The sequence below is a fragment of the Streptomyces sp. NBC_01429 genome (genome assembly GCF_036231945.1).
In the GTDB taxonomy this organism is placed as follows: Bacteria; Actinomycetota; Actinomycetes; order Streptomycetales; family Streptomycetaceae; genus Streptomyces.
In genome coordinates this window covers 515,332-629,544 of sequence record NZ_CP109599.1, presented here as the reverse complement: position 1 = coordinate 629,544, position 114,213 = coordinate 515,332, and the positions used below count along the sequence as shown (strand labels likewise).

Sequence of the window (114,213 nt, the reverse complement as noted above, 5' to 3'; positions counted from 1 at the left end):
GCCGGATCGCCGCGACGGAGCCGGAGGCCCGCTCCGTGTGCGACGCCGTGGTGGCTGCCGAGGACATGGACGGCGCCGTCGACAGGGCCGTCGAAGCGCTTCGCGCGCCCGCGGTCCCGGCCAATCGCCACATGCTCACCGTCGCCGAGGAACCTCTCGACCTGTACCGCGCCTACCTCGCCGAGTTCGCCGTCGTACAGGCCGAACGCGTCTACGCCCCGGACGTTCTGGCCAAGGTCGAACGGCGCTGGCAGGAACGCGAACGGCGGCGCGCGGCGCGGGAAGCAGGCGGCGCTCATCTTCTCGCGGGGAGGGGGAGGGCAGGCGGATGAGGCTGGATCCCTCCTCGTTGCACAGCTCGTTGCGGGATCCGGTCATCGGCTCGATCGGATTCCTGAACGAGGTGATGAGCCGCTATCCGGAAGCGATATCGTTCGCACCCGGCGCGCCGCATCCGGACACGCTCCAGGACATCGACACCGAACGGTACGTCAGCGGATTCCTCGATCATCTCGTCCGCAAGGGACGGAGTCCGGGGCAGGCACGTCGACTGCTTTTCGAGTACGGGCCGAGCGGCGGCATCATCAACGACATCGTCGCCGACGCCGTGCGCCGGGACCACGGCATCAATGCCCCCGCGAACTCGCTCGTCATCACGGTCGGTGCCCAGGAGGCGATGCTGCTCGTGCTGCGTGCGCTGTTCCGCTCGGCCGAGGGCGTGCTCGCGGTGGCCAATCCGTGCTTCGTGGGCATCATCGGGGCGGCCCGGCTCCTGGACATCGATGTGGTTCCGGTCGACGAGACGGCCGCCGGTATCGATCTCGACGGCCTGGAGCGGGCGTGTCGTTCTGCCAGGGAGGCCGGCCGGCCGGTCCGCGCGCTGTACGTCGCACCCGATTTCTCCAATCCTGGTGCGGCACGCATGTCGCTCGGCTGCCGTCGGAGACTGCTCGGCCTCGCGGAGCGCGAGGGCTTCCTCGTCATGGAGGACAACGCCTACGGGTTCACGGCGGCGGCCGGATCGGAACTGCCTCCGCTCAAGGCGCTCGACACCGCTCGGTGTGTGGTGCATATCGGCACGTTCGCCAAGGTCGCCTTTCCGGGAGCCAGGGTCGGCTATGTGATCGCCGACCAGCCGATCGGCTCGCCTCGCGGCGAAACACTGCTCGCGGACGAGCTGGCCGCCGTGAAGGGCATGGTCACCGTGAACACGTCCCCGCTGTGCCAGGCCGTGATCGGCGGGATGCTGCTGGAACACGGAGGCTCTCTGATCGAGTTGAGCCGTCGCAAGTCCGAGATCTACCAACGGAATCTGACCTGCCTGGTCGACGCGCTGGACCGGCATCTGGGAGACGGATCGCATCCCGGAATCCGCTGGAGCCGCCCCAGCGGTGGGTTCTTCGTCCGGGTGTGGCTGCCCGTCCCCGCGGATGCCGCTCTGCTGGAGGTCTCCGCGGCCGCATACGGTGTGCTGTGGACTCCGATGCGGCAGTTCTACCTGGATCAGGCGGGCGATCACCAGCTTCGGCTCTCGTGCAGCTACCTCGATCCCGAACGGATCGAGGAGGGGGTACGGCGCCTGGCCGCCTTCCTGTCGGAGGAGGTCGCGGGCGGGCGTCGGCGTCCACCGGGGGCGCCGACGCCCTGACCGAGGGTGTCAGCCCTGGTCGATACCGAGGGTCAGGCTGCCGGTGTACCCGGCGGTGGCGGAGCCGGTCACGGTCATGAGACCCGCGGCGGCGCCTCCGTTGCCGTAGATGCCGTCCTGCGCGAGCGTGGTGCGGGACACGGTGTTGGTCGAGTACGGCGAGACACGGGCGACGGCCGTGGTGATCGCCTCGTCCACGAACAGCTGGCCGGTGTGCAGCTCCTGCCCGCCGCGGAAGGAGCCGTCGGAGGTCAGTGTGACGTTCGTGTGCACCTTGACGTGGATGTGTATGCACCGGCCCCGGTACCAGCCCGGATAGATCGTCGTGATACGGGCGATGCCGTCGCTGCCGGTCAGCACGCCGCCCCGGAGGAAGGTGCCGTTGTCGGGCTCCTGGTGTCCGTTGTTGCCGACGAAGCCGGAGTACTCGCCGAGCGCGTCGCTGTGCCACAGCTCCACGAGCGCCCGGTTCAGCGGCGCGCAGGTGCTGTCGTCCACGACGGTGAGGGCCAGCTGGAACGGGATGCCCGGTTTGCCCTCGGTGAGGTCGGCGCGGACGAGTGCGCCGTCGAGGTAGTACGGGCCTTCCGTCAGCTCCTTGGTGAGCGTGCAGACGGCCGCGGCGGCGACGGGCGTCGTGCGGTCGGTCTCGTTCTGCGCGGCCGTCGGCTCTTTGGCGCCGGCGGCGCCGACGGCGAGCGCGGCGGCCGTGGCGCCGGTCCCGAGCAGTACGGTGCGGCGCCGGATGCGGGGTTCGCTGTTGTCTGTCATGGACACGGCACCGTAGGGAGATCACCTGTCAGGCGGCTGTGAATTGGGCAAAGCGACGGTGTGTCAAGGCGCGGACCGGTCGCGATCGGACGGCCGGACTCCGGGCGGGACTTTCGCAACACGCCCTGGCCCGGCGGACCCGGCCGCGCCGAGCCTCAGACGCGGTCCGCGGGATGCTCCCGACGGGTCGCCGGGGCGGTCGCCCGGGCGAGCAGATGCAGTGCGGCCTGCGACGGGGAGCCGGGTTCGGCGACGGCGAGCACGATGTGCCGCTCCTCGTCCTGCGGGGGCCGCAGGCTCTGCTGCGTCACGGTGAGGCTGCCGACCAGCGGGTGGCGCATCTCGAACACCGCCGAGTCGCAGGGGCTGACCCGGTGATCGGCCCACAGGGCCGCGAACTCCGTGCTTCGCATGGTCAGTTCACCGACGAGCGCGGCGAGCGGCGCGTCGTCGGGGTGCCGGCCGGCTGTCATACGGAGGTTCTCGACAACGGCCCTGGCCTTGCTCGGCCAGTCGGCGTAGAGCGCGCGGGTGTGCGGGTCGAGAAAGATCAGGCGGGCCAGATTGGGACGGTTGGCGGGATCCGCGGGGCCGCCCGGGTCGACGTGGGACGCGAACAGGGCATGGCCCATCCGATTCCACGCCAGTACGTCGCTGCGCCGCCCGCTGACGAGAGCGGGAACGTCACCGAAAGCCTCCAGCAGGTTCAGGACCGACGCGTCGACCCGCTCGACGGGCGGACGGCCGGGAGCCGCACGGCGCTTGACGCTGCCGGCCAGGTCGTGGAGGTGACGCTGCTCGGCCCCGTCCAGGTGCAGCGCCCGGCCGATGGCGTCGAGGACCTCCGCTGACGCGCCCACGGACTGGCCCTGCTCCAGACGTGTGTAGTACGAGGAACTCACACCGGCCAGCAGCGCCAGTTCCTCACGCCGCAGGCCGGGCACCCGGCGCCGGTCCCCGTAGTCGGGCAGCCCGACGTCCTCGGGACGCAGCTGAGCCCGCCGGGTCTGCAGGAAGTCCCCGAGTTCTCGCTGTCCGCTCATGAACTCCAGTATGTGGGCTCCGCGAGCCGGGAGCCTGACCCCGCCAGGGATAGGCACAGCCCGGTCTGGCTCGGCCGCCGCGATGCCGCTGACATGGGTCCCGCACCGTCGGCCCGTCGAGGCCGACTGTCCGCCGGCCGTCCGATCCAGGAGCATCCCTTGCCCAACGCCCTCCGCCGGAGCGACTCCACGGCCATGCCCGACGCGGCCGAGTACACGCTCACCCGTACCACCTGGGTCCACGCCGGCCCAGCGGCCGTGTTCGAACTGATCAGCGATGTGTCGATGATCAGCACCTGGAGCCCCAGCGCTCATGACGTCGCCTACGACGACGGTGACGGCCCCTGGCCCGGCGCCCACTTCCGGGGACGCAACCGCAGGGGCGAGCGCGAGTGGAGCAGCCGCTCCCAGGTCGTCGAGAGCCTGCCCGGCAGCGTCTTCGCCTTCGTCGTCGACGGCATCGTCCGATGGCGCTGGACCTTTCGCGCCGACGGCGCCGGAACCGTCGTGGAGCAGTCCTGGCAGCTCCTGCGGCTGGACCCGGTGCTCGGCAGCACGCGCGGCGACCTCGACGCCCTGCGTGCCCACACGGTCACCAGCGTCGAGCACACCCTCCTCGCCCTGGCCCGCTGGACCGCCGAGCAGGGCGACCTCGCCAGCCCCTGACGCCGGGCGCGCTCCGACCCGACCCGCCACCGATCACCGTCCTGCCGGACGGACTCGACGAACAACGCATGGGAGACCGGCCGTGAACCTGAACACCATCACCCTGGGCGACGTCACACTCACCCGCGTCCGGGAGTATTTCGGTCCTGTGGACATGACTCCCGAGACGTTCTTTCCGGACAGCCCGGCGAAGGCATGGGAAGAACACCGCGCCATGCTCGTTCCGGACTTCCTGGCCGAAGAGACCCGGATCGTCAACTCGGCGATCCAGACCTGGCTGCTGCGCAGCGAGGGGAAAACCATCCTTGTCGACACGGGCGTGGGCAATCACAAGGAGCGTCCGTACGCCCCGGTGTGGAGCCGGATGAACACCGGGTTCCTGGACAACCTCGCCGACGCCGGAGTCCGCCCCGAGGACGTGGACATCGTCATCAACACCCACCTTCACATCGATCACGTCGGCTGGAACACCCGTCTCGACGGGCGGAGCTGGGTCCCCACCTTTCCCAACGCCACCTACCTGATGCCGAAGGACGACTTCGACTTCTGGAACCCGGAGAACGGCCACACGTCCGTATTGGGCCGCGGCAACCAGAACGTGTTCGAGGACAGCGTCGTCCCGGTGCACCGGGCCGGCCAGACCCTCCTGTGGGAGGACAGCCACCGGATCGACACCGCCCTGCACCTGGAATCCGCCCCCGGACACACCCCCGGCTCCTCCGTACTGACCCTCGTCTCCGGGACGGACCGCGCGGTATTCGTCGGTGACCTGCTGCACAGCCCGGTGCAGGTCGTCGAACCGGACGCCAACAGCTGCTTCTGCGAGGACCCCGCTCAGGCGCGCGTCACCCGCCGCAAGGTGCTGGGCTGGGCGGCCGACAACAACGCCCTCGTCATTCCCGCGCACCTGGGTGGCCACGGCGCCGCACATGTCGCGCGCGACGCCGGCAACTTCGCCGTCAAGGGCTGGGCCCCCTTCGCCCCGCACGCCGAACAGGGCTGAGCCCCGGAGAAAGGCACTTCCGTGAACCATCGCACCGACCCCGTCGTGACCACGACACGGGGATCCGTCCGCGGCCTGCGCCACGGCGCCACCACCGCTTTCCTGAACATCCCCTACGCCGCCCCGCCGCGCGCCGCCGGCCGGTTCGCTGCGCCCCGGCCGCACGAACCATGGGACGGCGTACGCGACGCCACGACGCCCGGGCCCAACGCGCCGCAGTCCCGACGCACGCTCGGCAGCGTCGACATGTCCCCCTACTTCGGGGCCGGGTGGAGTCGCGGGGAGGACTACCTCACGGTCAACGTGTGGACGCCCGCGGGCGCCGACGCGGGCGGTGACCTGCCCGTCATGGTCTTCGTCCACGGCGGCGGGTTCGTCGCGGGGTCGACGCGGTCCGCGCTGTACGACGGCTCCGCCTTCGCGCGCGACGGTGTCGTCCTCGTCACCCTCAACTACCGGCTCGGCATAGCGGGCTTCCTCGACATCCCCGGAGCGCCCGCCAACCGCGGCCTGCTCGACGTCGTGGCCGCGCTGCGCTGGGTACGGGACAACATCGCCGCCTTCGGCGGTGCCCCGCACCGCGTCACGCTCTTCGGCCAGTCGGCGGGCGCCACCATCGTCGGGGGCGTCCTGGCCACCCCGGAGGCCGCGGGGCTGTTCCACCGGGCGATCATCCAGAGCGGCAACGGCCTGGGCGCGTTCACGACCGAGCAGGCCGCCCGCGTCACCGGGGCGGCCGCCGAGGTCCTGGGCATCGAGCCGCACGTCGACGCCTTCGCGCGGATCCCGGACGAGCGCCTGGTCGAGGCGGCCGCCGCTCTCGCCGGCACGGACCTGCGGACAGCGACCCACCACGACCCGCTGATCGGGCTCAGCCCCTTCAGCCTCGTCCTCGACACCCAGCCCGCCGAATCCGTCGCCACGGGCCTCGGCGCCGATATCGACCTCCTCGTCGGAACCAACACGGAGGAGGGCAATCTCTACCTCGTTCCGGTGGACCAATACGCCACGTCGACCAGCGGGGACGTCGAGGCAGTGGCGGCACGCGCGCACCCCGATCCGGCCCGGCTCGTCGATACGTACCGCAGGACCCGCCCCGGGGCGGGCTTCGGCGAGCTGCGGTCCGCGATCATGGGCGACGCGCTGTTCCGGGCGGGCAGCTGGGCCCTGGCCGGTGCGCACGCCGGCCGATCCGAGTCCGCTACCTACAGCTACGAGTTCGGGTGGCGTTCCCGCGCCCTGGACGGAGAACTCGGCGCCACCCACGCCGTGGAGCTGCCCTTCGTCTTCGATCTCGCGCGACTGCCCCGGCTGCGCGGCGGCCACGCCCTGCTCGGTCCGGACCGGCCGCCCGCCGATCTCGCCACCCGCGTGCACGGGGCGTGGGTCCGGTTCGCCGTGACCGGCAACCCGGGCTGGGACCCGTACGACCTGGAGCGCCGGGCCACCATGCGGGTCGACACCGACTGGACCCGGATCGACGACCCTCGCGGCGAGGAACGGCAGGCATGGACCTGGCCGGGGCGGTCACCTGACCGGGCACGCACCTGACCGGGCACGCACCTGGGCGCCGGGTCCGCGCTGGAGTGGCGCGTCAGGCCGGGGCCGTGGGTTGACGCATGGCGTGGGCGATGACCTCGCCGATGAGGACAGCGGTGGCGGCCGGACCGCGCAGCGGCGCCGTGGGCAGGATCGAGGTGTCCGCGACGCGGAGCCCCGCGATGCCGTGGACCCGGCCGTACTGGTCGACAGCCGCGTGAGGATCGTCGTCCGGTCCCATCGGTACGGTGCCGCACGCGTGGTGGGACGTCCCGAGGCGGGCGCTGATCCACGCGTCCAGCGCCCGGTCGTCGGCGAGCACCTCCGGCGCCGGGTCCACGGGGATACGGGAGAGCTCGCGAAACGCCCGGGTGGCGGTCAGGGCCGCCGTGGTGCGCACGGCCTCACGCAGGAGCCGTCTGTCGTCGGGAGTGCGCAGGTAGTTGTAGTCGACGCGCGGTGTGGCCGCCACGTCCGCGCTTCGGAGGCGGAACCCGCCCGCGTGCCGGGGGGCCTGGGCCGAGACCAGGAAGGCCAGGCGCGCGTCGGCGGCCGTGGTGTGTTCGCCGGCCAGGGAGGCCAACGGCGACAAGGACTGGAGGATTTCAAGATCGCCGCGGTGGGAACCGGCGGAGGACGACAGATGCAAACAGCCGCCGAGCCAGGAGTCGGCGGGCTCCCGGAGTTCCCGCCGCGGCGACCATTCCAGTATCACCTGCGGATGATCGCTGAAGCGGGCGCCCACCGCGGGGGAGTGCCTGATGACGGGCAGGCCGAGCCGCTGCAATTCCCGCCGCGGCCCGATGCCCGACAGCTGCAACAACTGGGGGGTGACGAAGGATCCGGCGCAGAGCACGACCTCGGCGGCGTCCAGGACGTGGCCGCGCCCGCCCCGGTCGACGACCACGCCGGTGGCGCGGCCGTGCGAAACGACCACCCTGCGCACGCGGCGATGCCCGGTCACCGTCAGATTCGGCCGGTCGAGGGCGCTCAGCAGATAGCTGACGCCGGTGTTGCGCCGTATGCCGTCGACGGCGTTGGCGGGCACCGGGCCGAAGCCGGGCCCGGCCTGGTCGTTCTTGTCCGGCTCGCGGGGAAAGCCCAGTTCCAGCGCGGCGGCTTCGAACGCCGCGGCGGCGGGGTGCCCGAGGCCGCCGCGCCGGACGAGCACCGGTCCGCCGCCTCCGTGCAGGTGGCTCGCGCCGTGGTCGAGGTCGGTCTCCAGCATGCGCAGGAACGGCAGGACGCGCTCGTAGGCCCAGGCGGGGTTCCCGGCCGCGGCCCAGCGGTCGAAGTCCGCGCGGCGCGCGCGGACGAAGTAGCCCCCGTTGACGGTGGTGGAGCCGCCCAGGTACCGGCCGCGGGGCACGGTGTAGGGATGGTCAGGGGTCAGCTGGACGGGGAACGGCTGGACAGCGTGGCTCCCGGCCCGGGCGCCCGGAACCAGCCGCGCGTCCAGCAGCTCGTCCGGGAACTCGGCGAGCGACCGAGGTACCGGCCCCGCGTCCAGGAGGAGCACCGTACGGTCGGGGTCCTCGCTCAGCCGCGCGGCCAGCGGCGCCCCGCCGCCCCCGGCTCCGACGACGATCACGTCGTACCGGCTCAACGGGGTGACCTCGCGGGACGCCCGCATCGTGCACGGCCGCAGGCCGACGCCTCCTCCACCAGTGGGTCCTCTCGGGTACACGGGATCTCTCTGCCCACAGCACACGGTCGTGCCAACTGCCCCCGGGATATTGGCACTCGGTGCTGAAACTCGATGGAGGCCAACATAACCGAGCCCCGCGGGGAAGAGAACAACCGCGCGTGATCCGGCGCGGGACCGCGACAGCCGTTCCGGCGGCCGCACGCTCAGGAGCGTGCGGCCTGCGGGAGACCTCGTAGGCTTCCCGTTGCCGGGAGTCGCCCGGCCATGGCACGGGGGAGGAACTCGGGTGGAGAGCCATCGGGGTAAGGCCGACGTCACCGTGGGGCAGGGCAGGGCGGGCCGGCCACGGGTGACCTCGCGGGACGCGCTGGAACAACTGGGCTTCGAGCTGTTCGCCCGGCACGGCTTCGACCGGACGACCGTCGATGACATCGCCGCCGCGGCCGGAATCGGCCGTCGAACCTTCTTCCGCTACTTCGCCTCCAAGAACGACCTGGTGTGGGGAGATTTCGAGGGACAGCTGGTCAGGCTCGAAGCCCTGCTGGCCGCCGCCGATCCCGCCCTCCCGACCATGGACGCGCTGAGGGGCGCGGTGGTCGAGTTCAACCGGTTCGACACCTCCGTGGTGACCTGGCACCGGCAACGCATGTCGCTGATCCTGCGGGTTCCCACACTCCAGGCCGACTCGGCCCTGCGCTACGCGTCGTGGCGGGAGCTGGTCACGCGGTTCGCCGCCCGGCGCATGGAGCTGGACCGCTCCGACATGACACCCCGGCTGATCGGGCACACGGTCCTGGCCGCGTGTATCGCCTCCTACGAGCACTGGCTGACCGACGAGGCGGCGAGCCTGGAGGAGCTCCTCGACGCCTCCCTGCGGCACCTCGCCTCAGGTTTCGGCCCCCTGGCCGAAACCCGGCGGAAATGCCAACGGTCGCACGGCTGTTGAGAACTGGCGACGCCGATCCCCTTCACTTTTGGCACCCGGTGTCATTACTCTCTGGGTGTTCGAACGGAGCGGCTCGCCGCGCACTGCCGCGGAGCCGCCGGAGCCTACCCATGGAGAGCCACATGAACGAGCTCAGCTCTGCTCCGTCCGCCGAGTCCGAGGAGGACGTGACCACCGAGGCGTTGATCGAAGCCGTGGACCTCATCGAGGAGATTTCCATCGACGGCATGTGCGGCGTCTACTAGGGAGCCCCCGTGACTACGGTCGACCTCGACCGCGGCTGGGATCTGCACACTCAGGTCTCGGTGCGGCCCGAACCCTTCGGCGCGCTTCTCTACCACTTCGGGACGCGCAGACTCTCATTCCTCAAGGACCGCCGACTGCTCGCGGTCGTGCAGTCGCTCGCGGACGCGCCCACGGCGCGCCTGGCATGCCTCACCGCCGGAGTCCACGAGGACGAACTGCCCGCCTACGGCAGGGCACTCACCGTCCTCGCCCAGTCGTCGATGGTCGTAGGAAGGAACCCATGACCGCCTTGGCGAAGACCGAGGAACCCGTGCCGGGCGCCTCGCGGCTGGTCGACCTGTTCGAGTACGGACTCGACGCGCCGATCTGCCTCACCTGGGAACTGACGTACGCGTGCAACCTGGCCTGCACCCACTGCCTGTCCAGCTCCGGAAGGCGCGATCCGCGCGAGCTGACCACGGCGGAGGCCAAGGCCGTCATCGACGAACTGGAGGCCATGCAGGTCTTCTACGTCAACATCGGCGGCGGCGAACCCACCCTGCGCTCCGACTTCTGGGAACTCCTGGACTACGCCACCGCCCACCGCGTGGGGGTGAAGTTCTCCACCAACGGGGCCCGGATCACTCCCGACGCGGCCCGCCGCCTGGCAGGCAACGACTACGTGGACGTGCAGATCTCGCTCGACGGAGCCACCGCGGACGTCAACGACGCCATACGCGGCGCCGGTTCCCACGCCACGGCCGTGCGTGCCATGAAGAACCTCGCCGACGCCGGGATGAAGAACTTCAAGCTGTCGGTGGTGTGCACCCGGCACAACATCTCCCAGCTGGACCAGTTCAAGGAAATCGCCGACCGCTACCACGCCCAGCTGCGCCTGACCCGCCTGCGCCCCTCCGGGCGAGGCGCGGACGTCTGGGACGAGCTGCATCCCACCGGTGCCCAACAGCGTCAACTGTACGACTGGTTGCTCGACCACGGCGAACAGGTCCTGACCGGTGACTCGTTCTTCCATCTCTCCGCCTACGGCCAGGCGCTGCCCGGTCTCAACCTGTGCGGGGCCGGACGTGTCGTCTGCCTGATCGACCCGGTCGGTGACGTCTACGCCTGCCCGTTCGCCATCCACGACGATTTCCTCGCCGGAAACGTCCGTGGGCCCGGCGGATTCACCGAGGTCTGGCGTGAGTCGGAACTGTTCCGGAAACTGCGCACCCCGCAGAGCGGCGGAGCCTGCTCGTCCTGCGCCTTCTACGACACCTGCAAGGGCGGGTGCATGGCGGCCAAGTTCTTCACCGGGCTGCCCCTCGACGGTCCCGACCCCGAATGCGTCCGCGGATTCGGGGAGGAGAGCCTCGCCCGGCGTCCGGACGACGGCGCGTCGGTTCCCCACTCCTCGGTGGACCACTCGCGCCGCACCGCCCCGCGCGGGCGGACAGGGCCGGTGGATCTCGTACTCGGACGTCGCGAGGACCTGGAGAGACCTCCGGTGAGCGCCTGCGCCGAGGACCCGTTGGCCGGGCTGCGTCTCCTGTAGGCCGTGTCCGCGAAGTCCCGCCAGGTCGGCGGCGCCTGACACACACGCACATAAGCACACGGCACATACGCACACGCGACACACACGCTCGCCGCGTCCGCGCTCGGCGTCCCGAGGACGAGGACCGGGCGCCGGGACGGCGCCGGGACGGCGCGCGTGCGGTGCACGCCGCCGGCCCCGCTCCGTTCCCGGCCCCCGGCGCCACTTCGCGGACACGCCCTGGCCGCGCTCCGGCGGCCGTTCATCCACCCGCTCACCGGAAGAGATATCCCGCATGCCTAGAAACCCCTGGTTCGAGACGGTTGCCGAGGCGCAGCGCCGCGCCAAGAGACGACTCCCGAGCCCGGTCTACGGTGCCCTCGTCGCGGGCTCGGAGCGCGGCCGTACGATCGACGCGAACACCGAGGCGTTCGCCCAACTCGGCTTCATCCCGCGCGTCGTGGGCCATCACGCGCAGCGGAGCCTGGCCACGACCGTACTGGGTGTTCCGACCTCGCTGCCCGTTCTCATCTCCCCGACCGGCGTCCAGGCCGTGCATCCGGAGGGCGAGGTGGCCGTGGCGCGTGCCGCGGCGAGCCGGGGCGTCGTCATGGGACTCAGCTCGTACGCGAGCAAGCCGGTCGAAGAGGTCGCCGCGGCGGGTCCCGACATCTTCTTCCAGCTGTACTGGAGCGGCACTCGCGCGTCGATGGTGCAGCGCATGGACCGGGCGCGGAGCGCCGGTGCCAAGGCGCTCATCGTCACCCTCGACTGGTCCTTCTCGAACGGCCGGGACTGGGGGAGCCCCGCCATTCCGGAGAGGCTCGACCTGAGGACCGCACTGCGGTTCGCCCCCGACGTGCTGCCCCGGCCGGGCTGGCTGTGGACGTACGCGAAGTCCGGCCGCCTCCCCGACCTCACCACCCCGAACCTGCGAGCGCCCGACGGCCGAACCCCCACCTTCTTCGGCGCCTACGGCGAATGGATGCAGACGGCCCCGCCGACCTGGGAGGACGTCGCCTGGCTGCGGGAGGAGTGGGGCGGCCCGTTCCTGCTCAAGGGCGTTGCCAGGGTGGACGACGCCAAACGGGCCGTGGACGCGGGCGTGTCGGCGCTGTCGGTGTCCAACCACGGCGGGAACAACCTGGACACCACCCCCGCCACCATCCGGATACTGCCCTCCGTGGTGGAAGCGGTCGGCGACCAGATCGAGGTTCTGATGGACGGCGGCGTCCGCCGCGGCGGGGACGTGGCCAAGGCCCTGGCCCTCGGTGCGCGAGCCGTCCTCATCGGCCGCGCCTACCTGTGGGGCCTGGCGGCGAACGGACAGGCCGGTGTGGAGAACGTGCTCGACATCCTGCGCGGCGGGCTTGACTCGGCCGTACTGGGCCTCGGTCACTCCTCGGTCCACGAACTGTCCCCCGAGGACCTCGTGATACCACCAGGCTTCCCCCTGGCCCTCGGGGCCACCACCCGGTCGCCGGTCGTCCGACCATGACACAGGACATCACCGGGCCCCCGTCCGGGCGTGAACTGGCGGGCACGACCTGGCCGTTGATCCCCTCGGACGCGCTGGTCCTGGTCCCGATCGGCTCCATCGAACAGCACGGTCCGCACTTACCCTTCGACACCGACAGCGTCATCGCCGCCGCTGTCGCGCACCGGGTGGCGGCCATCCTGCCCGCCCCGCCGGGACGCACACCGCTGGTGGCGCCGCCGCTCGTGTACGGCGCCAGCGGTGAACACGCCGATTTCCCCGGCACGGTGTCCATCGGGCACGAGGCGCTGCGCACGGTGATCGTGGAGATGGTGCGCTCGCTCGGCCGGTGGGCGGGGCGTGTGGTCTTCGTCAACGGCCACGGTGGGAACGTCGTCACGCTCGACGCCGCCCTCGGGCAGGCGCGGGCCGAGGGTCACGACGTCGCGTGGACCGGTTGCGACGTTCCGGGCGGCGACCCGCACGCCGGCCGCACCGAGACGTCGGTGATGCTGCACCTGGCCCCGGAACGGGTACGGCTCGCGGCCGCCGTCGTCGGGGACGTGCGGCCGCTGACCGAGCTCATGCCGGAGCTGATGGCGCACGGCGTCCGGGCGGTGTCCGCCTCCGGTGTGCTCGGCGATCCGACCGGCGCCACGGCCGAGGAGGGGCGCCGGACAACGGAGGCCATGGTGTCAGCGGCCCTGCGGCGGATCACCGCGCACACGGTCGACAGCCGCGGTCGGCTCATCGATCCCGCTCAGCGGGCGACACCGCCGGGCACCGGGGCCGCGTGCGTTCCACCCCGAACGGAGAGTGTGCCCCGATGACGCTTCCCCACGGCTTCGTGATCGCGCTCGACCGGCACACCCGGGTCCTCGACGGCGGGCGGGCGCTCGTCGGCGGATTCCCGACCCGGCTGATCCGGCTGACCCCGAGGGCCCAACGCCTCTTCACCGGCGCCACGATGCGGGTGCGGGACGCGGCGAGCGCCCTGCTGGCGGACCGCCTCCTCGAACTCGGCATGGCCAACCCCGTCGTCGAGAGGCTCCCGGCGCCCCCGGAGCCGCGCTACACCGTGGTCGTTCCGGTACGGGACCGCCCGCGGCAACTCGCCCGTCTCCTGGCCAGCATCGGCGCCGGGCAGCCCGTGATCGTGGTCGACGACGGCTCGCGCGACCCGGAGGCCGTCGCCGCCGTCGTCGCCGAGCACGAGGCCCGGCTGGTGTCCCTGCCGGTCAACGTGGGACCGGCAGGCGCACGCAACGCGGGCTGGCGGCTCGTCACGACTCCCTTCGTGGTCTTCGCCGACTCGGACATCGTGCTCACCCCGGACACCCTCCCCACACTGCTGCGGCACTTCGCCGACCCCAGGGTCGCCATGGCCGTACCCCGCATCACCGGCTTGCCGGTGCCCCGGGCGGGGTGGATCGCGCGCTACGAGCACGCCCGGTCCGCGCTGGACCTGGGCGCGCACCCGGCGGCCGTGCGCCCGGGCACCCCCGTCTCCTGGGCGTCCACGGCCTGCACCGTGGTGCGGACGGACGCTCTGGAGGGCGGCTTCGACGACCGGATGCGAGTCGGTGAGGACGTCGATCTGTGCTGGCGGCTGATAGAACGGGGCCGGCGGGTGCGCTACGAGCCCGGCGCCACCGCCGCACACGAGCACCGCACGCGCCTCGACGACTGGTTCCTCCGCAAGGCCGTGTACGGAACCGGGGCGCATCCGCTCGCCGAGCGTCACCCCGGGTTCATCGCACCGGCCGTGTTCGCCCCGTGGAGCCTGGCCTTCATCGCTCTGCTGCTCGTCCAGCGGCGCTGGTCGGTGCCCGCTGCCGGAGCCGTCCTCGCGGGTGTCAGCCTGAAGATCGCCCGCAAGGTCGACGGCACCCGGCACCCGCACCGGCTGGCACTGCGGCTCACCGCCAACGGAGCCTTCGGCGCGGTGACCCAGACCTCCGCGCTGCTGACCCGGCACTGGTGGCCCCTCACGGTCCTCGGATGTCTCGTCTCCCGCCGCGCGCGCCGGGCCGCGGCGGTCGCCGCGCTCGCGGACCTCGCGCTGGAATACCGGCGCGACCGGGTCGCCCTGGACCCGGTCCGCTACGGCGTCGCCCGGCGACTGGACGACCTCGCGTACGGGGCCGGGGTGTGGCTGTCCGCGCTCAAGGGCCGTTCGAGCGCTGCTCTGCGACCGCGGATCAGCCGGTGAACCTCCGCGAAGGCGCCTCGTCGTCCAGGGTGTCCGGGCGCCGGGGGCGGCCCGAAGGCGGACCCGGGTGGAGCGGCATGTACGGGGCTCGGGGGCCACCCTGCCGGGCGGGGCCACTTCCCGCAGGTCTGTACAGCGTGAGCCGGAAACGACGAGGGCGGCCCCCGGCGGCCGACCCGACAAGAACGTCACGCCACGGTCGAGACCGACCGCCCGAATTTCGGCGAGGAACGCCTCGCCCGACGATTGGACCGAGTAATGACTGGTAACGTCCCCGCGGCTCCACTGCCGAGCGTGCCCATCGCTCGCAGGTTCGAGGACAAAGTCGTGTTCGTCACCGGTGCCGCCCGAGGGCAGGGCCGCGCGGAGGCGGTGCGCTTCGCCCTGGAGGGCGCCGACATCATCGCGCTGGACATCTGTGAGGACCTGCCGACCACGGATTACCCGGGAGCGACCCCGGAGGACCTGGCGGAGACGGCCCGGCTGGTCGAGAAGACCGGCCGCCGCGTTCTGACGCACAAGGTCGACGTGCGCGACTTCGCCGCCTTACGTGCGGCCCTGGAGGAGAGCGTGGCCGAACTGGGCCGCCTGGACGTCGTGGTGGCCAACGCCGGTATGACGACGACCGGCCGCGCCTGGGAGATCGACCTCGACAACTGGAACACCACCCTCGACATCAATCTGACCGGTGCGTTCCACACCGTCAAGGCGGCGATTCCGCTGATGCTCGAACAAGCCACCGGAGGGGCGATCGTCTTCACCAGCTCCGTGGCCGGGCTCAAGGGGCTGCCCATGCTGGCCGATTACGTGGCCGCCAAGCACGGCGTCACGGGACTCGCCAAGACGCTGGCCAACGAACTGGCCGAGTACCGAATCCGGGTGAACAGCGTGCACCCGCACGGTGTGAAGACCGAACTCGTTCCCGGCATCCTGGACATGCTGGACAACCACCCCGAGCTGACTGGCTTCTACCAGGGCACTCTTCCCGAGGACATGAGCGACTCCGAGGACATCGCGGCGGCCATCGCCTGGATAGCCTCCGACGAGGCCCGCCATGTGACCGGTATCCAGCTGCCCGTGGACCTGGGCCGCATGAATCGCTGACGCCAGCCGGTGGGCGGGGGACTCTCCCCCGCCCACCGGCTGGTTTCGCGGGAGCGCCCCCGTGCGCATTCCGCCGTCACGGGGGCTTCGAGGTCCCGTGCCAGGGCGGCGAGCCCGAATGCGGGAAGCGAAACATCGCTTCTCCGCGATCCCGAAAGACTGTCCGGAAATCACCGTTCACCGATATCCCCGCACGGTGGACCCGGGGTTCCGTGCCTCGCCGGGCAATTGGGGCGCAAAACTCTCTTTCCCTTTTCCTGGCCCTGCGGAGTGTCGGCCGCAGGGCCAGGCGGCGGCCGGACGGGGCTCCGCCGCGGCGCGACGCGCGCTCATCGAATGCCTTGGAATCCTTTGCGATCACTGGTGATTACGGGCGCTTGCGCAGGGGAATGCTCGGTTCTTTTCGGTGACTGACAGGTACTACTGACCGTTGTGAAGAGTTCCACGGTCCGTTGACATCCGCTCCACGGGAATGGTTGAGTCGAACACGCCGAGGGAGCCCCCTCGGGTTTGCCAACTGTTGGGGAAGGACGCGTTGTTACCCGTTTTCGCCTTGGTCGCACGCGTCATGAAATCCGCTGAGCGGGGATTTCCTCCCGCATCACCCCAGCGTTGGTTCCGGGCGTGTTGTGCATGCCCGCCTTTACGTGAAACGTAGCGGGGAAGGGCGTGGCCGGCCGAATGCCGAGCCCGCTTTCGCTCACAGATCTCGGGGGACCCAGTGATGGGAGCACCGTGTGCTTGAGGCCCGGAAGGATATCCAGGAAGCCGTCCACGGAACCGGCCGCGAAGTGGTCCGGGAATTCGACAGGCCGGCCACGCAGGCGCCGCATCTCGTGGTGGACGGCGGCAGATCGGCACGCGGCCAGGGGCCACTGGCCGTCGCCGTGCCGGGCGACAAGTCCGTGAGTCATCGGGCACTGCTGGCCGCCCTGCTGCCCGGCGCCCCCGCCGTCCTCACGGTGCGCAACGCCAACTCGGGCGGCGCCGTACGGGCGTTGCTCCCCGCCTTGCGCGCCTTGGGGTTGCGGGTGGACATCGAGCGGGACACACTCACCGTACGGCGCGGTGCCCGGCCCGTCCGGCAGCCGGTCCGCGGACATCCTGACATCGACACCTGGCCGGACGACGCGCCGTACCTGGAGACCGGCGGGTCCAGCGCCGCCGCGCGGCTGCTGATCGGGGTGCTGGCCGGGACCGGAACCCGCGCCGTGGTGGACGGGGACGAGGTGCTGCGGCACCGGCCGATGGAGTGGATCGTCGACCCACTGGCCGAACTCGGCGCCGAAATAGACTACTTGGGCGACCCGGGATGCTTGCCCGTGCTGGTGGGCGGACCGGTGTGCAGGCCCGGAGCGGTGCGGTTGTCGGTGGGGAGCGCGCAGGCGCGCTCCGCGGTGCTGCTCGCCGTGGCCGCGGCGGGGCTGCCCGCGACCGTGCGCCACCCCGTCCGCTCGCGCGACCACACCGAACGGATGCTCGCCGCGTTCGGCGCGGGGCTGACCCGGACCGAACACGAACTCATCTGGGACGGCGGCCCGTACACGGTCCCGCCCGTCATCGACGTCCCCGCCGACCCCTCACTCGCGGCGTATCCCGTCGCGGCCCATCTGATGTGGGGCGACGGCGAGGTGCTGCGTGTGCCGGGTGTCTGCCTCAACCCGACCCGGCTGGGCTTCTTCGAGGTGCTGCGGCGGGCCGGTGCGGACATCTCGTACGAGGACGAGCGGTCCACCAGCGGCGGTGAGCCGACCGGGACGGTGGTGGCCAGGGGCGGGCTGGACGGCCTGGATTCGGTACGGGTCGACGATCCCGCCGTCCTGCACGCGCTGATCGACGAGGTGCCGCTGCTCGCCGCGGTCGCCGCCCTGCTGCCGGGCACGTCGTGGATCGGCTGCGCCGAGGAGCTGCGCTTCAAGGAGACGGACCGGCTGGCGACGACGGCCCGCATGGTCGGCGCGTTCGGGGGCCGGGTGGAGGTCGCCGCGGACGGGCTGACGGTGACCGGGGGCGCCGCGCTGCGCGCCGGGACCGTACCGGGCTTCGAGGACCACCGCGTCGCCATGGCCGCGGCGACGCTCGGGATGTGTCTGCCCGGACGCACCACGGTGCGCGGCGGGGCCTGCCACCGCACGTCGTTCCCCGGCTTCGCCGATGTACAACGCGCCGTCGGCGCCCGGATTGCGGAGGACGGCCAGCGATGACCGAAGCGATGACCGATGCGACGGCCGAGGGAGTGAAAGACGCGGTGGACGGTGCCCGGGGTCGGGAGAGCGGACAGCGCGGTGCGGTGGAGGCACGGTCCACCGGCACCACACTCGGGCCGGAATTCAGCACCGGCAGCGGCCCCTGGCTCCACACCGAGGACGGCACCGCCTGGTTCGACGGGACGGCCGGCAGCGGCGCGGCGACCTTGGGCCATCAGCACCCGGACGTCACGGCGGCCGTGGCGGCCCAGTTGAACCGCCTCACGCACACCGGCTGCAAGCTGGGCTCGGACACCCGCAGGCGCATGATCGAGCGGATCGGCGCCCTGTCCCCGTACACGGAGCCCGCGGTGCTGCCCACCGCGACCGGCGCCGAGGCGGTGGAGTCGGCGCTGAAGATCGCGCGGGCCGCCACCGGACACCAGGCCGTGCTGGCCTTCCGCCACGGCTACCACGGCAAGACCGCCGGAGCGCTCGCGCTGACCTGGCGGGCGGAGTTCAAGACCTACGGCGGACCGCGGCCGGACCATGTCGTCGTCGCGGAACTGCCCGACCCCCGGGTCGAGGGCGCGGCCGACGACGTGGCACGTTTCGCGGCCGGGCTGTCCGCGGCCCTGGACGACGCCGATCGGCGCGGCGGCACCGCCGCTGTGGTCGTCGAACCCGTCCAGGTGACCGAGGGCGTGCTGGCCGTACCGCCCGCGATCCTGGACGAGATCGCCCGGCAGGCGCACTCCAGAGGCGCGCTGCTGGTGCTGGACGAGATCTACACGGGACTGGGGCGCGCCGGGCGGCTGTTCACCGCCGAGCTGATGACCGAGGTCCCGGACCTGACGCTGCTCGGCAAGACGCTGGGCAACGGCTTCCCGGTCGCCGCGGTGGTGGGGGAGCGAGCCGTGCTGGACGCGCTGCCGCCGAGTGTGCAGACCTCGACCTTCTCCGGCCACCCCGTCGCCTGCGCGGCGGCCGTGGCTGTCCTGGAGATCATCGTGCGGCAGGACGTGGCGGGCCGCGCGCGGGCGCTCGGTGAGCGGTTGCGTACCGATCTGCTGGCGCTCGCCGCCCGCCACCCGTGGATGCGCTCCGTCCGTACGACCGGGGCGCTGGGCGCCTTCGACTGCGTACGCGAGGGGAGTTTCGACCCGGGACTGGCGAAGGCGGTGACCGGCGGCGCGTTACGCGGGCGGCTGCTGCTGTTCGGCGGCGGCCCGGAGGGCGCCACGGTCAAGGTCGTGCCGCCCGCGCTGCTGGAGGAGAGCGACTACCGCTGGATGATCGAGGCGATCGCGGCGGCGGTGGCGGGGGCCGAGCCCGCGCCACGGACGGGACCACGGTCGGCGGCGGGGGGAGCTGCGTACGGGGGCGGTCGCATATGACGTTCCAGCAGCTGGAGAAGGACGTACTGGCACCGGGGCTGTGCGCCGTGTGCGGGGTCTGCCAACTGGCCTGCCCCGCCGGTGTGATCGGATTCGACGGACTGGAGCCCGTGCTCACCGCGGAGTCCTGGACCGTCTCCGACTGCGGGGAGTGCACCGACTGCGTCGATGTCTGCCCGGGAGCCGACCCGGGCACCCCGGCCGCCGAGGCACGGCTGTTCGGCCGCACCCGGACCCCGCAGGAGCGCTGGACCGGGGTCTTCTCCGAGGTGGTCGCCGGGCACTCCCTGGACCCCGAGGTCTACGAGGCGTCCGCGAGCGGCGGCAGCCTCACCGCCCTGCTCCAGGTCGCCATGCGGGAGCTGGGGGTGACGGCGGTGCTCTCGATGGGACGGGACGAGCGGGAGCCCTGGCGGGCCGCGCCGGTGCTGGTACGGGCCCCCGGCGAACTGGTGGAGACCGCCCAGTCCACCTATCAACTCGCCCCCTATTTAGGGGAACTGCGGCATCTCATGCTCGACGAGCCGGACGCCCGGGTCGCCATGACCGGAGTGGCCTGCCACATCCAGGCCATGCGCAAGCTCCAGGCGATGGACACCGCGGCGGGCCGCTGGGCGCGCGACCACGTGGTGCTCCTGATCGAGCCCGCCTGCTCGTCCAGTACGCGCCCCGAGGGCACCGCCGCCGTGATCCGCGAACGGGCGGGCGTCCCGCTGGACTCCGTGGTACGGCTGCGCTACCGCGAGGGCGCCTATCCCGGCGACATCGGCATCCGGACGGACGACGGCACGGACCACCGGGTGGAGTTCTGGCGCGCGGTGCGGGACTTCGCGGGCAACAAGACACACCGCTGTCTGTCCTGCGGCGACTGGATGTCCGGGCTGGCCGACGTCAGTGTCAGCGACGGCGATCCGAACATCTTCGCCGCGAGTGTGTCCGGCGTCGGACAGGCCAAGCGCGGGCGGGTGTTCATCCGTACGCGGGCCGGGGCGGAGGCGGTCGCCGCGGGGGTGGACCGAGGTCTGCTCAGCCATACGCCGGTGGATCTGGCCGGCCTCAATCTCGGGCTGGAGCGCAAACGCAACCGGCGGGCGTCCTACGAGCGGTCCGGCGGGCCGGTGCCGCTCGGGCCGATACCGGGCTATCGGGAAGAGCTGGAGATCGTGCCGGACGAACGGCTGATCGCGGCTCCGGAAGAGGAGGGCGGCAAATGACCGCGGTGCACAGCGCTCCGGTGGCGCGTACGGAATCGGAGGCGGCCGGGGCATCGGCCGGAGAAGCCCTGCTGGTACGGCAGCTGGTCGCGAAGGGCGCCGCCGAGCCGGTCGTGGAGGAGGTGCGGCGCGAGCCGCCGGGCCGCGGCGAGCTGCGGCTGCGTGCCGCGTGGAGCCTGGTCAGTCCCGGGACCGAGCTGCACTATCTGGACCGCAGCGCGCGGACCGGGGAGCGGTTCCCCCTCGGCTACTGCTCGGCGGGGGTGGTGGACGCCGTCGGCCCGGAGGTCCCCGGATACGTGCCCGGCGACCGGGTGATCGCGATGGGCTGGGGCGAGGCCGTGCACAGCGAGGCGGTGACCGTCCCCTACCTGCTGTGCCGCCGCGTCCCCGATGCCCTGGACCTGGCGGACGCGGTGGTGGCGGGCCTGGCGGCGACGGCCGTGCACGCGGTGGACCGGGCGATGCTGGACCCCGCCGACGAGGTCGCCGTGATCGGCGCGGGCATGGTCGGACAACTGGTCGCGCAGACCGCCGCCGCGCACGGTGCGCGGGTCACGCTGGTCGATCTGCGCCCCGAGCGGCTGCGTACGGCGGCCGCGCTCGGGCTGGCCGCCGCCGATGACGCGAGCTTCCTGGAGAAGACCCGCCAGGAGGAGGAGCCGGCGGGCGCCAGCGGCGGCCGGTGCGTGTTCCTGTGCGGTACGGGGGACGCGGGCGGCACGATCGCCGCCGCGGCCCGCTGGGCGGGCCGGGCACCGGGCCGGCCGCGGCTGGTCGGCGTCGGCCGCTTCGCCGCGCGCATCGACTTCAGTGTGGACCTGGGCAATCTCGACATCCGGTACGCGGCCCGCTGCGGCGCCGGATACCGGGACGCCGCGTACGCGCGCGGGCTGCGCGACGTCACGGCACCGGACGGTGAGGGCACGGTCACCGAGAACCTCCAGCGAGCCCTCGACCTGATCGACTCCGACGCCATCCGCCCCTCGGCGATGGGGCTGCCGCGGTTCACGCTGGACCGGGCGGCCCCGGCCTACGCACAGCTGCGGGAGCGGCCCGCGCACCCCGCCGTCCTCTTCGGCTACGGCCCGCCCGAGGGGAGCGCCCCCAGGTGACGGCGGACGCGGTATCCGAAGTGGACACGGGACACCGGCCGTTCCCCACCGCGCGGAGCGCGGGCACACTGGTGAGCCGCTTCCTGGAACAGGCCGCCGCGCACCCCGAACGCGAGGCCGTGGTCACCCCCGAGGTCCGGTGGACCTACCGGGAGACCGCGTGGCGCTCGGCCGGGGTCGCCGCCGCGCTGGCGGCGGCGGGCCTGCGGCCCGGCGACCGGATCGGGCTGCTCTTCTCGCACGGCGCGGAGATGATCGCCGCGCTCCTCGGGGTGCTGCGCGCCGGTATGTCCTACGTACCGCTGGACGCCGCCTACCCGGAGCCCCGGCTCGGCCACCTGGCCGACGGCGCGGGCGTACGCGCGCTGGTCGCCGTCTCGGCCCACGCGCGGGCGGCCCGCCGGATCGCCGGCACGCGGCCGGTGCTGGCGTACGAGGACCTGGTACGGACGGCCGGCGACGCCATCGCCGGGGCCGGACCGGGGGCGCCGGCGGACAGCGCGCCGCCCGCGCCGGTGCGTCCCGGCAGTGAGGCATACGTCCTCCACACCTCCGGCAGCACCGGGCGGCCCAAGCCCGTCACGCAGACCCACCGCAACGTGCTCCACCACACCCGGGCCTGGACCGACGGGCTGGGCATCGGCCCGCTCGACCGCGTCACCCTCCAGTCCGCCTACAGCTGGGACTCCGCGGTCCAGGACACCTTCGCCGCGCTCCTCAACGGGGCCGCGCTCTACCCGGTCGACCTGAAGGCCCTGGGCATCGGCGGCCTGCTGGACTGGATGGCCGCCGAGCGCGTCACGGTCTACCACTCCACGCTCCCCGTCTTCCGCGCGCTGGTGCGGGCCATGGAGTCGCGCACCACCGAACTGCCCGGGATGCGCATGCTGGCGCTCGGCGGGGACACCTTGCACCTCGCCGACCTCGACGCCGCCCGGCGGGCTTTCGGCGCGCACTGCCGCGTCGCCGGCGCCTACGGGTCCACCGAGTGCTCCTGCGCCCTGCTGCGGGTCGCCGACCGGGACTACCGACCGCCCACCGGCGTCTTCCCGCTGGGGTTCCCGGTGGCGGAGACGGCCGTACGGCTGGAGGACGCCGAGGGCCGCCCGGTACTGGGGCCGGGCGAGGGCGAGATCGTCGTCGAAAGCGCCTATCTCGCACCGGGCGCGGTCCCGGACGGCCGCACCCACCGCACCGGTGACCTCGCCCGGCGGCTGGACGACGGCACGCTGCTGCTGATCGGGCGGCGCGACTTCCAGGTGAAGATCTCCGGGATCCGGGTGGAGACCGGGGAGGTGGAGAGCGCGCTGAAGGACCTGCCGCAGGTGCGCGAGGCGGTCGTGATGCCGTTCGAGGACCGGTCGGGAGAACGGCAGTTGGCCGCGTATCTGGTGGCGTCCGACGGGGTGACTGCCGAACCGGCCGCCCTGCGGGCCGCGTTGCGTGCCGTGCTGCCCGACCACGCCGTACCCACCGCGTTCGTCCCGCTGGCCGAGCTGCCGCTGACGCCCAATCACAAGATCGACCGGGCCGCGCTGCCGGCCCCCTCGGTGGCAGCGGAACCGGCGCGGGCCACCGCGCGGGACAGCGGCGCCGCGCCCGTCGGAGCCGGAGCGCTGGAGCGGGCGGTGGCCGAGGCATGGCGTGAGGTACTGGACGTCGGCACGGTCGGCCCGGACGACAACTTCTTCGATCTCGGCGGCACTTCGCTGCGGGTGGCCGCCGTGCACGAACGGCTCACCCGCACCCTCGCGCCCGCGCTGCGGATGACCGACCTGTACCGCGCACCGACCGTCCGCGGCCTGGCCCGGCTCATCGGGAGCGGCCAGGAGGACTCAGCGGCGGGAGTCGCCCGGGGAGCGCGCCGCCGCGGCGCCCGCGGTGCCCGCCGCGCGGCCGCCCGTACCCGTAACGCCCCCTCGTTCCCGGACAACCGCACCTCAGGAGGCACTTGTGACTGACCGTCCCTACGGCGAGACGGACGCCACGGCGGCCCCCGCCGACGCCGCCCTCGACGGCCGGATCGCGGTCGTCGGCCTGGACTGCCGGCTGCCGGGCGCCCGCGGTCACGCCGAGTTCTGGCGCAATCTGCTGGCGGGCACCGAACACCTCACCGATGTGGACGAGGAGCGGCTGCGCGCCGCGGGAGTGCCCTCGGAGTCGCTCGCCAACCCCCGCTACGTCCGGCGGGCCTCGGTGGTCGAGGACGCCGACCTCTTCGACGCGTCGTTCTTCTACCTCAGCGCGCGCGAGGCCGAGCGGATGGACCCGCAGCTGCGGCTCTTCCTCCAGTCCTCCTGGTCGGCCCTGGAGCACAGCGGCCACGACTCCGAGCAGTACCCCGGCCGGATCGGCGTCTTCGCCGGCGCGCTGAGCAGCACCTATCTGCTGCACAACGTGCTGACCGGCGAGCGCGGTTTCAACGGCTCACTGCCCCGGATGCGCGAGGACCTGTCCGCGTTGATGGGCAACGACCCCAACTACCTCACCACCAGGGCCTCCTACCACCTCAATCTGACCGGACCGAGCCTCTCGGTGCAGACCGCCTGCTCCACCTCGCTGGTCGCCGTACACCTGGCGATGCAGAGCCTGCTTGCGCAGGAGTGCGACGCGGCACTGGCGGGCGGGGTGGCGCTCCGCTTTCCGCAGGAGGCCGGCTACGTCCACGAGACCGACGGGATCACGTCGGCGTCCGGGACCGTACGGCCCTTCGACGCCGAAGCCGACGGCACGGTCTTCGGCAACGGCGTCGGCGTCGTCGTGCTCAAGCGGCTGGAGGACGCGCTCGCCGAGGGCGACACGGTCTGGGCGGTGCTGCGCGGCTCCGCGATCGGCAACGACGGCGCCGACCGGGTCGGTTACACCGCGCCGGGCGTCGCGGGCCAGGCCGCCGTACTGGCCGAGGCGCTCGCCGTGGCCGACGTGGCCCCCGCGAGCGTCAGCTATCTGGAGGCGCACGGCACCGGCACCAGGATGGGCGACCCCATCGAGCTGGCCGCGGCGGCGCAGTCCTACCAGGTGGCGGGCGCGCCGCCGCTGACCGTCGGGTCGGTCAAGGCGAACCTCGGCCATCTGAGCACGGCGGCCGGCGTCACCGGGCTGATCAAGTGCGTTCTGATGCTGCACCACCGCACCCTGGTGCCCACCCCGCACTTCACCGGCTGGAACCCGCAGTGTGCCGTCGAGGGCACCCGCTTCCGCGTCGGTACCCGGGCCGAGCCGTGGGAGTCCCCGGACGGCGGCCCCCTGCGCTGCGCGGTCACCTCCACGGGCATGGGCGGCACCACCGCGCACGTCATCCTGGAGGAGGCCGCGGCGGCCGGCCCCGCGGCCCGGGGCAGCGCGCCCGCCCCGCGGGTGGTGCTGCTGCCGGTCTCCGCCAAGTCCCCGGCCGCGCTGGAGACCGCGCGCCAGGAACTCGCCGACCATCTGGAGCAGACGGCGCCGGCGGGGGAGCCGGAGACCGGGGCCGCGCCCGACGGCTCCGCCCTCGGTGACACCGGCCTGGACGACACCGCGTACACCCTCGCCACCGGCCGCCGTACCTTCAACTACCGCGCCGTGATCACCGCCCCCGACCGGGCCACGGCGGTACGCGCCCTGCGCACCGCCGATCCGCGCTTCACCCATCAGGACTCCGGGCAGCCCGCCGACCGCCCGATGGTCCTGCTCTTCCCCGGCCAGGGCGCACAGCACCCCGGCATGGGAGAGGGCTGGTACGGCCAGCTCCCCGTGTTCCGCGCCGTGCTGGACGAATGCGCGGAGCTGCTGCGGCCGCATCTCGGCCTGGACCTGCGCGACGCCCTCCATCCCCGCACGCGCGGGTACACGGGCGAGGCGCACGACCTGAACCGCACCCGGCTGACCCAGCCCGCGCTGTTCGCGGTCGAGTACGCGCTGGCCCGGCAGTGGATGGCCTGGGGCATCCGCCCGGCCGCGCTGATCGGGCACAGCGTCGGCGAGTACGTCGCCGCCACCCTGGCCGGGGTGTTCCGGCTGCCCGACGCGCTGCGGGTGATCGCGGAGCGCGGTCGGCTGGTGGACGGGCTGCCGCGCGGGGTGATGGCCGCGGTCATGCTCCCGCCCGAGGAGCTGACCCCGTATCTCGACGGCGGCGAGGTCGCGCTCGCCGCCGTCAACGAGCCCGCCGTGTGTACCGTCGCCGGCACCGCGGAGGCCGTCCGCGAGCTGACCGCCCGGCTGAGCGCCGACGGCGTGGCGCACCGCAAGGTCGTCACCTCGCACGCCTTCCACTCGGCGATGATGGACCCCGCGGTCGGCCCGCTCACCGAGGTGCTGCGCGGCGTCGAACTGAGCCGCCCCCGGATTCCGTTCCTCTCCAACCGGACCGGTACCTGGATACGCGACGAGGAGGCGACGGACCCGGCCTACTGGGGCGGGCATCTGCGCGAGACCGTACGGTTCGCCGACAGCCTCGCCACGGTGCTCGCCGACGGCGACCACGTCTTCCTCGAAGTGGGGCCCGGCCAGACGCTGGCCACCTTCACCCGCAGGCATCCGGACCGCGAGACCGGCGTGCCGGTCCTCACCTCGACGGCACGCGGACGGGACGCCGGCGCCGACCTGACCGCGGTGACCGCGGCGCTCGGCCGGCTGTGGGCGGCCGGCCTGAGCGTGCGCTGGCAGGGCTTCTACCAGGACCGGGGGCGGGCGCGGGTGCCGCTGCCCACCTACCCCTTCGAAGGGACCCGCTACTGGGTCGAGCCCGGCGGCGGACCGCTCACCGGCGCGGGCGGCGGCACGGCCGTACCCAAGCTGCCCGTGGACGAGTGGTTCTCCGCCCCGGTGTGGCGGCAGGCCGTCGGCACGCTCGACGCGACCGCCGAACCCGTCGCCGACCCCGTACTCCTGTTCGCCGACGCGGAGGGAACCGCCGCGCGGCTGGCCGGACACGCCTTCGCCGGCGAGGTGCTCACCGTCACGGCGGGCACCGCCTACGGACGCGACGGCGACACCTGGACGCTGCGGCCGGACTCCGAGGAGGACCACACCCGGCTCGTCGGGGACCTGCTCGCCGAGGACCGGCTGCCGGACCGCGTGGTGCACGCCTGGTCCACCGCCCCCCTGCCCGCCGGGCGCGGCAGGGAACGCTTCGAACTGGCCCAGCGAAACGGCCTCTACAGCCTGATCGCCCTGGTCAAGGCGGTCAGCGAGCACGGCGTCACCCGCCCGCTGCACCTCGACCTCATCAGCGCGGGCGCCTACGCCATCAGCCCGGCCGAGCCGGAACCCGCCGCCGAACTGGTCTCCCTCTCCGTCGCCGCCCGGGTCATCGGCCAGGAACACGGCAACATCGGCTCCCGGCACTTCGACCTCCCCGCGACCCCGGACGACCGGTCGCTGCGCACCCTGGCCACCGAACTGGCCGGGTCGCGCCGCCCCGAGATCGCCACCACGCTGCGCGGTGCCACCCGCTGGATCACCGACATGGAGCCCGTACGCGCCGACTGGACCGCCAAGGCCGCCTCCCGCCTGCGCGACGGGGGCGTCTATCTGATCACGGGCGGCCTGGGCGAGATCGGTTCCACCATCGCCCACTGGCTGCGCCGCGAATGCCCCGGCGCCCGGCTCGCGCTGCTCACCCGCGATCCGCTGCCGCCCCGCGAGAGCTGGGACGCGTGGCTGGCCGAGCACGAGGAGGACGACGGCACCTCGTTGCGCGTCAACCGGCTGCGCGCCCTGGCGGCCGACGGCACCGAGCCGTTCCTCGTACACGCCGACGTGGCCGACGAGGACGCGCTGCGCGACGCGGTGGAGCGGGTCACCGCGCGGTTCGGCGCCCTGGACGGTGTGGTGCACGCGGCCGGGCTGCCCAGCGAGCAGTGGGACCGGGCGATCACCGCGGCGAGCGTCGAGCAGTGCCAGTGGCACTTCGCGCCCAAGGCGCACGGCCAGATCGCGCTGGAACGCGTCCTCGCCGACCACCCGGTGGACTTCTGCCTGCTGCTGTCCTCGCTGGCCGGCGTGCTCGGCGGGCTGCGGCTGCTCGGATACGGCGCCGCCAACCACTTCATGGACGCCGCCGCCGAGCGGGCCAACCGCGGCCTGGACCGTACGGTGTGGATCAGCGCGGCCTGGGACGTCTGGCAGCACCACCAGGACGAGAAGCGGGCGATCTCCGCGATCGGCCGGAGCATGGACGACAAGGCGATCCAGCCCGAGGAGGGCCTGGAGGCCATCCGCCGGCTGCTGACGCTGCGGGACGTCTCCCAGGTGGCCGTCTCCACCTGGGACATCGGACACCGGCTCGACCAGTGGGTCCGCGACGAGCGCATCGCGCGGCCGACGACGGGCGTCACGGCGGCCGGCGGCACCGGCGACGGTACGCGGGACGACGGGGCGGGCGATCTGAGCGACCAGGTGCTGCGGCTGGTGCGAGGGGCGCTGGGCAGCGAGGAGATCTCCCTGGACGGCGACATCTTCGAGTTCGGCGGCGACTCGCTGCTGATCGTGCGGCTGCTGTCCAGTCTCCGCGACCAGTTCTCGGCCGAGGTGCCGCTCGCCGACGTACTCGGGGCGCCGACACCGCGGGCGCTGGCCGGCTTCGTGCAGGAGCGGATCGACTCCCGTACGCGGGCCGGAGCGGCGGCGGTCGGTGCCGGGAACGGCGCGCGTGCGGACGCGGGGCCCGGCGGCGACGACATCGAGTCCCTGGCGGCCGAGCTGTCCGGGCTCGGACCGGAGGAGATCGAACGGCTGCTGACCGAGGCCGAACAGGCAGCCGCCCCGCAGGAATCCGCCCCACCGGAAACCGTCCCGCGGGAAACGGCCCCGCAGGAGACCGCCCCGCAGGGAACCGGCGAGCGGGAGACAGACCGGAAGCGAACAGCCCGGCAGGAACAGGAGCGCTGACCGTGGACTTCAGCCTGATCTTCTTCTCCGGCGACGAGAAGAACAAGTACCGGTTCGTACTCGACGCGGCCCGCTACGCGGACGAGAACGGCTTCACCGCGATCTGGACCCCGGAACGGCACTTCCACCGTTTCGGCGGCCTCTACCCCAACCCCTCGGTGCTCGGCGCCGGTCTGGCGATGGCCACCCAGCGGCTGCGGATCCGGGCGGGCAGCGTCATCCTGCCGCTGCACAGCCCCATCCGGGTGGCCGAGGAATGGGCGGTGGTCGACAACCTCTCCCGCGGCCGCGCCGGCATCGCGCTCGCCACCGGCTTCAGCCCGCTGGACTTCGCCATCAAACCGGACGGCTGGCAGGACCGCAGGCAGCGCACCTTCGAGGCGGTCACCACCATCCGCGAACTGTGGGAGGGCGCTCCGGTCTACGTCCAGGACGGCCTGGGCAACCACGTCGAGGTGGAGCTGCATCCGCAGCCCGTACAGCCCGAACTCCCGATCTGGCTCACCTGCACCAAGAGCCCGGAGACCTTCGAGACGGCCGGGCGGCTCGGCTGCAATGTGCTGACCGCGCTCATCGACATGACCAACGAGGAACTGGCGGAGAAGCTCGCCCTCTACTACAAGGCCCTCGACGAGTACGGGCACGACCCCGAGAGCACCACGGTCACGCTGATGCTGCACACCTTCATCGGCACCGATCTCGACGAGGTACGGGAGACGGTCGAGGCTCCCTTCAGCGACTATCTGCGGTCCTTCTTCACCGTCATCGACTCGCAGAAGAAGAACCTCGCGCCGGGGGCCGGCGTCCGGGACATCTCGGCCGCCGACCAGGACGAGCTGATCAAGTTCGCCTTCGACAAGTATTTCGAGAAGGGGGCGCTGCTCGGCACCCCGGACTCCTGCGTGAAGGTCGTCGACCGGTTCAAGGGCATGGGCGTCGACGAGATCGCCTGCCTGATCGACTTCGGCGTCGACGAGGACCTGGTCGTCGAGAGTCTCAGCCACCTCAACGAACTCCGGAGGCGTTACGCGTGAGTGCCGACCTCGTCGCCCGGCTCGCCGCTCTCACCCCCGAGCAGCGGGCGCTGATACGTCAACGCATTCCCCAAGTACCCCGAAAACAGCCACAACTGACACCTGGTCAGCGGCGGCTGTGGGAGGCACACCGCTGGGTGGGCGACCGCCCGGTGGACGTGGTCTGCCAGGTGGTCCGCCTCACCGGCGCTCCCGTCGGCCTCGACCTGCTGGCCGAGCGGGTGCTCGGCTTCGTCCAGGCCCACGAGGCACTGCGTACCACCTTCGAGAGCGACGGGGAGGGGACCGGCGACGGTGTCCGCCCGGTGGTGCGTCCGAGGCTGCCGCCCCGGGTGGTACGCACCCGCTGCGCGGGGGCCGACGAGGCGCACGCGCTCGCCCGCGAGCTGGCCGCCGAACCGTTCGATCTGGCGAACGGCCCGCTCCTGCGGGTCGCGCTCGCGGAGGGGACGGCCGCCGGGGGAGGGCCGGCGGAAGACGGGGCCGACGGGGCATGGCTGCTGGTCGTGGTGCACAACCTCGTCTTCGACGCCTGGTCGTTCGAGCTGCTGCTGGACGAGCTGGCCAGGACCGCGGACACCGGACCGGTCGCCGCGCCCCCCTTCAGCGGCTTCGCGCACGAACAGCGGCGCCTGCTGGAGAGCGCGGCGGGCCGGGCCGCGGCGGCGTACTGGAAGGCCGAGGTCGCCGGAGCCCCGCCGCCGCTGCCCACCGACCGGCCCCGCGGCTCCGGTACCGGCCGCAGCGGCGCCCGGGTGGAGTTCACCCTGCCCCGCGCGGTCGCCGACGGGATCGCCGCCGCGGCACAGCGCGAGGCCGCCACCGCGTACACCGGATGGCTCGCCGTCGCCTGGGCCGCGCTCGCCGAGTACGGAGGCCGCGACGACGTGCTGCTCGGCACGTTCACGGCGGGCCGGGACCGGCCCGGCACCACCGATGTCGTCGGCTATCTCCTCAACGTGCTGCCGGTACGGCTGCGCGACGCGGGCGACGGCTCGCACGCCGCGCGCACCCGGGCGGCCCGCACGGCCACCAGGGCCGGACTCGCCCACGCCGCCCACCCCGGCGAGCTGATCGCCGAGGAGCGCCGGGTGCCGGGCACCCACCCGCTCCTGGACGCCGTCTTCGTCTTCGACAACCTCGGGGAGGGCGGCCGGGAGATCCAGGGCGCCCGCGCGGTCACCGAGGACCTGGACAAGGGCACCGCGCGCTACGACCTGACGCTGGCCGTCTACCCGGGGCCGGACGGCGCCCGGGGCTGGCTGGAGTACGACACCGAGCTGTACGAAGCGCCCACCGCGCGGCGGATCGCCGAGCGCTTCACGGCGCTCGCCGAGAAGGCCGCGGAAGGGGGACACGGATGATCACCGCACGGCTCTGTGCCCCGGCCTACGAACTGGGCGAGTACCGCGACTCCGTTGCCGAGCTGCCGGAACTCCTGGCCGATCCGCGGACCGCCGCCGAACTGACCTCCCCGGCCGCCGGGTTCGACACCTACCGGTGGTCGGACGCGCCCGTCGTGGAGCTGATGGCCGAGGCCGTCCGGCGGACCCTGGGCGATGCCGGGGTCCCGGGCGACGAGGTCGACCTGGTGCTGCTGGCCACCGACTCGCTGCCGCGCGACCGCTCGGCCCACCGCGATGTCGCCGAACTCCTCGCCGAGGCGGGGCTGACCCGGGCCACGGCGAGCACACTCGGGCTGATGGACTGCGCCACCGCCATGGCGGCCGTGGGCACAGCGGCCTCCCTCGTCAGGGACGGCAGCGCACGCCATGTCCTGGTGGTCTCCGGCGATCTGGCCGACCACGCCACCGGCGGCGAGCGCGTCGTGGCGGGCGGCGCGGCCATCGCCAGCGACGCGGCGGCCGCCGCGCTGGTGTCGGCCACCGCGGCCGGCCTGCCGGTGCTGGGCATGGCCCACCACACCTCCGCCGGGACCGGCAACGGGGGCGGCGCGCGGCGTGAGCTGGCCTCACGGGTCGCCGCACACCGCGAGCTGTTCGCCCGCCTCGCGGCACGTCACCCGCTCCGGCCCGAGGACGTACACGCCGTACTGCCCAGCAACTTCGCCCGCAACGTACTGGAGATCTATCTCTCCGACGTCGGCTACGGCGGCGACAAGCTCGCGCTCGGCAACGTGGGGCGGATCGCGCACTGCCTGGGCAGCGATCCGCTGATCAACCTCGCCGACCGGCTCGCCGAGGCGAAGTCCGCCGGTGTGTCCACGACCGGCGCCACCGACGGCCACCTGGTGCTGCTCGGCGCCGGGATCTCCCATCTCGCGGCCGTGCTGCTGGGTGCGAGGGCTCTGCCCGAGGCGCCGGAGGGAGCCTTCTGAACGCCGGGACCGCGGCCGGGGCCACCACGGGGCCGGTCACCACCGCCGCACTCCGCGCCGTCGCCCGCTGTCTGCCCACCGGGGTCACCGTCGTCACCGGCGGCCGGGGCGAGGAGGTGCACGGCATGACCGTGAACTCCTTCGGCACACTGTCGCTCGCGCCGCCCCTGGTGTCCTTCTCCGTGGGCGCGGGGGCCCGGATCAGAGCGCTGATCGAACGGTACGGCGGCTTCGTCGTCAATGTGCTGGCCGCCGAACAGGACGCGCTGGCCCGGAAGTTCGCCGACCCCGACCGCCCGGTGGGCCCCGCCGGGTTCGCCGGGATGGAGACCGGCCGGCCGTCCCCGCACGGCGGCCTGCGACTGCCCGGATCGCTGGCCCACTTCACCTGCGACTCCGCCCGGTTCATCGCGGTGGGCGACCATGTGATCGTGGTCGGCTCGGTGCGCGAGTGCGCGACGCTGCGCCAGGCGCCGCCCCTGGTCTTCGAGGGCGGCACATTCCGTACGACCGGGGAGCCGGGCCGGACGGAGGGCGTGGGATGAGCACCGCCTACCTGAACGGCTGCGCCGCCGCCCTCGGAGCCCGGCGGCTCAAGGTGGCCGAACTGCCGGAGTACGCGCGGCAACCGCCGCGCGCCGGGGCCTCTTTCGACGAGTACCGGCTCGCCGAGGGGGATGTCCTGGACCTGCTGCGCCCGGCCGTGGAAGACGCGCTGGAGGCCGCGGGCGCCGACCCGGCGGAGGTCGACACCGTCCTGTTCGCCACCGAGTCACTGCCCAGGGGCGAGGCGTCCCAGGCCGCCGTCGCGAAGCTGCTCGACGACCTGGGAATGCGCGGCGCCTACCCGCTGACGCTCGGCTTCGCCGATTGCTCCACCGCCGTCGCTGCCGTCAACATGGCCGCCGCGATGGTGAGTTCGGGAGCATCCCGGGCCGTGGTGGTGGCCTCGGCCGACCTGGCGAGCACGGCGGAGCCGGGCAGCCGGGTCCTCTTCGGCGGCTCGGCGATCGCGAGCGACGGAGCGGCCGCGGCCGTCGTGTCCGCGCAGCGGCGCGGGTGGGAGATCGTCGGCGGCGCCCGCCGGGTCTCCTACGACCTCTTCGGCCCCGGCCCCGCCGGGAAGCGGCTCCAGGCCCAGCTGGGCCTGTACCAGGGCCTGTTCGAGGATCTGTGGTCGGCGACCGGGCGGACGCCGGGTGAGGTCGCCGCGGTGCTGCCCAGCAATCTCGCGGCCGACACGCTGCGGGTCTTCCTGGGCGAGGCGGGCTTCGCGCCGTCCCAGCTGTACCAGGACAACGTGCCGCGCGTCGCGCACTGCCTGGGCAGCGATCCGCTGATCAACCTCATCGACCGTACGGAGTCCGCGACCGCGCGGGCGGCGTACCCCGTCGTCGTCCTGCTGGGATCAAGTGCGGTACACCTCGCCGCAGTTCTGCTACGTGCCGTGGAGGGCTGAGCCATCATGTCGTCGGTCGACGAGCGAGTCGCCTCAATCTGGCGGGAGATCCTGGATCCCGGCCCCGACCCCGGTGCGAATCCGGGTGCGGGCGCGGGGGCCGGTGCGGGGGCCGGTGCCGTCCTCGGCGCCGAGGACGACTTCTTCGCGCTGGGCGGTACGTCCATGCAGGCCATGGCCCTGGTGCAGCGGCTGCGCGAGGAGTTCGGGGTCTCGGTGGGGCTCGGCACCCTGCTGGACAACGCGACGCTCGGTGCCGTGAGCGCCGCGGTCACGGCGGCCGGAGGCGGCACGGCGGCCGGGCCCGGGGGAGCCGGCCGGCCGTGACGATCCAGTCCGTGGCCGCCCTGCGCGAGCTGCCACCGCGCACCCGGGCGGTGATGGGCGCCAACCTGATCAGCGCGGTGGGCACCGGGCTGGTGCAGCCGTTCCTCGTCCTGTACCTGACCCGGGTACGCGGGTTCTCCGTGGGGACCGCCACCGCCGTCATCTCGGTGATCGCGGCGGCGTCCCTGGTCGGCGGCCCGCTGGCGGGGCGGCTCGCCGACGGTTTCGGGGTACGCGGTACGGCCGCCGCGGCCATGACGAGCGCCGCCGTGGGCACCGCCGGATTCGCCCTGGTCACCGACGTACGGGGCGCTGTGCCCGCGGGGCTGGCCTATGGACTGGCCCACGGCGCGATGGTCTCGGTATGGAGCATCGTCATCGCGGAACGGACCGAGGGCGAGACCCGCTCCGCGGCCTTCGGACTGCAATTCGTCGCGCTGAACGCCGGGGTCGGGCTCGGCGGGGTGCTGGGCGGCATCTTCGCCTCGTCCGCCCACCCAGGCCGCTTCCAGTTGCTGTACGTCTGCGACGCGCTGTCCTTCCTGGTGGCCGGGGCGGTACTCGTCCTCGCGATCGGCCGGCGGCGGGACCCGGTCGCGGCGAGCACAAGCACGAGCACCGGTCCCGGATCCGCCACCGGTCCCGGATCCGCCACCGGCCCGGCTTCCGCCACCGGCCCGGCTTCCACCACCGGCCCGCGCGGCTACGGGGCCGTCCTGCGGGACCGGGCCCTGCTCAAGGTCCTCGCCTTCACCGTCGCGCTCATGGTGTTCGGGTACGGGCAGCTGGAGTCCAGCATCCCCGGGCTGGTCGCGGTGCGGGGCATGGACGCCCGGATCATGGCGTGGGCGTTCGTGGCCAACACCTGCTGCGTCGTGCTGATCCAGTTCGCGGCGATCACGCGGATCTCCCGGGCCAGGCCCACCGTGCTCCTCGCCGCCACGGCGGCCAGTTGGGCCGGCTGCTGGCTGGTGCTCCTGCTGGCGACGGTGACCGGCCGTACGCCGGTCGAGGCCGCCCTGGTGATCGGCGCGCTGGCGGTCTTCGCCGTCGGCGAGGCGCTGCTCGCCGTCGCGCTGCCCACGCTGGTCAACCAGCTGGCGCACGACGCGGTACGCGGCCGGTACAACGGCGCCTACTCCGCGGCCATGTCGACCGGCCTGGTCCTGGGCCCGCTGCTGGGCGGCCTGCTGCTCGCCGGCGGCCGCGCCTGGCCGCTGGCGGTGGTGATGGGCCTGGGCGCTCTGACCTGTATCCCCGGCGCGCTGCTGCTGGGCCGTCGGCTGCCCGAGGCGCGAAGAGGCGGGCGCGGGGCGCCGGACGCGAACGGCGCCGGGAACGAAGAAGCATCGAAAGAGCCGCGAGAGGCACAGGGCCGGCCGAGGCGGCTGGAGTCCGGAGGGGTGCGATGACGGACGAGTACGGCCCGGAAGACGGCCGGGGTGTCATTCACGAGATCTTCCGGAGGCGGGCCGCTGAGCACCCGGACGCCCTCGCGCTGATCCACCGCGACACCGTCGTGGACTACCGGACGCTGGACCGCGCCTCGGACGCCTTCGCGGCCGCGCTGGCGCGGGCCGGTGTGCGCGCCGGTGACCTCGTGCCGGTGCTGATGCCGAGGTCGCCGCGGTTCGTGGCGACCGTGCTGGCCGTGCTCAAACTGGGCGCCGCCTACGCCGCCATGGACCCGCGCTGGCCCCGCCCCCGGGTGGCGGAGCTCGCGGAGCTGACCGGCGCACCGCTGATCGCCGCAGCCCCGGAACACGCGGAGGGCTGGGCACGCCCGGTGTGGGTGCCCGAGGAGGACCTGACGCGGGCGGCGGCCCGCGCGGCGTCGGCCGCCGCCCCGGCCGCCCCGTCCGTCCGGGAGACGGACACCTGCTGTGTCTTCTTCACCTCGGGCAGCACCGGCCGCCCCAAGGGGGTGCTGTCCCCGCACGCCGGTACGGTACGGCTGTTCAGCCCGGCCGGCCTCGTCGGCACCGGCCCCGGCACGGTCATTCCCCAGGCCGCCCCGCTGCCGTGGGACGGCGCGTCGCTGGAACTGTGGTCGGCGCTGCTCGGCGGCGGCACCAGTGTGCTGATCGACGAGCCCTATCTGACCGTGGACAGCCTGCGCGCCCTGGTCCGCGAAGCGGGCGTGAACACCCTCTGGCTCACCGCCTCGGTCTTCAACCTGTTCGTGGAGGAGGACCCGGGCTGCTTCGACGGGGTACGCCAACTGCTGGTCGGGGGCGAGCGGCTCTCCCCGGCGCACGTCCACCGGTTCGTCCGCGCACACCCCGGCATCGCCCTGGTGAACGGCTACGGACCCGTCGAGAACACGGTCTTCACCACGACCCACCGGATCACGTCCGCCGACCACCGGGCCGGCGGGGAGATCCCCCTGGGCCGTCCCGTGCCCCGTACCGAAGTGTTCGTCCTGGACGGGGAGTCGCGGCCCTGCCCGCCGGGCGTGACCGGCGAGATCTGCGTCGCGGGCGCCGGCCTGGCCAACGGCTATCTGGCGAATCCCGGGCAGACCGCGAAGAGCTTCACCGAGATCGATCTCGGGGGCCCGCGCCGGATCTACCGGACCGGCGACCTCGGTCACCTCTCCGCCGAAGGGGTGCTGCACTACGCGGGCCGCGACGACCGTCAGGTCAAGGTGCGCGGACACCGGATCGAGCCGGGCGAGGTGGAGGCCCGGGTGGCCGGGCTGCCGGGGATCCACAGGTGCGCCGTCATCCCCCTGATGGAGAACGGCGGTTGTGTCGGGCTGGCCGCCGCGTACACCGTCGTGGCCGGGCGGGCGGTGAGCGAGCGGACCGTGCGCGACGCGTTGGCGGAGCGGCTGCCGGACTACCTGGTGCCCAGGGCGCTCGCCGCCGTCGACGCGTTCCCGCTGACCGGCAACGGCAAGCTGGACACCGGTGCGCTGCTGGACCTGGTGACCCGGCGGACGGGCGCGCGGCCCCGGTCCGGCGACAGCCCCGGACCCGCCCCCGGGACCGGCGACGGCTCGGTGCTGGGCGAGGTGGCGCGCACCTTCGCCGAAGTCCTGCGCGGGGACGACGCGGTCCCGTACGACACCTCGTTCTTCGAGCTGGGCGGCGACTCGCTGGACGGAGCCCGGCTGTGCGTGCGGATCGGCGCACGCACCGGTGTACTCGTCCCGGCCTCCGTGTTCATCGCCGGCCCGACCGTGCGGGAGCTGACGCACTGGATCGAGAGCCGGACAGAAGCGGAGAGGTCCCCCGCCGCCGAGCCCCGGCCGGTGTCCGGCGAGCCGCTGACGCTGCTGCCCGCCCAGAGCGGATTCCTGTACGCGCACCAGCTCGACCCCGCCGACACCTCGGCCCACTGCGAGCTGGTCTGGCGGGTGACCGGAGCCTTCGTCCCGGAGGCATTCCGGGCCGCGGCGGCGGACGTGCACCACCGGCACCAGTCGCTGCACGCCCGCTACGTCTTCGACCGGCGCCCCGTCGCGCTGCTGGACGGGCGGCCCGGTCCGGTGGACGTACGGGAACTGGACCCGGCGGCCGACCGGCAGGCGGGCCTGGCGACGCTCCGTCGCGCGCTCGGCCGGCCACTGGACATCGGGGCGGGCGCCACCTGGCGGTGCGTCATCACGCCGTTGGCGTCGGGCGACGAATGGCTGCTGGGCATCGTCGCCCACCACATCGCCTTCGACGGCGGCTCGGTACGGCCGCTGGCCGAGGACCTCTCCGCCGCCTACGCCGCCCGCCTCCGGGGAGCGACACCGGACGCCCGGCCCCCCGCTCCGCTCGCGACCGTCCTCGCGGCCTGCCGCGCCCAGGTGGACGGGACCGGCCTCGAAAAGCACCGCGCGTTCTGGACCGCCGAACTGACCGGCGTACCACCGCTCACCGTGCCGGACCCGGGCGGCGGCGGCACGGCGCCCCCGCCCGCCTTCCGGATCTCCGCCGCGGACTGGGCCGCGCTGGAGACCCGCGCGCACCGCTGGGGCAGCACCCGCTTCGCGGTGACACTCGCGGCCTACGCCGAAGCGCTGGCCGTGGTGACCGGAGACCGGGATCTGGCGATCGGCGCACCGATCGCCAAGCGCTACCACCCGGACACCGCCGACGCCGTCGGCTGCCTCATCGACGTCGTCTGTTTCCGTACACGCCCGGCCGGCGACGGCACGACGGACGCCCTGCCCGCGCTCCTGGACGGCGTGCACGCGGCGCTGGCCGCTCAGGACATACCGTTCGAGGAAGTCGTGCGGCTGACGGCCGGCCCCGCTCGCGACCGCTCCCGGCACCCGCTCTTCCAGACGCTGTTCGCCCTCCAGGACGCCCCGTCGCGGCACCTCGCGCTCGAAGGCTGCACGGCGCTCTTCGTCCGGCCGGGCACCGCACACGCCCTGCACGAGGTGGAGGCGGAGATATGGCCGGAGACCGACGGCGGCGCTGAAGTCGTGCTCGGGCACCGGCCGCAGCGCACCTCCTCCTCGTTCGTGGCGGAAGTGGCGGCGGTCTACCGCCGGTTGCTGCGCGAACTGGCCGCAGGGACGGACCGGACATGAGCGAACGCCCGGCGCGGGCGCGCCTGGACACCTCCCACGAGGACACCTCCCACGAGGACGTGGAACGGCACCAGGAGCGGCTGCGGGACCTGGACGGCGACCTCATCCGGCTGGTGGAGCTGCGCCTGCGCGAGGACCGGCGCCTGCGGCGGGTCCGTCGCGCGGCCGGGCGTCCGAGCACGGACCTGGCGCGGGAGAACGCCGTGCTGCGCTCCTACCGGGACGCGCTGGGACCGTCCGGCGCCCAACTGGCCCTGCTCCTGATCGGTATGGCCCGGAGCCCGGGACCGGCTCCCGGCGGCCAGGACGAACACCCCCCGCACAAGCCCTGACCTGTCTCCCCCGATGCCGGAGCCCCGGTGTCGCGGATCCGAGAAGACGAAGGAGAACGCATGGCAGCGCCCCGGCCCGGTTTCGCGGAGTACCAGTTCGAGATCTACATGAGGGGGCTGGAAGACCGGGTCCCGCCGTTCACCACGGACCTGTCGGCCCTGGAGGACACGGCCCGCGACCGCATGGGCCCCCAGCCGTACTGGTACGTCGCGGGGGCGGCCGGCACCGGCGCCACCGCCCGCGCCAACCGCGCCGCGTTCGACGCGTACCGGATCGTCCCCCGCATGCTGCGCGACGCCACCGGCCGTGACCTGCGCACCACCGTGCTCGGCAGCGAACTGGCCGCCCCGGTGCTGCTCGCCCCCATCGGCGTGCAGTCCGTCGTCCACCCGGACGGCGAACTCGCGACCGCCCGCGCGGCCGAGGCCACCGGTGTACCGATGGTGCTGAGCACCGCGTCCTCGTACACGATCGAGGAGGCCGCCGAGGCCAACGGCGACGGGCAGCGCTGGTTCCAGCTGTACTGGCCGCACGACGACGAGGTGACCGCCAGCATCCTCAAGCGGGCCCGCGCCGCCGGGTACACGACCCTCGTCGTCACCCTGGACACCTGGCAGCTGGCCTGGCGCCCCCACGACCTGGACCAGGCGTATCTGCCGTTCATCCGCGGCAACGGCGTCGCCATCCCGCTCTCCGATCCGGTCTTCCGCTCCCGGCTGGACCGTCCCGCCGAGGAGGACCCGCGCGCCGCCGCCATGCAGTGGCTGCCGATCTTCAGCGGAAAGGCGCACACCTGGGACGAACTGGGCTTCCTGCGGGAGCACTGGGACGGCCCGATCGTGCTCAAGGGCATCCTGCACCCGCAGGACGCGCGCCGGGCCGTGGAGGCCGGGATGGACGGCATCGTGGTCTCCAACCACGGAGGGCGCCAGGTGGACGGAGCGGTCGCCGCCCTCGACGCGCTCGTCGATGTCGTGGCCGAGGTCGGCGAGGAGACGGAGGTGCTCTTCGACTCCGGTATCCGCGGCGGCTCCGACGTGTTCAAGGCGCTGGCCCTGGGCGCCCGTGCCGTACTGCTCGGCCGCCCCTACGTCTACGGTCTCGCCCTCGGCGGCGCCGCCGGGGTGCGGCACGTCGTCCGGGGCCTGCTCGCCGACCTCGACCTGACCATGGGCCTGGTCGGCTGTACGGAGGTGGCGCGGATCGGCCCGGAGACACTGCACCGGTCCGATCCGCCGGTCGGCCGGGCGGCGCCGGCCGGGAAGGCGGAGCGGTGAACCGCCGCCCGAGGCGCGCCGACGGCCGGCCGGCGGCGACGCTCACCGGCGCGCTCGCGCTCGCGCTGGCCTCGGTGGTCCTCACCGGGTCCGGGGTGCCCGCCGACGCCACGGCGGCCGGGGCCGCCGGGCAGGCCGGAGCCCCGGCCGCCGCCGGAGCGTGGCCCCCCAGCACCGGCCGGGGGCCCTGCGAGGTCGGCGAGACCACGGACGTCGGCGCGAAGATGCGCGACGGCACCGTGCTGCGCGCGGACGTCTACCGGCCGCGCACCGAGGACAAGGTCCCGGTGATCCTGATGCGCACCCAGTACGGCAAGGCCGACGCCGAGGTGCAGCCGTCGAATTACCAGTCCCCGCAGTGGTTCGCCTCGCACTGCTACCTCGTCGTGGTGCAGGACGTGCGCGGCCAGTACGCCTCGGACGGCGACTTCTACGAGTTCGCCAACGAGGGCGAGGACGGCTACGACAGTGTGGAGTGGGCCGCCCGGCTGCCGGGCTCCAACGGCAAGGTGGGCATGTACGGGTCCTCCTACGTCGGCGCCACCCAGTGGCTGGCCGCCCAGCAGCGTCCGCCGCACCTCAGGACGATCGTGCCCGCCCTCACCTCCGACGACTACTACGACGGCTGGACCTACGAGGGCGGCGCGTTCCGGCTGAACTTCGTCGTGCCGTGGGCGATGCGCAAGATCGTTCCGTCGGCCGCCGCCAACCGCGCCGACTGGAAGACGTACCACCAGGTCAACCGGGACTACCAGGACGTGGCGAAATGGCTGGGCACGGCCCCGTACAACAGGTTCCGCCCGTTTCACCCCGGTGATCCGAAGGTCGCCCCGTACTTCTTCGACTGGATCAAGCACCGTACGAACGGGGAATACTGGCGCCGCTGGGCGCCGAAGGAGCACTACGAGAAGGTCGACATCCCGGTGCTCAACTACGCGGGCTGGTACGACGCCTTCCTGGACGGCTCGGTGAAGAACTACCAGGGGATGGCCCGGCGGGCCGGTTCGCCCGCGGCGCGCGACAACCAGCGGCTGGTCATCGGGCCCTGGGACCACACGGGCTGGGGGCGCCCCACCAGCGCCGCCGCCCCGATGCTCCAGCGGATCGGCCCGGCGGCCGACAGCCCGATCAACGAGATGATGCTCGCCTGGTGGGACCACCACCTCAAGGGCAAGGACAACGGAGTCCGGCGCGACGGTGTGGACTACTTCGTGATGGGCGCCGACAAGTGGCGCACCGCGTCCTCCTGGCCGCTGCCGGGGACCCGCTGGACCGACTACTACCTGGGCAGCACCGGCCACGCCGCGGGCAACACCCAGGACGGCACCCTCTCGACCACCCCGCCCGGCGAGGACACCGGCGCTCAGGCCGACCACTACACCTACGATCCGCGCAACCCGGTGCCCAGCGTCGGCGGCCACTCCTGCTGCACGGCGGCGATCAGTACGCAGGGCCCGTACGACCAGCAGCAGATCGAACAGCGCCCGGACATCGCCGTCTACACAGGCGCGCCGATGACCGAGGACACCGAGGTCACCGGACCGATCACGGTGAAGCTGTACGCCGCGTCCTCGGCACCGGACACCGACTGGACCGCCAAGCTCGTCGACGTACATCCCGACGGCACGGCCGTGAACCTCAACAGCGGCATCGTGCGCGCCAGTTACCGCGAGTCGTCGACCGATCCGAAGCCGATCACACCGGGCAAGGTGTACGCGTACACGATCAAGGTGTGGCCGACCAGCAACCTGTTCAGGAAGGGGCACCGGATCCGGCTGGACATCTCCTCCAGCGACTACCCCCAGTACGACCCGAACCCCAACACCGGCAGCTGGCTGGGGGAGTCCACGGCCCTGCGCCCGGCGCGCCAGACCGTGCTGCACGACGCGGCGCACCCGTCCAGGGTCACGCTGCCGGTGATTCCCGACGGCGGCCTGTCCCGGGGCAGTGACACACCCCCGCGGAAGTAAGGTCGGCGGCACCGCGCCGCCGAGGACCGTGGTACCCGATTCGACGGAAAGGCAAGGCATGCACGACGTACGCCGGGCTCGTACGGCCGACTACCCCACACTCGTGGAGTGCGTCCAGAAGTGGTGGGGGGACTCCCGCACCCCGGAGGGCGCACGAGAGCTGTCGCTGCTGCTGCCGCGGCTGTTCCTCCAGCACTTCGCCTCGACCAGTCTGGTGGTGGAGGACGAGACCGGTATCCGGGCGTTCCTGGTCGGATTCCACTCCGCCGACAACGCGACGGAGGCGTACATCCACTTCGTCGGAGTGGATCCCCGGCTGCGCGGGCAGGGCATCGCCCGCACGCTCTACACCACCTTCTTCGAGCACGCCGCCGCGGCGGGCCGCACGGAGGTGCACGCCATCACCTCGCCGGGGAACACCGGCTCCGTCGCCTTCCACCGCGCCATGGGATTCGAGCTGGACGCCGGCGACCGCGAGAGCGACGGACTTCCCACGCACAGCGACTACGACGGTCCCGGCCAGGACCGGGTGGTCTTCCGCAGGAAGCTCGGCGCACCGGTCACGGCCACGCTGGAGCCCTTCACCACGCGCCCGGCGACACCTGCGGACTTCGACGCCATCGTCGCGGTGGTCGACGACTGGTGGGGGCGCCCCGCCGCCCGTGATCTGACCCGTCTCTTCCTCAGCCACTTCTTCGAGACGAGCCTGATCGCCGAGCGCGACGGCGAGCTGGCCGGCTTCGTCATCGGCTTCCTCTCGCCGTCCGAGCCGCAGGAGGCGTACATCCACTTCACCGGTATCGCCCCCGCCTGGCGCCGCTCCGGCCTCGGCCGCTTTCTCTACGAGCGGTTCTTCGAGCGGGCGCGCGCCGACGGCCGGACCGTCGTCAAGGCCATCACCTCACCCCAGAACTCCCGTTCCATCGCCTTCCACAACGCCATGGGCTTCACCGACTCCGCCCCGATCGCGGACTACGACGGCCCGTCGCTGGACCGGGTCACGTTCACCCGTCCTCTCTGAGGACGCCGCGCCGGTGCTCCCGGGACCCGCGGTCCCGGGAGCGGGCGAGGAGCGTGTTCACAGACCGGCGGTGAACAGCAGCCGGTTGGGCGTGCCCGGGTGGACGTGGGTCAGGGCGTTCCCGGTGGACCGGCCGACGAGGAAGCTCCGCACCGCTTCGGGGGTCGCGGCCGGGTGTCCGGCGAGGTAGAGGGCGGCGACACCGGTGGCGTGCGGTGCGGCCATGGAGGTGCCGTTCAGGACGCGGCTGCCGCCGCCGGGCCAGGCGGAGGTGATGGCCTGTCCGGGGGCGTACAGGGACACGCAGGGGCCCCAGTTGGAGAAGTCCGACTCCCTGTCCTCGCGGTCCGAGGCGGCCACGGTCAGGACTCCGGCGGCGGAGGCGGGCGAGGCCGAACAGGCGTCGGAGGCGTCGTTGCCCGCCGAGACCACGGGCAGGACGCCCCGGCCGGACAGCGCGGTGGTCGCGTCGTTGATGGCCGTGGACTTCTCCTCACCGAGGGAGGCGTTGACGACCGCGGGGCCCTCGGCGTTACGGGCGACCCAGTCCAGCCCGGCGATGTACTGGGCCTTGTCGCCGTTGCCGGTGCAGTCCACCACCCGGACGGAGACGAGGCGCGCCCGCGGGGCGACGCCGTAGGTCAGGCCCCCGACGGTGCCGGCGACGTGCGTACCGTGGCCGTTGCAGTCGAGGCCGTTCCCGCCGTCGCCGACGGCGTCGAAGCCGGGAACGGCCCGGCCGCCGAACTCCGGGTGCGTGTAGTCGATTCCGGTGTCGACGACGTACGCGCTCACGCCCTCCCCGTGGCCACGGGTGGTGAAGGCGTGGTCGAGCGGCAGCGCCCGTTGGTCGATCCGGTCCAGGCCCCAGACCGGGGCGGGGGCCCGGGTGGCGCGGCCGGGCGGGCCGTCGCGGCGGGCGGAGCCGTGGACGGTGAGGCGGGAGTTCTCCTCGACCGCCGCCACGGCGGGACTGGTCCGCACGGCGCGCAGCAGCGCCGGGTCGAGGCGCGCGGCGAAGCCGTTCAGCGCGTCGGTGTAGCTGAACCGGGGCGTGACGCGCAGGGTCCGCAGGACCTCGCCGGCCGCACGGCCCGGCTTGAGCGTGACGATGTACTCCCCGGGAACGGCGTGCGGGGAGCGCCCCACGGCGACCGGTGCGGACGGGGTGGCCGCGTGGGTGACGGCGGGGGCGCCGAGGAGGGGAAGGGCCAGCAGCAGAGCGGTCGCTGCTCGGAACGGTGACAAGCGCATGTGGTGTGCTCCGGTCGGATCGGTCGGTCGGACGGGTCCGGTCGGCGGGGCCTGACGGCCCCGGAACCTTCGCCTGCCCGGATCATGGTCCGTCCGCGGGGCGGTGCGGGGCATCCTCGCCGGGAGAGCCCGGCTCACCACCCGAACCGGGTGCCGGCGGCCGGTGCCGTCCCCGTACTCGACGTGCGGGGACGGGCCCGGCAACACGGCGAGCGCGCGTGCCGGGCGTCGCGAGCCGGGCGGCGGCCCGCCGGATCACCCCTCGGGCCTGCTGACCCGGATCAGCGTCTGCTGTCCGTTGGCGACGAGGGTGCGCCGGTCGTCCTGAGGGAGAATCTTGCCGTGACCGCCGTCCCGCATGTCATCCAGGCCCAGCGGCTGTTCGGCGAACCCGACTACCTCCTGCGCGTCGCCACCACCGACCTGGCCGCCTGCCAGCGGCTGTACGACGGGCAACTGGCCGAGCTGCCGGGCGTCCGGCGGCTGACCTCCACCCTCGTGATGAAGAGCGTCGTCCAGGACCGCCCCCTGCCGGAGTAGGCGGTCCGGCCTCAAGGGCTCGGGTGCGGCCGCGGAGAGGACGACGTGTCCAGGATCCTGGCGATGAGGGCCGCCAGCTGTGCCCGCATCCGCTCGCGGGTCGCGTGCTCCTCGGTGACGAGGTGCTCGACGAGGTCGGCGCGGGTGGCGGCGAGCAGCGCGTGCGCGGTGAAATGGCTGTCGGTGAGCCCGGGAATCCGCTCCAGCACGGCGCTGAGCATGGAGTGCCACCGCTCGTAGTGCTCGGCCCGGTAGGGGCTGTCGCCGCCGGCCTCCTCCAGGGCCAGGGCGAGGTGCCGGTTGTCGAGCTTGAAGCACAGGACGGCGTCGAGCAGGGCGGGGACGCGCTGGAGCGGAGGCGTGGCGGGCCCCAGGGGCGCCGGCCCTTCCTCGATGGCGCGCTTGACCGGTTCGAGCCGTGCCTCGTACAGCGCGCGGATCAGGCCGGTCCGGTCGCCGAAGCCGCGGAAGAGCGTCGCCTTGCCGACTCCGGCGGCTGCCGCGATATCGGCCATGGTGAGGGTCTCGGGCCGCTCGCAGCGGGCGAAGAGATCGTCGGCCGCCGCCAGGACCGCCTCCCGGTTGCGGGCGGCGTCCTTGCGTGGCCTGCGCTCGGGCGCGCCTTCCATGAACTCGCTCCTCCGTTTGCAAAACGGACCGGCGGTCCGTATCGTCGGCCACAAAAGCGGACCCGTGGTCCGTATTGTACGGGACGGAGCCCTCATGACCACGAACACGGCACCGGCGGACCTGTACCGCCCCCTCCAGGAACCCGGCACCGACTTCGTCAGGAGCACCCGATGAGCGCGCCCCGCGCGACCCTGGTGATCGGAGCCACCGGCACCACCGGCAGCCGGACCGCCGCGCGGCTGGTCGCCTCGGGCCGGCGGGTGAAGGCCGCCGGCCGGCGCGCCGCCCCGGTCCCGGGCGCGGAGCCGGTCCGCTTCGACTGGTACGACCCCGACTCCCACGCCGGTGCCCTCGACGGGGTGGACCGGGTCTACCTCATACCGCCCCTGGGCGACCCCGACCCGGCGGCGGTCATGCTGCCCTTCCTCCAGCGGGCCCGCGCCGCCGCCGTACGCCGAGCGGTGCTCCTCAGCTCCTCGGCCATTCCCGAGGGCGGCTCGGCGGTGGGGAAGGTGCACCAGGCCCTGCCCGGCCTGTTCGACGAGTGGGCGGTGCTGCGGCCGTCCTGGTTCATGCAGAATTTCACGGGCACGCACGCGCACGCCCTCAGCATCCGGGAGAACGGCACGATCCGCACGGCCGCCGGGAACGGACGCGTCGGCTTCGTCGACGCCGACGACATCGCGGCCGTCGCCGTGCGCGCCCTGACCGACGACCGCGCCCCCAACACCGACCCGGTCCTCACCGGACCGGAGGCGCTCGGCTACGACGACATCGCGAGGATCACCACCGAGGTCACCGGCCGGCCCGTGACCCACCGTCAGCTGTCCTACGAGGAGATGCGCGATCACCTCACGGCGGCGGGGATCCCTCCGGAGTTCGCCGCGATGCTGGCCGGTCTGGACCGCGCCGTCGCCGCGGGAGCCGAGGACCGCACCACCGACGCCGTCCAGCGCCTCACCGGCCGCCCGCCGCGCGGCTTCCGCGACGTCGCCGAACGGGAGAGGGCACGAAACGGAGGACGTACGACATGACGCCGCCCGTCCTCCGGGCGCGGTCGGTCACCCGGCCGCGGTCATGACCGGGCCGCCGCGGCCGGCAGCGAGGCGAGTTCCCCCAGGACCCGGGCCGCCGGCGCCGGGTCGGTCAGCCACTTCAGGTGGCTGCCCTCAAGCGTGCGGACGTCGTACGGGTTGTCCGGCGTCAGCTCGTCGCCCTCGCGGATCAGCCGGTCCTGGAGGGCGAGCGGCAGACTCGTGTCGTCGGCCAGGCGGACGAAGGTCTTCGGGACGCGGCCCCAGGTCGCGGCCTGCGCCCGGTCGTCGGAGGTACCGGCGTCCAGGTTCTCGTCGGGCTGGAAGGTGTTCAGGAAGGTCAGGAACTCCGCGTCGGTGCCGTCGGCGAGGAAGGCCGCCTTGAACGCCGCGAGCACGGCCGGATCCGCGGTGCGGAAGTTGGTGCGCAGCAGGCCGAGTTCGGCCGGGTTCCCGGCCATCGCCGGAACCAGCGAGGCGGCGTCGACCGTGGCCATCTCCGGCTCGGCGTAGTAGTCGCCGACGTCGAGCCGGACCGGGCACCAGGCCGACACGTAGACGATGCGGTCGATCAGGTCCGGCCGCGCGTTGGCCGCCGCCGTGGCCGTGATGCCGCCGCGGCTGTGGGCGACCAGGATCACCGGGCCGTTCCGCTTGGCCCGTTCCAGGATCCCGATCAGGTGCGCCGCGTTGTCGGCGAGCGTGACGCCCCTGATCGAGCCGGGCTCGGTGGCGAGCCGTCCGAGATCCTGCGGGGCCTGATAGGCGCGCGAATAGGTCGCCCCGAATCCGTGGCCCGGCAGGTCGACGGCGACCGAACGGTGCCCGAGGAGGCCGAGTTCGGCCTGGAGCGGCGCGAAGGAGAACGAGTTGGCGAAGGCTCCGTGAACCAGTACGAACGTCGGTTGCATCTGTCTGCTCACTTTCCGGCCACGGAGGCGACCGTCGCCGCGCGGTCACGTGCGGAGTCCTGAGGGCAGTGTGCGGACAGGTGTCCGGTGCCCGAGGGCGCACCCTACCCACCGGAAGATCATCCGCACTACCGGTACAGCCCCCTCCGCTTACTCCCTCACCTCCGCGCGTTCCCTCCCCGGGACTGAACAGCGTCGGTGTCCGCCCCCAGCAGGGGCGCCGGCGCGGCCACCGGCGCCGGGTCGGCGGAGAACACCAGCGGTGAACCCGGGGCGAGGAGTTTGCCGATGCCCGGCTGCTCCATCCAGGAGAACAGCGGGTTTTGCGCCGAGCAGCGCGGGTCCTCCTCGACCAGCTGCCGAAACGTCTGGTACGGCCCCCACAGCACCCCCGAGTCCTCGAACACGGACCGCAGTTCGGCCAGCGTCCGCGACGCGAACCAGGGTTCGAGTACGGCGGCGATGGCGTGCCGGGCGGCGTAGCGGCCGCCCTCCGTCGTCAGGTCCACGTCCATCAGCGGGCCGGTCATCTCCAGCTTCTCGGTGAGGCCGGTGGCCCGGCCCAGCGACCGGAACTGGCGCGTGGTGAGGGCCACGACCATGACGCGGCGGCCGTCGGCGGTGCCGAAGTCCCGTCCGAAGGCCCCGTAGAGGCTGTTGCCGATCGGCTCCCGGGAGGCGCCGTTGATCTGGACGTCCGCGAGATAGCCGAGGTTTCCGACGGTGGCGAGCATGACATCCGACAGGGCCAGCGTGACTTCCTGGCCCCGGCCCGTCGCCTGCCGGCGGCGCTCGGCGGCCAGCAGACCCACCGTCAGGTAGAGCCCGGCGGCGATGTCCCAGGCAGGCAGGACGTGGTTGACCGGCGCGGGGTCGTCGCCGGTGGCGTGCGGGAAGCCGCTGGCGCAGTTGACGGAGTAGTCGACCGCGGGGGAGCCGTCGTGGTCACCCTGCAACCGCATCATGATCAGGTCCGGCCGCAGCGCGGAGAGCTGCTCGTAGCCGAGCCAGCCGCGCGCCGGCAGATTGGTGACGAGTATGCCCGCGCCCGGACCGTCCGCGCAGATGATCCGGGCCGCCTCCCGCTGTCCCTCCGGGGTGTTGAGCGGGAGCGTCACCGACCGCTTGCCCTTGTTGAGACTGGCCCAGTAGAGACTGGTCCCGTCATCGGTCTCCGGCCAGCGGTGGTAGTCGATGCCTCCGCCGACGGGGTCGATCCGGATCACCTCGGCGCCCAGCTGGGCCAGGGTCATGGACGCGAGCGGGGCGGCGACGAAGGCCGAGACCTCGACGACGCGCAGCCCCGCCAGGGGACCGCGCCGCTGTTCAGGGGCGTTCGAAGACGGCTGCAATGCCCTGACCTCCCCCGATGCACATGGTCTCCAGTCCGAACCGGGCGTCGCGCCGCTCCAGTTCGTGCAGCAGCGTGGTCATGACGCGCACACCGGTCGCGCCCACGGGGTGCCCCAGCGAGATACCGGAACCGTTGACATTGACGCGCTCCGTGTCGTCGATGCCCCAGGCGCCGAGCACCGCGAGCACCTGGCAGGCGAATGCCTCGTTCACCTCGATCAGGTCCATGTCCGCCAGGCTCATGCCCAGCCGCTTCAGGAGGCGCTCGGTGGCGGGAACGGGGCCGATGCCCATACGGGAGGGCTCGCACCCCGCCGCGGCCCAGCCCTTGAGGTAGGCGATCGGGGTCAGTCCCAGCGGCTCCAGCAGGTCCTCGGAGACGACCAGGCAGGCCGCCGCGGCGTCGTTCTGCTGACAGGCGTTGCCCGCGGTGACGATCCCACCGGGCTCCACCGCGCGCAGTCCCGCCAGCTTCTCCGGCGAGGTGTCGGGACGTATGCCCTCGTCGCGGTCGAAGACCACGGGACCGCCTTTGCGCTGTGGCACCGTCACCGGGACGACCTCGTCGGCGAAGGCGCCGGATTCCCAGGCCGCCGCCGCCCGCCGCTGGCTGCGGACGGCGTAGGCGTCGGCCTGCTCGCGGGTGATCCCGTAGTCGCCGGCCAGGTTCTCAGCGGTCTCGATCATCCCGGAGATCTCCCCGAACCGCTCGACGGGCTGGGCCCGTTCACGGCCCCGGTCGAGCCGGTCGTGGAAGACGGTGGAGCCGAAGCGCCCGCCCCAGCGCATGTCGGTCGTGTAGTACTCGACATTGCTCATGCTCTCGACGCCGCCCGCCATGACGACCTCGGCCGCCCCGGACTGCACCATCATGGCCGCCGTGGCGATGGCCTGGAGCCCGCCGCCGCAGCGCCGGTCCAGCTGCATCCCGGCGACCTCGACGGGGAATCCGGCCTCCAGCGCGATCCAGCGGCCGACGCACGGCGTCTCGCTGTTCGCGTAGGACTGGGCGAAGACCACGTCCTCGATCAGGGCGGGATCGAGACCGGCCCGCTCGACGGTCGCCTTCGCGACGGTGGCGCCCAGCTTCTCCACGGGCACCTGCCGCAGGCTGCCGCCGAAGGCACCGATGGGGGTACGGACAGGGGCGACGATGGCCGCGCGGGTCATGCGTGAGTCTCCTTCTCGACGGAACGCTCGACGGGCTGCTCGACGGAACGGCCGGGCGGGGTGAGGAAGTCGGACGGGGCACGGAAGTCGGGGGCGCGCTTGGCGAGGAACGCCCGTACCCCCTCCGCGCTCTCGGCGGAGGTGAACGCCTCGTCGCTGGCGGCCAGCGAGCGTTCGATCAGTTCTTCCTCGGTGAGGTCGTGTGCCGCGTCGATCACCGATTTGCACAGCGCCAGCGAGCGGGGCGGACGCCGCAGCAGGACGGCCGCCAGCTCCCGCGCGACACCGACCGCCCCGCCGCGCGGGGCCACCCGGTTGACCAGACCCCAGGCCAGCGCGGTCGCCGCGTCCACCTGCTCGCCGAGCAGCTGCATCTCCTTGGCACGCCCGGCCCCGATCCGGCGGGCGACACGGAACGTGCCCCCGCTGCTGGGGAAGACGCCGAGCCTGATCTCCGGCGAACCGATGCTGATCTGCTCCTCGGCCACGATCAGGTCGCAGCACACGGCGATCTCCAGACCGCCGCCGAGCGTGTGCCCGTTCAGCGCGGCGATCACCGGCCGGGGGAAGGACGCCAGCCGCGCGAACAGCTCGTGCTGCGGGCGGAGCTTCCTCGCCACCGCCTCGCCCGGCGCCCGCATCGTGGCGAACTCGGCGATGTCGGAGCCCGCGCAGAACGCCCGGTCCCCGGCGCCGGTCAGGATCACGACGCCGACGGACGCGTCGCCCTCCACCGTGTCCAGCGCTGCGGCCAGGCCGCGGGTCATCGCGGCGTTCCACACGTGCAGGGGCGGGTTGTCGAAGACGACGGTCGCCACCCCTTCCGTGATCGTCAGCCGGACGTGTGCGCTGCTCATCTGCCCCCTCCAGGGTCGGTGTTCTCCGGGTGTTCCCCGGCCGGTATCGCGGCGAGGAGGCCGCGCGCGCGGCGCAGGACGGGCGCGTCGACCATCTGTCCGTCGACGCGGATGACGCCCGGCGCGGGTCCGCCGCGGCCCGCGGTGTCCCAGGCCGCGGTCACCCTGCGGGCCCAGCCGATCTCGGTGTCGTCGGGTGCCCAGGCCGCGTTGACGGCGGCGACCTGCTTGGGGTGGACGCACAGCGCCCCGGTGACGCCCAGCCCCCGGGCCCGCCGCGCGGCCTCCGCGAGCGCGTCGGGCCGGTCCAGGACGGCCAGCGAGAGCGGCAGCGCGAAGGAGCCGATCCCGGCGGCCGAGGCCGCCAGCGCGATCCAGCGGCACGGCTCGGTCAGCACCGACGGCGTGGGCGCCACGCCCAGCGCCAGCGAGAAGTCCTCGCTGCCGAACGCCAGCGCGCGCACCCGGGGTGCCTTCGCCAGGGCCGGCAGCGCGAACAGCGCGGCCGGCGACTCGATCAGCGCGATCAGTCCGACCGCCCCCTCGGGCAGCCCGCGCTCCCGCTCCGCCGCGTCGAGGAACGCGGCCATCCCGGCGAGCTGCTCCGGGTGTTCGGCCTTGGGCAGCATCACCGCTCGCAGGCCGGGACGGAGCGCGGCCCGCAGGTCCTTCTCCCACTCCTCGCGGACCGACCCGGTGCGTACCACCAGGTACTGGCCCTCGGCGGCCAGCCGGTCGATGTGGCCGGGCAGGGCGCGGCGGGCCGCTTCCTTCCCGGATTCCGGTACGGCGTCCTCCAGGTCGAGGACCAGTCCGTGCGCGCCCCGCAGATGTGCCTTCGCGAGGAGTCGTTCGTCTCCGGCGGGCACGAACAGCAGCGACCGCGCGGCGCCGGGTGCCTGGCCGGTCATGCGGCGTCCACCTCCGCGCTCATCACGGTCCGTCCTTGGTCGTCGGCGGCGTACAGGACGGCGCCCGCCTCCGTCGGCGTGCCGTGCAGGGTGAGTTCCCGACCGTCGAAGGCCGGTCGCAGCGCGCGGAAGCGGAAGCCGGTGACGCGGGCGCCGGGCCGCCGCCCGACGTAGAGGTCCAGCAGCAGCGTCGCCGTGAGCGGCCCGTGCACGACGAGCCCGGGGTAGCCCTCTTCCTGCCGCGCGTAGGCGCGGTCGTAGTGGATGCGGTGCCCGTTGAACGTCAGCGCGGAGTAGCGGAACAGCAGCACCGGGTCCGGTACGAGGGAGCGCTGCCACGTTCCGGGCGCGGGCGCCTCCTCGGGCGGCCGCTCCCGTGGAGCGCTCTGTGCCGGGCCGGATGCCGGGCCGGATGCCGGGGCGGCGCCTTCGGCGGCCCGGTAGACGATGTCCTGCCGCTCGGTGAGGACGACGGCGCCCCCCTGCCGCAGTTCGTGGTCGACACCGACGAAGACCAGCGGACCGCCGCGTCCCTCGCGCTCCCGTACGTCCGCGACGACCGACCTGCGGCGGACCGGTTCACCGGTGCGCAGCGGACGCGAGAAGGTGAGGGCGCCGCCGGCCCACATGCGGCGGGGCAGCCGGACGGGCGGCAGGAAGCCGCCGCGCCGGGGGTGTCCGTCGGGGCCCAGCTCGCTCTGTGGCGCTCGGGGCTGGAAACAGAGCCAGTGCGCGAGGGGCGGCGCCGCGTCCGTACCGTCCGGTGCGCGGTCCAGGACGGCGGCCAGCGCGCGGACCGTGTCCGCGCTCAGCGTGTCCTCGGCCTCCTCGTGCCGCCCCCGCCAGGCGTCGTGGCTCTCGGGGGTCTGCGGTGCCGTCACGGGGTGGCCTCCTTGAGATGGATACGTTCGATACGGCCCACGACCAGCACGAAGGACAGCACAGCGGCCAGACCGGAGGCACCGACGAAGATCAGCGCGCCGTCGAAGGACCCCGTGATGTCGACGACGTAGCCGATGACGATCGGGGTGGTGATCCCGGCCAGGTTGGCGAAGGTGTTGAACAGGCCCCCGGACAGACCGGCGGCCTCCTTCGGGGAGGTGTCCGAGACGACGGTCCAGCCGAGGCTGCCCAGCCCCTTGCCGAAGAACGCCATCGCCATCAGCACGATGACCACCGTCTGTGTCGAGGTCCAGGCGCAGGCGATGATGCAGGTGGACAGCGACAGACCGGCGACGATGGGGATCTTGCGGGCCGCGGTCACCGACATGCCGCGACGCAGCAGCGCGTCCGAGAGCAGACCGCCGAGGATCCCGCCGATGAAGCCGAAGAGAGCGGGTATGGACGCGGTGAATCCGGCCTCCAGCAGGGGCATGCCGAGTTCCTTGATCAGGTAGATCGGGAACCAGGTCAGGAAGAAGTAGACGATCGTGGTGATGAAGAACTGGCCCATGTAGAGGCCGATCATCATGCGGCTGGTGAGCAACTGCCGTACGACGGACCAGGTGTCCACCCCCGACTTCGTGCCGACGGACGCGGCCTCCTCGATGTCGACGAGCGCGCCGCCCTCGACCAGGTGCTCCAGCTCGGCCCGGTTGACGCGCGGGTGCTCGCGCGGCTGGCGGTAGGCCACCCACCACCAGACGCTGAGCAGGATCCCCACGCCGCCCATGACGAAGTACGCGGACGGCCAGCCCCAGCCGTGCGTGAGCCAGGCCATGAACGGGGTGAAGACCACCGGCGCCGCGTACTGCGAGGAGTTGAAGATGGCGGAGGCGGTGCCGCGTTCGGCCGCGGGGAACCAGGTCGCCACCACCCGTCCGTTGGTCGGGTAGGCCGGTCCTTCGGCCAGGCCGACCGCGATCCGCAGGACGAACAGCGCGATCATCGCCGAGGCGATGCCGAACAGCGGGACGAAGCCCTGGAGCATCGTCGCCACCGACCAAGCGAGGATGCTGCCCGCGTACACCTTGCGGGCGCCCCACTTGTCCACGATCCAGCCGCCGGGCAGCTGCGCCAGCATGTAGGCCCAGGAGAAGGCGGAGAACAGATAGCCCAGCGTGATGTCGCTGATGCCGATCTGGCCCTGGATCTCGGTTCCCGTGATGGACAGGATCGCGCGGTCGGCGTTGTTGAGCGTGGAGACCACGAACAGCAGCGCGACGATCATGAAACGAGCTCTGCTGCGGCCGGGGGACGGGGACGGGCCGGCCGGGCGTGTGGCCCCGGCGACGGCTTCCTGGGGAGCAGCCATGGGATATCTCCATTGACATCGTTGGGCAGGCTGGGAGTGCTTCGGCGGCGCGACGGCGTGCGCGGCGTCACGGGTGGGTGCTGTGCTCACGGGCGCATGGGGGAGTGGTCGCCCTTGGTACGGGGGCCCGGAGGCCCGGTGGCCCGGCGGTCAGCCGAACCGGCCGCCGGTCACGTGCAGGGTCTCGCCGGTGATGAAGGAGGCGCGCTCCGAGGCGAGGAACGCCACCGCGTCGGCGATGTCCGAGGGCTGTCCGGTACGGCGCAGCGGCTGGGCGGCCACCGCCTTCTCCCGGATCTTCTCGTAGTGATCGAGCGCGCGGACCGCCTCGGTCTCCATGAAGCCCGGGGCGACGGCGTTCACGGTGATGCCGTACCGCCCCTGCTCCGCGGCGAGCGCACGGGTGAAGCCGAGGATGCCCGCCTTGGCGCTGGAGTAGTTGGCCTGGCCGGGGTTGCCCAGATAGCTGCGCGAGGAGATGTTGACGACCCGGCCCCAGCGCCGCGCGATCAGATGCGGCATGACGGCCCGGGTGACCAGGAACGACCCCTTGAGGATCACCTCGATCACCGAGTCCCAGTCCGCGTCCGTCATCTTCGTGAGCAGCGTGTCGCGGGGGAAGCCCGCGTTGTTGACGAGGATGTCCACCCCGCCGAACTCCTCGACGGTGGCGGCGACCAGGGCCTCCACGTCCGTGCCCGAGGTGATGTCGGCGCGGACCGCGATCGCCCGGTGGCCCAGCCCGGTCAGTTCCCCGGCGGTCGCTTCCGCGGCCGCCCCGTCGATGTCGGTGATGACGACGTGAGCGCCTTCCCGGGCCAGCCGGTGGGCGGTCGCCGAGCCCAGTCCCCGGGCCGAGCCGGTGATGATGGCGGTCCTGCCGCCGATGTCCAGATCCATGATGCGGCTCCTGTTCGTCAGGTCAGATCAGGTCGACACGGCCGGCGTCCAGGACGACCGTGCCGCGTTCGACCGCGGTGGTGCGGAAGGACACGACGTTCCCGTCGGTCCAGGACTCGGTCCGCAGCGTCTCCCCGGGGAGGACCGGGGCGGTGAAGCGGACCCGCAGCCGGTGCGGCCCGGAGTCGTCCCAGCCCAGGGCGCCGGCCAGCAGGGCGTGCACGGCCACACCGAAGGTGCACAGTCCGTGCAGGATGGGCCGGTCGAACCCCGCCGCCCGCGCGGTCGCGGGATCGGAGTGCACCGGGTTGGTGTCGCCGTTGAGCCGGTAGAGCAGCGCGGCCTGGGGCAGGGTGGGCAGGTCGTGCACGGCGTCCGGCGCTCGTCCCGGCATCCGGTGCGCCGGCGCGGCGGCGTCCCTGGTGCTGCCGCAGCCGCCGTCCCCGCGCAACAGGCTGACCTGGCCCACCTCGGCCAGGAGCCGTCCGCTGCCCGCCTCCACGATCCGCCGCTCCTGGTAGAGCAGGGCGCCCTTGTCCACACCCTTGTCCACGACGCCGGTGACCCGGGTGCTGCCCACCACCTCGCCCTCCGGCGGCAGGGGGGCGTGCAGTGTCATCGACTGCTCGACGTGCAGCAGCCGCCGCCAGTCGATGCCGGTGTCCTCCTCCCGGGCCCAGAAGCCCGGGTAGCCGAGCACGTTCGCCATGGTGGGGAAGACGCGCCCGTCCTCCTCCCGTACGTACGCGAGCTGACGGGCGTCGAGCGGATCTGCGCCGACGCCCAGGCTCAGCGCGTAGAGGGCGCGGTCCCGGGCGGTGTACCGCTGCCGTACCGGCGCGAACTCCCGCCGCAGCAGCTTCCGCGGGTCCATCGTCACGACGCCCCCTCGCGCTCCACCACCAGGGCGTCCAGCGCCAGCACACCCTGCCCGGCCGCGAGGACGACCACCGGGTTCAGCTCCACGGCCTCGATCCGGTCCGCGTTGGCGACGGCGAACGCGGAGACGGTCACCAGCAGGTCGGCGACGGCGTCGACATCCGCCTCGGGCGCGCCCCGGAACCCGGTCAGCAGGGCGTGTCCGCGCGTCTCGGCGATCATGCGCAGCGCCTCGTCCCGGTCGACGGCGCCGACCCGGGTCGCGACATCGCGGTACAGCTCCGCCCGTACCCCGCCGGTGCCGAACATCACGACCGGACCGAAGACCGGGTCGCGCCGCGCGCCGACGATCACCTCCGGGCCCCGCGGCGCCGTCCGCGCGACCAGCACCCCGTCCACCCGCGCGTCGGGGCGCGCGGCGGCGGCGCGCTCGGTCAGCGCGGTGAACTCGGCAGCGGCGGCCTGCGCGTCAGCGACACCGAGCACCACACCGCCGATCTCCGTCTTGTGCGGGATGCCGGGCGAGACGATCTTCATCACGACCGGGAACCCGGTCTCCGTCGCGGCCTCGGCGGCCTCCTGGGCCGACGTCACCACCCGGGAGGCGGGGAACGGTACGCCCGCCGAGGCCAGCAGCCGCTGCGCGGCCGCTTCGGAGAGCGGCCCGTCCGGCACCTCCCGGCGCAGCGCCTCCGTACCGCCCGGCGTAGGCAGCGGACGCTCGAAACCCTCCCGCAGCCGGGTGAGCCCGTCGAGGGCAGCGACGGCGCGCTCGGAGTCGTCGTACACGAGGAAGCCCGCTTCCTCGTAGGACCGCACGACTTCGGGACGGGCCTCCATGCACAGCACGGTCGGCCGGTCCATGAAGTCCGAAGTGCCCTTGCGGATCGCCTCCTTGATGCCTTCGCCGTACGTCGGCGAGTCCGGCAGCATGGTGAACGAGCCGATCACACTGTCGTAGTCGCCCTGGGCGTACATGACCCGGTAGGTGTCGGTGATCAGGCTCATGTCGTTGAGCCAGCCCGCCGTGGTGTCGCAGGGATTGTCGTCGCTGCCCATCGGGTTGACCTCGCGCAGCCGGGCCCTGGCCTCCTCGGGCAGTCCCGCGACGTCCAGCCCGTACCGCTCGGCGGCGTCGCACAACTGCACACCGAAGCCGCCCGAGACGGTGACGATGCCCAGCCTGCGGCCGGCCGGCAGCACACCCCTGCTGCACGCGTAGGCCAGGTCGACCTGCTCCTGGGTGGTGCGGGCGCGGTGCACACCGTACTGCCGGAACAACGCGTCGTAGACGCTGTCGCTCCCCACCAGCGAGGCGGTGTGGGACTGCGCCGCCACAGCGCCGGTGCCGGAGGACCCGACCTTCATGAAGATGACCGGCTTGCGCTGCTCGTGGGCCACCGTCAGTGCGGTACGCAGCCGCTCCGCGTCCCGGACGCCCTCGGCGTAGGCGAGGATCACCGACACGTCGTCCTGGAGGGCGAGCCAGTGGATGCAGTCGGCGACATCGGTGCCGGCCTCGTTTCCGGTCGACACCCAGTAGCCGATGTCGATGTTGCGGCGACGGCACAGATAGGCCAGATGGCCACCGTAGGCACCGCTCTGGCTGACCACCGCGACATTGCCGCCCGTGGGAATCGCCTCGTCGAAGGCGCTGCTGAAGGTGCCGACGAAGCCACTGGCCGCGTGCAGCAGCCCCAGACAGTTGGGTCCGAAGAGCCGCAGGTTCCCCCGCCGGGCGATCCCGGCCAGCTCCTCCTGGAGCGCCCGGCCCTCCTCGCCCGTCTCCGCGAAACCGGCCGCGTAGATGACGGCGGCGCCCACGCCCTTCGCCACGCAGTCGGTGACCGCCTGTGCGAGCAGCCGCGAGGGGAGGCAGATCAGTGCCATGTCCGGGACCTCGGGAACCGCGTCCAGCGACGGATACGCCGGCAGTCCCTGCACCGTCGCCCGTTTGTGGTTGACGGGATGGACACGGCCCTTGTACCCGGCGCGGCGCAGGTAGTGCAGGGCCCGGCCGGAGATCCGGCTCGGGTCGTCCGAAGCGCCGATCACGGCGACCGAACGCGGGCGGAAAGCCTGCTCGAAGCCTGTCGGAACAGGCGAGGAGGGCACGGCTGACATGGGGCGGCTCCCTTGGTGCTGTCCGTGCGTGTGTGGTGTGAGTCACCATGCCGACCCCGCTCTGGTCATACAATGCCCGCACTGCGATCGCCAACTCTTGATACGTGCGAGGTATCACCATGGAGCTACGGCAGCTGAAGCACTTCCTGGCTGTGGCCGAGACCCTCAACTTCCGTACGGCGGCGGACCGTTTGCACATGACACAGCCCCCGCTCTCGGTCTCCATCCGCAAGCTGGAGGAAGAGATCGGCGCCAGGCTCTTCGTCCGGTCCACGCACAGCGTCGAACTGACCGCGGCCGGCGAGGCGGCCCTCGAACACGCCCGCGCCGCCGTCTTCCACGCGGCGGAGCTGGCGCGGGTCGCCGAGTCCACCGCCGCCGGTGCCACCGGGACGCTGCGCGTCGGCTTCGTCGGGTCCGCGAAGAACCGGCTGCTGCCCCTGCTCCTGCGCGCCTTCCGCCGGACCTACCCGGGCGTCACACTGAAGTTCACGGAGGACACCAACACCGGCCTCGTCGACTCCCTGGAACGGCACACACTGGACGTGTGCATCGTCCGCGTCCCGCTCGTCCGGCGCAGCGATCTCCAGTACGTGACGGTGGAGGCCGACCGTTTCGTCCTCGCCCTGCCCAAGGACCACCGGTTCGCCCGGCAGAAGCGGATCACCCTGCGGGATCTCGCGGACGAGCCGTTCATCGACTACACCCAGAGCACCATCCCGGGTCTGCACGCCCTGTCCACGATGCTGTTCCGGGAGGCCGGGGTGACACCCAGGGTCACGCAGGAGGCCGTGCAGGTGGAGACGGTCCTCTTCCTGGTCGGCAGCGGGATGGGGGTGGCGCTCGTCCCCTCCAGCGCCGCCAGGAAGGGCCGCGACGGTGTGGAGTTCCGCGATCTGATCACCGAGGTGCCGCAGCCCCGGCTCGGCCTGGCCGTCGCCTGGAACCCCCGCTACGAGAGCCAGGCGGGGCTGCGGTTCCGCGCACTCGCCGAGGAGGTCGGTACCGAGGCCGCCCGGCCCTGACGGGCCGGGCGTGGGAACGGACGAGTGCGCGCGACGGCTCAGGGCCGCGCGACGGTGACGAGCACTTTCACGTGCTTGGGGTCGTCGGAGGCGCGGAAGGCCTCGGCGGCGTCCTCGATGTCGTACGTGGCGGTGACGATGTCGGAGAGCGCGAACGTGGCGCCGCGCAGGAGCTCGATGGCGCGGTCGATGTCCTGACGGGTGTACATGAGGTTGCCCATGATGGTCAGCTCGCGGTCCTGGACGAGGTCGAGGTCGATCGAGGTGGGACCGCTGGGGACACCGACGGTCATCAGCAGGCCGCCCTTGTCCAGGACATTGATGGCCAGCCGTACGGTCGACTCCCTGGAGACGCAGTCGAACACGACGTCCGCCCTGCCACCGAGGGCCGTGACGGCGTGGTCCGCGGCGTCGGGGTCGGCCGGGTCGAGGACGGAGTCGGCGCCGAGGCGGCGGGCGAGTTCCCTCTTGCCGTCGAGCAGGTCGGCGACCGCGATGTGCGCGGCCCCGGCCGCCCGCGCGGCGAGGAGGACGAACAGACCGATGGGGCCGGCTCCGACGACGAGGACCCGGCGGCCCGTGAGGTCACCGGCGCGGCGCACGGCGTGCACCGGGGTGGCCGCGGGCTCGACGAGGGCGGCGCGGAGATCGTCGAGGTCGTCGGGGAGCGGTACGGCACGATCGGCGGCGATCACGAAGTGGTCGGTCATGCCGCCGGGCGTCTGGCAGCCGAAGACGTCCAGGGTGGCGCAGATGTTGTAGCGGCCCCGCAGACACTGGGCGCAGGTGCCGCAGGCGAGGTTGGGCTCGATGACGACGCGGGTGCCGGTCAGGGCGGGGTCCACCCCGGCCCCCGTTCCATCGACGACTCCGACCACTTCGTGTCCGGGGCGCATCGGCAGGCTGACGAAGGGGTGGCGGCCATGGACGGCGTGCATGTCGGAACCGCAGATGCCCACGACGGTGGAGCGGACCAGGACCTGGCCGGGCCCGGGTTCGGGGCGCGGGATCCGCTCGACGCGGATGTCGTCGAGGGAGGTGACGACGATCCGGCGGTTGGTGGCGAGGGTGTTCATGTTCGTTTCTCCTGTCTCAGACCGCGGTGTAGCCGCCGTCGGCGACCAGGATGGATCCGGTGATGAAGCCGGCGGCGTCGCTGGCGAGGAAGACCACGCTGGGCGCGATCTCCTCGGGGAGCGCGGCGCGCTGCTGGGGGCAGTCGTCGATCCATTGGCGGCGCAGGTCGGGACGGTCGACCGGGGCCATCTCGGTCTTGGTGTAGCCGGGGGCCAGGGCGTTGACGCGCACGCCGTGGGGGGCCCATTCGACCGCGAGCGACTTGGTCAGGTGGTGGACGGCCGCCTTGGACGCGTTGTAGGCGGGCTGCCACTGCGGCCGGTTGACGATGAGGCCGGACATGCTGCCGATGTTGACGATCGATCCGGAGCCCCGCCGGCACATGCCCGCCCCCACGGCGAGGGAGGTCTTCCACAGGGCGCGTACGTTCAGGTCGAACACCGAGGACCACTGGTCGTCGGTGACCTCGAAGGAGGGCGCGTGGTAGCAGGTGCCGGCGTTGTTGACGAGGATGTCGATGTGTCCGCCGAGGGATTCCTCGGCCTGTTCCGTCATGGCCGTCACCTGGGCGTCGTCCGTGATGTCGGCGGTGATGGCGGCGAATTCGAAGCCGGCCGCCGCGGCCTGTTCGCTGACGGCGCGGTTGGCCTCCGGGCGCCGGCCGGAGATGGCCACGCGCGCGCCGGCCTGGGCGAGGGCGAACGCGAAGGCCTTGCCGAGTCCCTGGTTGCCGCCGGTGACGAGAGCGGTGCGGCCTTCGAGGCTGAACGGTGATGACATGTGCGGGTGACCTTTCGGTGAGTACGGGGGCCGGTCTGCGGGGCCTGGCTACGGAGCGGTGGCGGGTACGGAGACGGGGTAGACGACCGACTTCAGGCCGGCCGGGTCGAGGTCGCTCTCCAGGGCTTCGGCGGCGTGTTCGAGGTCGAACCGGCCGGTGACGAGCGAGTCGAGGTCGACCTGCCCGGTCGCGGCCAGGTGGATGGCGGCGGGCCAGGTGTCGGTGTAGCGGAAGATGCCGGTGACGGTGATCTCGCGGTTCTGGATGTGCTCGACGGGCAGGGCCATCTCCGAGGAGCCGAGCCCGACGAGGACGACCCGGCCGGCCGGGGCGACGGCCTTGATGCCGGACATGACGGCCGCGGGCGCACCGCTGGCGTCGACGAAGGCGTCGACGTCGAGACCGGCGGTGGCGATGTCGGTGTCCAGCGGGTCGATCACCTCGGTGGCGCCGAAGCGCAGGGCGCGCTCGCGGCGTTCCCCCACGGGGTCGGTGACGACGATCCGAGCCGCTCCGAACGCCCGCGCCGTCTGGGCGCAGATGATGCCGATGGGCCCTGCGCCGGCGATGAGGATGCTGGATCCGGGGACGACGCCGGCCTTGCGCATGGTGGTGATGGCCACCGACAGGGGCTCCAGGAGGGCCGCGGCCTCGTCGGAGAGCGCGTCGGGCACGGCGTGCGCGAACTCGGTGCGGATGACGCAGAATTCGGCGAAGGCGCCGTCCACCGGCGGGGTGGCGTAGAACTCCATGTCGGGGCAGAGGTTGTATCGGCCCGCGCGGCACTGCCGGCAGCGGCGGCAGGGGCGTTGCGGTTCGACGGCGACGCGTTCGCCGACGCGGGTTGCGGGGACGTCCGTACCCACAGCGACGATGCGTCCGGACAGCTCGTGACCGAGGATCAGGGGCGCGTCCACGACGAAGTCGCCGATGCGGCCGTGGCGGAAGTAGTGGGTGTCGGACCCGCACACACCGACCGCGGCGACGCGGATGACGACCTCGTCGGCGGCGCAGGCCGGGGTGGGGACCTCCTCGACGGTCAGGGTGCGCGGACCGGTGAGGACGCCGGCCCTCATGGTGGAAGGGACGGTGCCGGTGCGGGTCATGGCAGATCCTCTCGGTGGTTCTCGGTACGGGGTGCGGGGGCGGACGCGGGCGACGCGGCGGTGAGCAGGCTGCGGCCCGCGACGATGTACGTGGCGCCCTGTGCCACGCACTGTGCCGCGACGGGTGCGGTGATGCCCCCGTCGACGGCGGTGGGCATGGTGGCGGCGAGGCGGCCGACCTCGGTGAGCATCGACGGGTCGGCGGACCGCTTGGTGCCGGGCGGGATGAACATCACCAGGGATCCGTCGACGCCGGGGGGAAGTTCCTGGACGCGCCCCCCGGGGGAGTGCTCCAGCCAGAGCGCGATGCCGGACCGGTGGAGAGCGTCGATCGCGGTGGGACACCGTTCGATCCGGGCGAGGTCCATGGTGACCGCCTCCACGCCGAGTCGGGCCGCGGTCGCGACCGTGGCCCCGACGATCCCGGCGGTCGCCGCTGGGGGCAGCGCGTCCGCGACGATCAGGTGCAGGTCGATCCTGGCGCCGGGGGCGAGTGCGCGGGCCCGGTCGAGTTCGTGGCGGCTGACACCGAGGCCGCGCCCGGCCGCGTCGACGATGATGTCGACGTGCACCCGGCAGTCGCGCTCGGCCAGCGCCGCCGCGGTGGCGGCACGGTGTGCGGGCGGTACGGCGTAGAGGCTGCCGCCGACGGTGAAGGGCGGGTACGCCCGGTACCAGTCGCGCAGCGGCTCGTGGACGGCGGCGGTCATGGCCGGTCCAGTTCGGTCACCGCGGCCGTGGCCCGGTAGTCGTCCCAGGCCCGCGCCGGGAACGTACCGGGTTCGGCGGCGACGCGGGTGCGCGGCGCCCATGCCGCGCGTACGGTGACGACCGGTGTGCCGGTGGCGACGGCCGCGGCCTGTACGGCGGCGCCGCGCGCCGTCGCCTCGGCGGCGTCGGCCGTCAGGACCGGACGCCCCACGATGTCGGCCAGCAGCTGGGTGTACGCGGCCGACCGGGCGCCGCCGCCCACCGCGATCACCCGCCCACCGGTGGGCACGGCGCTGCGCTCCAGGTGCCCCTGGCCGGTGTAGAGGCCGAAGACGACTCCCTCGTAGGCGGCGCGGGCCAGTTGTTCCCTGGTGGTGTGGGAGGTGATGCCGCTCAGCAGCCCCTGGGCGGTGGGGCGGTTGGGCTTGCGTTCTCCGTCGAGGTAGGCGGCCATGACCGGGCGGGCGCCGAGGGCCGGGGCCCGGAGGGCCAGCCGGGAGAGTTCCTCGTGCCCCACGCCCAGCAGAGCGGCGAAGGTGTCCGTGACCTTGGCCGCGTTCAACGTGCTGACCAGCGGGACATAGCCGTTGGCCATGTCGGCGACGCCGTCCACGAAGCCCGCCAGGTCGTGGACGGCGTGCTCGCTGACGCCCATGACGACACCGGAGGTGCCGAAGGAGTACATGAGGTCGCCCGGGGCCATGCCGAGCCCCAGCGCGGCGGCGTGCTGGTCACCGCCGCCCGCGCCCGCCAGGACCGGTCCGCGCAGTCCCAGGGCGCTCAGTGCCCGGGGGGTGACCTCGCCCGCCGGCTCGTCGGGTCCGAGTACGGCCGGGAGCATGGGCAGCCAGTCGGCGTCGGCGACGAGGTCCAGATGCTCGGTCAGGTAGCGGTTGTCCGTCGCGTCGAAGTAGCCGGTGCCCGACGCCTCGGAGCGGTCGGTCACGGCGCGGCCGGTGAGCCGGAAGGCCAGGTAGTCGTGCGGCAGCATGACGCGGCGCACACGGGCGAAGGAGTGCGGCTCGTGGCGCGCGAGCCAGGCGATCTTGCTGAGGGTGAAGGCCGCCGTGGGCAGGGATCCGGTGCGGTGGATGAGGGCCGTGTCGCCGATCAGGGACCGCAGTTCGAGCAGTTCGGGGGTGGAGGTGGTGTCGTTCCAGAGCTTGGCCGGCCGGATCACCCGGTCGTCGGCGTCGAGGACGACCAGTCCGTGGCACTGCGCCGCGACGCTGATGGCGGACACGTCACCGGGCGCGGCGCCCGCGTCGCGCATCGCGGCGGAGAAGGCCAGGAGCAGCGCCTGCCACCAGGCGTCCGGGTCCTGTTCGCTGGCCGGCGGGCTCGCGGGCGGGTGCGGCGCCGAGCCGCTGCCCACGAGCCGGCCGTCGCGCAGGCCGCGCAGCTCGACCTTGCACGACTGCGTGGAGGAGTCCACTCCTGCGACGAGCGTCCCGGTCACGGGGCCTCCCCGGTGATACGGGATCCGGTGCGGGGAGCCAGGCTCATCCGGTCGGGCAGAGCTTCCTGCTGTCCGACGACGCCGCCGGGGTGGGTGGAGATGACCTCTTCCCAGCTGTACTGGCGCGCGCTCATCAGCACGGCGACGAGGGCGTCTCCCCAGGCGCCCGCGACCAGGGTGGATCCGGTGGCGACGAGACCGCCGAGGTCCGCCTCCGCCGGATCGGTGGTGATCGTGACGACATGGCTGGCGGCGGAGGCGAATTCGGAGCCCGGGTTCTCCGTGACGGCGACGACCCGCACGTCGCGCTCCTCCAGCCGGGTGACCAGCTGGGTCAGCTCGGCGGACTTGCCGCCCTTGGAGAAGGCGATGACGAGGTCGGACGGGGCGATCGAGCCCATGCCGCCGTGCAGGGCGTCCAGGCAGGGGAGGTAGAACGCCGGGGTGCCCGTGACGGCGAGCAGATGGGAGAGGCGCTCGGCCATGATGCCGGAGGTCCCGGTGCCGGTGGTGATCACCTTGCCGGTTCCGGCGAGAATCAGGCTGACGACATGGGCGGTGCTCCGGTCCACCTGGTCCACCAGGTTGGTCAGGGCGGCCGCTTCGAGCCGGATCAGGTCGCGAGCGGCGTCGAGTATGGTCTGGACGGACGCGTCGGGCGTGCCGTTCATGGGCGCCTCGTGGGGGTGTAGGGGCGTGGTGGGAAGCGGCCGGACGGTTCCGCCGGGGCGGTCGCGCCCGGTCCGCTTCCCGCGGGGAGTCACTTCTGCTGCTGGCCGGGGATGCCCTCGTAGGCGATGTCGCCCGTCTTGAGGTTCTCCTCCGTCACCTTCGGCAGCCCGGCCAGGAAGTCCGAGCGCTTGGTGACGACGTGTTCGATGGCGACGCCGACGTTGTCCTTCGTGATGGCGGGCATGATGTAGACGGGCTCGGTGGAGACCTTCTCGTCCCGCACGATCCGGTCCGCCACGGCGAGTCCGGCGGACAGCTCCACGGTGCCGTTCTGGAGGGACGTGCCGATGAAGCTGCCGTCCTTGACCGCGTTGAGGCCGTCCTGGATGCCGTCGATACCGACGATCGGGACGCTCCGGCCGGCCTCCTTGAGGGCCTGGAGGGCGCCCAGGCCCATGTCGTCGTTCTGCGAGACGACACCGTCGATCTTGTTGCCGAAGGCCGAGATCCAGTTCTTCATCTTGTTGACGGCCTCGTCCCGCTTCCAGTTCGCGGTGTCCTTGGCCAGGACCTTGATGTCCGGGTACTCGGCGAGGACCTTGTCGATGCCCTTGCCGCGGTTGATCTCTCCCGATCCGCCGAGCGGACCCTGGAGGACGACGATGTTGCCCTTGCCGCCCAGCTTCTTCGCCATCATCTCCATCTCCTGGGCACCGGCGGCCACGTCGTCCGGCTGCACGCTCGCGGCCAGATCGCCGCTGTTGAGTTCGGCGTTGACGGCGAGTACGGGGATCTTCTTCTGCTTGGCCGCGGCGATCTGCGGGGACAGCGAGTCTGCCTGCACGGGGACGACGATGATGGCGTCGACACCCGCGTTGATCAGCTGGTCGACCTGGTTGGCCTGCGTGGAGACGTCGTTGTTGGCCGAGTTCCAGACCAGTTCGATGTTGTTGGCCTTGGCGTAGGTCTCCATGCCCTCCTTGCCCTCGGTGATGAAGGACGACATGTTGTAGACCGTGACGCCTACGCGCAGACGGCGGTCCGCGTCGCTTCCGGAGCTCTTGGCCGGGTCGCCGGCGCCACAGGCCACGAGGCCGAGGGCCAGCCCGGAGGCGGCGATGCCGGTGATGATTCTGGTTCTCGCGGGACGGTGCATGGTCGTTTCCTTTGCGGGTTCGGGCATGCGGGCAGCACGGGCGGCGTGGGTACGGAGGTGTGTCAGCGACGGTGGGTCGGGTGACGGTGTGTCGAGTGGCGGAGTGTCAGGTGACGCGGCGGCGGGCCGACCAGGTGTCGACCGCGACGGCGGCGACGATCAGGACGCCCTTGATCACGTTCTGCCAGTAGGCGGGGACGGTCAGGATGTCCAGGCCGTTGTTGAGCGTCTGGATGAGCAGCAGCCCCAGGACGGTGCCGAAGACGGTGCCGCGGCCTCCCATCAGGCTGGCCCCGCCGATGACGACCGCCGCGATGGCGTCGAGTTCGTACCCCCGGCCCAGGTCGGGAGCGCCCGAGATCACCCGGGAGGCGAGCATCACCCCGGACAGCCCGGCGAGCATCCCCGAGAAGGCGTAGACGCTGAACAGCACGTTGCGGGCGTTGACACCGGCCAGCTCGGAGGCCACCCGGTTGCCGCCGACGGCGTACACGCGCAGGCCGTAGGCCGTCCTCCGCATGATCACCGCGAGGGCGACGATGCCGACGATCATGACGATCACCGGGATCTTGAGCCCGAGCAGGCTCGCGTTGGCGATCTTCCCGAAGTCGGCCGACAGCCCGCTGATGGGCGCGCCCCCGCCGATGACGTACGCCACGCCACTGCCCGCCGTCAGCATGCCCAGCGTGGCGATGAACGGTGGCACGTTGAGCCGGGAGACGAGGAACCCGTTGACGGACCCCGCCACCAGCCCGACCAGTACGGCGGCCACGATGGGCAGGAACAGGTTGCCGGGGTAGTTCTTCGCGGTCCAGGCCGCGGTCATCCCCGAGGCGGCGATGACCGATCCGACGGACAGGTCGATGCCACCGGTCAGGATCACCAGGGTCTGTCCCAGGGCGATCAGCGCGAACGGGGCGGCGGCGATCAGGATGGTCTGGAGGTTGTCCACCGTGCCGAACCGGGCGCTGCGGTACGAGAAGTAGCCGATCACCAGCAGCAGCACCAGGAACATCGAGTACCGCAGGGCCATGGCCTTCAGCCAGGCCGCGTTGAACCGTCCGCCGGGTTCTTCCGGCACGGTGGGGGCCGGGGCGGTGTCGTGGGTGGAGAGTGCGGTCATGATGCGTCGTCCTTGGCCGGTGAAGGGGATGGGGTGGCCGCCGTCGGCCGCGCGGTCCGGCCGGCCGGTGCCGGGGTCCGCCCGCTGTCCTCCAGGCCGGCGGCGATCCGGAAGATGGTGGCCTGTACGTCGGCGTGGTCGAGCTGGTCGCGGTCCAGCTCCGCGGCGACGGCGCCGCCGCGCATGACCAGCGCCCGGTGGGAGAGCCCGAGGATCTCGGGCATGTCGGACGAGGCCATCACGACGGCCATGCCCTCGGCCGCCAGGTCGGCGATGATCCGGTAGATCTCCGACCGCGCGCCGACGTCCACGCCCCGGGTGGGCTCGTCCAGCAGCAGCACCCGTACGTCACTGGTCAGCCAGCGGGCGATCACGACCTTCTGCTGGTTGCCGCCGGAGAGGGTGCCGACGGACTGGCCCGGCCCGCGGCTGCGCAGCCGTACCGACCTCATGGCCGTGTCGACCCTGCTGGTACGGGCGGAGTTCCTGAGCCAGCCCGCGACGCTGAAGTCCGCGAGGCGGGGCAGCGTGGCGTTGTCGAGGATGCTCATGGTGAGCACGGCCCCGGCGCCCTTGCGGTCCTCCGGTACGAATGCGATCCCGCTGCGGATCGAGCCGGCCGGAGAGCGCCGCCCCACGGTCCTGCCGTCCACGGCGACGCTGCCGCCGCCGTCGGGACGGGCTCCGAAGATGGACTCCAGCAGCTCCGTGCGCCCGGCGCCGACGAGCCCGGCGAGGCCGAGGATCTCGCCCCCGCGGACGGTGAGCGTGGTCGGCTCGGCACTGCCGTCCACCCGCAGGCCGCGGACCTCCAGGACGGGTTCGGCGGCCGGCGGCCGCACCGGAGGGAAGAGACTCTCCAGATCGCGGCCGATCATGGCGGTCACGATGTCGTCGTCGCTGACCTCGGTCATGCTCCGGTCGGCGACGAGAACGCCGTCGCGCAGCACCACCACCCGGTCGGCGAGCGCCCGCATCTCCTCCATCTTGTGCGTGGTGTACATGACCGAGACACCGGTCGACCGCAGTCGCCCGACCAGCGTGTACAGGCTGTCGACCTCGTGCTTGGCGATGGCCGAGGTCGGCTCGTCCAGCAGCAGGACCTTCGCACCGCGGTGGGTGCACTTGACGATCTCCACGATCTGGCGCAGTCCCACCGGCAGCCGGGACATCCGCGTGGCCGGGTCGATACCGACCTCGAAGGCGTCCAGGGCCCGGCGGGCGGCGGCGATCATCGCCTGCCGGTCCAGAAGTCCGAGGCGCGTGCGGATCTCGTGGCCCACGAACAGGTTCTCGTAGACGGTCATGTCGTCGATGGAGGCCAGCTCCTGCGGCACGATCGCGACCCCGAGCCGGTGCGCGGCCTTCGGATCGCCCGGCGTCAGCTGCTCCCCGCGGACACGCACCTCGCCGCGGTCCGCCCTGAGCTGGCCGGAGGCGATCTTCATCATGGTCGACTTGCCGGCGCCGTTCTCCCCGGCGAGGGCGGTGACCGTCCCGGGCAGCAGGGAGAGACCTGCTCCTTTGAGGACCGGTACACCGCCGAAGGACTTGTACAGGTCCCGGCACTCCAGCATGGCGGGGGCGACAGTGGCCGGTATCGATCCGTCGCTGTCCATTTCGGCTCCTTTCCCGCGGCAACGATGACTCGGGCATTTCCCCGCCTCCCGTGGCGAGTGGTGACATGCTGAACCCAGAATTGCTCACACGTCAATGCATTGCTCATGTGAGCACTCGTTTGTCGAGTCGGATGTCCTTGGTGCAGGATGTGCGGCATGACCGGGACAAGAGACGTCGAACTCATGGGGCGCGTCGCGCGCCTCTACTACCTGGGCGGCCTGACCAGGGTTCAGATCGCGGAGCGCCTGGGCATCTCCCGTTTCAAGACAGGCCGGTTGCTCGACGCCGCGCTGGAGACCGGCCTCGTCACCATCACCATCAAGCCCAGCGCCCTCATCGCGCCCGAGGTGTCCGACGCCCTCGCCGGCCGGTTCGGGCTCCGCCACGCCTACGCGGTCCGGGTCGACGAGACCGCCGACGCGGAGGCCGACCGCGATCAGATCCACGACCGCCTCGGCAGGGTGGCCGCGGACGTCCTCTCCGAGACCGTCACCAAGGACGACGTCCTCGGCCTCGACAGCGGACGGACCGTCAGCCACATCGCCGACCATCTGACCCGGCTGCCGCCGTGCGACGTCGTGCAGCTCACCGGTCTGACCGGCACGGTCCAGCAGACGGGGCTGGAGATACTCGGCCGCATCACCTCCGTCAGCGGCGGCAGGGCCCACCCCGTCTACGCCCCGATGATCACCCCCGACCCCAGCTCCGCCGAGTCCCTCCGCCGCCAGCCCGGCGTCAAGTCGACGATCGCCCAGTACCGCAAGGTGACCCGGGCCGTCGTCTCGGTGGGTTCCTGGACCCCGCCGGAGTCGCAGGTGTACGACCGGCTGGCCCCGGCCGAGCGGGAAGCGCTGCTGGCGTCCGGGGTGGCGGCGGAGACCTGCGCCCTCATGTTCGACGCCGAGGGGCAGGCCCTGCGCGGTCTGGACGACCGCCGGATCGGCATCGCGCTCAAGGACCTCCGCGCCATCGACAGCGTCATCGGTGTCGCCGGCGGACTCGGCAAGCGCGGCGCCATCGCGGCCATCCTGCGCTCGGGGATCCTGGACACCCTCGTCGTCGACGAACCCACCGCCCGCGCCCTCCTCACCTGGCCCTGAGGCCCCTCGTTTAGGGTGAGCGAATGCGACTCGTCACCCGTCCCCGGACGTCACCCGCGGGCGGCGTCCCGGCGTGACCAGGGAGACCAGAACACTGCCGGACCTGCCGCCCGGTTCGGTGGACGCGACCTTCGTCATCCAGGGCTACGACGAGCTGGTGGCCCACGACACCGTCTGGGACGAGCACTCCCACCCGTTCCACGAGCTGCTCTGGAACGAGCGCGGCGCCTCCACCGCCGTGGTCGGCTCCCGGGTCTGGACGATCACACCGACGCTGGGCCTGTGGATGCCCGCCGGTACGCCGCACTCCGGGTCCGCGGTCGCCGGCACCTGGTTCCGCGCCGGTTTCTTCGGCTTCCACACCACGTCCTCGATCTCCGACACGCCGGTGGCCGTCGAGATCACCCCGCTGCTGCGGCTGCTGCTGGAACGGCTCGGTGAACCCGGGCTCTCCGCCGCCTCGCGGGCGGCGACCGAGGTCCTGGTGCTCGACGTGCTCGCGCCCTCGCCGCGCGAACTCCTCGTGCACGTACCCACGTCCGCCCTGCTGCGCCCGATAGCCGACGCGGTGCGCGAGGACCCGGGCGACCCGCGGACACTGACGGACTGGGCGTCCGCGCTCGGCGTCAGCCCCCGCACCATCAGCCGTGCGTTCAACACCGAGACGGGCACGAGCTTCGCCCGCTGGGTGGCGGCGGTCCGCGCCCAGCACGCGGTCGCCCTGCTCACCCGGGGCTCGGATGTGGAGACCGTCGCGGAACAGGTCGGCTACCGGTCGGCGAGCGCGTTCGGCGTGGCCTTCCGGCGTACCACCGGGCTCACCCCGGGCCCGTTCCGCGCGCGCTGAGCGCCGAACCGACCCCGTACCACGCGCGCGCCCTCACCCCCGTGCGCGTACGCGCCCAGCGGCTCTTGCTGACGTCCGGCGCCTTTCCCTGTCCCGATCGCTACAACTGATGTCTCAAAAGGTCGATTGCGACATGAGGTCAACGTCTCATAAAGTTCCAAGGCAAGCCTTACCTAACCTACTGCGCAAGCGGTGCACCACGCCATGACGCCATTCCGCGACCCCTGACGTGTGAGACCGGCACCCCTGACCTTCCGAAAGCTGAGTACGGACCCATGTCTGCACACCGTCTTCGCCTGCTCGTCGTGGCAGCCGCCCTGGTGGGTCTCGCCGCCTGCGGCGGCCCGGCCGACACCGGGAACAAGAGCCAGGGCAGCAGTTCGGGCCAGTTCCCGATGACCATCGAGCACGCCCTCGGCAAGACCACCATTCCCGCCAAGCCCCAGCGCGTCGCCGCGGTGAACTGGGCCAACCACGAGGTGCCGTTGGCACTCGGCGTCGTCCCCGTCGGGATGGCCGCCGCCAACTTCGGCGATGACGACGGCGACGGCGTCCTGCCCTGGACCGAGGAGCGGCTCAAGGAGCTGAAGGCCGACACACCGGTGCTGTTCGACGAGACCGACGGCATCGACTTCGAGGCCGTGGCCGACACGAAGCCGGACGTGATCCTGGCCGCCTACTCGGGACTGACCAAGCAGGACTACACGACCCTCAGCGAGATCGCTCCTGTGGTGGCGTACCCGGACGCCGCGTGGGCGACGCCGTGGCGCGAGATCATACGGACGAACAGCAAGGCGATCGGGCTCGCCGACGAGGGCGAGAAGCTGATCACCGAGCTGGAGGGCGACATCAAGAAGACCGTCGCGAAGTACCCGCAGCTCAAGGGCAAGTCGGCGATGTTCATGACGCACGTCGACCCCAAGGACGTGAGCGAGGTCGGCTACTACACGGCGCACGACACCCGGACGCTGTTCTTCGAGGACCTCGGGCTGAAGATCCCCGACAGCGTCGCGAAGGCGTCCAAGGGCACGGACAAGTTCGCCCTGACGCAGAGCGCCGAGCGGATCGACGTGTTCGACGACGTCGACATCGTCACCGGATACGGCGACGACAAGGGCGACATGATCAAGACGCTCCGCAAGGACCCGCTGATCTCGAAGATGCCCGCCATCGAGCGCGACTCGGTCTACCTGCTGCCCGGCAGCTCGCCGCTGGCCACCGCCGCCAACCCGACACCGCTGTCGATCTCGTGGGTCCTCGACGACTACGTCGCCGCCCTTGCCGAGGCCGCGGACAAGGTCAAGTGACGACCCTCGACACCCGGCGTCCGCCGTACACCGCCATGGCGCGGCGTACGGCGGGCGTCCGGACCCTGTGGCTGTTCCTCGCGGTCCTGGTGCTGGCCGCCGTCATGGTGGCGTCCCTCGCCCTGGGCTCGCGCGACGTCGCCTGGTCCGACGTCTGGGCGGCGCTCGGGGGCGCGGACGCGTCCCTGGAGCAGGCGGCGGTCACCAAACGCGTGCCCCGTACGCTGCTCGCTGTCGTGATCGGCGCGGCGCTCGGCCTGTCCGGCTGCGTGATGCAGGGCGTGACCCGCAACCCGCTGGCCGACCCGGGCATCCTCGGCGTCAACATGGGTGCCTCGCTCGCCGTCGTCACGGCGGTCGCGTTCTTCGGGCTCACCTCACCGACCGGATACGTGTGGGTCGCGACAGCGGGAGCGGCGTTCTCGGCTCTCTTCGTCTACACGGTGGGGACGATCGGACGCGGCGGCGCCACCCCTCTCAAACTCGCGCTCGCCGGGGCCGCCACCTCGGCGGCGTTCGCCTCGCTCGTCAGCGCGGTGGTCCTGCCGCGCAACGACATCGCCGGGAGCTTCCGGCTCTGGCAGATCGGCGGCGTCGGCGGGGCCTCCTTCGACCGCATCGGACAGGTCCTGCCCTTCCTGCTGGTGGGGTTCGCCGTCTGTCTGCTGTCGGCGCGCGCGCTGAACTCCCTCGCGCTGGGCGACGAGCTGGCGGCCGGGCTCGGTGAACGCGTCGCGTTCGTACGGGCCATGGCCGCGCTCGGCGCCGTCCTGCTGTGCGGCGCGTCGACGGCGGTCGCCGGGCCGATCGCGTTCGTCGGCCTCGTCGTACCGCACACCTGCCGGCTGCTGGTCGGCGTCGACCACCGCTGGCTGCTGCCGTTCTCCGCGCTGCTGGGCGCGTCGCTGCTCACGGCCGCCGACGTGGTCGGACGCGTCGTGGCCCGGCCCTCCGAGGTCGACGTGGGCATCGTGACGGCGCTGATCGGCGCCCCCTTCTTCATCTACATCGTCCGCCGGCAGAAGGTACGTGCCCTGTGAGCGCCCCACTCGTCGCCCGGCCGCCGTCCGCCGGGCCCGCCGCCCTCGGCCGGGCCCGCCGCGCGTCCCGGCGACGTCTCGTCGTTCTCGCGCTGGCCGTCCTGGTCGTCGCCGCGTTCGCCGTGACGCTGATGGCCGGCCAGACGTTCTATCCGCCCCGCGACGTGATCCGGGTGATCCTCGGCGAGCAGGTGCCGGGCGCCTCCTTCACCGTCGGACGGCTGCGCCTGCCGCGGGCCGTGCTCGCCGCGGCGGCGGGCTTCAGCTTCGGCCTGGCCGGGGTCACCTTCCAGACGATGCTGCGCAATCCGCTCGCCAGCCCGGACATCATCGGCATCAGCTCCGGCGCGAGCGCCGTCGCCGCGATGGCGATCGTGACCCTGTCCCTCGGCAGGACGGAGGTGTCGGTCCTCGCCGTCGTCGCCGGTCTCGCCGTGGCCGTACTCGTCTACACCCTGGCCTTCCGGGACGGTGTCGTCGGCACCCGGCTCATCCTGATCGGCATCGGGATCTCCGCGATGCTCGACAGCGTCACCTCCTACGTGCTGTCCCAGGCCGCCGAATGGGACCTCCAGGAGGCGATGCGCTGGCTGACCGGCAGTCTCAACGGCGCGACCTGGGACCAGGCCCTTCCCACCCTCGCCGCCCTGGCCGTGCTCACCCCGGTGCTGCTGGGCCGGTCACGGGACCTCTCGGCGATGCGGCTCGGCGACGACACCGCCTCCGCGCTCGGGGTACGGGTCGAACGCACCCGTATCACCGTGATCGTCGCGGCCGTCGGGCTGATCGCCGTCGCGACGGCGGCGGCCGGGCCGATCGCGTTCGTGGCGTTCCTCTCCGGCCCCATCGCGGCCCGCGTGCTGGGAGCGGGCGGTTCCCCGCTGGTGCCCGCCGGGCTCGTCGGCTCCCTGCTGGTGCTCGTCGCCGACTTCTGCGGCCAGTTCGCCTTCGGCGCCCGCTACCCCGTCGGTGTCGTCACCGGCGTTCTCGGGGCGCCCTACCTCGTCTATCTGATCATCCGCACCAACCGGACAGGAGGCTCGCTGTGACCTCGAACCACTCACTCGCGGCCGAGCGCCTCACGCTCGGCTACGGCGAGCGCACCGTCATCGAGTCCCTCGACCTCGCCGTGCCGCCCGGCAGGATCACGGCGATCGTCGGCGCGAACGCCTGCGGGAAGTCGACGCTCCTGCGCTCGATGTCCCGCCTGCTCGCGCCCCGCGAGGGCCGCGTCGTCCTGGACGGCAAGGAGGTGCACCGGCTGCCCGCGAAGCAACTGGCCCGTACGCTCGGGCTGTTGCCGCAGTCACCGGTAGCCCCCGAGGGCATCACCGTCGCGGATCTGGTCGGACGCGGGCGCCATCCGCACCAGAGCGTCTTCTCCCGCTGGAACGAGAAGGACGACGCCGCCCTGGCGTCCGCCCTCGAAGCGACCGGGACGACCCCGCTCGCCGACCGCTCCGTGGACGAACTCTCCGGGGGCCAGCGCCAGCGCGTGTGGATCGCGATGGCGCTCGCCCAGCAGACGGACCTGCTGCTGCTCGACGAGCCCACCACCTTCCTCGACGCGAGCCACCAGATCGAGGTCCTCGACCTGCTGACCGACCTGAACCGGGACCGCGGCACCACCATCGTCATGGTCCTGCACGACCTCAACCTCGCGGCCCGGTACGCGGACCATCTCATCGCTCTCGCCGAGGGACGGCTGCACGCCGCCGGTTCCCCGGACGAGGTGCTGACGCGCGAGAACGTACGCGCCGTGTTCGGCCTCGACAGCCGCGTCATCGAGGATCCGGTCTCGCACCGGCCGCTGATGCTGCCCATCGGCCGCCACCATGTGGCGCCCGACGGCGGCGGGGTGGGGCGGGACGCGCTGCCGACGGGCCCGGCCGTCAGGGGTGTGCGCGGTACAGGTCGGTGAGCAGCGCGACGGCGGCCCGGGTGGCGGGGTGGGGGTCCTGCCGGCGCCAGATGAGATGGACGGCGACGGGAGCGGCGTCGCGCAACGGGCGGTAGATGATGCCGTCGCGCCGGTACTGGGCCGCGGTGGCCCGCGGGGTGACCCCGACGCAGCGGCCGGTGGCGATGGCGGCCAGCCAGTCGTCGATGTCGTGCGTGTACTCCACGGCCGGGCGCTCGCCCTCGGGCCACAGATCCAGCGTGGTGGTACCGGTACGCAGATCCACCACCAACGTGCGCTCGCCCGCCTCCGCCAGACGTACGCCGCGCCGCCCGGCCCACGGATCGTCGGAGGCGAGCGCGACACAACGGGGCTCGTGGCCCACGAGGGCGTGGGCGTAGCGCCGGGTGTCGACGGCGACGCGCACCACGGCCAGGTCGCACAGGCCCTCGGCGAGACCGCCGGTCGAGGTGTTGTGCCGGATCAGCTGGAGTTCGACGCCGGGGTGCAGGGCGTGCCAGCGGCGCTGGAACTCCGCCGTGTGCCGGCCCATCGCGGACCAGGCGTGCCCGATGCGCAGCCGCGTGTGGCCGGTCGTCGCCTCGCGCACCAGGTCGTCCGCCTCGGTGAGCAGGTGCCGGGCGCGGGCGAGTACCCGCACGCCGGCGGTGGTGGGAGTGACCGTACGGCTGGTGCGGTGCAGCAGGCGTACGCCGAGGATCCGTTCCAGCGCGAGCAGGGTGCGCGAGACCGACGCCTGGGAGATGCCCAGCTCTATCCCGGCGTCGGTGAAGCTGCCCGTGTCGACGATCGCGACCAGGCAGCGCAGATGCCGCAGCTCCAGCTCCGCATGTCGATCCATGCGCCCAGCGTATCCATGTGTTCAGCGTATAGATGGCGCGCCGCATTCATTTTGCGCGGGTGCGCGTGGGGCGGAGGGTCGTGGCATGACCACAGATACTCGCGGGCCGCAGGGACCGCCCGGCCTGTCCCGGTCGGCTTCGTCGCGCCGGTCCGGGACGGCCCTCATGCTGGGCAGCGGCCTGTCCAACCAGGTCGGAGCGTCCGTCGCCGCGCTCGCCTTTCCGGTACTCGGCCCGCTGGGAGTGGTGGCGGTGCGCCAGTGGGTCGCCGCCGTGGTGCTGGTGGGCTTCGGCCGGCCGGGGGTGCGGGCGTTCACCGCCGCGCAGTGGCGGCCGGTGCTGGCGCTGGCCGTGGTGTTCGCGACCATGAACCTGGCGCTGTACACGGCGATCGACCGGATCGGCCTCGGCCTCGCGGTCACCCTGGAGTTCCTCGGCCCGCTCGCGGTGGCGCTGGCGGGATCCCGCCGCCGTACCGACCTGGCCTGTGCCGTCGTCGCCGCCGGGGCCGTGCTGGTGCTGACCCGTCCCCGGCCCAGCACCGACTACCTCGGCATCGGCCTGGCCCTGCTCGCCGCCGTCTGCTGGGGCTGCTACATCCTGCTCAACCGGACCGTGGGCGCGCGGCTGCCGGGACTCCAGGGGTCGGCCGCGGCCGCCGCCGTCTCCGGTCTGCTCTACCTGCCCGCCGGCGTCACCGTGCTGTGGCTGCACCCGCCCACCGCCGGCGCCCTGCTGTGCGCGCTGACCGCGGGAGTGCTGTCCTCAGCCGTCCCCTTCCTCGCCGATCTGCTCGCGCTGCGCCGGGTCCCCGCCCACTTCTTCGGGATCTTCATGAGCGTCAACCCGGTGTTCGCCGGGCTGGTCGGACTGCTCGTCCTCGGCCAGCACCTCGACGCGGCGTCGTGGCTGGCCATCGGCGCGATCGTCGCGGCCAACGCGGTCGCGGTGGGCGCCGTCGCGCCTCGCTCCCGGGAAGCGGCTCCCTGACGGGCGGGGGCTCGGCGCACGCTGGGTACCGGGCGCACGCTGGGTGCCGGGTGCCCGCTGGGTACCGGGCGCACCCGGGATGCCGGGCCCGGCTCAGCGCAGCGTGCGGAAGAATTCCGTGAGGTCGGCGGCGAGGAGTTCGGGTTCCTCGTGCGCGGCGAAGTGACCGCCCCGGGGCATCCGGGTGTAGCGGGTGACGTGATAGGTGCGCTCGGCCCAACTGCGGGGCGGCTGGACGAGGTCGGCGGGGAACACGGCGAGCGCGGTCGGTACGTCCACCCGCTCCAGGCGGTGGGCGCGCCCCTGGTCGTACTCGTAATAGGGCCGCAACGACGTCGAGAGGGTGCGGGTGAACCAGTACAGGGACGCCTGGGTCAGCACGAAGTCGTCGCTGAAGCGGGTGGACAGATCGCCGTCGCAGTCGCTCCAGGCGCGGTACTTCTCGACGATCCAGGCGAGCAGCCCGGTCGGCGAATCGGCCAGGCCGTAGCTCAGGGTCACGGGCCGGGTCCGCTGCTGGTGCTGGTAGCCGCCCTCGTCGGAGAGCCAGGTGGCGACGGAGTCGAGATACGCCCGCTCCTCCGGTGTGACGCTCGACGGGTCGTATCCGCTCGGGTCGGCGATGGCCAGCAGATGGATCCCGGCGAGCGCCTCCGGGTGCGCCGCCGCCAGCCGCGAGGTGATGCCGGCGCCGAGATCGCCGCCGTGCGCCGCGTAGCGCGCGAAGCCGAGGTGGTCGTGCATGAGCCGGTGCCACAGCTCATGGGTCGGCGGGCCGTCCAGCACGGGCCGCTGCGGGGAGAACGCGAACCCGGGCAGGGACGGGACGATGACGGTGAACGCGTCCTCGGCGGCGCCTCCGTACCGGGACGGGGTGGCCAGCCTGCGGGCGAGAGAGACCAGTTCGAGGAAAGTACTCGGCCATCCGTGGCTCAGCACGATCGGCAGGGCGCCGGGGTGTTCCGCGTCGAAGCGCAGATAGTGCACGGGGGTGCCGTCGATGTCGGCGAAGTGCGACGGGAGCGCGTTGACGGCGTCCTCGTGACCGCGCCAGTCGTACGCGTCGGCCCAGTGGGCGACGAGCCGCCGCAGCTCGCCCGGGTCGGTGCCGGCCGCCCATCCGTCGAGGGGCCAGGGGGTCGGCCAGCGGGTCGCGCGCAGGCGTGAGCGCAGCTCGTCCAGCTCGGTGTCGGTGACGTGGATCAGGGGCTCGGTGGCGGTCATGCGCTGCTCCATGAGGGTCCGTGAGGGGTGGTGGACGGCCGTACCCGGACGGAGCGGACGCGACTCTCTCCGGCGACGTGGGTACCTGTCAGGAGAACGGCCCGTTGACCGGACCGAGGGTCCGGTCGATCGCGGCGCGGGTCCTCTCCCGCGGCTCGGGCGCGGTGGACAGCAGAACGTGCATGATCGTGCCTTCGAGCAGCGCGTCCAGGCGCGCGGCGTTGTCCGGATCGGTGAAACGGCTGAGCACCGCCCGGCTGGCGGCCGTCCACCGCTCGGTGAGCGCGCGCAGTTCGGGGTCGCGCAGCGCCGCCAGACGAAGCTCGAATCCCAGGACCGCGCTCCGGTGCCGGGCCGGTCCTTCCTGTACGAGGTCGGTCAGCGCCTCGATCAGCTGCTCGCGTGTTTCCACGCGCGCGAACAGGTTCCTGAACACCGCGGACTGGACCTCGACATACCGCGCGAAGGCCTGGGCCCGAAGATCGGCCAGCCCGGTGAAGTGGTACGTGACGGAGCCCAGGGGGACATCGGCGTGGGCGGCGATCCGCCGATGCGTGGTGCCGGCCACCCCGTGCTCGGCGAGGACGTCCAGGGCGGCGTCGAGGATGCGTTCCCTGCGGTCGGGATCCTTCCTGCGCGGCCTCGGCGACGGTTCATGACGCTGCATGCGTACAAATGTACACCCGCTGAGGGTGCTTAGGAACGGATGTACGCACACGGAGACCGCCGCCGGGGGAGCGCCGTCGGGGGAGCGCCGTGAACCGGCCCCCGCGCCCGCTCCGGCGGCGCGAGACGGGGGGACGGGACTTCTCGGCGGCCTCTCAGATGGCGGACCAGCCGTTGTCGACGGGCAGGATGGTGCCGTTGATGTTGGAGGCGGCGTCGGAGGCGAGGAAGACGATGGCGGCGGCCTGCTCCTCCGCCGCGGCCACCTTGCCGGCGAGGCCGAGGTGGGGGGCGAGGGTGGCGGGGCCGCGCGCGTCCTTGCGGGCGTCGACCTGGATGGCGGTCGCGGTGGCGCCGGGCGCGATCGCGTTGGTACGGATTCCCTGGCTCCGGTACATCACGGCGAGGGACTTCGTCAGACCCACGATGCCGTGCTTGGAGGCCGTGTAGGCGGCGCCGGCGGCGCTGCCCCGCAGCCCGGCCTCGGACGCGGTGAACACGATCGCGCCGCTCCCCGCCGCCAGCATGTGCGGCACGGCGGCGCGGGTCAGCAGGAACGGGGCGGTCAGATTGACCCTGATGACCAGCTCCCACTCGGCGTCGTCGGTCTCGTCGAGGGCCGACATGCGGTCCATGACACCGGCGTTGTTCACCAGGACGTCCAGACCGCCCAGTTCCTCCACCGCCGTGGCGACGACCCGGTCCACCACCCGCTGGTCGCTGAGATCGCCGATCACCGCGCGGGCCGTGCCGCCCGCGCTCTCTATCGTCCTGACGGTCTCCTCGGCGCCCTCCTGGTTCAGGTCCGCCACCAGGACCCGCGCGCCTTCCCGGGCGAACATCAGTGCCGCTGCGCGGCCGATTCCCGACCCGGCTCCGGTGACCACCGCGGTGCGTCCCTGAAGGCCCGTGCTGCTCATGGTGTGCTCCATTTCCTGCGTGGGGGTGAAGGCGTCCGCGCCTACGGGAGCCAGGCAAACACAGCCGACTTACTTGAGTCAAGCAAGTAGATAATGGAGTGGATCTTTATCCGACATGGGGGTGCTTATGCCCCCGGCCCCCGGCCTCGGTCCCGACGTGCTGGGGCCGGGACCGAGGGCCGGGGCGGTGACTCAGCCGTGAGCCCGGTCAGGCGTTCCCTCGCTCGCGTGCTGTCCGTCCGGTCCGCGTCCGAGCAGCCGCAGCAGGCGGGCGACCTCCTGGGCCATCGCCTCCCGCGCGGGCCGCAGATAGGCGCGCGGATCGACGGTCGGGGGCTGCGAGGTGAGCCGGGTGCGCGCCGCCGCGCTGAAGACGGTGTTGAGATGCGTGGCGATATTGATCTTGCGCATCCCCGCGCGCACGGCGGCGGTGAGGTTGCTGTCCGCCACCCCCGACGAACCGTGCAGCACCAGCGGAACGGGTACCGCCGCGCGCAGTTCGCGGATGAGGTCCAGATCGAGTCGCGCGGTGCGGCGGGTCATCTGATGGGACGACCCGACCGCGACGGCGAGCGCGTCGACCCCGGTGTCGCCGACGAACCGGGCCGCCTCGCCCGGATCCGTCCGTACCCCGGGGGTATGGGCGCCGTCCTTGCCGCCGATCGCGCCGAGTTCCGCCTCGACCCACACCCCGCGCCCGTGACACCACTCGCTCATCTCGTGGGTACGGGCGACGTTCTCCTCCCAGGGCAGGTGGGCGCCGTCGTACATCACGGAGGTGAAGCCGCGTTCGACCGCCTCCTTGATCAGGTCGGTCCTGGTCGCGTGGTCCAGGTGCAGGGCGACGGGTACGGAGACCGAGGCGATGGCCTCGTGCGCGGCGGCGGCGAGCGGTCCGAGAGCGCCCCGGTAGGCGACGGCGTTCTCGCTGATCTGGACGATGACGGGTTCGTTCGCCTCTTCGGCGCCCGCGAGGACGGCCTCTAGCTGTTCGAGGAGGACGACATTGAACGCGCCGACGCCGTGCGCCGCCTCGCTGATGATGTCGCCGGTGGGGACGAGTGGCATGGTCTGCTTCCCGTGAAGGACGGAGGGCGGAGGGGGGACAGCGGGCCGGGGGGTATCAGCCGTTCTGTTCCAGCACCACCGAGCGGGTCAGATGCGTCGGCCGGTCGGGGTCGCGCCCCGCCGAGGTGGCCAGTTCGACCGCGAGCCGCTGGACGACGACGAGTTCGGCCAGCGGGTCGAGGCTCCCTTGGCGCAGATGGGCGCCCGTGGCGCCGATCTGGTCGGCCAGCGGCCCGGGCAGCGAGGAGAGCCCCCAGACGGCGCGGCCCGGCGCCGCCACCGCGATGGGACCGTGGCGGTACTCCATGAAGGAGTACGACTCGGTCCACCAGGCCGCGGCCTCCCGTACCTTCAGCGCCGCCTCGGCCGCGATTCCGACGCTCCACCCGGAGCCGAGGAAGGAGATCTGCCCGGCCCCGAGCAGTTCGGGCTCGATCTCGGCGGTGAGGGCGGTGGTGACATCGGCGAGCGCGCGTACGGTGCTCTCGCCCAGGTGGGCGCGGAGCAGCAGCAGCTGGGTGGTGGGGAAGCGGGTCTGGACGACGGAGCGCTCGTCCGCGTAGTCCAGGCAGATCACGTCGTCCGCGACGGCGGCGGCCGGCGAGTCACCGACCGCGGTGATCACGGTCGTACGGACGCTGGGGGCGAACTGGTCGAGCGCGGAGAGCACTTCGGTGGTGGTGCCGGACCTGGTCAGGGCCAGCACCCGGTCGTACGCGCGGTTCGGCCGCACCTCCGAGGCCGGGAACGCGTCCGTCAGCCCGAGCCCGGCCTCCTCCCGGAGGTGCGCGTACGACTGCGCCATGAACAGCGAGGTGCCGCAGCCGATGACGGCCACGCGCTCGCCGGGGGCGGGCAGGGCCGCGGAGTGCTGGGGAAGCTCCTTGATGACGCGCTCCCAGCAGTCCGGCTGGGAAGCGATCTCTTGGCTGGTGAACTGCTCAGACATGGTTCTCCGATGGGGTGAGCGCGCCACGCGGGCGCGGGGAGGCGAGAGGGGGATCCGGGTACGGGTACGGGTACGGGCGGGCCGGATCAGTGGCCGAGCGTCGCGCGCAGCGAAGGCTGGAGCAGCTTCGCGTGGGCGCGCACCATGTCGTCGCACAGGTCCCAGATGCGCTCGACGGGCAAGGCTGCCGCGGTGGCGGGGTCGGCCATGGCCGCCTGCCGGATGGACCGGGGGTCATCCTCGATTGCTGCCCGCACGACCAGCTCGTTCATGCTCAGATACCCCCGGTTGAGCGCGGCGCACTGCGCGGGCAGCGCGCCGGCCCGGGTCGGCTGCACGCCCAGGCCGTCGACCAGGCAGGGGACTTCGACGGTTCCGGTCGACGGCAGATTGTCGATCAGCCCGTGGTTGGGGACGTTGCCGTAGACCGTGCGGGGCGTGCCGGTCGTGATGCTGTGGATGATCTGGGGGGCGTACTCCATGGTGCCCTCGACGGCCAGCGGCGTCCCGGAGGCCAGCGCGTCGCGGGTCTTCTCGTACTCGGCGACGTTCTCGTCGACGATGCCGAGGTAGGCGCCGACGGGCAGGCGCAGCCGCTCGATCTCGCTGTCGTGGTGCAGATACCAGGGGACGTACTCGGCGGAGTGCTCGCTCGTCTCGGTCGGGTAGTAGCCGAGGCGGCGGTACATGTCGACGCGCACCCGGCGCCGCAGCTGCGGGTCCTGTGCGATCAGCTCGTCCAGCCGCGGGTAGAGGTCGGTTCCCCCGTGTTCGAGACGCAGCACCCACGCCTGGTGGTTGACTCCGGCGGCCCGGTAGGTGACCTCCTGGTGCGGGACGCCCAGCAGGTCCGAGAGGTCGCGGATGGTCCAGTACACCGAGTGGCACAGGCCGACGACGCGGGTCAGCCCGGTGGCGCGCGTGAGGTACTGGACGTTCATCGCCATGGGGTTCGTGTAGTTGAGCAGCCAGGCGTCGGGGCAGACCTCGGTGATGTCCTCGCCCAGCGACTTGAGCAGCGGGAAGGTGCGCAGCGCGCGGAAGATCCCGCCCACGCCGAGGGTGTCGGCGATGGTCTGGCGCAGGCCGTGGCGGGCGGGGACGTCGAAGTCGGTACGGGTCGACTCGCCCATGCCGACCTGGACGATGTTGATGACGAAGTCGGCGTCCTGGAGGGCCGCGCGGCGCTCGGCGTGGGCCGTGATGCGCGGTGTGGCGCCGCCGGGTCCGATCAGCCGGTCCGCGATGTGGCGCGCGGCGCCGTGGGCGGTGTCGAGCCGCTCGCTGTCGATGTCGTGCAGGGCGATATGGGCGCCCCGCAGCTCGGGGAAGGCGAAGAGGTCGGCCAGCAGGCCCTGGGTGAAGACGACGCTTCCGGCGCCGATGAACGCGATTTTCGGGTGGGTGAGGGTCATGAGTGGTTCTTTCCGTTGCGGGCGAGTGCCGTTCGGGCCTCGTCCCAGGTGGGCTGGGCGGCGGTGCCGCCGTGTGCCCGGGTGGACAGTGCGCCGCAGGCCGCGGCGAGTTCGAGGGCTTCCGCGGTGGGCAGGCCGCGCAGGACCGCCGCGACGAACCCGGCGTCGAAGCTGTCTCCGGCGCCGACGGTGTCCAGCGGCCGGGCGGCGATGCCGTGGGTGCGGGTCAGTGTGCGGCCGTCGTGGGCGAGGGCGCCTTCGGCCCCGTCCTTGACGACCACCAGCGGTCCGTGGGCGGCGAGTTGGCGGGCGGCGTCGGCCAGGGAGGCGGGGCGCTGTCCGGTGCCGGCGGAGGCCGCGAGTGCCAGCGCCTCCTGGGCGTTGGGCAGCAGGTAGTCGGTGACGGCGAGCGTCGCGTCGAGTGTGCCGGGGGCCCACTCGCCCGACGGGTCGTCGTTGGTGTCCAGGGAGGTGGTGGCGGAGTGCGCGCGGGCCCTGCCCAGCAGTTCGGGCAGGGCGGCGGCGAGCTTGGGCAGCAGGAAGTAGGAGGCCGCGTGGACGTGCCGGCTGCCGGTGAGCAGCTCGTCCGGCACGTCGTCGGGGCCGGTGGCGGTCAGGGTGCCGGGGGAGGTGAGGATCGTACGGTCGCCGTCGCCGCGTGTCACGACCACGGTGAGCGGGGTCGGCAGGCCGGGGTCCACGCGCAGGGCGCCGGTGTCGACACCCCGGGCGCTCAGCGCCGCACGGACGAAGCGCCCCGATTCGTCGTCCCCGACGCGCCCGGCGAAGGCGACCTTGAGCCCGAGCCTGGCCGCCCCGCAGGCCATGATCGCGGCGGAGCCGCCGAGGGTGAGCAGACCGGTGTCGACGAGCTGTTCGCGCTGTCCGAAGGCGAGCGGCGCGTCGAGCGGTCCCAGAACGATGTCGGGGTTGGCGTCCCCGATGACCAGCAGGTCGAAGGTGTGTGGCATACGGCTTCCCCGTGGTGTGCGGACCTGGCGAGTGGACCTGGCGAGTGGATGTGACGACGGATGTGGCGACGGATGGGCGACGGATGGGGCGGTGTGCGCGGCGGCCTCAGCCTTTGAGGCCGCTGGAGGTGATGGACTGGATGAACGACTTCTGAGCGAAGAGGAACGCGAGCAGGACCGGCAGGACGGTGATCACATTGCCCGCCATGACCGCCGACCACTGGGTGTGATGCTGTCCCTGAAACGTCGTCAGCCCCAGCTGGAGGGTGTACTGGGTGTCGTGGTTGATGGCGATCAACGGCCAGCTCAGGTCGTTCCAGGTGGTCAGGAAGGTCAGGACCGCCACGGTGCTCAGGGCGGGCCGCGACAGCGGCAGCACGATGAGGAACAGCACCCGGAGCCGTGAACACCCGTCGATCCACGCCGCCTCCTCCAACTCCCTGGGCAGGGAGAGGAAGAACTGCCGCAGGAGGAACACCGCGAAGGGCGTGACCAGCGAGGGGACGATCAGCGCGCCCAGTGTGTCGATGAGCCCGAGCCGCTTCATGACGAGGAACGTGGGGATCATCGTCAGCTGGAACGGGATGGCCATCGTCGCCAGCATCAGCGCCAGCAGCACCCGGGAGCCGGCGAACCGCATCCGGGCGAACGCGTAGCCGCCGAGTGAGCCGAGCAGCAGATTGGACGCCACGGCGACCGCCGACACGATCAGTGAGTTGGCGAACCAGCGCGGGAACAGCGCGTTGCCGATCACGTACCGGTAGCCGCCCAGATCGATCCGCGAGGGCCACAGGGCCGGTGGGAACCGGTTGATCTCCGCGTTGCTCATCACGGAGCTGAGCACCAGCCAGATCAGCGGGATCGCGAAGACGGCGGTGAGCGGGGCGAGCAGCAGATGCCAGCCGCTGAACGGCAGCCAACGGCGGCGCCGCGCCGGGCCGCCGGAGGGTCCGCCGGACAAGGCGGTGGAAGATGCTGCGGAAGAGGCGGTGGTGGTCGTGGTCGTCGCCGTCGTCATCGTGCGGCTCCTTCGAGACGGTCGTTCGCGCGCGCCCGGCCCCGTACGGCCCGCGTCACCCGCGGGGCCACGCCGAGGACGAGCAGGGCCAGCGCGAGCGCGTAGGCGGCCGCGGCCCCGTAACCGGCGGTGAAGTTCTTGAACGCCTGCTCCCAGATGAAGTAGACGATCACCGTGGTCGAACCGAGCGGTCCGCCCTTGGTCGTCACATACACCAGATCGAAGACCTGGAGGGCGTTGATGGTCTGCCACAGCAGCAGGAACACGAGGACCGGCGTCAGCGCGGGGAGGGTCACGTGGCGCAGCAGATGCCACCGCCCGGCGCCGTCCAGCCGCGCGGCCTCGACGAGGGAGGGCGACACGTCCTGGAGCGCGGCCAGCGTCACCACCACGCAGAATCCGGTGCCGCTCCACAGCGAGATCGCCACCAGGACGAGCAGGGCCTGTCCCGGGTCGGTGAGGAAGCCCTGGGAGGAGATGCCGAGCTGGTGCAGTACGGAGTTGGCCGCCCCGAACTCCGGGTCGAGGATGAAGGAGAACAGCACTCCCTGCGCCGTCGCCGAGATGACGAACGGCACGAAGATCAGTGTGCGGTACAGGCCCACCAGCCGGATGCGCCGGTTCAGTACGAGGGCCAGCAGCAGCCCCAGACCGATGCTCAGCGGCACGTACAGCGCCGTGTAGAGCAGTGTGTTGCGCACCGCCTGGCTGAAGTGCGGATCCTGGACCAGCGCCCGGTAGTTGCCCAGGCCGACCCAGCGGCTCGGTGTGACCAGGTCGTCGGCCTGGAAGGACAGCAGCAGCGACCAGGCGACGGGGATGACGCTCAGACCGAGGATGACCAGGACCGAGGGCGACACGAACGCCCAGGCCGTCGCGGACTCCCCGCGCAGTCGGCGCCGCAGCGCGCGCGGTGTGGGCGGTGGCTGGCCGGGGACGGCGCCCGGGGCACCGTCGCCGGTGGGTTCGGTCCGGTGGTCATGAGCATCGTGGGGCAGCGTGAGCGGAGTGGGCAGGCGCGGCATCGGGTTCCTCTCAACGCGGGATGAGCAGGGCGGCGTTGGCCTCGTCGGCGCAGGCGCGCAGCGCCTTGACCGGAGTGCTCCTGCCGAGCAGTACGGCCGCGATGGCCTGCCCGAGCGCCTGCGAGATCTGTGGATAGGCCGGATGGACGGGACGGACGCGGGCCGTGTCCAGCGACCGGGTGAACACCGTCAGCCCCTCGGTGCCGGCCTCCTGCTCGCGCCACGCGGGCAGGGCCTGGGTGCTCCGGCTCAGCGGCAGGCTGCCGGCCTCGACGTCCCAGCGCACGTCCTGGGCGGGCCGCGACAGCCAGGTCACGAAGGTGCGCGCCGCCCGCACCCGCGCCGGGCCGTTGTCGAACACGGTCCAGGTGTCGGGGCCCGATATGGTCAGCGGCCTGCCGCTGTAACTGGGCAGCGGGACCACGTGGTAGTCGATCTTCGCCTGGTGGACGTCGGGCAGCTGCCACGGTCCGGTGACGACCATGCCCATCCGGCCGGACAGGAAGACCTGGTACATCTGCTCGCTGCCCGGCTTGGGGTCGATGTAGACGCTTCTGTCCTTCGCGAGCGCCGCCACCGTCTCCAGGGCGAGCGCGCCGACGTCGGCGAAGCCGATGCGCTGTCCGTCCTCGCTGACGACATCGCCGCCCAGGTCCCACACCATCGGCCACAGCCGCCACACCGTGTCCTCGTCGCCCACGCCGGGCCAGCCGGTGCCGAAGGTGCCGCGCGTCCGGTCGGTGAGCTTCCTGGCCGTCGCGGTGAACTCCTCCCAGGTCCAGCCCGGTTCGGGGAGCGGTAGGCCGGCGTCGCTGAAGAGCTTCTTGTTGCAGATGACGGCGAGCGAGTCGAGCAGCGCGGGCGCGGCCCGTATCTGTCCGTTGAGCGTGACGGCCTCGCGGGCGGGTCGCCAGAAGTCGTTCCAGGGGACGTCGCCGGAGCGGAGTGTGTCGGTGAGGTCCACCACGGAGGGGCTGCGCGCGACACTGGCCAGGTCCGAGCCGAAGATATAGGCGACATCGGGGAAGGAGCCGGACGCCAGCGCCGCGGTGATCTTCTGGAGCATCGCGTCGGCCAGGACGCCCCCGCCGGCGTCGACCCGGATGCCGGGATGGGTGCGGTTGAAATCCGCCACCAGCCCCTCGATCGCCTTGCGGCCGGTGTCCGTCTGGCCGTGCCAGAGTTCGACGGTGACCCGCCCGTCGGCCCCGACACCGTCGTCGGTGCCCGTACCGCAGCCGGGCAGCGCCGCCGTGGCGGCGGCGCCGAGCGCCAGCCCGGTGCCCCGGCGCAGGGCCGTACGGCGCGAGAGTCCGGCGGGAGCGCCGGGAATGCGGTGTGCTGCGGCCATCTGAGCCCCCAGGGAAAGCGCGAAGCGGCACGGTGTGCGCGGTGTGCTGGATGAGTGGGGTGTCGGGCGGCGCGCCGTGGCGGGCGCGTCGCGACACGCGAGCGCGCTCCGGGAGAGGAGCCGGGCTCGCGGGGGGAGAGCGGGGCCGTGGGGGAGCCGGGGCCCGGTGCGCCCCGCCGCGAGCGGGAGGTGCGCCGTGCCCCGGCCGGGCCGTTCACCGGACTGTTCGCCGGGCCCCGGCCGGGCCGTTCGCCGGACCGGAGAGCGGAGGCGCGTGTCAGCAGGTCTTGCGGACGTACGAACTGCTGCCGGGGGCGGTGACGTTCACATCGCGCAGCACGACGCTCAGCCGGTCACCGAAGCCGGCGCACGTCTCCTTGAAGTACTTCTCCTTGTACTCGATCACGATCACGTTGTTGCCGAAGCCCTCGACGTAGTCGCCGCACTCGTCCCACTCGCCGCACTCCTCGGCGACGGCGAAGTCCAGACCGGTCTGCGCGCGGGCCGTCGAGAAGTTCGCGGTGTTCTTCTGCGCGATCGCCAGGCCCTTCTGGTGGGCGTAGTCGGAGAGCAGCTTGATGTACGCCTTGGCGTTGGCCTCGCTGATCTGGCTGAACCGGTCGAAGGTGTCCAGGTTGTCGGGCTCGACGGCGTTGAAGCCCTTGCTCGCGCAGGTGTCGATCCAGGAGTTCACCTTGGCGGCGATCAGCTTGCGCTTCGCGTCGGTACGGATGTCGAGGATGGCCTCGCCCCAGCCGTCGTCGTAGACGACGTTGCCGCTGGAGTCGCGCAGCAGCAGGTCGCCCCACTCGTTCTCGGCTCCTGGCTGCGCCTGGAAGGCGTTGACGTAACAGATGTTGTAGAGGCCCGCCGCCGGCGAGGCGGTGTAGTCACGGCTGACCACCGTCACTCCGGTGGGCGGGGTGTAGGCCTGGCCGATCTGGTAGTCGAAGTTGGCGTGGGTGGGCGGCAGGGTCACGGCCTGGGCCGCTGCGCTCGCGGTGGGGGAGACGACCAGCGGTGTGATCACCGCCGCCGTCACGGCCGCCGCCGCGGCGACGAACCGGCGTGATCCGACACGGGTGTTGAGGGGCATCTTGAGCTCCAGAAGATGGGGGGTACGTCCCCGCCTCGGACTCCGCGCGCGGCGCGGCGGTCCTGGCGACTCTGTCCGGACTGGCGGTCCGTGGACCGCGTTACCGGCTGGGCGTACCTCTGGCGCCGCGTGCTCAGCTCTGGCGTTGGATGGAGTAAAGCGAGCAAGTTTCGGCATGTCAACAGATCGAAGTTGCGCACTTTGCGCATATGGGCAGTCGATCGAACCCGCCCACGGGCCGGAAAAACCCCGAGCTGGGCTTCTTCGCGCAGGGCTATGCTCATCCCATGCTGAAAACTGAGCGTCATGCGCGAATACTTGAGCATGTCTCCGCGCGGGGCGGCACCCATGTCAACGAGCTGTCGAGGCTGTTGAACGTCTCGGGGGCCACCGTCCGGCGCGACCTGCAGCAGCTGGCCGGGCAGAACCTGCTGCGCCGCACACACGGCGGGGCGGTGGTCGGCAGCGTCGGGCCGGAGCTTCCGGTCCAGCACCGTACGGAGCGCTGCCGGCCCGAGAAGCAGGCCATCGCCAAGGCCGCCGTCGCTCTGGTGCCGGAGGGCGCGGTCGTCGGTATGACCGGCGGGACGACCGTCACCGAGATCGCGCGCCTGCTCGCGGCGCGCGGCCCCGTCACCATTGTCACCAACGCCGTGAACATCGCCGCCGAGATGGTGCGGCACAAGGACGTCACGCTGGTCGTCATCGGCGGCTACGCGCGTACCGCGAGCTACGAACTCGTCGGCCCCATCGCGGAGAAGACGCTGGCCGACCACCACACCGACATGACGTTCCTCGGGGTGGACGGGATCAGCGCGGCCCACGGCTGCACCACCCACGACCAGCTCGAAGCGGCGACGGACCGGGCCTTCGCCGACAGCAGCAGCCGGACCGTCGTCGTCGCTGACCACTCGAAGATCGGGAAGGTCACCTTCGCGAAGATCTGCCCGCTGGCGGACATCGACCACCTGGTCACGGACGGCGCGGCCCCGGCCGGCCACCTGGAGCGCATCGCCGACGCGGGCGTCTCCGTCACGGCGGTCTGACCGGTCCCGGCCGCGCCGGGCCCGGGGAGGCGCGCGAACAACGGCAGCCGGCGGGCCGGGTCGGCCCGCCGGCTGCGCGGCGTACTACGGAGGGTTACACGGTCGCGGGCTCCGGCTCCAGGGCGTCGGCGGCGTCCGCGGCGTCCTTCGGCCGCTCCGTCCGCTGCTCCGGCTTGGCCTTCGCGGCGCTCCTGGCCGGGGCGGGCTCCGTGGCCGGCCCGGCCTCGTCGGCGTCCTCGGTACCGGCGGAGGCGCCCTCGACGATGTCGAGGAAGCGGCGGATCGCCGGTACGGAAAGGTCGAGTTCGTCGGAGGCGCCCAGTTCGCTCCCGAAGACCTCGACCGCCTCCGCCACGGCCTCGGCCAGCTCGGCCTCGGCCTTGCGCAGCTTGGCCTCGGCCTTGTCGACGGTGTCGACGACCGCCAGCTGGCGGCGCTGCTTCTCCTGGAGCTTCTGCTTGCGGGATGGGCTCTTCTCGGGGGTCTGCGAAGTCATGACCAAGATCATAAGCCGCCGTCGCCGAACCTGAAAATCCCGAACTCACGTCCGTGAGAAGGACGTTCCGCCCGCCCGTGGCCCGGCCGCCCCGGCGATGCCGGACGGCCCGCGGGACGGACGGACGGAACGGGCGCGGGAGTCAGAGGCGCGCGCAGGCGGTGGAGTTCAGGGTGAACGCCGACGGTGTGCCGGTGCCGCCCGTCCCGGAGGCGATGAAGCCGAGGGAGACGGAGGCGCCGGGATCGATGACCGCCGTGTACGAGGCCGAGGCGGCGCTGACCGCGGAGCCGTTCTGCGAGGAGGTGGCGCCCCACATCTGGGTGACGCGCTGACCGTCCGGGAAGGTCCAGCCGAGCGTCCAGCCGTTGACGGCGGTGCTCCCGGTGTTGCGGATCACGACCTCCCCCTGGAAGCCGCCGCTCCACTGGCCGCTGACCGTGTAGCCGACCGCGCAGGAGCCCGTCGTGCCGCCGCCCCCGCCGGACGAACTGCCGTACACGGTTGCCTGCTTGGAAGTGGCGCCGATCCCGTCGGTGCCCTTGAAGATGCGCTGTCCCCACGAGGTCAGCGCGTTCGCGTTGAATCCCGCCGCCATGTCGAGATACTCCACACCGCCGCCGTTGCCGCTCCAGGACCAGCCGAGATAGCCGAGGCCCAGGGAGCGCGTGGTGGCCATGATGGCGTCCTCGTCCGGGTCGCCGTCCGAGTGCATGTCACCGAACTCGCCCACCAGGATGGGCAGTCCGGCGGCGACGAAGGTGTTCAGGTACGAGCTGACCTTGGCCGCGGTGTCGAAGACCCCGTACATGTGGATCGAGAACATGGTGTTGCGCAGGGAATCGGCGGCGAAGACCGACGCGGCGTTGTCCCGCATCGTGAACGACCAGTCCTGGCCCCAGTTCGGGGCGTCGACCATCAGGGTGTGTTCGAACCCGGCGTTGCGCAGCTTCTGGATGGCCGCCTTGGTGTCGGCCGTCCAGCCGGTGTAATTGGTGTTGCCGTACGGCTCGTTGCCGATATTGACGATGACGTAGTTCTCCTGGCCGGTCAGCGCGGTCCGCACGCTGACCCAGTAGTCCGCGGCCCGGGAGAGCGAGACCGCGGCGCTCTGCTCGCCGTAACCGGTGGTGTCGTGCGCCTCCAGCACACAGATCACCTTGTTCTGCTTGCACTGGGCGACGATGTTCGCCACGTCGGCCGTGTCGTTCTTGGTCCACTGGTCGCCGGTGCTCAGCACCACGCGGACGGTGTTGGCGCCGAGTGCCTTGATGTCGCTCAGGGCGGCCGTGGTCCGGCTCGGGTACCAGGTGTGGGCGTGGTTGACGCCCCGCATGACGAAGTCGTTGCCGTTCGCCTCCAGCAGCCTGCCGCCGCTGACGTGCAGGCCGGTGGCGGCGACGGCCGCGTGCGCGGGCGGGGCCTGCGGGCCGAGGACGAGCAGGGCGGACAGGGGTAAGAGGGCGAGCAGGGAGAGGAGCAGGCCGAGGCGGGCGGCCGGGGGAGTGGTGGTCCTCCCCGCGGGCCGGGCGGTGCGGGATGCGCTCATGGGGGATCTCCTGGGAGTGTGATGGTTCCGGACGGAGAGGGACCGGCGGCGGGGGCCGGCGGTGACGGGTCCGCCGGCTCAGCCGGTGGCGCAGCCGGCGACGGTGGTCGCGGACTGTGCGGGCGCGGGCCGGGACGCGAGGAACCCGAAGGTCGTCGAGGCTCCGGCGGCGAGCGTGCCGTTCCACGACAGCGCGCCCACGCTCACGCCGCCCGTGCCGGTGGCGAGCGCACCGTTCCACACCTGGGTGATCTCCTCGCCCGCCGGCACGGTGAGCCGGACGGTCCAGCCGTTCAGCGGCGCCGCACCGGTGTTGAGGACGGTCACCTCCGCCTGGTAGCCGCCCTGCCAGGACGAGACCGTACGGAGTGACGCGCCGCAGGTGGCGCTCCCCGGAGCGGACGGTGTCGGTGTGGGCGTCGGTGTGGGGGTGGGCGTCGGCGTCGGTCCGGTGCCACCGGGCGTCAGCAGCCCCGTGAGCGCCGGGTACCAGCGGGCGGCGATCTTGTCGTCGCCCGCACTGTTCGGGTGCACTCCGTCGTACGTGTCGTCGGCCGTGCTGAAGCCGCTCCACTGGTCGACGACGGTCACCGGCGACCGTGAGGTGCTCCGCCCGGCCGCCCAGCCGGGTATCCGGCTGTTGAGCGCCACCACGCGCTGGGCGCACTCGGCGCAGCTGCTCGGATTCATCGGGATGAGCTGGGCGACCAGGATCCTCATGTCCGGGTTGCTCGCCCGCATCTGGCCGATGAGGGTGTCGTAGGCCGCGAGGATCCGGTCGGGATCGATATTGCTCCACACGTCATTGGTGCCGAAGTGCATGACAACGATGTCGGGATGGGTTGCGTCGAGCCAGCCGGGGAGTTGGTTCTGTGCGGCGACAGCGGTCACCAGGGCGCCGCCGTGCCCTTCGTTGTCGCCGTCGTACGGCTTGGAGCAGCCCTGCGGGCCGAGTGTGCCGACGAAGTCGATCGAGGTGTAGCCGGTGTCCTGGAGCCGGTTCCAGAGCACGGAGCGCCAGCAGCCCGGCGAACCGGTGATCGAGTCGCCCAGCGGCATGATCCGTACCGGGTCGGCCGCCGCCGACACCGCGCTTCCCGGATGCGCGACAAGGCCGCCGACGGTGAGCGCGGTGAGTGCGAGGACGGCCAGGACCGCCCGTAACGCCGTGTTGTTCCGCATGTCCATGTTCCGCATATCCAAGGTCCCTTCTCGTGTATGCGGAGGTCCGACGAGAAATGGGAGCGCTCCCACTTTGGGGCGGAGCGGTCCACGTGCGCTGGCCACATCAACCCACTGTTGTCGAAGGCACGTCAAGAGTGATGACGGAGATCGGTTCCCGGGACGACGTCCCGGGAACCGGTCCGCGTCACTCGCCGGGCGCCGCCCGGTCCAGCCGCAGCATGACCTTGCTGCTCCCGCTCCCGGCGGCAACGGCCAGTGCCTCGCCCGCCCGTTCGAGGCCGAAGCGGTGGCTGATGACGGGCGACACATCGAGTCCGTCCCGCATCGCGGCCAGCGCCTCGTCGATCTCCTCGACGAAGCGGTACGAGCCGATCCAGGTGATCTCCCTGGTCACCAGGGACCCGAGCGCGGCGGGCGCGGCCGCCCCCGGCAGGTTGCCGACCTGTACGAGTGTGCCGCCGCGCGCGGTCGCCGCCAGGACCGGGCCCAGCGCGGCCGGGGCCCCCGAGGCGTCGAACGACAACTCGATGTCCTCCGGCAGCGGCGCGCCCGAGGAGACGTCGACCGTCTCGTCCGCGCCCATCGCCCGGGCGACGCGGAGGGACGTCTCGGAGAGGTCGGACGCGATCACCGCGGCGGCCCCCCGGTGCTTGAGCGCCGCCACGACCAGCGCCCCGATCGGACCGGCGCCGTTGACGAGTACGGTCCTGCCGCGCACGTCCCCGGCGCGGTGCACGGCGTGCAGGGCGACGGCCAGGGGCTCGGCGAGCGCGCCGTGCTCCGTGCTCACCCCGTCCGGCAGCGGCCGTATGCGCGCCGCGCGGACCACGCGGTACTCACTGAACCCGCCGTCGGTGTGCGGGTCGAAGGCGGCCGACCCGAAGTACCTGATCCGCCGGTGGAGGTTGGTGCGCCCGGCGATCCGGTCGGGCAGCGGTTCGTCCCCCTCCGGCTCCGCCGGGTGCGCGGTGACCGGCTGACCCTCCGTCAGACCGGTTACGGACGGGCCTGTTGCGGCGATCCGTCCGGCGATCTCGTGCCCGAGCACCAGCGGGTGCTTCAGCGCGGCGGTCCCGGACGCGCCGTGTTTCCAGTACGCGACGTCGGAGCCGCAGATCCCGCCCCACTCCATGGCGACGAGGACCTCTCCCGGGCCCGGCTCCGGGCGGGGGCGCTCGTCGATCCGCAGATCGCGCGGTCCGTGGACGACAACGGCCTTCACGCGGCGTCCTCCAGCCGCACCAGGTCGCGCCCGCGCGTCTCGGGGGCGAGGAACGCGGACACCAGGGTGATCAGCGAGTAGACGACGAGCATCGCGGCGATCGGCCACCAGCTGCCGGTGACGGCGGTGAGCGTCGCCGCGACGACCGGGCCGATCGCGGTGGCGAGGATGCCGCCGATCTCCTTGGACAGGGCGAGCTGGGTGAAGCGGGTGCGGGAGCCGAACAGTTCGGCCATCGTCACGCTCTCCAGCGAGAACAGCCCCAGGACCCCGACATTGAGTCCGAGGACCATGCCGAGCATCAGCGCGGAGGTGCTGCCGGAGGTGATCAGCAGCATCATCGGGAAGGCGAGGGCCATGGTCAGCAGGGTGAGCGCGATGTACATCGGGCGGCGGCCGAAGCGGTCCCCGAGCAGCCCGACCAGCGGCACGGTGAGGAAGCCCAGCAGCGAGCCGTAGACGATCGCGTCGGTGGGCACGGCCCGGTCGGCGTGCAGATTCGTGGCGATGTAGCCGACCAGGAAGGTCTGGATCAGCCCCGAGTTGCCGGCCTGGCCGAACCGCAGCCCGAGGGCGAGGAAGAACGCCTTGCCCTTGCGCTGCCGGATCCCGGCCTCCAGGACACTCTCCCGCTTCTCCTCCAAGGACGAGGAGTCGAGAGCGGATTCGACCTCCGTGCGGGACATCGCGACACCGTCGACGACATCGGGCCGCTCCTCGAAGACCGGGCTCTCCTTGAGGTTGCGGCGCAGCCAGACCGCGAAGATCATGAGCAGGAAGCTCAGCAGGAACGGCAGCCGCCATCCCCACGAGAGCAGTTGCTCCTCGCTGAGCACGGCGAGCAGGATCGCCCACAGCCCCGACGCGGCCAGTGTGCCGGAGTTGGTGCCGAGCGAGACCAGCGACGAGACCAGGCCCCGGCGCTTGGCGGGGGCGTACTCGGCGAGCATGACGGTGGCACCGGCGATCTCGGCGCCCGCCCCGAAGCCCTGGACGAGCCTCAGGACGACCAGCAGGATCGGCGCGAGGATGCCGATCGTCGCGTAGGTGGGCAGCGCTCCGATCAGCGTCGTCGACGCGCCCATCAGCAGAATGGTCAGGAACAGCACTTTCTTGCGGCCGATCCGGTCGCCCATGCGGCCGAAGTAGACGGCCCCGGCGAGCCGGGCGACATAGCCGACGCCGTAGGTCGCCATGGCGGCGATCAGCCCGATGGCCGGGCTGACATCCGGGAAGAAGATCTTGTTGAAGACGATGGCGGCGGCCAGCGAGTAGAGCTGGAAGTCCATGAACTCCATCGCCGTACCGAGCCAGCCGGAGACGGCGGCTCTGGTGAGGTCGCGCGTGGTGCGCGTCGCGGGGCCGGTGGGCTCCGTCCGCGTGGTGTCCGTCATGGTGAACTCCGTTGTTCAGGGCCGTGCTTGCGAGCGGGGCGGGGACATGAAGGGGGAGAGGGGAGGGGACGGGGGTGGGCCGAAGGGGCGCGCGGAGGGGGAGCGCGCGAAGGGGAGCGGGGCAGCGGGGGAACGGGCCGAGGGCACGGGGGAGCGGTCAGATCTCGATCCGGCCGGCCCGCAGCGCGGGGAGCCGGGCGGTGACGGCCCCGACCAGCGCGGCGTCCTCGGCCAGATCCGCCGCGCCGACCACGCGCAGCAGCCGCCGTACGGTGTCCTCGGTGTCCGGCGCGTCCTGCCGGCCGGCGCTCAGCGCGTCGGCCGCCGGGTCGGTCGTCCCGTACAGCTGGCCGCCGTCGGGGCCGGGGCGCGTGGCGTGCACCCAGGCGGCGAGGGCGAGTTCGAGTACGGGGGTGCTCGCCGGTGCGGAGCGCAGCGCGCGCAGCGCGTCGAACCACCGCTCGGGGATCTTCAACGAGCTGTCGGAGCCGATCTGCTGGAGCAGATGGCGCATCGAGGGGTTGCGGAACCGCTCCACGAGATCGCCCGCGTAGGACGCGGGGTCGGGGCCGCCGGCGGGCAGGGTGGGCCCGACCTCCGCACACAGTCCCCGTACGAGCCGCTCGCCCCAGTCGGTGGACAGGGCGTCGGCGACGGTCACGCAGCCCGCCACCGCGCCCAGATGGGCGAGGGCGGAGTGTGCTCCGTTGAGCAGCCGCAACTTCGTGAGCTGGTACGGCACCACATCGGCGACGAACAGCGCGCCGTCCAGTTCCCACGGCGGGCGCGGCCCCGTGAACGAGTCCTCCAGGACCCAGCTCCGGTACGGTTCGCCGACGACCGGGACGCTGTCGCGCACACCGAGCGCCGCCTCGGCCGCCCGCCGGTCCCGCTCGGCCGTCGCGGGCACGATCCGGTCGACCACGGTGGCCGGGAAGGCCACCGAGCCCGCCATCCAGTCGAGCACCGCCCGCCGTTGCGGCCAGGACGACGCCGCGACGAAACCGCGTACGACCGTGGCGAGCGCGGCGCCGTTCGCGGCCATGTTGTCGCAGGACACGAGGGTGACCGGGGCGCCTCCCGCGCGCATCCGCGCGGCGAGCCCGGCGGCGATCCGCCCCACGACCGTGGTGAGGCCGCCGGTGTCCGGCGCCGCGAGGTCCGCGGCGATCTCCGGTGCGGAGGTGTCGAGTTCACCGGTGCCGGGGCGGCGGTGGTGCCCCTTCTCGGTGATGGTCAGCGTCACCGTGCTGACCTCGGGGGAGGCGAGCAGCTCATCGACCCGCGCGGCGTCCCGGCGCATCGCGAGCGCCTCCGTCACCGATCCGACCACCCGCGTGGCCGGTCCTTCGGGGCGGCGTTCGGTCACCGAGTAGAGACAGTCCTGCGCGCGCATCGCGGCCACCGTGGTGGCCGAGCGCGGGGCGACCGCGACGATTCCCCACGGCTCGCCGGAGCGCGCGGAGGCCCGCTCGGTGTAGACGGCCTGGTGCGCCCGGTGGAACGCGCCGAGGCCGAAGTGGACGATACGGGGCCGCAGTTCGCGCGGATCGACGGCCGGGCGCAGTTCGGGCGCGAGCCGGCCGAGGGCGGCACGTCCCAGCGACGGCGGCGCGGCGCCGCCGGGCACGGACGGAGTCGGCGCGCTCACCAGTCATGCACCGACCCGTCGAGGCGGCGCGCCACCGGCAGATAGCGCGCCTGGTACGGGAACCGCTCGGCCGCCTTCTCGTCGTAGGAGACGCCGAGGCCCGGTTCCTCCGACGGGTGCAGCATGCCGTCGGCGAAGGTCACCCCGCTGCGGAAGACCTCGGCGGTCTCGTCCGCGTGCCCCATGTACTCCTGGATGCCGAAGTTGGGCACGGTGATGTCCACGTGGACGGCGGCGGCCAGCGAGACCGGCGAGAGGTCCGTCGCCCCGTGCGAGCCGGTCCGCACCTGGTAGAGCGCGGCCAGGTCGAAGATCCGGCGCAGATGGGTGATGCCGCCGGCGTGCACGACGGTGGTGCGCACGTAGTCGATGAGCTGCTCGGTGATCAGGTGCTGGACGTCCCAGATGGAGGTCAGCACCTCGCCCACCGCGATCGGTGTCGTCGTGTGCTGCCGGATCAGCCGGAACGCCTCCTGGTTCTCGGCCGGTGTCGGATCCTCCATCCAGAACAGCTCGCTCTCCTCGACGCGCTTGCCGAAGCGGGCCGCCTCGATGGGGGTGAGCCGGTGGTGCACGTCGTGCAGCAGATGGAAGCCGAAGCCGAAGCGCTCGCGCACGGCCTCCAAACAGGTCGGTGCGAACCGCAGATACGCCTCGGTGTCCCAGGGCTGCTCGTCGGGGAGCGAGGTCGCGGCCGGCTCGTACACCTTGCCCTTGCGCACGCCGTAACTCCCGCCGACGTCCGGTACGGCGGCCTGCGCGCGGACGGCCTTGTAGCCGAGGGCGAGGAACCGCTCGACATCGTCGAGCAGGGAGGGGACGTCCGTACCGCTGGCGTGCGAGTAGACCAGCACGCCGTCGCGCGAGCGACCGCCGAGCAGCTGGTAGACCGGCAGTCCGGCGACCTTGCCCTTGATGTCCCACAGGGCCGTGTCCACGGCGGCGATCGCCGTCATGGTGACCGGACCGCGCCGCCAGTAGGCGCCCCGGTACAGGTACTGCCACATGTCCTCGATGCGCGCCGGGTCCTTGCCGATCAGCAGCGGGACGAGGTGGTCCCGCAGATAGCTGGCGACGGCCAGCTCGCGGCCGTTCAGCGTGGCGTCGCCGTGGCCGGTCACCCCGTCCGACGTCGTGATGCGCAGGGTGACGAAGGTCCGCCCAGGGGAGGCGACGAACACCTCTACGCGTTCGATCTTGCTCACAGGTCCACTCCTTCGGACGTTCCTCACGGTGCCGGCCGGGGTGGGCGCGGGAGACCGCCACTGGTCGACACGACTGGTATACAAGCACCGGTCGCGAAGAGAAGCAATACTTGTGCGACACCGACCGCACGGCGTTACGGCGGCATTACCCCGCAGGTCGGCGCGGTCCTTCGGACGGGAGTGCGGCTACGGAGCCCGCGCCCCGATACGATGAGCGCATGGCTCAATCGAACCGGCGCAGGACCAGCCGCCGCGCCGTCTACACGACGTTGCGCCGCAAGGTTCTGACCCTTGAGTTCCCTCCGGGCTCGGCCCTGTCGGAGAACGAACTCGCGGCATCCCTCGGGGTGAGCCGCACACCGGTCAGGGAGAGCCTGATCCTCCTGTCGGAGGAGGGCCTCGTCCAGGTCTTTCCCCAGGTGGGGTCGTTCGTCTCACGCGTCGACCCGGCCAAGGTGGCCGACGCGCAGTTCCTCAGGGAGGCCGTCGAGCTGGCCTCCCTGGAGGACCTCCCCGCCGAGCTGGACCCCGAGCTGGTCGGTGAGCTGCGGCGCAATCTGGAGGCCCAGCAGCGGCCCGGCCTCGACCTGGAGGGCTTCTTCGAGCTGGACGAGGCGTTCCACCAGTCCCTGCTGCGCCTGAGCGGGCACGGCAGCGCCTGGGCGACCGTGGTCTCGGCCAAGGGACATCTGGACCGCGCCCGCCGGCTCGGCCTCTACGACACCGCCTCGTCGTCCGGCTTCGCCGCCCAGCACGTCGAGATCCTCGACGCGGTGCTGGCGGGCGACGTCTCCATGGCCAGGGCGGCCATGCGCGCCCATCTGCGCGCGGTGTTCGACGATGTCGAGCGCATCAGGGCGCGTTCACCCGAGCTGTTCGCCTCGGACTCGGGGACGGTTCCGGTCCGGCGCAATATCGTCGTCTGGGAGTGACCCCCGGCCACCGCCCCGCTGACCGCCCGTGCCACCGGGGGGCACTGAAGCCCCCGGGGTTACTGGAAGACCCCGGGGGTTACTGCAAGACCCCGGGGCTTACTGGAAGAACCTCGGCAGCCAGCCCGCCTTGTACTCCGGGTGCCCCGCGTGCTCGGCAGCCAACTGGCGCACGACGAAACCGAGCCCGACCGCCCGGCCCGCCCGGAACGTCTGGTCGGGGCGGTCCACGTCCAGCTCGGCCACCTCCTCGTACTCGTCGACGAGCACCCGGCTGGTCTCGATCCGGCGCAGGGTGCGCGCCGGATCCTGGTAGGCGGTGTGCCGGTCGTAGCCGAACCCCTTCAGCGTGAACGCGACCGTGCCGTTGGCATCGTGCACCTCACCCGGCAGATCGGGCGGACAGCGCCAGGAGTCGGCGCCCGCCGCCCGCGCGAGCGCCTCCTCCTCGGCGAGCCGGGCGCGTACGAAGGCCATCAGGGCGGCGTTGGGGTTCTTCATCAGGGTCCGGTCCTTCATTGCTCGCACCGCCGCGGACCCGAGGCCCGCACCGGTTCTGTTCGTCCAGCTCAGGATGGCGTACGCCGGTCCCCCGCGTCTCCTCGGCCGTTCTCCGTCGGCCACGCTCCCCGGACGGCCCAGCAGGACGGGCCGTCACCCGGGAACCCGTCTGGAATGGACGGGTGACCGCGCCTCCGGACGACTGCCTCGCCCGCAATGACTGGATCTGCGGAGCCTATCTCTCCAGCCGCCGCACGATCCTCTGGGACGCGGTCCTCCAGCACCTCCAACTGACGTTCTCGGCCGTCCTGCTCGGTCTGCTGATCGCCGTCCCCCTCGCGCTCGCCGCCCGCCGCTGGAGAGGGGCCGCCGGTCCCGTCCTCGGCGTCACCACCGTGCTCTACACCGTCCCCTCCCTGGCGATGTTCTCCCTGCTGCTGCCCGTGTACGGACTCTCCGCGTCGCTGGTCGTCGCCGGACTCGTCCTCTACTCGCTGACCCTGCTCGTCCGGAACATCCTCGCGGGCCTGCGCGCCGTGCCCGAGGAGACCCGGCAGGCCGCGCGCGGCCTCGGGTACGGTCCGCTCCGGCTGCTGGTCGCCGTCGAGCTGCCGCTCGCGCTGCCCGCGGCCATGGCGGGCCTGCGGATCGCGACCGTCTCCGCCGTCTCCCTCGTCACCGTCGGGGCGATCGTCGGCCACGGCGGACTCGGCAACCTCATCTACGCCGGGATGAACACCTACTTCAAGGCGCAGGTCCTCACCGCCTCCGCCCTGTGCGTCCTGATCGCCGTCAGCGCCGATCTGCTGCTGCTCGCACTGCAACGGCTGCTCACTCCCTGGACCCGCGGGGCGGGCGCGTGAACACGCTCACCGCCGCCTGGTCCTGGCTCACCAGCGCCGCCCACTGGCCGGGGCCCGACGGCATCGCGAGCCGGCTCGGCGAACACCTCTTCCTCACCGTCGTCTGCCTCGCCCTCGGCTGCGCGATCGCCCTTCCCGTCGCCCTCGTCCTCGGCCATCTCGGCAGGGGCGGGGCGCTCGCGGTCAACATCTCCAACGCGGGCCGCGCCGTCCCCACCTTCGCCGTCCTCGTGCTGCTGCTCCTCACCCCGATCGGGGGATACGGCCAGTGGCCGACGATCATCGCGCTGGTCCTGTTCTCGATCCCGCCGCTGCTCACCAACGCCTACGTCGGCATGCGAGGCGTCGACCGGGACGTCGTCCGGGCGGCGCGCGGCATGGGGATGACCGGCGGTCAGCTGCTGTGGCGGGTCGAGCTGCCACTGGCCCTGCCGCTGATCCTGACCGGGGTACGGATCGCCGCCGTCCAGCTGGTGGCGACCGCGACGCTCGCGGCGCTGGTCGGCGGCGGCGGACTCGGCCGGATCATCACCGCCGGATTCAATCTCGCCAACACTCCCCAGGTGGTCGCGGGGGCGGTGCTGGTCGCCGTGTTCGCGCTGCTGGTGGAGGCGGTCTTCGCGCTGGTGGGGTGGCTGGCGCCGCGCTGGGTACGGGGCCGCGCCGGATGAGGCCGCTGCCCCGCCCCCATACCCGTCCCCGTACCCGTACGCAGACGCGTACCCGTGCGTTCGCCGGTCTTCGTACGGCCGCCGTCCCGCTCGCGGCGCTGCTGCTGACCGCCGGCTGCGCCACGGGACCGTCGCTGGAGAACCGGGGCGATGTCACCGCGCCGCCGGGCGACAGCAGACATCTGACCATCGGCTCCGCCGGGTTCACCGAGAGCGATCTGCTCGCCCGGATGTACGCGCTGCTGCTGAACCGGGCCGGATACCACACCGAGATCCTCTCGGTCACGAACCGGGAGATCTACGAACCGGCCCTGGAGAGCGGCCAGATCGATGTCGTCCCCGAATACGCGGCGACCTTCGCCGACTGGCTCGCCGCCAGGGCCCGCGGCCCCGGCGCCGCCCCGGCCGGCTCACCCGATCTGCGGACGACGATGAGGGCGCTGCGCCCACTGGCCGCCGCGCGCGGACTGGCCGTCCTCGACCCCGGCCGCGCCGTCGACCAGAACGCCTTCGCCGTGGCCGCCTCCTACGCCCGCCGGCACCGGCTCAGGACCCTGAGCGATCTCGGCGCCTCCGGGCTGCCGGTGCGGCTGGCGGCGGGCGACGAATGCGTACAGCGCCCCTACTGCGCGCCGGGGCTGCGCAAGACGTACGGCATCGACATCACCGGCATCGACCCCAAGGGCGTCGGCACCACCCCGGCCAAACAGGCCGTGCGGAACGGTCAGGACCAGCTGGTCCTGACCACCACCACCGACGCCACACTCGACCAGTTCGGGCTGGTGCTCCTCGCCGACGACAAGCACCTCCAGAACGCCGACTACATCGTTCCCGTCGTCAACCGCGCGCGGGCCGGCGGCCCGGGGATCGTCCGCGCGCTCAACCGGCTGAACACCGTACTGACCACGAAGGAGCTGGCCTCGATGAACCAGCGGGTCGACAACTGGCGCAGGCTGCCCGAGGACGTCGCCCGGGGGTATCTGGAATCGAAGGGCCTGATCCCGTCCGGCTGACCACCCCGAACCACCCCGAACCACCCCCGGGACACCCGGGATTCGTCAGGGCGTCAGCCGGGCCGGGAACCAGGCCAGTTGGGCGGCCTCCTGGTACGCCTCGCCGCCCTCGTGGTCGTTGAAGTGGTACACCTCTATCGACTTGTCCTGATGCGCGTAGGCGTTGAAGGCCGCGAAGACCGTCGACGGCGGGCAGGTCTCGTCCTCCAGCGCCACGGAGAACAGCGCCGGCGCCCGCCCGCGCGCCGCGAAATGCACCCCGTCGAAATAGCTGAGGGTGCGCCAGGTCTGCTCCGTACGGCCGCGATACGTCTTCAGATAGTTGCCCACCTCGCGGTACGGGTGGCGGTCGGTGAACGTCGTGGCGCGCGGGAAGTCGCAGAGGAAGGGCACATCCGTCGCGACCGCCGACAGATCCGGCACCAGCCCGGCCACCGCGAGGCTGATACCGCCGCCCTGACTCGCCCCGCGCACCGCCGTGCGCCCCGCGTCGACCAGCGGATGGGAGCGGGCGGCCTCCACGGCGCGCACCGCGTCGGTGAACAGCCGCCGGTAGTAGTAGGTCTCGGGGTCCTCGATGCCCCGGGTCATGAAGCCGGGGAACGAGGGAGCGCTGCCCACCGGATCGGGGGTGTCGCCGCCGTTCCAGCCGGCGCCCTGGCCCCGGGTGTCCATCACGAAGTGCGCGTACCCGGCGGAGCCCCAGAGCCGATGGGTGTGCGGCAGCCCGCGCCCGCCGCCGTACCCGAGGTACTCCACGACCACCGGCAGCGGCTCACGCGTCCGCGCGGGCAGCACCAGCCAGCCCTTGACCGGGTGGCCGCCGAAGCCCGCGAAGGTCACGTCGAAGACCTCCAGGGTCGTCAGCGCGGTGGACACGGGCCGGAAACGGGCGTCGAGGTCGTGACCGCGCGCCTCGTCGAGGGTCTTGGCCCAGAACCGGTCGAAGTCGTCCGGCTCCACGGACGCGCTCCGGTAGTCGCGGAGCTTGTCGAGGGGCATGTCGGACAGGGACATGAGGGGACCGCCTTCGTGAGGATCGGCCGGAAGCGCGTCAGGACGCCCGGACGATCACACCGTACGGCCGCGGGCGGGCCGGCAGAAGACCGCGCGAAGCTTCCTGGGCCCGGGAGTTCGAGCCCGGTGGCGCGACAATGCGCTATTGAGCTTCGGCGGGCGATCATCTAGAGTTTTTGATATGGCGAATCAGATTGCGGCCGGGCCGGAACTTCTGAAATATGTCAGGGATTTCTCGCTCAGGGAAGACGGGATTCTGCGTGATCTGCGCCGAATGACCGCGGAGCTGCCCGGTGGGGAAGCGATGCAGGTCATGGCCGAGGAAGGGCAGTTCCTCGCCTTTCTGGTCGCGGCGACCGGCGCGGCGAATGTGCTGGAGATTGGCACCTTCACCGGTTACAGCACCCTGTGCATGGCTCGTGCCCTTCCGCCGGACGGGAGATTGGTCACCTGTGACGTCACCGACCGATGGCCCGAGATCGGTGCCGATTACTGGCGGCGGGCGGGTGTTTCCGAGCGGATCGAGGTGCGCGTCGGTCCGGCGGCCGAAACTCTTGAGAAAATGATTGCCGACGGCTGTTCCGGCAGTTTCGGCCTCGTATTCATCGACGCGGACAAATCGAATTATCCGCGGTACTACGAGCTGGCGTTGCGGCTCGTACGGCCGGGCGGGTTGGTGGTGGTGGACAACACCCTTTTCTTCGGCCGGGTCATCGACCCGCTGGCCGACGACGCGGACACCGCCGGTGTCCGTGAGGTCAATGCCGTCATCCGGGACGATCAGCGGGTGGACATCTGCATGCTCCCGATGGCCGACGGCATCACTCTGGTCCGCCGGAAGTGACCGCCCCCGGGCCCGCCGCGCCGGCCTACGCCCGCAGGCCGAGGTCCGGAGCGATCAGCCGGGCCGTTGTGGGGGCGGCGCGCCGCTCGGGGACGAGGTGCAGCAGCTGGACGTCCTCGCCGGCCCTCCCCGGAGCCGGACCCCGGCAGTCGCAGGGCTGCTCCTCGAAGCCGGCGAACCGGTAGGCGATTTCCATCATCCGGTTACGGTCGGTGGCGCGGAAGTCCGCCAGCAGGTGGACGCCGGCCCGAGCGGCCTGGTCGACCAGCCAGTTCAGGATGATCGTGCCGGCGCCGAACGCCACGACCCGGCACGAGGTGGCGAGCAGTCTCAGGTGCCACGCCTCCTCGTACTTCCGGAGCAGCAGCACACCCACGGCGCCGTGCGGCCCGAAGCGGTCGGTCAGCGTGGTGACCAGGACCTCGTAGCCGGGGCGGGCCAGGAGCGCGCGCAGCGCCTCGTCCGGATAGTGCACCCCGGTCGCGTTCATCTGGCTGGTGCGCAGGGTGAGTTCCTCGACCCGCGACAGCTCGTCCTGCGTGGCCCGCCCGATGCGCATCACCAGGTCCAGCGAGCGGAGGAAGTCCTCGTTCGAGCCGGTGAACCGCGCCTGCTCGTCCGTGCGCCGGAAGCCGGCCTGGTACATCTTCCGGCGCTGTCGCGAGTCGACGGTCACCGACCTCGGGCTGAACTCGGGCCGGTCGAGCAGCGTCGCGGCGTCCTGCGCCGGGTAGCAGCGCACTTCCGGGAGGTGGTAGGCGACCTCGGCCCGCTCGGCCGGCTGATCGTCGATGAAGGCGATGGTGCCGGGCGCGAAGTTCAGCCGCTCGGCGATCCGCCCCACCGCCTCCGACTTGGGCCCCCAGCCGATCTCCGGCACGACGAAGTAGTCGGCGACGCCGAGCGCCTCCAGCCGGGCCCAGGCGAGGTCGTGGTCGTTGCGGCTGCACACCGACTGGAGCACCCCGCGCGCGTCCAGGCCGACGACCACCTCGCGTATCGCCTCGGACAGGACGACGTGGCCGTCCTCCAGCAACGTGCCGTGCCAGAGCGTGTTGTCGAGGTCCCAGACCAGGCACTTCACCATCGCGGACGGGACCACCGGGGCGGTGTCGCTCATGTTCGGCTCCTTGTCACAGCGTTCCGCGGCGGTCATGAACGGGGTCACCGCAGGCTGAGCGCGTGGTCGGCCAGCATCAGCTGGCACATCTCGGTGCTGCCTTCGATGATCTCCATGAGCTTGGCGTCGCGGTACGCCCGCGCGACGACGTGACCGTCCTGCGCCCCCGCCGACGCCAGCACCTGCACGGCGGCGGCCGCGCCCTTGGCCGCGTGCTCGGCACTGACGTACTTCGCGAGCACGACGGCGGTGACCAGATCGGCGGCGTTCTCGTCCCAGCAGCGGCTGGCGTACTCGCAGGCCCGGGTGGCGATCTGCTCGGCGGTCCACAGGTCGGCCAGATGCCGGGCGACGAGCTGATGCCGCCCCAGGGGCCGGCCGAACTGGTGCCGGGTTCCCGCATGCCCGACGGCCGCCGCCACACAGGCCCGCAGGATACCGACACACCCCCAGGCGACCGAGATCCGGCCGTAGGCCAGCGCCGTCGTCACCAGCAGGGACAGCGGCTGCAGCCCGCCGCCCAGCAGGCTGCCGAGCGGCAGCCGCACCTCGTCCAGGAGGATGTCCGCGTGCCCGGCCGCCCGGCAGCCGAGCGGATCGGCCACCCGCCGCACCCGGACCCCGGGGGCCGACCGGGGCACCACCACCACGGCCCCTTCCTCCCCCATCCTGGCGACGACCAGGAAGAAATCGGCGTAGTCGGCGGCGGTCACCCACTTCTTTCTGCCGCTGAGCGACAGGGTGTCCCCCTCGACGGTGACCGTGGCCTCGATGGCCGACAGATCGCTGCCCGCCCCCGGTTCGCTGAAGGCCACGGCCGCCGTGTCACCCGAGGCCAGCCGCGGCAGCAGATCCGCCGCCTGCTCCGGGTCACCGAGCCGCTCGACGGTCCACGCGGCCATGCCCTGCGAGGTCATGACGCTCCGCAGCGAGCCGCACAGACTGCCGACATGGGCGGTGAACTCGCCGCTGTCCGCGCTGCTCCACCCCGGTCCGCCGTACTCCGCCGGCATCTGGGGGGCGAGCTGCCCGGCCGCACCGAGCTTGCGCACCACGTCCTCGGGCAGCCGGCCCGCCCGGTCCCAGTCGGACGCGCGGTCGTCGACCAGCTCGGTGACCGCCGCGGCCGCCGCGGCCACGGAGTCACGCACCGGAGCCTCCGGAGGCCGGCTGCCGGAGCCGTTCGACCAGCTCGGTCATCCGCTGTATGGTCCGGAAATTCTCCATCCGCAGGTCGGCGCCGCGGACGGCGATGCCGTACGTCCTCTCCAGATGCACCACCAGCTCCATGGCGAAGAGCGAGGACAGCCCACCGGAACCGAAGACGTCCGCGCCGGTCGTCCAAGTCCTCCCCGTACGCTTCTCCAGGAACCGCAGCAGGTCCGCCTGTACGGTGCCGGGGCCGCCGATGGGTTCCACCGGCCGGTCGGATGACGTGGTCATGCCTGTTCTCCCTCGTACTCGTAGAAGCCTCGCCCGCTCTTGCGGCCGAGGTGACCGGCCCGCACCATCTCCAGCAGCAAGTCGCAGGGGCGGCACCCTTCGTCGCCGGTCCGGCTGTGCAGCACCCGGAGCGAGTCGACCAGGTTGTCCAGCCCGATGAGGTCGGCGGTGCGCAGCGGGCCCGTCGGGTGCCCCAGGCATCCCTGCATGAGACGGTCGACCGACTCGGCGCTCGCGGTACCCGCCGCCACCACCCGGACCGCGTCGTTGATCATGGGATGCAGAATCCGGCTGGTGACGAAACCCGGCGCGTCGTCGACCACGATCGGCTCCCGGCCCAGCGCGGCGAGCAGGCCCCGCAGCGCCTCCAGGGTGGCGGCGCCGGTCCGCGTGCCCCGGATGACCTCGACCGTCCGGATCAGGTAGGCCGGATTCATGAAGTGGGTACCGATCAGATCCACCGGCCGTGCCGTCGTGCGGGCCAGTTCGTCGATCGGAATCGCCGATGTGTTGGAGATGACCGGGGTGCCCGGCACGACCAGCGCGGACACGTCGGCGAGGACCTTCGCCTTGGTGTCCGCGTCCTCGGTGACCGCCTCGATCACCGCGGCCGGCGCCGCGTCGCCGGCCGTCACCAGGTCGGCGAGCGACAGGCCGGTGAGGAGGGCGCCTTCGACGGCCTCGTCCGGCAGCGCGCCCATCAGCCGCGCCATCCGCACCTGGTGGCCGATCCTCGCCGGGGCCTCGTCCAGCCGGCGCCGGTCCGGGTCGATCAGCGACACCGCGATCCCGTGCCCGACCGCCAGCGCGGCGATGCCCGACCCCATCACCCCCGCTCCGAGCACAGCCAGTCGTCCTCCGGCCCAGGGCGTACCGTTCTCCGCTGCCATGTCGCCTCTCTCTCGGTCCCGGCCCGGCCGGCCGGTGTCCGGGGTACGTCGAAACACGGTGATCGCGGGCGGCGGCGAGCCCGGGGGCGGTTCGAGCGGCACCCGGGCCGTTGCCGTCGGCGGTCAGTCCTCCGGGCTGTTCACCTCGATCCGGGACGGCCGCGGTGGTACGAGGCCGTCCGTGGGTTCCGAGTAGAACTGCTTCGCCCACTGCCGGTAGCGGCCGATCGGGCCGTCTCCCTTGGCGAGCTTCGGCTGCTCGACATGCTCCTGGTAGTGCCACATCAGCAGGTCGGCGCCGGTGTCGACGCTCGCCACCCGCTGGAGGACGGAGCTGAGCAGCCGGGCGGCGGGCAGCGTCGCGGCGCGCCCGATCCTCTCGGGCACCCGGGGGATGCCGGTCAGCTCCAGCTTCGTGCCGAAGCGGAGCTGGATGCGCCCGGGGCTGGTCGGGGTCGCGTGGAGCATCACGTAGAGATTGCCCGCGCCTCGGGGCAGGGCCGTCCGCGCCGCGATGGTGGCCAGGCCGATCACGGTGAGCGTGTAGGACTGGCGCATCCCGCGCATCATCGTGCCGCGGGCCGTCGCGGTGACCGTGCTGACCGGCTCCCCGGCCACCGGCGCGCCCTCGATGTCGAGCCCCTTGAGCCCGTGCAGCGCCGGCAGATGCCCCCAGTCGAAGGCGTTCTCGATGACATCCTGCGGGTGACCGGCGATGTCGAAGGTGTCGTGGCTGTACGGTTGCCGGTCGTCCATGGGGAAGACCGGGACCTCCCACTGCGGGGGCAGCCCGAGGGCGTGCCACCACACGTAGACCGAGCCGTTGGCCTCGCACACCGGATACTGCGTCAGCGACGCCTTCGGCGGCGGTTTGTCGTACCCGGTGCGCACACAGGCACCGGCCGGGTCGAACGCGAACCGGTGGAAGGGGCAGACGATGTCCTCGCCCTCGACCGATCCGCCGACCCCGAGATGCGCTCCCAGATGCGGGCACTGCGGCCGGACGGCCCGCAGCACGCCCTTGGTCGTCCGGTAGAGGACGACCTCCGCGCCCGCGAGCGGACGGGTGGTGACGGATCCGGGCCGCACCTCGTCGGTGAAGGCCAGGCAGAACCACCCGTTCGGGTAAGGGCGGGACGGAGCGTGCAGGGTGTCGGCGGGGACGGCGTGGAACCGGCCGACCTCGCGGGAGCTGAGAAGCTGTTTCACCAGGGGCTTCAAGTGAGGCTTCATGGCATCGCTCCTAGTGCTGCACCGGGCAGGCGGAGCCACCCGGCTGTGTGGACGGCTGTGTGGACGGCTGGGCCGAGGTGGACTTCGGCGCCGCCGCGCGCAGCTCGGTGCCGTCGGCGCCGCCCGTCCGCCGCTCACTGAGCCGCAGGTTCAGTCCGCGCGAACTCAGGCTGGTCTCCACCTTGGGCTGGAACGGCTGGTCGCCCACGGGGGTCAGCTCCCAGCGGGCGACGATGGCGGTGAGGGCCAGGATGGCCTCGGTGAGGGCGAACTGGTCCCCGATGCACTTGCGCGCGCCGGCGCCGAACGGGATGTAGGTGGCCCGGTCGGGCTGACCGTCGAGCCAGCGGTCCGGGTCGAACCGGTCGGGCTCGTTGTACAGGTCGGGTCGGCGGTGCAGCAGGTACGGGCTGAGCACGATGGTGCTGCCGCTCTTGAGGCTCACCCCGCCGAGTTCGGTGTCCTGCCTGAGCGTGCGGGTCATCATCCAGGCGGGCGGATAGAGCCGCAGCGTCTCGGTCACCACGCGCGAGGCCAGGCCGAGCGAGGGCAGGTGCGCGGGATCGAGCTTCTCACCCGCGAGAACGCCGTCGGTCTCGACCTGGAGGCGGTGCTGGACATCCGGGTTCGTGGCGAGCAGGTGCAGCGCCCAGGCCAGAGTGATGGCCGTGGTCTCCATCCCGCCGAGGAAGAACGTGAGGGCCTCGTCGGCGAGTTCGGCGTCGCTGAGCTGCTTCTGGCCGTCCTGGCTCTCCTCGTCGACCGCCCCCACCAGCGTGGAGAGCAGGTCGGCGTGGTCGGTCGGGTCGGCCCGCCGATCGGCGATGATCTCCGCGATGGTGGCCGACAGCCGGTTGCGGGCGCGGTCGTAGCGTCGCTTCTGCGGAGTCGGCAGCTGTCGCAGCACGCCGGGGGTCATCATCCGGCGGAAGAACGCGCTGACGATGGTTGCGGTGTCGGCCAGGGACCGCCGCATGGTCTCCGCCGGCAGCGCGCCGCTGAACATCGTCTCCATGGTGGCCCGCGTCGTGAGCGTCATCATCTCCTGGGTGACGTCGAGGACGTCGCCGTCGCGCCAGGACGCCGCCTTCAGTTCGGCCGCCCGCGCGAACACCGCCCCGTACCCGGGCATCCGGGTGGGGTGGAACGACGGCTGGCACAGCCGCCGCTGCCGCCGGTGCAGGGTGTACGAGCAGGTGGACAGGCCGTCGCCGATGACCTCGCGGATCCGGTCGTAGATCGGGCCGCCCTTGTCGAAGACGCGGTCGTTCAGGAACACCTGACGGGTCAGGTCCGGATCGCAGACCATCACGGCGGAACTCGGCCCCAGCCGGACGCGGACCATCTCGCGATACCCGGACAGGGACATGATGAACGCCAGCGGATCGCGGAGCAGGGGCAGCGCGTGGCCCAGCAGCGGCAGGGCCCGTGGAGCGAGCGGAACCGACGCGGCGGTCGCCGTACTCGTGTCTGTCATGGACAACCTCAATTCGTATTCTGACGGCCGGCCGGTGCCGGGGCGACAGGATCGCGGGTGATCTCGATCAGCGCGGTGGTCCAGCGGAAGCCGACCCCGAAGCTCACGACGAGGACGTGCTCTCCGGCCCGCAGCGTGCCGGAGCGGAACGTCCGGTCGAGGGCGAGCAGGACATCGGACGGACCGGCGTGGCCGAGGTGCCGGCCGTAGGTCCAGCTGGTGTCGTCGGCACGGAGGGCGAGCGGTGAGCCGCTGAGCAGCAGGTCGAGCACGACCGACCCGATCGCGATGGGCACCACGTGCGAGACGTCGCCCGGTTTCACGGCGCCCTCGTCGAGGACGGCCTGGACGGAGCGGTGGGTGGCCCGGCGCAGCACGTCGATGTGGGGCATGAACCCGGTCTCCTCGACGGGGAACCGCCGGGCGGCGCCGGTGTAGCCCTCCCTGGCCCGGGTCTGCCCCTCCAGTTGCGGCTCCGTGACATGGGCGGTCGCCACCAGGCGGGCGAAGCCCGTTCCGCGCGTGAGGACGGCGGCGGCGCCGGCGTCCCCGGCCACGTAACCCAACTCCCGCGAATATCCCCACCGTTCCTCGGGGAACCGCACACCGGTGGTCACCAGCGTGGCCTTCGCGTGCGGCCGGGCGGTGAGGTGTTCGGCCGCGGTGACGAGTGCGGCGGCCCCGCCGTCACTGGCGGCGCCGACCTCGATCCCGGCGGTGTCCTTTCCCCCGAGCACCCGCATCAGGTAGGCGGCGGGCGTGTAGTGGTCCCCGTCCTGGAAGCCGGCGTGCACGAGCAGACTCAGGTCGGCACTGGCGACGTCCGCGTGGCGCAGTGCCTTGAGGCCGGCCCGGGCCGCCATCTGCGTCGCCGTCTCGTCCTTGGAGACGGCGGCGGAGGTGAATCCGTTGAGCGCCAGGGCGGAGGGCTGCCCGCCGCCGGGTCCGCCCCGCGGCTCGTGTTCGTGCTCGGGCTTGATGGGGGGTACCCACGCGCCGGTCCCGGCGATCGTGATGTCCTGCCACAACACTGCTGTCTCCTCGGCTGTCAGGAAAGGGGCGACTGGAGGACGCCGGGGCGGGGCCGGATCAGCTCTCCGCTGTGGTCCAGGGCGTGCGCGCTGACCCCGGCGATCCGGGCCAGCACCCGGCCGCCACCGGTCACGGCGGTCAGGTCCCCGGTGTCGAAGTCGCAGTGCAGCCGGATGGCCGGGTTCTCCTCGCTGAGGCGGCAGTCGTTGCCCGGCCCGCTCAGCTCGACTTCGTCGAGGCCGGCCATCGGGCCGACCAGCGGCGGGTGGTCACCGCGCGGTGGCAGCAGGAGCAGGTGCACCATCGCGTCCAGCAGGATCGTCGGCACGGTCATCCCGGCCAGGGCCGGAGCCCAGGCGGCGTGGTCCAGCGAGAACCTGGCGCTGTTCCCGTCCGGCCCGCGGGCGTAGTCGCTGGTGCCGGCGAACGGGCCGGTGAGCGAGATCGGCGGGTCGGGGGAGTAGACCGGCATCACGAAATCCGGTTCGGGTTCGTAGGACGAGCTGTCGGGCGGTGCGGGGAGTGCGGGGTAGCGGTCCGCCAGTACGACCGTCGTCTCGCACAACAGGTCGTTGAAGCGCAGCACCTTGCCGTTCTTGCCGATCCGGTGTGCCGTCATCCTGACGGCCACCTCGGCACGGTCGCGCTGCCGGCTCGTGACCCGGGCCTCCACCGCGACGGTGCGCAGCGGCCCGGCGAGCCTGACCGTGATCGAGGCCCGGCAGGCGAGAGCGCGGAACCCGGTGACCACCAGGCCGGGGCAGAGGGCCGAGGCCGCGCCGGCCGCGGCTTCGAGGGTGAACGTACCGGGCAGCACGTACTCGCCGTTGACCCGGTGGTGGCGCATCCACCGCCCGTCCTGCTCGGACAGGGTGCGTGGATCCCAGGTCTTGGTGAAGACGGCCCAGTCCGTGCCGCGGTGCAGGACACCGTCGAGCAGCGGTGTGGTCAGCGCCGGATCCGGCACGGCGGGCGGCGGCGCGTCCGGGGCGGGGATCCTCGGTTCGCCGGCGGAACCGTGGGTGCTGATCCCGCGCCGGGCCAGCAGGACGCGTTCTTCCTCCCGGATGAAAAACGCCACCCCGGTGGCCGGTGGCCGGGTCACGGCGGAGAGGAACTGCGCGCATCCCTGCGCGGTGCTGATGTAGGCGTCCATCTGGTTGCGCTTGAGGGTCTCCCGCATGGAGACGCTGCTGGCGACACCGACCTCCCGCCACCCGCTCCAGAGGATCGCGATCTCCTGATGGCCGTCCGGTCCGTGCCGCTGGGCCCGTGCGCTGGCGTACGCGAGGTACTCGTTGACGGCGCAGTAGTCGATGTCACCGGGCGCGGGAGCGAGTGTCGCCAGTGTGCTGAAGTTGCACCAGATCCGGGGCGTGTGCCCGGCCAGGGCCCGTTTCAGGTTGCGGTAGCCGGTGGCCTTGGTGGCCCGGACCGCCCGGAAATCGGTCAGGGTCTTGGCGTGCAGCACCCGGGAGCGCAGGTCGAGGACGGTGTTGATGAGCAGGTCGATCCGGCCGTGCCGGTCGAGGACCTCGCCGAGGACGGCGGCGGTGCGCTCGGCGTCGAGGACGTCGCACACCCGGTGGTGGACACGGTCGGGGCCGCACAGCTCCGCCAGCCGTCGCACCGTACGGCTCACCTCCAGGCGCGCCTCGGCCTTCTCGTAGGTGGCCCGCAGCTCACCCAGCGACGCGCCGGGGCGTCTGCCGCGCTCGGCGGCGATGAACTCGGCCTGCGGCGGCAGCGCTTCGCCGGATTCCGGCAGCGGGGTGCGGCCGATGACGTACACGTGGGGCCGGTCGCTGGTGCGGGCGACCGTGTGGAGCAGCTCGGGGGTGATTCCCCGGGCGCCGCCGAAGGCGACCACGACCGAGCCGGGCGGCAGCGATGGCTCTCCCGCCGGGGGCGGTGGAGCGTGGTCGTCGGCGACGGCCAGGGCGGACCAGTCGCCCCCGCGGCAGGCCAGCGTGTGCGTGGGCACCTCGGTGGTGCCCGCCCGCGCCAGCTGGTCCAGGGCGGTCGCGGCATCCGGCGCGTCGCTGAGCAGGGCCACCCCGCCGCACTGCGGGACCTCAGCGCGGACGGAGCGGACCAGTCCGGTGAACAGCCCGCTCAGCGGGGGCGGCAGGTCGTCCGGCAGCGCCCCGAGCAGGACCGCGCCGACGGAGCCGCCGGAGCGCAGCGCGGGCAGCGCCGCCTGGAGTGTGGTGAAGGTGAGGTCCTGGAGATCCTCCAGCCGGGTGGCCTCGGCCTCGTCGCCCGCGTCGTCGTCGACCGGCAACCGGGCCAGGACCCGGATGTGGCGTGGTACGAACGGCAGACCGGCCAGGGCGCCGGGCGCCTCTTCGGGCGGGACGTGGGTGGTGGCTGCGAGGCCCGGCCGAGGGGACCAGACGGCGATGTCCGGGCCGGTGACCGCCGCGGCGAGATCCGGGGCGTCGGTGAGGACGATGGTGCCCGGCGGAAGGGGCGGCGTGGCCGAGTCGCCCCGGGGCGGGGGCATCGGCACGAGCCGGAAGGTCTGGCGGCGGCCGGTGAACTCCTCGGTGTGTTCCGGCTCGGCCGGGGCGGGACCGGTACGCGCCGGTTCGGTGGGCGCGGCCCCGGTGGGCGCCGCCCGCTCCGCCGCCGCCTCCCGGGCAGGGGCGTCGTGCCCCGGACCGGCCGGCCCGGTGAACCGGATCAGCGGCGATCCGGGGGCGGCGGGTGTCACGACGGTGTCCGTCTCCGTGACGACGCCCTTGACGACCGCCAGCAGGGCGTCCAGCGACAGATAGGTGTGTCCGGCGCCGGACAGCACGGGCAGGGCGTGCGCGGGCGTGGCCGGGTGCCCGGGGCCCGCGCTGTCGACCGCGGTGGAGAGCGAGCCCAGGACGGGCAGGTCGTGCTCCAGCGCGGTGGAGCGCCGGGTGACCGCCAGGACGGCGGCGCCCTCCGCGATGGACCGGCCCTCCGGCACCAGACCGGTGAGGTGCCGGTCCCAGCCGCTGATCGGGCGCAGGCACACGGCGCCGATGAGGGCGAGGTCGCAGGCCCGGTGGCGGAGCTGACGCAGGGCCAGGTCGACAGCGGTGTGCGCGGAGTCCCGGTGCGAGTAGACGCTGGTCCCCATGGCCTGGAAGTCGTAGTAGTTGGCGGCCCGGCCCGACAGGATGCAGGAGACCGCCCCGGTGAAGTCGTCCTCGTTGAGGCCGCCGGGGATCACCCCCTCGGCCTCCGCCATCCCCTTCGCGAGGTACTC

99 protein-coding genes and 1 pseudogene (2 of these 100 cut by a window edge) are annotated in these 114,213 nt (G+C 72.4%); 47 read left to right on the top strand and 53 right to left on the bottom strand.

Annotation, left to right across the window (positions count from 1 at the left end):
* Positions 1-332, top strand: the end of a protein-coding gene (gene dpgC, locus OG627_RS02830) for a (3,5-dihydroxyphenyl)acetyl-CoA 1,2-dioxygenase DpgC (protein WP_329061061.1). Its footprint begins 1,075 nt before the window's first position; 332 of the gene's 1,407 nt are visible here — the last part of the coding sequence; its start codon lies beyond the left edge, outside the window; it ends in the stop codon at positions 330-332.
* Positions 329-1,648 (top strand): aminotransferase-like domain-containing protein, encoded by a 1,320-nt coding sequence (locus tag OG627_RS02825; protein ID WP_329061059.1) that lies wholly within the window; start codon positions 329-331, stop codon positions 1,646-1,648. The genes dpgC and OG627_RS02825 overlap by 4 nt, the downstream gene beginning before the upstream one ends.
* Before the next feature lie 9 nt (positions 1,649-1,657).
* Here the strand turns inward: OG627_RS02825 and OG627_RS02820 are convergent, their stop codons facing one another.
* Both OG627_RS02820 and OG627_RS02815 read right to left on the bottom strand, forming a co-directional pair.
* Complete coding sequence (locus tag OG627_RS02820) at positions 1,658-2,419, bottom strand: intradiol ring-cleavage dioxygenase (protein WP_329061057.1); 762 nt, start codon at positions 2,417-2,419, stop codon at positions 1,658-1,660.
* Positions 2,420-2,574: 155 nt separating this feature from the next.
* The gene (locus tag OG627_RS02815) at positions 2,575-3,462 is read right to left on the bottom strand and encodes a helix-turn-helix domain-containing protein (protein WP_329061055.1); all 888 of its coding nucleotides are present in this window, start codon (positions 3,460-3,462) and stop codon (positions 2,575-2,577) included.
* Between the two features lie 159 nt (positions 3,463-3,621).
* On the opposite strand from OG627_RS02815, the gene OG627_RS02810 reads away from it, so the two are divergent.
* The 3 genes from OG627_RS02810 (at position 3,622) to OG627_RS02800 (ending at position 6,682) form a co-directional block, all read left to right on the top strand.
* Positions 3,622-4,128 (top strand): SRPBCC family protein, encoded by a 507-nt coding sequence (locus tag OG627_RS02810; RefSeq protein ID WP_329061053.1) that lies wholly within the window; start codon positions 3,622-3,624, stop codon positions 4,126-4,128.
* An 88-nt stretch (positions 4,129-4,216) separates the two neighbouring features.
* On the top strand, positions 4,217-5,131 hold the full coding sequence (locus tag OG627_RS02805) for an MBL fold metallo-hydrolase (RefSeq protein ID WP_329072295.1): 915 nt from the start codon (positions 4,217-4,219) through the stop codon (positions 5,129-5,131).
* A 21-nt stretch (positions 5,132-5,152) separates the two neighbouring features.
* Positions 5,153-6,682 (top strand): carboxylesterase/lipase family protein, encoded by a 1,530-nt coding sequence (locus tag OG627_RS02800; RefSeq protein WP_329061051.1) that lies wholly within the window; start codon positions 5,153-5,155, stop codon positions 6,680-6,682.
* Positions 6,683-6,725: 43 nt separating this feature from the next.
* On the opposite strand, the gene mftG is transcribed toward OG627_RS02800, so the two are convergent.
* Positions 6,726-8,276, bottom strand: coding sequence for a mycofactocin dehydrogenase MftG (gene mftG, locus OG627_RS02795; protein WP_329061048.1), 1,551 nt, complete (start codon positions 8,274-8,276; stop codon positions 6,726-6,728).
* 328 nt (positions 8,277-8,604) lie between these two features.
* Here mftG and mftR point away from each other — a divergent pair, with 328 nt between their 5' ends.
* From mftR to OG627_RS02665, 26 genes are all read left to right on the top strand, one after another.
* Entirely contained in the window at positions 8,605-9,264 is a 660-nt protein-coding gene (gene mftR / locus OG627_RS02790; RefSeq protein WP_329061046.1) for a mycofactocin system transcriptional regulator, read from the top strand.
* 122 nt (positions 9,265-9,386) lie between these two features.
* Positions 9,387-9,509: a mycofactocin precursor MftA gene (gene mftA, locus OG627_RS02785; RefSeq protein ID WP_329061044.1), complete on the top strand. Its 123-nt coding sequence runs from the start codon at positions 9,387-9,389 to the stop codon at positions 9,507-9,509.
* Between the two features lie 9 nt (positions 9,510-9,518).
* On the top strand, positions 9,519-9,794 hold the full coding sequence (gene mftB, locus OG627_RS02780) for a mycofactocin biosynthesis chaperone MftB (RefSeq protein ID WP_329061042.1): 276 nt from the start codon (positions 9,519-9,521) through the stop codon (positions 9,792-9,794).
* Complete coding sequence (gene mftC / locus OG627_RS02775) at positions 9,791-11,041, top strand: mycofactocin radical SAM maturase (RefSeq protein ID WP_329061039.1); 1,251 nt, start codon at positions 9,791-9,793, stop codon at positions 11,039-11,041. The genes mftB and mftC overlap by 4 nt, the downstream gene beginning before the upstream one ends.
* Positions 11,042-11,315: 274 nt before the next feature.
* Positions 11,316-12,518, top strand: a complete 1,203-nt coding sequence (gene mftD, locus OG627_RS02770) for a pre-mycofactocin synthase MftD (protein WP_329061037.1) — start codon at positions 11,316-11,318, stop codon at positions 12,516-12,518.
* Positions 12,515-13,327, top strand: coding sequence for a mycofactocin biosynthesis peptidyl-dipeptidase MftE (mftE, locus tag OG627_RS02765; RefSeq protein ID WP_329061035.1), 813 nt, complete (start codon positions 12,515-12,517; stop codon positions 13,325-13,327). The genes mftD and mftE overlap by 4 nt, the downstream gene beginning before the upstream one ends.
* A complete protein-coding gene (mftF, locus tag OG627_RS02760) occupies positions 13,324-14,709 on the top strand; it encodes a mycofactocin biosynthesis glycosyltransferase MftF (RefSeq protein WP_329061033.1) in 1,386 nt (461 codons plus the stop codon). Before mftE ends, mftF begins: the two co-directional genes overlap by 4 nt.
* Positions 14,710-15,003: 294 nt before the next feature.
* Positions 15,004-15,813, top strand: a complete 810-nt coding sequence (locus OG627_RS02755; protein WP_329061031.1) for a mycofactocin-coupled SDR family oxidoreductase — start codon at positions 15,004-15,006, stop codon at positions 15,811-15,813.
* Positions 15,814-16,550: 737 nt separating this feature from the next.
* The gene (locus OG627_RS02750; RefSeq protein ID WP_329061030.1) at positions 16,551-18,017 is read left to right on the top strand and encodes a 3-phosphoshikimate 1-carboxyvinyltransferase; all 1,467 of its coding nucleotides are present in this window, start codon (positions 16,551-16,553) and stop codon (positions 18,015-18,017) included.
* A complete protein-coding gene (locus OG627_RS02745) occupies positions 18,014-19,396 on the top strand; it encodes an aspartate aminotransferase family protein (protein WP_329061029.1) in 1,383 nt (460 codons plus the stop codon). The genes OG627_RS02750 and OG627_RS02745 overlap by 4 nt, the downstream gene beginning before the upstream one ends.
* The gene (locus OG627_RS02740; protein WP_329061028.1) at positions 19,393-20,610 is read left to right on the top strand and encodes a Coenzyme F420 hydrogenase/dehydrogenase, beta subunit C-terminal domain; all 1,218 of its coding nucleotides are present in this window, start codon (positions 19,393-19,395) and stop codon (positions 20,608-20,610) included. The genes OG627_RS02745 and OG627_RS02740 overlap by 4 nt, the downstream gene beginning before the upstream one ends.
* Positions 20,607-21,725 (top strand): 3-hydroxyacyl-CoA dehydrogenase NAD-binding domain-containing protein, encoded by a 1,119-nt coding sequence (locus tag OG627_RS02735; RefSeq protein ID WP_329061027.1) that lies wholly within the window; start codon positions 20,607-20,609, stop codon positions 21,723-21,725. Before OG627_RS02740 ends, OG627_RS02735 begins: the two co-directional genes overlap by 4 nt.
* On the top strand, positions 21,722-23,686 hold the full coding sequence (locus OG627_RS02730; RefSeq protein WP_329061025.1) for a non-ribosomal peptide synthetase: 1,965 nt from the start codon (positions 21,722-21,724) through the stop codon (positions 23,684-23,686). Before OG627_RS02735 ends, OG627_RS02730 begins: the two co-directional genes overlap by 4 nt.
* Positions 23,679-28,598: an SDR family oxidoreductase gene (locus OG627_RS02725; RefSeq protein ID WP_329061022.1), complete on the top strand. Its 4,920-nt coding sequence runs from the start codon at positions 23,679-23,681 to the stop codon at positions 28,596-28,598. Before OG627_RS02730 ends, OG627_RS02725 begins: the two co-directional genes overlap by 8 nt.
* Before the next feature lie 2 nt (positions 28,599-28,600).
* The gene (locus tag OG627_RS02720) at positions 28,601-29,632 is read left to right on the top strand and encodes a MupA/Atu3671 family FMN-dependent luciferase-like monooxygenase (protein WP_329061021.1); all 1,032 of its coding nucleotides are present in this window, start codon (positions 28,601-28,603) and stop codon (positions 29,630-29,632) included.
* The gene (locus OG627_RS02715) at positions 29,629-30,996 is read left to right on the top strand and encodes a condensation domain-containing protein (protein ID WP_329061019.1); all 1,368 of its coding nucleotides are present in this window, start codon (positions 29,629-29,631) and stop codon (positions 30,994-30,996) included. The genes OG627_RS02720 and OG627_RS02715 overlap by 4 nt, the downstream gene beginning before the upstream one ends.
* Positions 30,993-31,970 (top strand): acyl carrier protein, encoded by a 978-nt coding sequence (locus OG627_RS02710; RefSeq protein ID WP_329061017.1) that lies wholly within the window; start codon positions 30,993-30,995, stop codon positions 31,968-31,970. Before OG627_RS02715 ends, OG627_RS02710 begins: the two co-directional genes overlap by 4 nt.
* Positions 31,967-32,515, top strand: coding sequence for a flavin reductase family protein (locus OG627_RS02705; protein ID WP_329072293.1), 549 nt, complete (start codon positions 31,967-31,969; stop codon positions 32,513-32,515). The genes OG627_RS02710 and OG627_RS02705 overlap by 4 nt, the downstream gene beginning before the upstream one ends.
* Complete coding sequence (locus tag OG627_RS02700; protein WP_329061015.1) at positions 32,512-33,429, top strand: acyl carrier protein; 918 nt, start codon at positions 32,512-32,514, stop codon at positions 33,427-33,429. The genes OG627_RS02705 and OG627_RS02700 overlap by 4 nt, the downstream gene beginning before the upstream one ends.
* A 6-nt stretch (positions 33,430-33,435) precedes the next feature.
* Entirely contained in the window at positions 33,436-33,756 is a 321-nt protein-coding gene (locus OG627_RS02695; protein ID WP_329061013.1) for a phosphopantetheine-binding protein, read from the top strand.
* Entirely contained in the window at positions 33,753-35,168 is a 1,416-nt protein-coding gene (locus OG627_RS02690; RefSeq protein WP_329061011.1) for an MFS transporter, read from the top strand. The genes OG627_RS02695 and OG627_RS02690 overlap by 4 nt, the downstream gene beginning before the upstream one ends.
* Positions 35,165-38,287, top strand: a complete 3,123-nt coding sequence (locus tag OG627_RS02685; RefSeq protein WP_329061009.1) for an amino acid adenylation domain-containing protein — start codon at positions 35,165-35,167, stop codon at positions 38,285-38,287. Before OG627_RS02690 ends, OG627_RS02685 begins: the two co-directional genes overlap by 4 nt.
* Positions 38,284-38,619 carry a hypothetical protein gene (locus OG627_RS02680; RefSeq protein WP_329061007.1) on the top strand — a complete coding sequence of 112 codons (336 nt, stop codon included), beginning with the start codon at positions 38,284-38,286 and terminating at the stop codon, positions 38,617-38,619. Before OG627_RS02685 ends, OG627_RS02680 begins: the two co-directional genes overlap by 4 nt.
* A gap of 60 nt (positions 38,620-38,679) precedes the next feature.
* The gene (locus OG627_RS02675) at positions 38,680-39,897 is read left to right on the top strand and encodes a lactate 2-monooxygenase (protein WP_329061005.1); all 1,218 of its coding nucleotides are present in this window, start codon (positions 38,680-38,682) and stop codon (positions 39,895-39,897) included.
* On the top strand, positions 39,894-41,867 hold the full coding sequence (locus tag OG627_RS02670) for a CocE/NonD family hydrolase (RefSeq protein ID WP_329061004.1): 1,974 nt from the start codon (positions 39,894-39,896) through the stop codon (positions 41,865-41,867). Before OG627_RS02675 ends, OG627_RS02670 begins: the two co-directional genes overlap by 4 nt.
* A 58-nt stretch (positions 41,868-41,925) precedes the next feature.
* On the top strand, positions 41,926-42,888 hold the full coding sequence (locus tag OG627_RS02665) for a GNAT family N-acetyltransferase (protein WP_329061002.1): 963 nt from the start codon (positions 41,926-41,928) through the stop codon (positions 42,886-42,888).
* 57 nt (positions 42,889-42,945) lie between these two features.
* Here OG627_RS02665 and OG627_RS02660 read toward each other — a convergent pair whose 3' ends face one another.
* Positions 42,946-44,142, bottom strand: a complete 1,197-nt coding sequence (locus OG627_RS02660) for a S8 family peptidase (RefSeq protein ID WP_329061000.1) — start codon at positions 44,140-44,142, stop codon at positions 42,946-42,948.
* A 342-nt stretch (positions 44,143-44,484) separates the two neighbouring features.
* Between OG627_RS02660 and OG627_RS02655 the strand changes: the two are divergent.
* Positions 44,485-44,682 (top strand): annotated as a pseudogene (locus OG627_RS02655) (Lrp/AsnC ligand binding domain-containing protein); the annotation flags it as partial.
* Between the two features lie 11 nt (positions 44,683-44,693).
* Here the strand turns inward: OG627_RS02655 and OG627_RS02650 are convergent.
* Positions 44,694-45,311 carry a TetR/AcrR family transcriptional regulator gene (locus OG627_RS02650; protein ID WP_329060998.1) on the bottom strand — a complete coding sequence of 206 codons (618 nt, stop codon included), beginning with the start codon at positions 45,309-45,311 and terminating at the stop codon, positions 44,694-44,696.
* A 171-nt stretch (positions 45,312-45,482) separates the two neighbouring features.
* Here OG627_RS02650 and OG627_RS02645 point away from each other — a divergent pair, with 171 nt between their 5' ends.
* Positions 45,483-46,346: an NAD(P)H-binding protein gene (locus OG627_RS02645; RefSeq protein ID WP_329060996.1), complete on the top strand. Its 864-nt coding sequence runs from the start codon at positions 45,483-45,485 to the stop codon at positions 46,344-46,346.
* Between the two features lie 41 nt (positions 46,347-46,387).
* On the opposite strand, the gene OG627_RS02640 is transcribed toward OG627_RS02645, so the two are convergent.
* The 10 genes from OG627_RS02640 to OG627_RS02595 all read right to left on the bottom strand — a co-directional run bounded on the left by OG627_RS02640 (position 46,388) and on the right by OG627_RS02595 (position 57,705).
* Positions 46,388-47,257, bottom strand: coding sequence for an alpha/beta hydrolase (locus OG627_RS02640; protein WP_329060994.1), 870 nt, complete (start codon positions 47,255-47,257; stop codon positions 46,388-46,390).
* Between the two features lie 158 nt (positions 47,258-47,415).
* Positions 47,416-48,609, bottom strand: coding sequence for a CoA transferase (locus OG627_RS02635; protein WP_329060992.1), 1,194 nt, complete (start codon positions 48,607-48,609; stop codon positions 47,416-47,418).
* On the bottom strand, positions 48,584-49,780 hold the full coding sequence (locus tag OG627_RS02630; RefSeq protein WP_329060990.1) for an acetyl-CoA C-acetyltransferase: 1,197 nt from the start codon (positions 49,778-49,780) through the stop codon (positions 48,584-48,586). The genes OG627_RS02635 and OG627_RS02630 overlap by 26 nt, the downstream gene beginning before the upstream one ends.
* Entirely contained in the window at positions 49,777-50,637 is an 861-nt protein-coding gene (locus OG627_RS02625; protein WP_329060988.1) for an enoyl-CoA hydratase/isomerase family protein, read from the bottom strand. Before OG627_RS02625 ends, OG627_RS02630 begins: the two co-directional genes overlap by 4 nt.
* Positions 50,634-51,548 carry an HpcH/HpaI aldolase/citrate lyase family protein gene (locus OG627_RS02620; protein ID WP_329060986.1) on the bottom strand — a complete coding sequence of 305 codons (915 nt, stop codon included), beginning with the start codon at positions 51,546-51,548 and terminating at the stop codon, positions 50,634-50,636. Before OG627_RS02620 ends, OG627_RS02625 begins: the two co-directional genes overlap by 4 nt.
* Complete coding sequence (locus OG627_RS02615) at positions 51,545-52,429, bottom strand: FAS1-like dehydratase domain-containing protein (protein WP_329060984.1); 885 nt, start codon at positions 52,427-52,429, stop codon at positions 51,545-51,547. The genes OG627_RS02620 and OG627_RS02615 overlap by 4 nt, the downstream gene beginning before the upstream one ends.
* Positions 52,426-53,802, bottom strand: a complete 1,377-nt coding sequence (locus OG627_RS02610; RefSeq protein WP_329060982.1) for an MFS transporter — start codon at positions 53,800-53,802, stop codon at positions 52,426-52,428. Before OG627_RS02610 ends, OG627_RS02615 begins: the two co-directional genes overlap by 4 nt.
* A gap of 150 nt (positions 53,803-53,952) precedes the next feature.
* On the bottom strand, positions 53,953-54,702 hold the full coding sequence (fabG, locus tag OG627_RS02605) for a 3-oxoacyl-ACP reductase FabG (RefSeq protein ID WP_329060979.1): 750 nt from the start codon (positions 54,700-54,702) through the stop codon (positions 53,953-53,955).
* A 22-nt stretch (positions 54,703-54,724) separates the two neighbouring features.
* Positions 54,725-55,576, bottom strand: a complete 852-nt coding sequence (locus OG627_RS02600) for a MaoC/PaaZ C-terminal domain-containing protein (RefSeq protein WP_329072291.1) — start codon at positions 55,574-55,576, stop codon at positions 54,725-54,727.
* A gap of 2 nt (positions 55,577-55,578) precedes the next feature.
* Complete coding sequence (locus OG627_RS02595) at positions 55,579-57,705, bottom strand: acetate--CoA ligase family protein (protein ID WP_329060977.1); 2,127 nt, start codon at positions 57,703-57,705, stop codon at positions 55,579-55,581.
* Positions 57,706-57,809: 104 nt separating this feature from the next.
* Between OG627_RS02595 and OG627_RS02590 the strand changes: the two genes are divergently transcribed.
* Positions 57,810-58,730: a LysR family transcriptional regulator gene (locus OG627_RS02590; protein ID WP_329060975.1), complete on the top strand. Its 921-nt coding sequence runs from the start codon at positions 57,810-57,812 to the stop codon at positions 58,728-58,730.
* Between the two features lie 38 nt (positions 58,731-58,768).
* Here the strand turns inward: OG627_RS02590 and OG627_RS02585 are convergent, their stop codons facing one another.
* From OG627_RS02585 to OG627_RS02545, 9 genes are all read right to left on the bottom strand, one after another.
* Complete coding sequence (locus OG627_RS02585) at positions 58,769-59,806, bottom strand: zinc-dependent alcohol dehydrogenase (protein ID WP_329060974.1); 1,038 nt, start codon at positions 59,804-59,806, stop codon at positions 58,769-58,771.
* Between the two features lie 16 nt (positions 59,807-59,822).
* Entirely contained in the window at positions 59,823-60,587 is a 765-nt protein-coding gene (locus OG627_RS02580; RefSeq protein ID WP_329060972.1) for an SDR family NAD(P)-dependent oxidoreductase, read from the bottom strand.
* A 48-nt stretch (positions 60,588-60,635) separates the two neighbouring features.
* Entirely contained in the window at positions 60,636-61,694 is a 1,059-nt protein-coding gene (locus tag OG627_RS02575) for an NAD(P)-dependent alcohol dehydrogenase (protein ID WP_329060970.1), read from the bottom strand.
* Complete coding sequence (locus OG627_RS02570; protein ID WP_329060968.1) at positions 61,691-62,404, bottom strand: hypothetical protein; 714 nt, start codon at positions 62,402-62,404, stop codon at positions 61,691-61,693. The genes OG627_RS02575 and OG627_RS02570 overlap by 4 nt, the downstream gene beginning before the upstream one ends.
* Positions 62,401-63,864: a xylulokinase gene (xylB, locus tag OG627_RS02565; protein ID WP_329060966.1), complete on the bottom strand. Its 1,464-nt coding sequence runs from the start codon at positions 63,862-63,864 to the stop codon at positions 62,401-62,403. Before xylB ends, OG627_RS02570 begins: the two co-directional genes overlap by 4 nt.
* Positions 63,861-64,535 carry an SIS domain-containing protein gene (locus OG627_RS02560; protein WP_329060964.1) on the bottom strand — a complete coding sequence of 225 codons (675 nt, stop codon included), beginning with the start codon at positions 64,533-64,535 and terminating at the stop codon, positions 63,861-63,863. Before OG627_RS02560 ends, xylB begins: the two co-directional genes overlap by 4 nt.
* A gap of 89 nt (positions 64,536-64,624) precedes the next feature.
* On the bottom strand, positions 64,625-65,692 hold the full coding sequence (locus OG627_RS02555; RefSeq protein WP_329060963.1) for a substrate-binding domain-containing protein: 1,068 nt from the start codon (positions 65,690-65,692) through the stop codon (positions 64,625-64,627).
* A 106-nt stretch (positions 65,693-65,798) separates the two neighbouring features.
* Positions 65,799-66,815: an ABC transporter permease gene (locus tag OG627_RS02550; protein ID WP_329060961.1), complete on the bottom strand. Its 1,017-nt coding sequence runs from the start codon at positions 66,813-66,815 to the stop codon at positions 65,799-65,801.
* Positions 66,812-68,434, bottom strand: coding sequence for a sugar ABC transporter ATP-binding protein (locus tag OG627_RS02545; protein WP_329060959.1), 1,623 nt, complete (start codon positions 68,432-68,434; stop codon positions 66,812-66,814). Before OG627_RS02545 ends, OG627_RS02550 begins: the two co-directional genes overlap by 4 nt.
* A gap of 156 nt (positions 68,435-68,590) precedes the next feature.
* Between OG627_RS02545 and OG627_RS02540 the strand changes: the two genes are divergently transcribed.
* The 6 genes from OG627_RS02540 (at position 68,591) to OG627_RS02515 (ending at position 74,650) form a co-directional block, all read left to right on the top strand.
* Positions 68,591-69,535 carry a sugar-binding transcriptional regulator gene (locus tag OG627_RS02540; protein WP_329060958.1) on the top strand — a complete coding sequence of 315 codons (945 nt, stop codon included), beginning with the start codon at positions 68,591-68,593 and terminating at the stop codon, positions 69,533-69,535.
* Between the two features lie 73 nt (positions 69,536-69,608).
* Complete coding sequence (locus tag OG627_RS02535; RefSeq protein ID WP_329060956.1) at positions 69,609-70,382, top strand: helix-turn-helix transcriptional regulator; 774 nt, start codon at positions 69,609-69,611, stop codon at positions 70,380-70,382.
* Positions 70,383-70,657: 275 nt separating this feature from the next.
* Positions 70,658-71,689 carry an iron-siderophore ABC transporter substrate-binding protein gene (locus OG627_RS02530; RefSeq protein ID WP_329060954.1) on the top strand — a complete coding sequence of 344 codons (1,032 nt, stop codon included), beginning with the start codon at positions 70,658-70,660 and terminating at the stop codon, positions 71,687-71,689.
* Positions 71,686-72,729, top strand: a complete 1,044-nt coding sequence (locus tag OG627_RS02525) for a FecCD family ABC transporter permease (protein ID WP_329060952.1) — start codon at positions 71,686-71,688, stop codon at positions 72,727-72,729. The genes OG627_RS02530 and OG627_RS02525 overlap by 4 nt, the downstream gene beginning before the upstream one ends.
* Positions 72,726-73,778 (top strand): FecCD family ABC transporter permease, encoded by a 1,053-nt coding sequence (locus OG627_RS02520; protein ID WP_329060950.1) that lies wholly within the window; start codon positions 72,726-72,728, stop codon positions 73,776-73,778. Before OG627_RS02525 ends, OG627_RS02520 begins: the two co-directional genes overlap by 4 nt.
* Entirely contained in the window at positions 73,775-74,650 is an 876-nt protein-coding gene (locus OG627_RS02515) for an ABC transporter ATP-binding protein (protein ID WP_329060948.1), read from the top strand. The genes OG627_RS02520 and OG627_RS02515 overlap by 4 nt, the downstream gene beginning before the upstream one ends.
* Here the strand turns inward: OG627_RS02515 and OG627_RS02510 are convergent.
* Positions 74,622-75,491, bottom strand: coding sequence for a LysR family transcriptional regulator (locus tag OG627_RS02510; protein ID WP_329060946.1), 870 nt, complete (start codon positions 75,489-75,491; stop codon positions 74,622-74,624). The two genes, OG627_RS02515 and OG627_RS02510, sit on opposite strands and share 29 nt — an antisense overlap.
* 166 nt (positions 75,492-75,657) lie before the next feature.
* Between OG627_RS02510 and OG627_RS02505 the strand changes: the two genes are divergently transcribed.
* Positions 75,658-76,482: an EamA family transporter gene (locus tag OG627_RS02505; protein WP_365384459.1), complete on the top strand. Its 825-nt coding sequence runs from the start codon at positions 75,658-75,660 to the stop codon at positions 76,480-76,482.
* Positions 76,483-76,575: 93 nt separating this feature from the next.
* Here the strand turns inward: OG627_RS02505 and OG627_RS02500 are convergent, their stop codons facing one another.
* The 11 genes from OG627_RS02500 to OG627_RS02450 form a co-directional block, all read right to left on the bottom strand.
* Positions 76,576-77,706, bottom strand: a complete 1,131-nt coding sequence (locus tag OG627_RS02500; protein ID WP_329060943.1) for an epoxide hydrolase family protein — start codon at positions 77,704-77,706, stop codon at positions 76,576-76,578.
* 88 nt (positions 77,707-77,794) lie between these two features.
* Complete coding sequence (locus OG627_RS02495) at positions 77,795-78,373, bottom strand: TetR/AcrR family transcriptional regulator (RefSeq protein ID WP_329060941.1); 579 nt, start codon at positions 78,371-78,373, stop codon at positions 77,795-77,797.
* A gap of 154 nt (positions 78,374-78,527) precedes the next feature.
* Positions 78,528-79,292 carry an SDR family NAD(P)-dependent oxidoreductase gene (locus OG627_RS02490; RefSeq protein ID WP_329060939.1) on the bottom strand — a complete coding sequence of 255 codons (765 nt, stop codon included), beginning with the start codon at positions 79,290-79,292 and terminating at the stop codon, positions 78,528-78,530.
* Positions 79,293-79,484: 192 nt separating this feature from the next.
* Positions 79,485-80,360 (bottom strand): class II fructose-bisphosphate aldolase, encoded by an 876-nt coding sequence (locus tag OG627_RS02485; protein WP_329060937.1) that lies wholly within the window; start codon positions 80,358-80,360, stop codon positions 79,485-79,487.
* A 55-nt stretch (positions 80,361-80,415) separates the two neighbouring features.
* Positions 80,416-81,309 carry an SIS domain-containing protein gene (locus OG627_RS02480; RefSeq protein WP_329060935.1) on the bottom strand — a complete coding sequence of 298 codons (894 nt, stop codon included), beginning with the start codon at positions 81,307-81,309 and terminating at the stop codon, positions 80,416-80,418.
* A gap of 86 nt (positions 81,310-81,395) precedes the next feature.
* Positions 81,396-82,724, bottom strand: a complete 1,329-nt coding sequence (locus tag OG627_RS02475) for an alpha-glucosidase/alpha-galactosidase (protein WP_329060933.1) — start codon at positions 82,722-82,724, stop codon at positions 81,396-81,398.
* On the bottom strand, positions 82,721-83,695 hold the full coding sequence (locus OG627_RS02470; RefSeq protein ID WP_329060930.1) for a carbohydrate kinase family protein: 975 nt from the start codon (positions 83,693-83,695) through the stop codon (positions 82,721-82,723). The genes OG627_RS02475 and OG627_RS02470 overlap by 4 nt, the downstream gene beginning before the upstream one ends.
* Positions 83,696-83,801: 106 nt before the next feature.
* Positions 83,802-84,713, bottom strand: a complete 912-nt coding sequence (locus OG627_RS02465) for a carbohydrate ABC transporter permease (RefSeq protein ID WP_329060929.1) — start codon at positions 84,711-84,713, stop codon at positions 83,802-83,804.
* On the bottom strand, positions 84,710-85,738 hold the full coding sequence (locus tag OG627_RS02460; RefSeq protein ID WP_329060927.1) for a carbohydrate ABC transporter permease: 1,029 nt from the start codon (positions 85,736-85,738) through the stop codon (positions 84,710-84,712). The genes OG627_RS02465 and OG627_RS02460 overlap by 4 nt, the downstream gene beginning before the upstream one ends.
* Positions 85,739-85,748: 10 nt before the next feature.
* Positions 85,749-87,089 carry an ABC transporter substrate-binding protein gene (locus OG627_RS02455; protein ID WP_329060926.1) on the bottom strand — a complete coding sequence of 447 codons (1,341 nt, stop codon included), beginning with the start codon at positions 87,087-87,089 and terminating at the stop codon, positions 85,749-85,751.
* A gap of 277 nt (positions 87,090-87,366) precedes the next feature.
* On the bottom strand, positions 87,367-88,185 hold the full coding sequence (locus tag OG627_RS02450; protein WP_329060924.1) for an endo alpha-1,4 polygalactosaminidase: 819 nt from the start codon (positions 88,183-88,185) through the stop codon (positions 87,367-87,369).
* Positions 88,186-88,472: 287 nt separating this feature from the next.
* On the opposite strand from OG627_RS02450, the gene OG627_RS02445 reads away from it, so the two are divergent.
* The gene (locus tag OG627_RS02445; RefSeq protein WP_329060923.1) at positions 88,473-89,231 is read left to right on the top strand and encodes a DeoR/GlpR family DNA-binding transcription regulator; all 759 of its coding nucleotides are present in this window, start codon (positions 88,473-88,475) and stop codon (positions 89,229-89,231) included.
* A 94-nt stretch (positions 89,232-89,325) separates the two neighbouring features.
* Here OG627_RS02445 and OG627_RS02440 read toward each other — a convergent pair whose 3' ends face one another.
* The 7 genes from OG627_RS02440 to manD form a co-directional block, all read right to left on the bottom strand.
* Positions 89,326-89,727: a hypothetical protein gene (locus tag OG627_RS02440; RefSeq protein ID WP_329060920.1), complete on the bottom strand. Its 402-nt coding sequence runs from the start codon at positions 89,725-89,727 to the stop codon at positions 89,326-89,328.
* A 142-nt stretch (positions 89,728-89,869) separates the two neighbouring features.
* Positions 89,870-91,276 (bottom strand): cellulase family glycosylhydrolase, encoded by a 1,407-nt coding sequence (locus OG627_RS02435; protein WP_329060919.1) that lies wholly within the window; start codon positions 91,274-91,276, stop codon positions 89,870-89,872.
* A 78-nt stretch (positions 91,277-91,354) separates the two neighbouring features.
* Complete coding sequence (locus OG627_RS02430) at positions 91,355-92,464, bottom strand: cellulose binding domain-containing protein (protein WP_443073601.1); 1,110 nt, start codon at positions 92,462-92,464, stop codon at positions 91,355-91,357.
* A 181-nt stretch (positions 92,465-92,645) separates the two neighbouring features.
* Entirely contained in the window at positions 92,646-93,683 is a 1,038-nt protein-coding gene (locus OG627_RS02425) for an L-idonate 5-dehydrogenase (protein ID WP_329060915.1), read from the bottom strand.
* Positions 93,680-95,077 carry an MFS transporter gene (locus OG627_RS02420; protein ID WP_329060913.1) on the bottom strand — a complete coding sequence of 466 codons (1,398 nt, stop codon included), beginning with the start codon at positions 95,075-95,077 and terminating at the stop codon, positions 93,680-93,682. Before OG627_RS02420 ends, OG627_RS02425 begins: the two co-directional genes overlap by 4 nt.
* Positions 95,078-95,234: 157 nt before the next feature.
* Positions 95,235-96,728, bottom strand: coding sequence for a mannitol dehydrogenase family protein (locus OG627_RS02415; RefSeq protein WP_329060911.1), 1,494 nt, complete (start codon positions 96,726-96,728; stop codon positions 95,235-95,237).
* Positions 96,725-97,933 carry a D-mannonate dehydratase ManD gene (manD, locus tag OG627_RS02410; RefSeq protein WP_329060910.1) on the bottom strand — a complete coding sequence of 403 codons (1,209 nt, stop codon included), beginning with the start codon at positions 97,931-97,933 and terminating at the stop codon, positions 96,725-96,727. Before manD ends, OG627_RS02415 begins: the two co-directional genes overlap by 4 nt.
* 218 nt (positions 97,934-98,151) lie before the next feature.
* On the opposite strand from manD, the gene OG627_RS02405 reads away from it, so the two are divergent.
* Positions 98,152-98,865 (top strand): GntR family transcriptional regulator, encoded by a 714-nt coding sequence (locus OG627_RS02405; protein WP_329060908.1) that lies wholly within the window; start codon positions 98,152-98,154, stop codon positions 98,863-98,865.
* A gap of 99 nt (positions 98,866-98,964) precedes the next feature.
* Here the strand turns inward: OG627_RS02405 and OG627_RS02400 are convergent, their stop codons facing one another.
* Positions 98,965-99,366 (bottom strand): DUF6221 family protein, encoded by a 402-nt coding sequence (locus OG627_RS02400; protein ID WP_329060906.1) that lies wholly within the window; start codon positions 99,364-99,366, stop codon positions 98,965-98,967.
* A gap of 182 nt (positions 99,367-99,548) precedes the next feature.
* Between OG627_RS02400 and OG627_RS02395 the strand changes: the two genes are divergently transcribed.
* From OG627_RS02395 to OG627_RS02385, 3 genes are read left to right on the top strand one after another with little or no spacing between them, the layout of a single operon-like run.
* Entirely contained in the window at positions 99,549-100,229 is a 681-nt protein-coding gene (locus OG627_RS02395; RefSeq protein ID WP_329060904.1) for an ABC transporter permease, read from the top strand.
* Entirely contained in the window at positions 100,226-100,900 is a 675-nt protein-coding gene (locus OG627_RS02390) for an ABC transporter permease (protein ID WP_329060903.1), read from the top strand. Before OG627_RS02395 ends, OG627_RS02390 begins: the two co-directional genes overlap by 4 nt.
* A complete protein-coding gene (locus OG627_RS02385) occupies positions 100,897-101,913 on the top strand; it encodes an ABC transporter substrate-binding protein (RefSeq protein WP_329060901.1) in 1,017 nt (338 codons plus the stop codon). The genes OG627_RS02390 and OG627_RS02385 overlap by 4 nt, the downstream gene beginning before the upstream one ends.
* Positions 101,914-101,958: 45 nt before the next feature.
* Here the strand turns inward: OG627_RS02385 and OG627_RS02380 are convergent, their stop codons facing one another.
* The gene (locus tag OG627_RS02380) at positions 101,959-102,930 is read right to left on the bottom strand and encodes an acetylxylan esterase (RefSeq protein ID WP_329060899.1); all 972 of its coding nucleotides are present in this window, start codon (positions 102,928-102,930) and stop codon (positions 101,959-101,961) included.
* Positions 102,931-103,111: 181 nt separating this feature from the next.
* Between OG627_RS02380 and OG627_RS02375 the strand changes: the two genes are divergently transcribed.
* Positions 103,112-103,774 carry a class I SAM-dependent methyltransferase gene (locus tag OG627_RS02375; protein ID WP_329060897.1) on the top strand — a complete coding sequence of 221 codons (663 nt, stop codon included), beginning with the start codon at positions 103,112-103,114 and terminating at the stop codon, positions 103,772-103,774.
* 25 nt (positions 103,775-103,799) lie between these two features.
* Here the strand turns inward: OG627_RS02375 and OG627_RS02370 are convergent, their stop codons facing one another.
* From OG627_RS02370 to OG627_RS02335, 8 genes are all read right to left on the bottom strand, one after another.
* The gene (locus OG627_RS02370; RefSeq protein WP_329060895.1) at positions 103,800-104,894 is read right to left on the bottom strand and encodes an HAD-IIIC family phosphatase; all 1,095 of its coding nucleotides are present in this window, start codon (positions 104,892-104,894) and stop codon (positions 103,800-103,802) included.
* A 44-nt stretch (positions 104,895-104,938) separates the two neighbouring features.
* Complete coding sequence (locus OG627_RS02365; RefSeq protein WP_329060893.1) at positions 104,939-106,045, bottom strand: acyl-CoA dehydrogenase family protein; 1,107 nt, start codon at positions 106,043-106,045, stop codon at positions 104,939-104,941.
* The gene (locus OG627_RS02360) at positions 106,038-106,337 is read right to left on the bottom strand and encodes an acyl carrier protein (protein WP_329060891.1); all 300 of its coding nucleotides are present in this window, start codon (positions 106,335-106,337) and stop codon (positions 106,038-106,040) included. Before OG627_RS02360 ends, OG627_RS02365 begins: the two co-directional genes overlap by 8 nt.
* The gene (locus OG627_RS02355) at positions 106,334-107,227 is read right to left on the bottom strand and encodes a 3-hydroxyacyl-CoA dehydrogenase family protein (protein WP_329060889.1); all 894 of its coding nucleotides are present in this window, start codon (positions 107,225-107,227) and stop codon (positions 106,334-106,336) included. Before OG627_RS02355 ends, OG627_RS02360 begins: the two co-directional genes overlap by 4 nt.
* 123 nt (positions 107,228-107,350) lie before the next feature.
* Positions 107,351-108,460 carry a Rieske 2Fe-2S domain-containing protein gene (locus tag OG627_RS02350; protein ID WP_329060888.1) on the bottom strand — a complete coding sequence of 370 codons (1,110 nt, stop codon included), beginning with the start codon at positions 108,458-108,460 and terminating at the stop codon, positions 107,351-107,353.
* Between the two features lie 10 nt (positions 108,461-108,470).
* Positions 108,471-109,937, bottom strand: a complete 1,467-nt coding sequence (locus OG627_RS02345; RefSeq protein ID WP_329060885.1) for a cytochrome P450 — start codon at positions 109,935-109,937, stop codon at positions 108,471-108,473.
* Positions 109,938-109,945: 8 nt separating this feature from the next.
* On the bottom strand, positions 109,946-110,968 hold the full coding sequence (locus OG627_RS02340; RefSeq protein ID WP_329060883.1) for a 3-oxoacyl-[acyl-carrier-protein] synthase III C-terminal domain-containing protein: 1,023 nt from the start codon (positions 110,966-110,968) through the stop codon (positions 109,946-109,948).
* A 17-nt stretch (positions 110,969-110,985) separates the two neighbouring features.
* Positions 110,986-114,213 carry the 3' portion of an SDR family oxidoreductase gene (locus OG627_RS02335; protein WP_329060882.1) on the bottom strand. Its footprint extends 2,901 nt past the window's final position, so only the last 3,228 of its 6,129 coding nucleotides appear in the window; its start codon lies off the right edge, out of view; its stop codon occupies positions 110,986-110,988.

What these genes read in the sequence shown, in the direction of transcription:
- OG627_RS02815 (WP_329061055.1), bottom strand. Translation starts at nt 3,462, where the DNA reads ATGAGCGGACAGCGAGAACTCGGGGACTTCCTGCAGACCCGGCGGGCT.
- OG627_RS02495 (WP_329060941.1), bottom strand. Translation starts at nt 78,373, where the DNA reads ATGCAGCGTCATGAACCGTCGCCGAGGCCGCGCAGGAAGGATCCCGAC.
- OG627_RS02710 (WP_329061017.1), top strand. Translation starts at nt 30,993, where the DNA reads ATGATCACCGCACGGCTCTGTGCCCCGGCCTACGAACTGGGCGAGTAC.
- OG627_RS02485 (WP_329060937.1), bottom strand. Translation starts at nt 80,360, where the DNA reads ATGCCACTCGTCCCCACCGGCGACATCATCAGCGAGGCGGCGCACGGC.
- OG627_RS02490 (WP_329060939.1), bottom strand. Translation starts at nt 79,292, where the DNA reads ATGAGCAGCACGGGCCTTCAGGGACGCACCGCGGTGGTCACCGGAGCC.
- OG627_RS02640 (WP_329060994.1), bottom strand. Translation starts at nt 47,257, where the DNA reads ATGCAACCGACGTTCGTACTGGTTCACGGAGCCTTCGCCAACTCGTTC.
- OG627_RS02400 (WP_329060906.1), bottom strand. Translation starts at nt 99,366, where the DNA reads ATGAAGAACCCCAACGCCGCCCTGATGGCCTTCGTACGCGCCCGGCTC.
- OG627_RS02450 (WP_329060924.1), bottom strand. Translation starts at nt 88,185, where the DNA reads ATGCCCCTCAACACCCGTGTCGGATCACGCCGGTTCGTCGCCGCGGCG.
- OG627_RS02610 (WP_329060982.1), bottom strand. Translation starts at nt 53,802, where the DNA reads ATGGCTGCTCCCCAGGAAGCCGTCGCCGGGGCCACACGCCCGGCCGGC.
- OG627_RS02675 (WP_329061005.1), top strand. Translation starts at nt 38,680, where the DNA reads ATGGCAGCGCCCCGGCCCGGTTTCGCGGAGTACCAGTTCGAGATCTAC.
- OG627_RS02380 (WP_329060899.1), bottom strand. Translation starts at nt 102,930, where the DNA reads ATGTCCCTGTCCGACATGCCCCTCGACAAGCTCCGCGACTACCGGAGC.
- OG627_RS02405 (WP_329060908.1), top strand. Translation starts at nt 98,152, where the DNA reads ATGGCTCAATCGAACCGGCGCAGGACCAGCCGCCGCGCCGTCTACACG.
- OG627_RS02585 (WP_329060974.1), bottom strand. Translation starts at nt 59,806, where the DNA reads ATGAACACCCTCGCCACCAACCGCCGGATCGTCGTCACCTCCCTCGAC.
- OG627_RS02430 (WP_443073601.1), bottom strand. Translation starts at nt 92,464, where the DNA reads ATGGACATGCGGAACAACACGGCGTTACGGGCGGTCCTGGCCGTCCTC.
- OG627_RS02370 (WP_329060895.1), bottom strand. Translation starts at nt 104,894, where the DNA reads ATGAGCGACACCGCCCCGGTGGTCCCGTCCGCGATGGTGAAGTGCCTG.
- OG627_RS02695 (WP_329061013.1), top strand. Translation starts at nt 33,436, where the DNA reads ATGTCGTCGGTCGACGAGCGAGTCGCCTCAATCTGGCGGGAGATCCTG.
- OG627_RS02345 (WP_329060885.1), bottom strand. Translation starts at nt 109,937, where the DNA reads ATGACAGACACGAGTACGGCGACCGCCGCGTCGGTTCCGCTCGCTCCA.
- OG627_RS02435 (WP_329060919.1), bottom strand. Translation starts at nt 91,276, where the DNA reads ATGAGCGCATCCCGCACCGCCCGGCCCGCGGGGAGGACCACCACTCCC.
- OG627_RS02560 (WP_329060964.1), bottom strand. Translation starts at nt 64,535, where the DNA reads ATGAACGGCACGCCCGACGCGTCCGTCCAGACCATACTCGACGCCGCT.
- OG627_RS02500 (WP_329060943.1), bottom strand. Translation starts at nt 77,706, where the DNA reads ATGACCGCCACCGAGCCCCTGATCCACGTCACCGACACCGAGCTGGAC.
- OG627_RS02555 (WP_329060963.1), bottom strand. Translation starts at nt 65,692, where the DNA reads ATGCACCGTCCCGCGAGAACCAGAATCATCACCGGCATCGCCGCCTCC.
- OG627_RS02470 (WP_329060930.1), bottom strand. Translation starts at nt 83,695, where the DNA reads ATGCCACACACCTTCGACCTGCTGGTCATCGGGGACGCCAACCCCGAC.
- OG627_RS02570 (WP_329060968.1), bottom strand. Translation starts at nt 62,404, where the DNA reads ATGACCGCCGCCGTCCACGAGCCGCTGCGCGACTGGTACCGGGCGTAC.
- OG627_RS02685 (WP_329061009.1), top strand. Translation starts at nt 35,165, where the DNA reads ATGACGGACGAGTACGGCCCGGAAGACGGCCGGGGTGTCATTCACGAG.
- OG627_RS02820 (WP_329061057.1), bottom strand. Translation starts at nt 2,419, where the DNA reads ATGACAGACAACAGCGAACCCCGCATCCGGCGCCGCACCGTACTGCTC.
- OG627_RS02740 (WP_329061028.1), top strand. Translation starts at nt 19,393, where the DNA reads ATGACGTTCCAGCAGCTGGAGAAGGACGTACTGGCACCGGGGCTGTGC.
- OG627_RS02420 (WP_329060913.1), bottom strand. Translation starts at nt 95,077, where the DNA reads ATGACGGACACCACGCGGACGGAGCCCACCGGCCCCGCGACGCGCACC.
- OG627_RS02505 (WP_365384459.1), top strand. Translation starts at nt 75,658, where the DNA reads ATGCTGGGCAGCGGCCTGTCCAACCAGGTCGGAGCGTCCGTCGCCGCG.
- OG627_RS02550 (WP_329060961.1), bottom strand. Translation starts at nt 66,815, where the DNA reads ATGACCGCACTCTCCACCCACGACACCGCCCCGGCCCCCACCGTGCCG.
- OG627_RS02580 (WP_329060972.1), bottom strand. Translation starts at nt 60,587, where the DNA reads ATGTCATCACCGTTCAGCCTCGAAGGCCGCACCGCTCTCGTCACCGGC.
- OG627_RS02700 (WP_329061015.1), top strand. Translation starts at nt 32,512, where the DNA reads ATGAGCACCGCCTACCTGAACGGCTGCGCCGCCGCCCTCGGAGCCCGG.
- OG627_RS02530 (WP_329060954.1), top strand. Translation starts at nt 70,658, where the DNA reads ATGTCTGCACACCGTCTTCGCCTGCTCGTCGTGGCAGCCGCCCTGGTG.
- OG627_RS02665 (WP_329061002.1), top strand. Translation starts at nt 41,926, where the DNA reads ATGCACGACGTACGCCGGGCTCGTACGGCCGACTACCCCACACTCGTG.
- mftF (WP_329061033.1), top strand. Translation starts at nt 13,324, where the DNA reads ATGACGCTTCCCCACGGCTTCGTGATCGCGCTCGACCGGCACACCCGG.
- fabG (WP_329060979.1), bottom strand. Translation starts at nt 54,702, where the DNA reads ATGGATCTGGACATCGGCGGCAGGACCGCCATCATCACCGGCTCGGCC.
- OG627_RS02650 (WP_329060998.1), bottom strand. Translation starts at nt 45,311, where the DNA reads ATGGAAGGCGCGCCCGAGCGCAGGCCACGCAAGGACGCCGCCCGCAAC.
- OG627_RS02575 (WP_329060970.1), bottom strand. Translation starts at nt 61,694, where the DNA reads ATGACCCGCACCGGCACCGTCCCTTCCACCATGAGGGCCGGCGTCCTC.
- OG627_RS02385 (WP_329060901.1), top strand. Translation starts at nt 100,897, where the DNA reads ATGAGGCCGCTGCCCCGCCCCCATACCCGTCCCCGTACCCGTACGCAG.
- OG627_RS02475 (WP_329060933.1), bottom strand. Translation starts at nt 82,724, where the DNA reads ATGACCCTCACCCACCCGAAAATCGCGTTCATCGGCGCCGGAAGCGTC.
- OG627_RS02735 (WP_329061027.1), top strand. Translation starts at nt 20,607, where the DNA reads ATGACCGCGGTGCACAGCGCTCCGGTGGCGCGTACGGAATCGGAGGCG.
- mftD (WP_329061037.1), top strand. Translation starts at nt 11,316, where the DNA reads ATGCCTAGAAACCCCTGGTTCGAGACGGTTGCCGAGGCGCAGCGCCGC.
- OG627_RS02360 (WP_329060891.1), bottom strand. Translation starts at nt 106,337, where the DNA reads ATGACCACGTCATCCGACCGGCCGGTGGAACCCATCGGCGGCCCCGGC.
- OG627_RS02375 (WP_329060897.1), top strand. Translation starts at nt 103,112, where the DNA reads ATGGCGAATCAGATTGCGGCCGGGCCGGAACTTCTGAAATATGTCAGG.
- OG627_RS02595 (WP_329060977.1), bottom strand. Translation starts at nt 57,705, where the DNA reads ATGTCAGCCGTGCCCTCCTCGCCTGTTCCGACAGGCTTCGAGCAGGCT.
- mftC (WP_329061039.1), top strand. Translation starts at nt 9,791, where the DNA reads ATGACCGCCTTGGCGAAGACCGAGGAACCCGTGCCGGGCGCCTCGCGG.
- OG627_RS02600 (WP_329072291.1), bottom strand. Translation starts at nt 55,576, where the DNA reads ATGGACCCGCGGAAGCTGCTGCGGCGGGAGTTCGCGCCGGTACGGCAG.
- OG627_RS02510 (WP_329060946.1), bottom strand. Translation starts at nt 75,491, where the DNA reads ATGGATCGACATGCGGAGCTGGAGCTGCGGCATCTGCGCTGCCTGGTC.
- OG627_RS02460 (WP_329060927.1), bottom strand. Translation starts at nt 85,738, where the DNA reads ATGCCGCGCCTGCCCACTCCGCTCACGCTGCCCCACGATGCTCATGAC.
- OG627_RS02745 (WP_329061029.1), top strand. Translation starts at nt 18,014, where the DNA reads ATGACCGAAGCGATGACCGATGCGACGGCCGAGGGAGTGAAAGACGCG.
- OG627_RS02540 (WP_329060958.1), top strand. Translation starts at nt 68,591, where the DNA reads ATGACCGGGACAAGAGACGTCGAACTCATGGGGCGCGTCGCGCGCCTC.
- OG627_RS02350 (WP_329060888.1), bottom strand. Translation starts at nt 108,460, where the DNA reads ATGAAGCCTCACTTGAAGCCCCTGGTGAAACAGCTTCTCAGCTCCCGC.
- OG627_RS02355 (WP_329060889.1), bottom strand. Translation starts at nt 107,227, where the DNA reads ATGGCAGCGGAGAACGGTACGCCCTGGGCCGGAGGACGACTGGCTGTG.
- OG627_RS02625 (WP_329060988.1), bottom strand. Translation starts at nt 50,637, where the DNA reads ATGAGCAGCGCACACGTCCGGCTGACGATCACGGAAGGGGTGGCGACC.
- OG627_RS02480 (WP_329060935.1), bottom strand. Translation starts at nt 81,309, where the DNA reads ATGTCTGAGCAGTTCACCAGCCAAGAGATCGCTTCCCAGCCGGACTGC.
- OG627_RS02620 (WP_329060986.1), bottom strand. Translation starts at nt 51,548, where the DNA reads ATGACCGGCCAGGCACCCGGCGCCGCGCGGTCGCTGCTGTTCGTGCCC.
- OG627_RS02465 (WP_329060929.1), bottom strand. Translation starts at nt 84,713, where the DNA reads ATGACGACGGCGACGACCACGACCACCACCGCCTCTTCCGCAGCATCT.
- OG627_RS02825 (WP_329061059.1), top strand. Translation starts at nt 329, where the DNA reads ATGAGGCTGGATCCCTCCTCGTTGCACAGCTCGTTGCGGGATCCGGTC.
- OG627_RS02545 (WP_329060959.1), bottom strand. Translation starts at nt 68,434, where the DNA reads ATGGACAGCGACGGATCGATACCGGCCACTGTCGCCCCCGCCATGCTG.
- mftE (WP_329061035.1), top strand. Translation starts at nt 12,515, where the DNA reads ATGACACAGGACATCACCGGGCCCCCGTCCGGGCGTGAACTGGCGGGC.
- OG627_RS02445 (WP_329060923.1), top strand. Translation starts at nt 88,473, where the DNA reads ATGCTGAAAACTGAGCGTCATGCGCGAATACTTGAGCATGTCTCCGCG.
- OG627_RS02645 (WP_329060996.1), top strand. Translation starts at nt 45,483, where the DNA reads ATGAGCGCGCCCCGCGCGACCCTGGTGATCGGAGCCACCGGCACCACC.
- OG627_RS02680 (WP_329061007.1), top strand. Translation starts at nt 38,284, where the DNA reads ATGAGCGAACGCCCGGCGCGGGCGCGCCTGGACACCTCCCACGAGGAC.
- OG627_RS02440 (WP_329060920.1), bottom strand. Translation starts at nt 89,727, where the DNA reads ATGACTTCGCAGACCCCCGAGAAGAGCCCATCCCGCAAGCAGAAGCTC.
- OG627_RS02455 (WP_329060926.1), bottom strand. Translation starts at nt 87,089, where the DNA reads ATGGCCGCAGCACACCGCATTCCCGGCGCTCCCGCCGGACTCTCGCGC.
- mftA (WP_329061044.1), top strand. Translation starts at nt 9,387, where the DNA reads ATGAACGAGCTCAGCTCTGCTCCGTCCGCCGAGTCCGAGGAGGACGTG.
- OG627_RS02630 (WP_329060990.1), bottom strand. Translation starts at nt 49,780, where the DNA reads ATGACCCGCGCGGCCATCGTCGCCCCTGTCCGTACCCCCATCGGTGCC.
- OG627_RS02660 (WP_329061000.1), bottom strand. Translation starts at nt 44,142, where the DNA reads ATGCGCTTGTCACCGTTCCGAGCAGCGACCGCTCTGCTGCTGGCCCTT.